The organism is Rothia sp. 32237D007AR (assembly GCF_053544675.1).
This window is the reverse complement of record NZ_JBPPUO010000002.1, coordinates 113,821-227,337: the sequence shown is the minus strand read 5'-3', so window position 1 is coordinate 227,337 and position 113,517 is coordinate 113,821. Positions and strand designations below refer to the sequence as shown.

Annotated in this window: 106 protein-coding genes, 6 tRNA genes and 1 riboswitch (2 of these 113 cut by a window edge); of the genes, 72 read left to right on the top strand and 40 right to left on the bottom strand. The window is 57.5% G+C overall.

Annotation, left to right across the window (positions count from 1 at the left end):
• Together ACED87_RS02630 and ACED87_RS02625 are read left to right on the top strand one after the other, a co-directional pair.
• Positions 1–1,667, top strand: the 3' portion of a protein-coding gene (locus ACED87_RS02630; RefSeq protein ID WP_449089584.1) for an ATP-dependent Clp protease ATP-binding subunit. Its footprint begins 943 nt before the window's first position; the window shows 1,667 of its 2,610 coding nt (coding positions 944–2,610); the start codon falls outside the window, past its left edge; it ends in the stop codon at positions 1,665–1,667.
• A gap of 540 nt (positions 1,668–2,207) precedes the next feature.
• Positions 2,208–2,723 carry an amino-acid N-acetyltransferase gene (locus tag ACED87_RS02625; protein ID WP_449083103.1) on the top strand — a complete coding sequence of 172 codons (516 nt, stop codon included), beginning with the start codon at positions 2,208–2,210 and terminating at the stop codon, positions 2,721–2,723.
• A gap of 7 nt (positions 2,724–2,730) precedes the next feature.
• Here ACED87_RS02625 and ACED87_RS02620 read toward each other — a convergent pair whose 3' ends face one another.
• Positions 2,731–3,696 (bottom strand): A/G-specific adenine glycosylase, encoded by a 966-nt coding sequence (locus tag ACED87_RS02620; protein ID WP_449083105.1) that lies wholly within the window; start codon positions 3,694–3,696, stop codon positions 2,731–2,733.
• Between the two features lie 87 nt (positions 3,697–3,783).
• Between ACED87_RS02620 and ACED87_RS02615 the strand changes: the two genes are divergently transcribed.
• The 3 genes from ACED87_RS02615 to radA all read left to right on the top strand — a co-directional run bounded on the left by ACED87_RS02615 (position 3,784) and on the right by radA (position 7,201).
• On the top strand, positions 3,784–4,563 hold the full coding sequence (locus tag ACED87_RS02615; RefSeq protein WP_449083107.1) for a hypothetical protein: 780 nt from the start codon (positions 3,784–3,786) through the stop codon (positions 4,561–4,563).
• Positions 4,564–4,664: 101 nt separating this feature from the next.
• Positions 4,665–5,732, top strand: a complete 1,068-nt coding sequence (gene disA, locus ACED87_RS02610) for a DNA integrity scanning diadenylate cyclase DisA (protein WP_449083108.1) — start codon at positions 4,665–4,667, stop codon at positions 5,730–5,732.
• Between the two features lie 65 nt (positions 5,733–5,797).
• Positions 5,798–7,201: a DNA repair protein RadA gene (gene radA / locus ACED87_RS02605; RefSeq protein ID WP_449083110.1), complete on the top strand. Its 1,404-nt coding sequence runs from the start codon at positions 5,798–5,800 to the stop codon at positions 7,199–7,201.
• Here radA and ACED87_RS02600 read toward each other — a convergent pair.
• Entirely contained in the window at positions 7,198–8,664 is a 1,467-nt protein-coding gene (locus ACED87_RS02600) for an FUSC family protein (RefSeq protein ID WP_449083112.1), read from the bottom strand. The two genes, radA and ACED87_RS02600, sit on opposite strands and share 4 nt — an antisense overlap.
• Before the next feature lie 205 nt (positions 8,665–8,869).
• Between ACED87_RS02600 and pstS the strand changes: the two genes are divergently transcribed.
• The 4 genes from pstS to pstB all read left to right on the top strand — a co-directional run bounded on the left by pstS (position 8,870) and on the right by pstB (position 12,972).
• Complete coding sequence (pstS, locus tag ACED87_RS02595; protein ID WP_449083114.1) at positions 8,870–9,979, top strand: phosphate ABC transporter substrate-binding protein PstS; 1,110 nt, start codon at positions 8,870–8,872, stop codon at positions 9,977–9,979.
• 83 nt (positions 9,980–10,062) lie between these two features.
• A complete protein-coding gene (gene pstC, locus ACED87_RS02590; protein ID WP_449089583.1) occupies positions 10,063–11,031 on the top strand; it encodes a phosphate ABC transporter permease subunit PstC in 969 nt (322 codons plus the stop codon).
• Complete coding sequence (gene pstA / locus ACED87_RS02585) at positions 11,031–12,128, top strand: phosphate ABC transporter permease PstA (RefSeq protein ID WP_449083117.1); 1,098 nt, start codon at positions 11,031–11,033, stop codon at positions 12,126–12,128. Before pstC ends, pstA begins: the two co-directional genes overlap by 1 nt.
• 64 nt (positions 12,129–12,192) lie before the next feature.
• Positions 12,193–12,972, top strand: a complete 780-nt coding sequence (gene pstB / locus ACED87_RS02580; RefSeq protein WP_449083119.1) for a phosphate ABC transporter ATP-binding protein PstB — start codon at positions 12,193–12,195, stop codon at positions 12,970–12,972.
• A 206-nt stretch (positions 12,973–13,178) separates the two neighbouring features.
• Here the strand turns inward: pstB and ACED87_RS02575 are convergent, their stop codons facing one another.
• The 5 genes from ACED87_RS02575 to ACED87_RS02555 form a co-directional block, all read right to left on the bottom strand.
• The gene (locus ACED87_RS02575) at positions 13,179–14,663 is read right to left on the bottom strand and encodes a polysaccharide pyruvyl transferase family protein (RefSeq protein WP_449083121.1); all 1,485 of its coding nucleotides are present in this window, start codon (positions 14,661–14,663) and stop codon (positions 13,179–13,181) included.
• Between the two features lie 139 nt (positions 14,664–14,802).
• Positions 14,803–15,813: an anion permease gene (locus ACED87_RS02570; protein WP_449083122.1), complete on the bottom strand. Its 1,011-nt coding sequence runs from the start codon at positions 15,811–15,813 to the stop codon at positions 14,803–14,805.
• On the bottom strand, positions 15,813–16,430 hold the full coding sequence (locus ACED87_RS02565) for a DUF47 domain-containing protein (protein WP_449083124.1): 618 nt from the start codon (positions 16,428–16,430) through the stop codon (positions 15,813–15,815). The genes ACED87_RS02570 and ACED87_RS02565 overlap by 1 nt, the downstream gene beginning before the upstream one ends.
• Before the next feature lie 351 nt (positions 16,431–16,781).
• Positions 16,782–17,492, bottom strand: a complete 711-nt coding sequence (locus ACED87_RS02560) for a histone acetyltransferase (protein WP_449083126.1) — start codon at positions 17,490–17,492, stop codon at positions 16,782–16,784.
• 39 nt (positions 17,493–17,531) lie between these two features.
• The gene (locus ACED87_RS02555) at positions 17,532–18,284 is read right to left on the bottom strand and encodes an ABC transporter permease (protein ID WP_449083128.1); all 753 of its coding nucleotides are present in this window, start codon (positions 18,282–18,284) and stop codon (positions 17,532–17,534) included.
• A gap of 108 nt (positions 18,285–18,392) precedes the next feature.
• Here ACED87_RS02555 and ACED87_RS02550 point away from each other — a divergent pair.
• A tRNA-Lys gene (locus ACED87_RS02550) sits at positions 18,393–18,465 on the top strand.
• 69 nt (positions 18,466–18,534) lie between these two features.
• On the opposite strand, the gene ACED87_RS02545 is transcribed toward ACED87_RS02550, so the two are convergent.
• Positions 18,535–19,161 carry a class I SAM-dependent methyltransferase gene (locus tag ACED87_RS02545; RefSeq protein WP_449089582.1) on the bottom strand — a complete coding sequence of 209 codons (627 nt, stop codon included), beginning with the start codon at positions 19,159–19,161 and terminating at the stop codon, positions 18,535–18,537.
• Positions 19,162–20,426: 1,265 nt separating this feature from the next.
• Here ACED87_RS02545 and ACED87_RS02540 point away from each other — a divergent pair.
• From ACED87_RS02540 to ACED87_RS02525, 4 genes are all read left to right on the top strand, one after another.
• Positions 20,427–21,338, top strand: coding sequence for a 3-hydroxyacyl-CoA dehydrogenase NAD-binding domain-containing protein (locus tag ACED87_RS02540; protein ID WP_449083129.1), 912 nt, complete (start codon positions 20,427–20,429; stop codon positions 21,336–21,338).
• 257 nt (positions 21,339–21,595) lie between these two features.
• Complete coding sequence (locus ACED87_RS02535) at positions 21,596–22,801, top strand: ABC transporter substrate-binding protein (protein ID WP_449083131.1); 1,206 nt, start codon at positions 21,596–21,598, stop codon at positions 22,799–22,801.
• Complete coding sequence (locus ACED87_RS02530) at positions 22,791–23,852, top strand: FecCD family ABC transporter permease (protein ID WP_449083133.1); 1,062 nt, start codon at positions 22,791–22,793, stop codon at positions 23,850–23,852. Before ACED87_RS02535 ends, ACED87_RS02530 begins: the two co-directional genes overlap by 11 nt.
• Positions 23,840–24,592, top strand: coding sequence for an ABC transporter ATP-binding protein (locus ACED87_RS02525; protein WP_449089581.1), 753 nt, complete (start codon positions 23,840–23,842; stop codon positions 24,590–24,592). Before ACED87_RS02530 ends, ACED87_RS02525 begins: the two co-directional genes overlap by 13 nt.
• A 25-nt stretch (positions 24,593–24,617) precedes the next feature.
• On the opposite strand, the gene ACED87_RS02520 is transcribed toward ACED87_RS02525, so the two are convergent.
• From ACED87_RS02520 to ACED87_RS02510, 3 genes are all read right to left on the bottom strand, one after another.
• Entirely contained in the window at positions 24,618–25,457 is an 840-nt protein-coding gene (locus ACED87_RS02520; protein WP_449089580.1) for a sulfurtransferase, read from the bottom strand.
• Positions 25,458–25,607: 150 nt separating this feature from the next.
• A complete protein-coding gene (locus ACED87_RS02515; protein ID WP_449089579.1) occupies positions 25,608–26,180 on the bottom strand; it encodes a hypothetical protein in 573 nt (190 codons plus the stop codon).
• A 30-nt stretch (positions 26,181–26,210) separates the two neighbouring features.
• A complete protein-coding gene (locus ACED87_RS02510) occupies positions 26,211–26,927 on the bottom strand; it encodes a hypothetical protein (RefSeq protein ID WP_449083140.1) in 717 nt (238 codons plus the stop codon).
• Positions 26,928–27,047: 120 nt separating this feature from the next.
• Here ACED87_RS02510 and ACED87_RS02505 point away from each other — a divergent pair, with 120 nt between their 5' ends.
• From ACED87_RS02505 to ACED87_RS02480, 6 genes are all read left to right on the top strand, one after another.
• Positions 27,048–27,344, top strand: a complete 297-nt coding sequence (locus ACED87_RS02505) for an asparaginase domain-containing protein (protein ID WP_449083142.1) — start codon at positions 27,048–27,050, stop codon at positions 27,342–27,344.
• A gap of 74 nt (positions 27,345–27,418) precedes the next feature.
• Entirely contained in the window at positions 27,419–28,150 is a 732-nt protein-coding gene (locus ACED87_RS02500; RefSeq protein ID WP_449083144.1) for a hypothetical protein, read from the top strand.
• Between the two features lie 5 nt (positions 28,151–28,155).
• On the top strand, positions 28,156–30,381 hold the full coding sequence (locus ACED87_RS02495) for a RecQ family ATP-dependent DNA helicase (protein WP_449083247.1): 2,226 nt from the start codon (positions 28,156–28,158) through the stop codon (positions 30,379–30,381).
• A gap of 18 nt (positions 30,382–30,399) precedes the next feature.
• Positions 30,400–30,885: a tRNA adenosine(34) deaminase TadA gene (gene tadA / locus ACED87_RS02490; RefSeq protein WP_449083146.1), complete on the top strand. Its 486-nt coding sequence runs from the start codon at positions 30,400–30,402 to the stop codon at positions 30,883–30,885.
• Between the two features lie 109 nt (positions 30,886–30,994).
• Positions 30,995–31,681, top strand: coding sequence for a TetR/AcrR family transcriptional regulator (locus ACED87_RS02485; RefSeq protein WP_449083147.1), 687 nt, complete (start codon positions 30,995–30,997; stop codon positions 31,679–31,681).
• Between the two features lie 28 nt (positions 31,682–31,709).
• Positions 31,710–31,800, top strand: a tRNA-Ser gene (locus ACED87_RS02480).
• A 391-nt stretch (positions 31,801–32,191) separates the two neighbouring features.
• Here ACED87_RS02480 and ACED87_RS02475 read toward each other — a convergent pair.
• Complete coding sequence (locus ACED87_RS02475; protein WP_449083149.1) at positions 32,192–32,584, bottom strand: type II toxin-antitoxin system death-on-curing family toxin; 393 nt, start codon at positions 32,582–32,584, stop codon at positions 32,192–32,194.
• Between the two features lie 356 nt (positions 32,585–32,940).
• On the opposite strand from ACED87_RS02475, the gene upp reads away from it, so the two are divergent.
• The 4 genes from upp to ACED87_RS02455 all read left to right on the top strand — a co-directional run bounded on the left by upp (position 32,941) and on the right by ACED87_RS02455 (position 36,287).
• On the top strand, positions 32,941–33,579 hold the full coding sequence (gene upp / locus ACED87_RS02470; protein WP_449083151.1) for a uracil phosphoribosyltransferase: 639 nt from the start codon (positions 32,941–32,943) through the stop codon (positions 33,577–33,579).
• Between the two features lie 453 nt (positions 33,580–34,032).
• Positions 34,033–34,806: a winged helix-turn-helix domain-containing protein gene (locus ACED87_RS02465; RefSeq protein WP_449089578.1), complete on the top strand. Its 774-nt coding sequence runs from the start codon at positions 34,033–34,035 to the stop codon at positions 34,804–34,806.
• A 148-nt stretch (positions 34,807–34,954) separates the two neighbouring features.
• Complete coding sequence (locus tag ACED87_RS02460) at positions 34,955–35,734, top strand: alpha/beta fold hydrolase (RefSeq protein WP_449089577.1); 780 nt, start codon at positions 34,955–34,957, stop codon at positions 35,732–35,734.
• A gap of 19 nt (positions 35,735–35,753) precedes the next feature.
• Positions 35,754–36,287, top strand: a complete 534-nt coding sequence (locus tag ACED87_RS02455) for a SixA phosphatase family protein (protein WP_449089576.1) — start codon at positions 35,754–35,756, stop codon at positions 36,285–36,287.
• Positions 36,288–36,326: 39 nt separating this feature from the next.
• Here the strand turns inward: ACED87_RS02455 and ACED87_RS02450 are convergent.
• Positions 36,327–36,415, bottom strand: a tRNA-Ser gene (locus tag ACED87_RS02450).
• A gap of 177 nt (positions 36,416–36,592) precedes the next feature.
• Here ACED87_RS02450 and ACED87_RS02445 point away from each other — a divergent pair.
• Positions 36,593–36,997 carry a DUF4190 domain-containing protein gene (locus tag ACED87_RS02445; RefSeq protein ID WP_449089575.1) on the top strand — a complete coding sequence of 135 codons (405 nt, stop codon included), beginning with the start codon at positions 36,593–36,595 and terminating at the stop codon, positions 36,995–36,997.
• Between the two features lie 167 nt (positions 36,998–37,164).
• Here the strand turns inward: ACED87_RS02445 and ACED87_RS02440 are convergent.
• A tRNA-Ser gene (locus ACED87_RS02440) sits at positions 37,165–37,255 on the bottom strand.
• A 208-nt stretch (positions 37,256–37,463) separates the two neighbouring features.
• Here ACED87_RS02440 and ACED87_RS02435 point away from each other — a divergent pair.
• The 3 genes from ACED87_RS02435 (at position 37,464) to ACED87_RS02425 (ending at position 39,621) form a co-directional block, all read left to right on the top strand.
• On the top strand, positions 37,464–37,982 hold the full coding sequence (locus ACED87_RS02435) for a dehydrogenase (RefSeq protein ID WP_449089574.1): 519 nt from the start codon (positions 37,464–37,466) through the stop codon (positions 37,980–37,982).
• A 122-nt stretch (positions 37,983–38,104) separates the two neighbouring features.
• Complete coding sequence (locus tag ACED87_RS02430; RefSeq protein WP_449089573.1) at positions 38,105–39,271, top strand: acyltransferase family protein; 1,167 nt, start codon at positions 38,105–38,107, stop codon at positions 39,269–39,271.
• A gap of 113 nt (positions 39,272–39,384) precedes the next feature.
• Positions 39,385–39,621 (top strand): hypothetical protein, encoded by a 237-nt coding sequence (locus tag ACED87_RS02425; RefSeq protein WP_449083164.1) that lies wholly within the window; start codon positions 39,385–39,387, stop codon positions 39,619–39,621.
• An 88-nt stretch (positions 39,622–39,709) separates the two neighbouring features.
• Here the strand turns inward: ACED87_RS02425 and ACED87_RS02420 are convergent.
• Positions 39,710–39,784 (bottom strand) — tRNA-Thr (locus tag ACED87_RS02420).
• A 143-nt stretch (positions 39,785–39,927) separates the two neighbouring features.
• Between ACED87_RS02420 and ACED87_RS02415 the strand changes: the two genes are divergently transcribed.
• The 4 genes from ACED87_RS02415 to ACED87_RS02400 all read left to right on the top strand — a co-directional run bounded on the left by ACED87_RS02415 (position 39,928) and on the right by ACED87_RS02400 (position 44,986).
• Entirely contained in the window at positions 39,928–41,064 is a 1,137-nt protein-coding gene (locus ACED87_RS02415; protein ID WP_449089572.1) for a histidinol-phosphate transaminase, read from the top strand.
• Between the two features lie 152 nt (positions 41,065–41,216).
• Positions 41,217–42,389, top strand: a complete 1,173-nt coding sequence (locus tag ACED87_RS02410) for a thiamine pyrophosphate-dependent enzyme (protein WP_449089571.1) — start codon at positions 41,217–41,219, stop codon at positions 42,387–42,389.
• Between the two features lie 3 nt (positions 42,390–42,392).
• Complete coding sequence (locus ACED87_RS02405) at positions 42,393–43,394, top strand: alpha-ketoacid dehydrogenase subunit beta (RefSeq protein WP_449089570.1); 1,002 nt, start codon at positions 42,393–42,395, stop codon at positions 43,392–43,394.
• 17 nt (positions 43,395–43,411) lie between these two features.
• Positions 43,412–44,986 carry a dihydrolipoamide acetyltransferase family protein gene (locus ACED87_RS02400; RefSeq protein WP_449089569.1) on the top strand — a complete coding sequence of 525 codons (1,575 nt, stop codon included), beginning with the start codon at positions 43,412–43,414 and terminating at the stop codon, positions 44,984–44,986.
• A 417-nt stretch (positions 44,987–45,403) separates the two neighbouring features.
• Here ACED87_RS02400 and ACED87_RS02395 read toward each other — a convergent pair whose 3' ends face one another.
• The 5 genes from ACED87_RS02395 to ACED87_RS02375 form a co-directional block, all read right to left on the bottom strand.
• The gene (locus tag ACED87_RS02395) at positions 45,404–46,420 is read right to left on the bottom strand and encodes a hypothetical protein (RefSeq protein WP_449083174.1); all 1,017 of its coding nucleotides are present in this window, start codon (positions 46,418–46,420) and stop codon (positions 45,404–45,406) included.
• A complete protein-coding gene (locus tag ACED87_RS02390; RefSeq protein WP_449083176.1) occupies positions 46,410–47,633 on the bottom strand; it encodes a sensor histidine kinase in 1,224 nt (407 codons plus the stop codon). Before ACED87_RS02390 ends, ACED87_RS02395 begins: the two co-directional genes overlap by 11 nt.
• Positions 47,634–47,780: 147 nt before the next feature.
• Positions 47,781–48,494, bottom strand: a complete 714-nt coding sequence (locus ACED87_RS02385) for a response regulator transcription factor (protein ID WP_237185161.1) — start codon at positions 48,492–48,494, stop codon at positions 47,781–47,783.
• A gap of 170 nt (positions 48,495–48,664) precedes the next feature.
• Positions 48,665–49,441 carry a hypothetical protein gene (locus tag ACED87_RS02380; RefSeq protein WP_449083178.1) on the bottom strand — a complete coding sequence of 259 codons (777 nt, stop codon included), beginning with the start codon at positions 49,439–49,441 and terminating at the stop codon, positions 48,665–48,667.
• Positions 49,442–49,502: 61 nt separating this feature from the next.
• Positions 49,503–49,658 (bottom strand): hypothetical protein, encoded by a 156-nt coding sequence (locus ACED87_RS02375; protein ID WP_449083180.1) that lies wholly within the window; start codon positions 49,656–49,658, stop codon positions 49,503–49,505.
• A 47-nt stretch (positions 49,659–49,705) separates the two neighbouring features.
• Here ACED87_RS02375 and ACED87_RS02370 point away from each other — a divergent pair, with 47 nt between their 5' ends.
• The 4 genes from ACED87_RS02370 to ACED87_RS02355 all read left to right on the top strand — a co-directional run bounded on the left by ACED87_RS02370 (position 49,706) and on the right by ACED87_RS02355 (position 54,459).
• Positions 49,706–51,427, top strand: coding sequence for a long-chain-fatty-acid--CoA ligase (locus tag ACED87_RS02370; RefSeq protein WP_449089568.1), 1,722 nt, complete (start codon positions 49,706–49,708; stop codon positions 51,425–51,427).
• 241 nt (positions 51,428–51,668) lie between these two features.
• Positions 51,669–52,523, top strand: coding sequence for a MetQ/NlpA family ABC transporter substrate-binding protein (locus ACED87_RS02365; protein ID WP_449089567.1), 855 nt, complete (start codon positions 51,669–51,671; stop codon positions 52,521–52,523).
• Positions 52,524–52,747: 224 nt separating this feature from the next.
• The gene (locus ACED87_RS02360) at positions 52,748–53,800 is read left to right on the top strand and encodes a methionine ABC transporter ATP-binding protein (protein WP_449083186.1); all 1,053 of its coding nucleotides are present in this window, start codon (positions 52,748–52,750) and stop codon (positions 53,798–53,800) included.
• 59 nt (positions 53,801–53,859) lie between these two features.
• A complete protein-coding gene (locus ACED87_RS02355) occupies positions 53,860–54,459 on the top strand; it encodes a methionine ABC transporter permease (RefSeq protein ID WP_449083249.1) in 600 nt (199 codons plus the stop codon).
• 84 nt (positions 54,460–54,543) lie between these two features.
• Here the strand turns inward: ACED87_RS02355 and ACED87_RS02350 are convergent, their stop codons facing one another.
• Positions 54,544–55,293: an HAD family hydrolase gene (locus ACED87_RS02350; protein ID WP_449083188.1), complete on the bottom strand. Its 750-nt coding sequence runs from the start codon at positions 55,291–55,293 to the stop codon at positions 54,544–54,546.
• Between the two features lie 87 nt (positions 55,294–55,380).
• Between ACED87_RS02350 and ACED87_RS02345 the strand changes: the two genes are divergently transcribed.
• From ACED87_RS02345 to ACED87_RS02295, 11 genes are all read left to right on the top strand, one after another.
• On the top strand, positions 55,381–55,743 hold the full coding sequence (locus tag ACED87_RS02345; RefSeq protein WP_449083190.1) for a hypothetical protein: 363 nt from the start codon (positions 55,381–55,383) through the stop codon (positions 55,741–55,743).
• A 202-nt stretch (positions 55,744–55,945) separates the two neighbouring features.
• Entirely contained in the window at positions 55,946–57,061 is a 1,116-nt protein-coding gene (locus tag ACED87_RS02340) for a histidine phosphatase family protein (RefSeq protein WP_449089566.1), read from the top strand.
• Positions 57,061–57,501, top strand: a complete 441-nt coding sequence (locus ACED87_RS02335) for a VanZ family protein (protein ID WP_449089565.1) — start codon at positions 57,061–57,063, stop codon at positions 57,499–57,501. Before ACED87_RS02340 ends, ACED87_RS02335 begins: the two co-directional genes overlap by 1 nt.
• Positions 57,502–57,599: 98 nt before the next feature.
• Positions 57,600–58,391, top strand: a complete 792-nt coding sequence (locus tag ACED87_RS02330) for a DeoR/GlpR family DNA-binding transcription regulator (RefSeq protein ID WP_449083195.1) — start codon at positions 57,600–57,602, stop codon at positions 58,389–58,391.
• On the top strand, positions 58,388–59,350 hold the full coding sequence (locus ACED87_RS02325) for a 1-phosphofructokinase family hexose kinase (protein WP_449083196.1): 963 nt from the start codon (positions 58,388–58,390) through the stop codon (positions 59,348–59,350). Before ACED87_RS02330 ends, ACED87_RS02325 begins: the two co-directional genes overlap by 4 nt.
• A 158-nt stretch (positions 59,351–59,508) precedes the next feature.
• Entirely contained in the window at positions 59,509–61,206 is a 1,698-nt protein-coding gene (gene ptsP, locus ACED87_RS02320) for a phosphoenolpyruvate--protein phosphotransferase (RefSeq protein ID WP_449089564.1), read from the top strand.
• 123 nt (positions 61,207–61,329) lie between these two features.
• The gene (locus ACED87_RS02315) at positions 61,330–61,608 is read left to right on the top strand and encodes an HPr family phosphocarrier protein (protein WP_135013272.1); all 279 of its coding nucleotides are present in this window, start codon (positions 61,330–61,332) and stop codon (positions 61,606–61,608) included.
• A gap of 93 nt (positions 61,609–61,701) precedes the next feature.
• Entirely contained in the window at positions 61,702–63,063 is a 1,362-nt protein-coding gene (locus tag ACED87_RS02310) for an AAA family ATPase (RefSeq protein ID WP_449089563.1), read from the top strand.
• 1 nt (position 63,064) lies between these two features.
• Complete coding sequence (locus ACED87_RS02305) at positions 63,065–63,553, top strand: hypothetical protein (RefSeq protein WP_449089562.1); 489 nt, start codon at positions 63,065–63,067, stop codon at positions 63,551–63,553.
• Between the two features lie 172 nt (positions 63,554–63,725).
• Positions 63,726–64,826, top strand: coding sequence for a lipid II:glycine glycyltransferase FemX (locus ACED87_RS02300; protein WP_449089561.1), 1,101 nt, complete (start codon positions 63,726–63,728; stop codon positions 64,824–64,826).
• An 80-nt stretch (positions 64,827–64,906) separates the two neighbouring features.
• Positions 64,907–66,982 carry a threonine/serine exporter family protein gene (locus ACED87_RS02295; RefSeq protein ID WP_449089560.1) on the top strand — a complete coding sequence of 692 codons (2,076 nt, stop codon included), beginning with the start codon at positions 64,907–64,909 and terminating at the stop codon, positions 66,980–66,982.
• On the opposite strand, the gene ACED87_RS02290 is transcribed toward ACED87_RS02295, so the two are convergent.
• Positions 66,979–67,659 carry a uracil-DNA glycosylase gene (locus ACED87_RS02290; protein WP_449089559.1) on the bottom strand — a complete coding sequence of 227 codons (681 nt, stop codon included), beginning with the start codon at positions 67,657–67,659 and terminating at the stop codon, positions 66,979–66,981. The genes ACED87_RS02295 and ACED87_RS02290 overlap by 4 nt on opposite strands.
• Before the next feature lie 62 nt (positions 67,660–67,721).
• On the opposite strand from ACED87_RS02290, the gene ACED87_RS02285 reads away from it, so the two are divergent.
• The 5 genes from ACED87_RS02285 (at position 67,722) to ACED87_RS02265 (ending at position 73,291) form a co-directional block, all read left to right on the top strand.
• The gene (locus tag ACED87_RS02285) at positions 67,722–67,964 is read left to right on the top strand and encodes a DUF3263 domain-containing protein (RefSeq protein WP_449089558.1); all 243 of its coding nucleotides are present in this window, start codon (positions 67,722–67,724) and stop codon (positions 67,962–67,964) included.
• Between the two features lie 104 nt (positions 67,965–68,068).
• Entirely contained in the window at positions 68,069–68,863 is a 795-nt protein-coding gene (locus tag ACED87_RS02280; RefSeq protein WP_449089557.1) for a LytR C-terminal domain-containing protein, read from the top strand.
• A gap of 334 nt (positions 68,864–69,197) precedes the next feature.
• Complete coding sequence (gene groL, locus ACED87_RS02275) at positions 69,198–70,823, top strand: chaperonin GroEL (RefSeq protein WP_449083214.1); 1,626 nt, start codon at positions 69,198–69,200, stop codon at positions 70,821–70,823.
• A 149-nt stretch (positions 70,824–70,972) separates the two neighbouring features.
• Positions 70,973–72,109 (top strand): 23S rRNA (uracil(747)-C(5))-methyltransferase RlmC, encoded by a 1,137-nt coding sequence (gene rlmC / locus ACED87_RS02270; RefSeq protein WP_449089556.1) that lies wholly within the window; start codon positions 70,973–70,975, stop codon positions 72,107–72,109.
• A 93-nt stretch (positions 72,110–72,202) separates the two neighbouring features.
• The gene (locus tag ACED87_RS02265) at positions 72,203–73,291 is read left to right on the top strand and encodes an isochorismate synthase (RefSeq protein WP_449083217.1); all 1,089 of its coding nucleotides are present in this window, start codon (positions 72,203–72,205) and stop codon (positions 73,289–73,291) included.
• A 45-nt stretch (positions 73,292–73,336) separates the two neighbouring features.
• Here ACED87_RS02265 and ACED87_RS02260 read toward each other — a convergent pair whose 3' ends face one another.
• The gene (locus ACED87_RS02260; RefSeq protein WP_449083219.1) at positions 73,337–74,137 is read right to left on the bottom strand and encodes a 4'-phosphopantetheinyl transferase family protein; all 801 of its coding nucleotides are present in this window, start codon (positions 74,135–74,137) and stop codon (positions 73,337–73,339) included.
• An 87-nt stretch (positions 74,138–74,224) separates the two neighbouring features.
• Here ACED87_RS02260 and ACED87_RS02255 point away from each other — a divergent pair, with 87 nt between their 5' ends.
• Positions 74,225–75,145 (top strand): RNase H family protein, encoded by a 921-nt coding sequence (locus ACED87_RS02255; protein ID WP_449083221.1) that lies wholly within the window; start codon positions 74,225–74,227, stop codon positions 75,143–75,145.
• Here ACED87_RS02255 and ACED87_RS02250 read toward each other — a convergent pair.
• The 4 genes from ACED87_RS02250 to ACED87_RS02235 form a co-directional block, all read right to left on the bottom strand.
• Positions 75,142–75,432, bottom strand: coding sequence for a WXG100 family type VII secretion target (locus tag ACED87_RS02250; protein WP_449083223.1), 291 nt, complete (start codon positions 75,430–75,432; stop codon positions 75,142–75,144). The two genes, ACED87_RS02255 and ACED87_RS02250, sit on opposite strands and share 4 nt — an antisense overlap.
• Before the next feature lie 269 nt (positions 75,433–75,701).
• Positions 75,702–77,117 carry an ATP-binding protein gene (locus ACED87_RS02245; RefSeq protein WP_449083251.1) on the bottom strand — a complete coding sequence of 472 codons (1,416 nt, stop codon included), beginning with the start codon at positions 77,115–77,117 and terminating at the stop codon, positions 75,702–75,704.
• An 85-nt stretch (positions 77,118–77,202) separates the two neighbouring features.
• The gene (locus tag ACED87_RS02240; RefSeq protein ID WP_449083225.1) at positions 77,203–77,913 is read right to left on the bottom strand and encodes a response regulator transcription factor; all 711 of its coding nucleotides are present in this window, start codon (positions 77,911–77,913) and stop codon (positions 77,203–77,205) included.
• A 125-nt stretch (positions 77,914–78,038) separates the two neighbouring features.
• Positions 78,039–78,284 carry a hypothetical protein gene (locus ACED87_RS02235; RefSeq protein ID WP_449083226.1) on the bottom strand — a complete coding sequence of 82 codons (246 nt, stop codon included), beginning with the start codon at positions 78,282–78,284 and terminating at the stop codon, positions 78,039–78,041.
• A 108-nt stretch (positions 78,285–78,392) separates the two neighbouring features.
• On the opposite strand from ACED87_RS02235, the gene ACED87_RS02230 reads away from it, so the two are divergent.
• Complete coding sequence (locus ACED87_RS02230) at positions 78,393–78,911, top strand: DUF3027 domain-containing protein (protein WP_449089555.1); 519 nt, start codon at positions 78,393–78,395, stop codon at positions 78,909–78,911.
• A 153-nt stretch (positions 78,912–79,064) separates the two neighbouring features.
• Here ACED87_RS02230 and serC read toward each other — a convergent pair whose 3' ends face one another.
• A complete protein-coding gene (serC, locus tag ACED87_RS02225) occupies positions 79,065–80,159 on the bottom strand; it encodes a phosphoserine transaminase (RefSeq protein WP_449089594.1) in 1,095 nt (364 codons plus the stop codon).
• A gap of 354 nt (positions 80,160–80,513) precedes the next feature.
• Here serC and ACED87_RS02220 point away from each other — a divergent pair, with 354 nt between their 5' ends.
• From ACED87_RS02220 to ACED87_RS02210, 3 genes are all read left to right on the top strand, one after another.
• Positions 80,514–81,206 (top strand): iron dependent repressor, metal binding and dimerization domain protein, encoded by a 693-nt coding sequence (locus tag ACED87_RS02220; RefSeq protein WP_449089554.1) that lies wholly within the window; start codon positions 80,514–80,516, stop codon positions 81,204–81,206.
• Between the two features lie 421 nt (positions 81,207–81,627).
• Positions 81,628–81,773, top strand: a riboswitch (cyclic di-AMP (ydaO/yuaA leader).
• Between the two features lie 5 nt (positions 81,774–81,778).
• Positions 81,779–82,411, top strand: coding sequence for a C40 family peptidase (locus ACED87_RS02215; protein ID WP_449089553.1), 633 nt, complete (start codon positions 81,779–81,781; stop codon positions 82,409–82,411).
• 231 nt (positions 82,412–82,642) lie between these two features.
• Positions 82,643–82,900, top strand: coding sequence for a hypothetical protein (locus tag ACED87_RS02210; RefSeq protein WP_449089552.1), 258 nt, complete (start codon positions 82,643–82,645; stop codon positions 82,898–82,900).
• 149 nt (positions 82,901–83,049) lie between these two features.
• On the opposite strand, the gene ACED87_RS02205 is transcribed toward ACED87_RS02210, so the two are convergent.
• Positions 83,050–83,122, bottom strand: a tRNA-Arg gene (locus tag ACED87_RS02205).
• Positions 83,123–83,220: 98 nt separating this feature from the next.
• A complete protein-coding gene (locus ACED87_RS02200; protein WP_449089551.1) occupies positions 83,221–83,583 on the bottom strand; it encodes a hypothetical protein in 363 nt (120 codons plus the stop codon).
• A 204-nt stretch (positions 83,584–83,787) separates the two neighbouring features.
• On the opposite strand from ACED87_RS02200, the gene pcrA reads away from it, so the two are divergent.
• The 4 genes from pcrA to sucD all read left to right on the top strand — a co-directional run bounded on the left by pcrA (position 83,788) and on the right by sucD (position 89,471).
• Positions 83,788–86,469 carry a DNA helicase PcrA gene (pcrA, locus tag ACED87_RS02195; RefSeq protein ID WP_449089549.1) on the top strand — a complete coding sequence of 894 codons (2,682 nt, stop codon included), beginning with the start codon at positions 83,788–83,790 and terminating at the stop codon, positions 86,467–86,469.
• Positions 86,470–86,550: 81 nt separating this feature from the next.
• On the top strand, positions 86,551–87,147 hold the full coding sequence (locus ACED87_RS02190) for a sarcosine oxidase subunit gamma family protein (RefSeq protein WP_449083238.1): 597 nt from the start codon (positions 86,551–86,553) through the stop codon (positions 87,145–87,147).
• A gap of 206 nt (positions 87,148–87,353) precedes the next feature.
• Positions 87,354–88,520 (top strand): ADP-forming succinate--CoA ligase subunit beta, encoded by a 1,167-nt coding sequence (gene sucC, locus ACED87_RS02185; protein ID WP_449083240.1) that lies wholly within the window; start codon positions 87,354–87,356, stop codon positions 88,518–88,520.
• Positions 88,521–88,553: 33 nt separating this feature from the next.
• Positions 88,554–89,471 carry a succinate--CoA ligase subunit alpha gene (sucD, locus tag ACED87_RS02180; protein WP_449089548.1) on the top strand — a complete coding sequence of 306 codons (918 nt, stop codon included), beginning with the start codon at positions 88,554–88,556 and terminating at the stop codon, positions 89,469–89,471.
• A 112-nt stretch (positions 89,472–89,583) separates the two neighbouring features.
• Here the strand turns inward: sucD and ACED87_RS02175 are convergent, their stop codons facing one another.
• The gene (locus ACED87_RS02175; protein ID WP_449089547.1) at positions 89,584–90,411 is read right to left on the bottom strand and encodes a hypothetical protein; all 828 of its coding nucleotides are present in this window, start codon (positions 90,409–90,411) and stop codon (positions 89,584–89,586) included.
• Between the two features lie 202 nt (positions 90,412–90,613).
• On the bottom strand, positions 90,614–91,732 hold the full coding sequence (locus ACED87_RS02170; RefSeq protein ID WP_449081328.1) for a VIT1/CCC1 transporter family protein: 1,119 nt from the start codon (positions 91,730–91,732) through the stop codon (positions 90,614–90,616).
• Between the two features lie 293 nt (positions 91,733–92,025).
• Between ACED87_RS02170 and ACED87_RS02165 the strand changes: the two genes are divergently transcribed.
• A complete protein-coding gene (locus ACED87_RS02165; RefSeq protein WP_449081326.1) occupies positions 92,026–92,529 on the top strand; it encodes a Dps family protein in 504 nt (167 codons plus the stop codon).
• A 79-nt stretch (positions 92,530–92,608) separates the two neighbouring features.
• Here ACED87_RS02165 and ACED87_RS02160 read toward each other — a convergent pair whose 3' ends face one another.
• Positions 92,609–93,259, bottom strand: coding sequence for an HAD family hydrolase (locus tag ACED87_RS02160; RefSeq protein ID WP_449089546.1), 651 nt, complete (start codon positions 93,257–93,259; stop codon positions 92,609–92,611).
• Positions 93,260–93,429: 170 nt separating this feature from the next.
• Here ACED87_RS02160 and clpB point away from each other — a divergent pair, with 170 nt between their 5' ends.
• From clpB to ACED87_RS02145, 3 genes are all read left to right on the top strand, one after another.
• The gene (gene clpB / locus ACED87_RS02155) at positions 93,430–96,018 is read left to right on the top strand and encodes an ATP-dependent chaperone ClpB (protein WP_449089545.1); all 2,589 of its coding nucleotides are present in this window, start codon (positions 93,430–93,432) and stop codon (positions 96,016–96,018) included.
• A 169-nt stretch (positions 96,019–96,187) separates the two neighbouring features.
• Positions 96,188–97,123, top strand: a complete 936-nt coding sequence (locus tag ACED87_RS02150) for a Sir2 family NAD-dependent protein deacetylase (protein WP_449081346.1) — start codon at positions 96,188–96,190, stop codon at positions 97,121–97,123.
• 146 nt (positions 97,124–97,269) lie between these two features.
• On the top strand, positions 97,270–97,476 hold the full coding sequence (locus ACED87_RS02145; RefSeq protein ID WP_449081321.1) for a DUF3073 domain-containing protein: 207 nt from the start codon (positions 97,270–97,272) through the stop codon (positions 97,474–97,476).
• A 244-nt stretch (positions 97,477–97,720) separates the two neighbouring features.
• Here the strand turns inward: ACED87_RS02145 and purM are convergent, their stop codons facing one another.
• The 5 genes from purM to ACED87_RS02120 all read right to left on the bottom strand — a co-directional run bounded on the left by purM (position 97,721) and on the right by ACED87_RS02120 (position 102,577).
• Complete coding sequence (gene purM, locus ACED87_RS02140) at positions 97,721–98,863, bottom strand: phosphoribosylformylglycinamidine cyclo-ligase (RefSeq protein ID WP_449081319.1); 1,143 nt, start codon at positions 98,861–98,863, stop codon at positions 97,721–97,723.
• Positions 98,864–100,591, bottom strand: a complete 1,728-nt coding sequence (gene purF / locus ACED87_RS02135) for an amidophosphoribosyltransferase (RefSeq protein ID WP_449089544.1) — start codon at positions 100,589–100,591, stop codon at positions 98,864–98,866.
• 151 nt (positions 100,592–100,742) lie between these two features.
• Positions 100,743–101,114 carry a hypothetical protein gene (locus ACED87_RS02130; protein ID WP_449089543.1) on the bottom strand — a complete coding sequence of 124 codons (372 nt, stop codon included), beginning with the start codon at positions 101,112–101,114 and terminating at the stop codon, positions 100,743–100,745.
• A gap of 69 nt (positions 101,115–101,183) precedes the next feature.
• Positions 101,184–101,579, bottom strand: a complete 396-nt coding sequence (locus ACED87_RS02125; protein ID WP_449089542.1) for a sterol carrier family protein — start codon at positions 101,577–101,579, stop codon at positions 101,184–101,186.
• Positions 101,579–102,577 (bottom strand): asparaginase, encoded by a 999-nt coding sequence (locus ACED87_RS02120; RefSeq protein ID WP_449089541.1) that lies wholly within the window; start codon positions 102,575–102,577, stop codon positions 101,579–101,581. Before ACED87_RS02120 ends, ACED87_RS02125 begins: the two co-directional genes overlap by 1 nt.
• 192 nt (positions 102,578–102,769) lie before the next feature.
• Here ACED87_RS02120 and ACED87_RS02115 point away from each other — a divergent pair, with 192 nt between their 5' ends.
• The 3 genes from ACED87_RS02115 (at position 102,770) to ACED87_RS02105 (ending at position 106,357) form a co-directional block, all read left to right on the top strand.
• Positions 102,770–103,735 carry a DUF559 domain-containing protein gene (locus ACED87_RS02115; RefSeq protein WP_449089540.1) on the top strand — a complete coding sequence of 322 codons (966 nt, stop codon included), beginning with the start codon at positions 102,770–102,772 and terminating at the stop codon, positions 103,733–103,735.
• Positions 103,736–104,061: 326 nt separating this feature from the next.
• Positions 104,062–105,342, top strand: coding sequence for a phosphoribosylamine--glycine ligase (gene purD / locus ACED87_RS02110; RefSeq protein ID WP_449089539.1), 1,281 nt, complete (start codon positions 104,062–104,064; stop codon positions 105,340–105,342).
• Positions 105,343–105,430: 88 nt separating this feature from the next.
• Positions 105,431–106,357, top strand: a complete 927-nt coding sequence (locus tag ACED87_RS02105; RefSeq protein ID WP_449081307.1) for a phosphoribosylaminoimidazolesuccinocarboxamide synthase — start codon at positions 105,431–105,433, stop codon at positions 106,355–106,357.
• Here the strand turns inward: ACED87_RS02105 and ACED87_RS02100 are convergent.
• Together ACED87_RS02100 and ACED87_RS02095 are read right to left on the bottom strand one after the other, a co-directional pair.
• On the bottom strand, positions 106,354–107,112 hold the full coding sequence (locus ACED87_RS02100) for a FadR/GntR family transcriptional regulator (protein WP_449081305.1): 759 nt from the start codon (positions 107,110–107,112) through the stop codon (positions 106,354–106,356). The genes ACED87_RS02105 and ACED87_RS02100 overlap by 4 nt on opposite strands.
• 211 nt (positions 107,113–107,323) lie before the next feature.
• Positions 107,324–109,018 (bottom strand): L-lactate permease, encoded by a 1,695-nt coding sequence (locus tag ACED87_RS02095; RefSeq protein WP_449081304.1) that lies wholly within the window; start codon positions 109,016–109,018, stop codon positions 107,324–107,326.
• 513 nt (positions 109,019–109,531) lie between these two features.
• On the opposite strand from ACED87_RS02095, the gene ACED87_RS02090 reads away from it, so the two are divergent.
• From ACED87_RS02090 to ACED87_RS02075, 4 genes are all read left to right on the top strand, one after another.
• Positions 109,532–110,329 carry a (Fe-S)-binding protein gene (locus tag ACED87_RS02090; protein ID WP_449081302.1) on the top strand — a complete coding sequence of 266 codons (798 nt, stop codon included), beginning with the start codon at positions 109,532–109,534 and terminating at the stop codon, positions 110,327–110,329.
• 4 nt (positions 110,330–110,333) lie between these two features.
• Positions 110,334–111,959, top strand: coding sequence for a LutB/LldF family L-lactate oxidation iron-sulfur protein (locus tag ACED87_RS02085; RefSeq protein ID WP_449089538.1), 1,626 nt, complete (start codon positions 110,334–110,336; stop codon positions 111,957–111,959).
• The gene (locus tag ACED87_RS02080) at positions 111,959–112,600 is read left to right on the top strand and encodes a LutC/YkgG family protein (RefSeq protein ID WP_449089537.1); all 642 of its coding nucleotides are present in this window, start codon (positions 111,959–111,961) and stop codon (positions 112,598–112,600) included. The genes ACED87_RS02085 and ACED87_RS02080 overlap by 1 nt, the downstream gene beginning before the upstream one ends.
• A 207-nt stretch (positions 112,601–112,807) precedes the next feature.
• Positions 112,808–113,517 carry the 5' portion of an acyltransferase family protein gene (locus ACED87_RS02075; RefSeq protein WP_449089535.1) on the top strand. The gene runs 304 nt beyond the window's last position, so the window shows 710 of its 1,014 coding nt (coding positions 1–710); it begins with the start codon at positions 112,808–112,810; its stop codon lies beyond the right edge, outside the window.

The window sequence follows — 113,517 nt, the reverse complement described above, 5'->3', positions numbered from 1 at the left end:
CCATGCTGGCCCGCGGCGAACTGCAGACCATTGGTGCGACTACTCTCGATGAGTACCGCAAGAACATTGAAAAGGACCCGGCCCTGGAGCGTCGATTCCAACCTATCCAGGTGGATGAGCCGAGCCCTGAATTGGCTGTTGAAATCCTCAAGGGTCTGCGCGATAAGTACGAGGCTCACCACCGTGTGACCATCTCAGATGAGGCCTTGGAAACCGCCGTTAACCTGGCCCACCGTTACATCTCTGATCGCTTCCTGCCCGATAAGGCTGTTGACCTGGTTGACGAGGCAGGTGCCCGCCTGCGTATTAAGCGTATGACCGCCCCGCCTGAAATCAAGGTGCTTGAAGAGCGCATCGCTAAGCTCAAGGGCGAGAAGGAAGAAGCCATTGCAGCTAACGAGTTCGAGAAGGCAGCTAACCTGCGCGATAAGGAGCAGAAGCTGGTTGCTGAGAAGGACGAGGCTGAGAAGCAGTGGCGGAATGCCGGTGACGCTTTTGGTGAGGTAACCCCTGAGGTTATTGCTGACGTCCTGGCCTTCTCTACCGGTGTTCCGGTCTACAAGATTACTGAGGAAGAATCTGGCCGTCTGCTCAAGATGGAGGAGGAGTTACACAAGCGCGTCATTGGCCAGGAGAACGCTATTAAGGCTCTCTCTCGTTCAATTCGCCGTACCCGTGCCGGTCTTAAGGACCCCAAGCGCCCCGGTGGTTCTTTCATCTTTGCTGGCCCCACTGGTGTGGGTAAGACTGAGCTGGCTAAGGCCTTGGCTGAGTTCCTCTTTGGTGATGAGGACGCCCTTATCACTCTGGATATGTCGGAGTACCAGGAGAAGCACACCGTTTCTCGTCTCTTCGGTGCCCCTCCCGGCTATGTGGGCTACGAGGAGGGTGGCCAGCTGACTGAGAAGGTACGCCGTAAACCTTTCTCTGTGGTGCTCTTTGACGAGGTTGAAAAGGCTCACGCTGATCTCTTCAACTCTCTGCTGCAGATTCTGGAAGATGGACGCTTGACCGACTCCCAGGGCCGCGTGGTGGACTTCAAGAACACCGTCATTATCATGACCACCAACCTGGGCTCGCGCGAAATGGCTCGCCGTGTACCTGTGGGCTTCCAGCAGGTGGGCGATAAGCAGGGTTCTTACGAGCGTATGCAGGGCCGGGTGATGGAGTCTTTGAAGGAGCACTTCCGCCCCGAGTTCCTAAACCGTGTGGATGACATCATCGTCTTCCCCCAGCTTTCTGAGTCTGAGATTTTGCAGATTGTTGACCTCTTTGTTGCCCGCCTGGCTAAGCGCCTGGCCGAGCAGGATATGTCGATTGAGCTGACCGATAAGGCCAAGGCTCTCATGGCAGCTAAGGGCTATGACCCCTCTATGGGTGCCCGCCCGCTGCGCCGGGAGATGCAGCGCAACCTGGAGGACCCGCTCTCTGAGAAGATCCTCTTCGGTGAGATTAAGTCCGGTGAGAAGATCACTGTGGACGTTGAGGGCGAGGGAGACCTGGCTAAGTTCACTTTCTCCTCTGCCCCCTTGGGCGAGCTGGATGCTGAATCGTTCGATAAGGCTTTCGGTAAGGACGAGAAGGAACTTCCCGCTATCCCCGAAGCTGAGGTCGCCAACGAGAATGCTGAACAGCGTGTTGAGGCCGAAGAAGCTGACAAGCGCTAAGCTGCTTCTTTGAAGTTATGCCGCCTGGGGTGCCCTGACAAGGACGCCCCAGGCGGCTTTTTGTTCACAAATATATTTTGTTCACATCTTGTGAATATATGGAGAGTGTGAACTTGCGGGAGACTAAGGAGCTATTCGATGAGCGTGAAAGGATGGTCTACGCATTCTGTGATGGAGTCTGTGCGGCTGAGGAGTCATAATCTACTGTTTGTGATGCTGCTGTGATGAGTTGGCGAAGATGTAACCAAAGCTTGACCAAGTTTTCAGCTTGTACCCAGCTCTTTAAGGCTTGCGCCTAAGGCTGGCTTGCCATACTTAAGTCATACGGTTCGACAGAGCCTCTGAAGCGACAAAACACCAAATTTGGTGGGTTGCTTTAGGACAAGAAGACTCTTGTGTGTATGTGTGTGTAATGATATAAATCAGCTCCCGCACCGATATTGGTGTTCGGGGGCTGATTTATTTTAAGTTCTATGGTGTAAGCGCCGGTGTCTCTTATCTGGCTTTGGCCCTGGGCGAGCCGGGCAGTAGCCTTGAAGCATGACTGAATTGACCGTCCGCCCCGCCACCGTGCACGATGTGCCCGCTATCCAGGGGCTGGTGCGCCCTCTCGCCCTTGAAGGGGTTTTGCTTGATAAAGAGGCTGTAGCCTATTACGAAGCTATCCAGGAATTCCTTATCGTTGAGGACGCCGCCGGGCAGGTGCTCGGTTGTGGGGCCCTGCACGTTATGTGGCAGAATATCGCAGAAATTAGGACGCTGGCGTCCGCCCCAGCAGCGCGGGGGCAGGGAGTGGGGCACACCCTGGTGACTGCCCTGGTGGAGCGTGCCCGGCGGCTTGGGGTGGCCAGCGTATTCTGCCTGACCTTTGAAGTGGATTTCTTTAAGCGGCAGGGCTTTAGGGTGATGGAGAATCAGGACCAGATTGATTCGGAGACTTTTATGGAGCTTCTACGGTCCCATGATGAGGGCGTGGCGGAGTTCCTTGATCTTGCCCGGGTTAAGCCCAATACGCTGGGCAATACCCGAATGATTCTAGAAATTGAGCGGCCCTAAAAGACAGTTAGAGGCTGATACGGTTGCCGTCTACAGGCTGGGCTAGGCCGTCCGCTAGGAGCCCTGAGAGGCAGCGTTCTATCTGCTCCTGTGGGGGAGTGAGTGCCTGTAGCTTAGCCACGGCAGGAACCAGCCCTTCGGGGAAGATGATATCTGCCCGCCCTGCACTGGTTAGAAGCTCCACTGGTACCGGCTCTTGGGCGGCCCGGAGCACACCCATCATGGCTCCTCGTAGCTGCCGGTCTGTACCGGCCCAGGCCTGGCCCTTGGGCACGTAGTCAGCGTCGGGGCGTCCTGCTGCAACCCAGGCGCAAGATTCCATGACCGGGCAGCTCTCACAGCGGGGAGTTCTCGCTGTGCAGATGAGGGCACCTAGCTCCATGACCGAGACATTCCAGAGGCAGGACGCCGCCAGGTCAGCAGGCATGAGCTCTTCAGCCAGGCGGGTCTCGGCTGCTGTGAGGGCCTTGGAAGGCAGGGCTTTACCTGAGATGAGGCGGGCGTGCACCCGGCGGATATTTGTGTCAATGACTGTGGCTCTAGCTCCGAAGGCAAACACAGATATAGCTGCTGCGGTATATGAGCCCACACCGGGTAAAGCCAGCAGGTCCTCGTAGCTACCAGGCACCTGCCCATCGTGGCGCTCTACGATAGCTTGCGCTGCTGCATGAAGTCGAAGAGCCCGGCGGGGGTAGCCCAGTCGGCCCCAGGCGCGCACAGCCTCACCCGGTTCTTCAGCCGCTAAATCAGCGGGTGAGGGCCAGCGTTCTAGCCAGGTTTCCCAGACTGGCAGAACCCGCTTGACCGGGGTCTGCTGGAGCATAAACTCGCTGATCATCACCTCCCAGGGGATGTTGTTCCCGGTGCGCCAGGGCAGATCTCGGCGGTTCTCTAAGTACCACCCGTTAATTCTGGTGTGCAGGTTCTCGAGCTCTTGCGGAACGAGCTGGCTCAGCGGCAAAGTAAAAGACACCCCAACACTCTAAAACAGGTCTCTTCATGAGGGCGAATAGGGTGAGAAAGTTCCGCAGATGGCATAGAAAAAAGGTACTCTAGATGTATGTCTGAAAACGTTGATTCACAGGTGGAAGAAGTCTCGCCCGAGGTTTACCGCCGCCGCCGTATTGTTGCCCTGCTCGTTCTGGTCCTTGCCCTGCTTCTCATTATCGGCCTCATCAGCTGGTTAGCAGGTCGCGGTAATAACACTGATACCGCCACCGCCACCGCAAGTACCTCCGCTAGCGTTGAAGCTTTCAGCGACTTTAGTCAGCGTGCCACTGAATCAGCAGCCCCCTCAGAAAGCGCTCAGCCCAGTGAGTCTGCAAGCGCCAGCGAATCAGCAGAACCTAGCGCTGAGCCCACCCCCAGCGAGAGCACCCTAGCTACCGTTTCTGCTGAACCTACTGAATCAGCTGAACCCACTCCGTCCGCATCTGCCACAGAGCAGGCTCTTGTAACTGCCTGCACTGCCGCAGACCTCCAGGTGAACCTGACTGCTGACCGCACCAGCTACGCAGCAGGCCAGAACCCTGCCCTTGCGGTCACCTACACCAACACCTCAGGTAACCCCTGCATCGTGACCGGTGGCGCTAACAACGTAGACGTCAACATTACTTCCGGTCCCGCTCAGGTTTACAACTACGCCCAGTGCAACGCCAACCCCGTTGCTGATGCTGAGGTTGCAGCCGGAGCTACCAACACTACTGCCCTGACCTGGAACCGTTCACTGAATGCCCTAGGCTGCAACAGTGCAGCTACTATTAAGCCCGGCCACTACTGGGCAACTGCAACCGTCAACGGTGTGCCTTCAAAGCCCGTCCGTATTGTTGTTACCGGCTAGGAAGCTCTAACCTCCCAGACCGTTTTGACACGCCCCGGCCCGCAGTATATGCGTGCCGGGGCGGTGCCGTCCTGGGGCTTTGGTGCACTAAAATTGGTGGTGTGCTAACGGTTTATAGTGAATCCCTGCTGAAGACAATCGCCCAGATTGCTCCTGGTACTGAACTGCGTGAGGGCTTAGAGCGCATCCTGCGCGGCCGTACAGGTGCGCTGATTGTGTTGGGTAGCGATAAGACTGTAGGGCAGATATCATCGGGTGGATTTGTTATCAATACCGAATTCTCGGCCACTAGGGTGCGGGAGCTCGCTAAGATGGACGGCGCTATCGTCTGCGATAAGGACGCCTCCACCCTGCTAGCTGCCGGGGTTCAGCTCCTACCTGACCCGTCGATTGAAACCAACGAATCAGGCACCCGCCACCGCACCGCAGAGCGTGTTGCCCAACAAACCGGCTTCCCCGTGATCGCGGTCAGCGCCTCTATGTCCCTAATTTCTGTCTATACCGAGGGGATTCGCTACACGGTTGAAGATACCCAGTCTTTGATGAGCCGCGCTAACCAGGCTATCCGCACCCTTGACAGCTACACTGAGCGCCTAGAGCAGGTACTTCACCAGCTTTCTTATCTCGAACTTGAAGCTGGTGTAACCTTGCGTGATGTGGCGAGCACCTTACAGCGCATGGAGATGGTCCGTAGGATCACCGTCGAGGCAGGCCACTATGTGGTGGAGTTAGGGAGCGTGGGCCGTCTGGTTGCTCTTCAGCTTGAAGAACTCACCACCCGTAATCTGCCTGCTACCTGGCTGGTGCTGCGCGATTACCTACCAATAGATACCATGCCTGAAGAACTTCAAGCTGCTGTTGATGCGTTGACTCAGCTCGATGATAAGGAAATTGTTGACCCTCTAACTATTGCCCGCACCGTTGGCCTGGGGGAAGAGTTAGATGCCCCCTTGCACCCGCACGGGCACCGTCTTCTTGCCGGGATTAAATCTATGCCGGGTGCGGTTGCTGACCGTCTGGTTGATCGTTTCGACGGTTTGCAGTCGCTGATGGCAGCTAGCCTTGATGATTTGCGGGCTGTTGAAGGTATTGGTGAGCAGCGTGCTCGGGTGATTCGAGAGTCCCTCTCGCGTATGGCTGAAAGTTCGCTCCTAGGCCGATTTATGTAGCCTTCAGCTAGAGGCAAGTAGGGTGCGGTGCTTAAAGTGTCAGCCACCGGCCTTATGCTGTTGGTATGGCTACCCGTAAAACACCCCGCTCGCGCTCCGCTAACGCCTACCGCTGTACCGAATGCGGCTGGACCACCGCTAAATGGGTGGGCCGGTGCGGTGAATGCCAGTCCTGGGGCACTGTAGAAGAAGCAGTTGGCCCGGTTGCCGCTAAAACTACCGTGGCATCGAGTGTGCAAACCCCTGCCCAGCCCATTGGTCGGGTTGATTCCACGGTGGCGCAATATATGAGCACCTGCAACCCAGAATTTGATCGTGTCTTGGGGGGTGGCCTGGTGCCTGGTGCGGTCATTTTGATGGCCGGTGAACCCGGTGTCGGTAAGTCCACTCTACTTCTTGATGTGGCTGCCACCTTTGCCCGTGGTGAGTCTACGGGTGCAGCCCATAACGTCCTGTATGTGACCGGTGAAGAGTCAGCGGCCCAGGTGAAGCTCCGCGCTGACCGTATTGGGGCTCTTGCCGAGACTCTCTACCTCACCAGCGAAACCGATCTGGGCACCGCCCTGGCTCACATTGAGCAGGTTAACCCCGATTTGCTGATTGTGGACTCCGTACAAACCCTAGCCTCTTCTGAGGTTGAGGGTAGCGCCGGTGGCGTCACCCAGGTGAGAGAAGTTGCAGCCTCAATTATTGCCGCCGCTAAGCGTCGCAACATGTGCACGCTACTGGTGGGGCACGTGACCAAGGAAGGCACTATCGCAGGCCCCCGTCTGCTGGAACACCTGGTTGATGTGGTCTGCCAGTTTGAAGGTGATAAGCACACCCCTATCCGTATGCTGCGGGCTATCAAGAACCGCTTTGGCCCTACCGATGAGGTGGGCTGTTTCGATATGCATGAGGACGGCATCGCCCCGGTCACTGACCCCTCTGGGCTTTTTGTCTCCCGCACACCTCACCCGGTGTCGGGCACCTGCGTCACTGTCACCATGGAGGGGCGCCGCCCCCTGCTGGCAGAGGTGCAAACTCTTCTTGATACCAGCACCACCCCACAGCCTCGCCGGACCACCAGCGGGCTAGATAGCTCTCGTATCGCCATGCTACTAGCTGTTTTACAGAAGCGCGCAGGCTTTAACGTGGGCAAACTGGACTGCTACATCTCAACCGTTGGCGGGGCTAAAATTTCTGAACCGTCTGCTGACCTGGCCTGCGTCATCGCCCTGGCCTCCGCCGCCCAAGACAAGCCCTTACCTCGTAAACTGGCGGTCTTTGGTGAGGTTGGTCTAGCCGGTGAGGTGCGCGCTGTGCCTGGTATCCGCCGGCGTATTGCTGAGGTGGGGCGCCTGGGCTTTACCCATGTGATTGTGCCGGCCTCCCCGGCTGGTGTGGGTGAGGTGCCTGCCGGGGTGTCAGTGCGTGAAGTAGCTTCGCTAGGGGAGGCCCTAGCCCTACTCTTCCCGGGCCAGGGCTAGCTAGTCTTATCCTCGTTGAGTTTCTTCTCGATGATCTCCAGCTGGGCAGTGTTAAGAGCCTGCTGTTTTTTCACCCAGGCGGCACTCTCATTGTGAGGGTCCACTGACGCTGCCGGAACTGCGGGCATACTGCGCGGGTCCCTCACAGAGGACTGGCGAAGCTCCCGCAACGGGGCGCGATCCTTGGCACGGAGTACCGTGGTGAGCTGACGGGTATCGTCCCGGTGCTTCTGCTCAGCCTGCTGCCGGTGCGTCTCATGCTGCCCACTGGCCTTAAGGCCAGTATGTATGGGTAGGGCGGTGGTGGCAGGGGCGTGCTCGGTCATCGAATCACCCAAGGGAACCAACATGTCCACTGCCTGCTGGTGGGTCAGGCCAGACGCCTCCAAAAGGTCCACCACCAGGGGGCGGAGCATGAGTACTAGGGCTTCAGCCTCCAAGGTTCGCACACCCATCATGTGCGGCTCAAGACGTCCGGCCAGGTGCGCCAAATCCCGGCGTGCCTTGACCTTCTGCTCGGCGCGGACGTCCGCATCAGCAGCCGACATGCCCTCACCTAGCACCTGTACAGTATCCCCAATATTTTTCAGCGCCTCGGCGATAGAAGTAATAGCTGCCGGGGAAATCTGCACATTGTGAAGAGTGGAGGCCAAGCGGCGGTTGAGCACCCGGGTGTTGCGGATAGCGTAGTCAATCTTGGTTAAGGTCTGGGAGTAACGGTCCAACTCCTTCATGTGGGCCCGCCCCGTCCACGCTAGCTGGGCCATACCCTTCGAGGTAATAATGTCTTTCTCACAGACGTTATAGAGCGGCTGCAGGTGGCGGGCATCGTCCAGAGCCTGCCAGGCCTCTTTATCGTCATAATGCTCCATGGCCTGACCGGCAGCATGAAAGACCGCAGCAAAAGCCCCCATCAAATTTTTAGCATTTTCACGCGGGGTACGACGCGGGTCCTTCGGGAAGAAAAACATGAGCAAGAAAGCGCACAAACCACCCACAATGCCATCGAGACTACGGGCAAAAGCTCCATCAACATTTGGCGGCAATAACACCACCAGGCAAGACTGCAGGCCCATCTGAATTGTAAAAAGAATACCGTTATCCAAAAAACGAGCCAGCATAATAGACAAGAACATCACCAGCCCCGCCTGCCAAATACCCCGGCCCAAAATCAGCATCATGGTATCGCCCATCAAAATCCCCAAGGTCACACCGAAAGAAACCTCAAGGATACGGCGGGCGTGGGTCGCCCCCGTAATGTACCCTAGAGACACAATTGCAGCGGTCGCCGCAAAAATCGGTTCAGTATGCCCCAGCACCTTCTCCGCAAAAAGATAAGCACCAATACCCGAAACCACAATCTGAAGAGACTGAAAAAACCCATCCTTCATACGGCGCCAGCCCTTACGGCTACGCTCCTGGGCATATTTCTCTATGCTCTTAACCTGCTGACCAAAACCCATACCCACCATTCTAGCCCCGCCACTGGGGCCGCCCACCGGCGTTCTCACCCCTAAGTGTGTGCCCCCTGTTCACCCGCCGTTTACCCACTGCTAGCCCACCTGCTACCTAACCCCCCTAAAGTCAAAGACGTTAGACACCATTCCTCGCCTACTCGCTGTCTCACACGAGACAGGGGAGGGCACACAAACTCAAAGGAAATAACCTGTGAAGGCTAAGTCACTCGCTCGTTGGGGCGCACTTGCAGCTGTAGGCGCACTCGCATTCACCGCTTGCGGATCAGATAACGCAACCGGCACCGCCAACTCCTCAGGTGCAGGCAACAACATGGCTTCCCTGCCCTCCACCGCCCTCACTGGCATCGGCGCCTCATCGCAGCAGGCTGCTATCACTGCTTGGGAAACCGGCTTCGCTAACCTGGGCGGCACCGTACAGTACTCACCCGATGGCTCCGGTGCAGGCCGTGAAGCCCTCCTAGCAGGCGGCACCAAGTTCGCTGGCTCAGACCGCCCCCTCAAGGTCGAGGAATGGGAAAAGTCCAAGGCAGTCTGTGGCGACAGTGGCGCAATCAACATCCCCGTCTACATCTCACCTGTAGCTGTAGCATTCAACCTGCCCGGCATCTCATCACTGAACCTAGATGGCGAAACCATCGCCAAGGTCTTCAAGGGCGAAATCACTAACTGGAACGATGCAGCTATCGCCGCGCAGAACCCCGGCGTAGAACTGCCCGACACCAAAATCACCGTAGTACACCGCTCCGATGACTCAGGTACCACCCAGAACTTCACCGACTACCTGGCTGCCGCATCCAACGGCGCCTGGGACGTAGAAGCAGATGGCAACTGGCCCGCCCAGTACGCCGGTGAATCCAACAAGGGCACCTCAGGTGTTGTCTCCACCACCTCATCAACCGAAGGTGCCATCACCTACGCAGACGCCTCAGCCACCGGCAACCTGGGCAAGGTCAACGTCAAGGTTGGCGACTCCTACGTTGAACTCTCCCCCGAGGCCTCAGCTAAGACCGTCGAACTCTCAGAACGCGTAGGCAATATGAACGAGCACGATATGGCCATCAAGATTAACCGTACCCCCACTGAAGCCGACGCCTACCCCGTCGTCCTGGTCTCCTACCACATCGTCTGCTCCGGCTACTCATCAGAAGATGACGTCACCCTGGTCAAGGCCTACGAAAACTACGTAGTTTCAGAACAGGGTCAGAAAGACGCCGCTGAAGCAGCCCACTCAGCCCCCCTGACCAGCGCCCTGACCGCTGACGCTCAGAAGGCTATCGAATCCATCACCGTTACCAAGTAACACCTCGCTCATCAAGGTGCGGCCAGGTTACCCACCCGGTCGCACCTTGATACGCGTCAAAACGACAAAGGTTTCACATTCCCATGTCAACCACAGTAGAACCGCAGTCGGGCACCAGCAGCGTCCGCGCGAAAAACAAAGACCTCCCTCAGGTTGGTAACCCGGCAGCAGACAAAATCTTCTCCGGTGTCTCCCTGGGTGCTGGCGTCCTCATTCTCATTGTCCTGGCAGCTGTCGCAATCTTCCTGGTCGCCCAGGCCATGCCGGTCTTTACCACAGATTCAGCAGATCTTCCCAGCGGTAGCTTCATCCAGTACATTATTCCGCTGACCATCGGCACCCTGATTGCCTCCACCATCGCCCTACTCTTGGCAACGCCCATCGGCATTGGTGTAGCTCTCTTCATCTCCCACTACGCCCCCCGCAACCTGGCTAAGGGCATCGGCTACGTCATCGACCTGCTGGCCGCTATCCCCTCCGTCATCTTCGGTGCCTGGGGCGCCTCAGTACTGGCACCCAAGATTGTGCCCTTCTATGAATGGCTGGCCACCTACCTCGGCTTCATCCCCATCTTTGAAGGCCCCGCCTCACAGACCGGTAAGACCATCTTGACCGCAGGTATCGTCCTGGGCATCATGATTCTGCCCATCATTACCTCCATGTGCCGCGAAATCTTCATCCAGACCCCCGTCTTGCAGGAAGAAGCAGCCCTGGGCCTGGGTGCCACCCGCTGGGAGATGATTCGTATGACCGTCTTCCCCTTCGCCCGCGCCGGCATCATCTCAGCAGTCATGCTGGCTCTAGGCCGTGCCCTGGGTGAAACTATGGCAGTGACCTTGGTACTGGCCTCCGGCCCGCTCACTGCCTCTCTCATCCAGTCCGGTAACCAGACGTTCGCCTCAGAAATCGCCCTCAACTTCCCCGAAGCCTACGGCCTGCGCATGTCTGAACTTATCGCAGCTGGTCTGGTACTCTTCGTGATTACCCTCATCGTCAACATCATGGCCCGCATGATCGTGGCCCGCTACAAGGACTTCTCAGGAGCTAACTAATGTCTGTAGCTACCACCTCATCCCGCTTCGCCACCCGCCAGGCCCCCAAATGGCTACCCCTAGCCGTTGGCGCAGGAGCCCTGATTCTTGGTGCTGCTATGAGCGCACTCACTGGCTTCTCCATCGCCACCTTCGCCCTCTTTACAGGCCTCATCTTCGTTATCGCAGGCCCCCTAGCCGTTGCCTCCTTTGAAGGTAAACGCAAGGGTCAGGACGCCTTCGCCCGCTACCTGGTCTACGGCACCTTCCTGGTGGCCCTCATCCCCCTGGTCTCAGTGCTCTACACGGTACTAGCCAAGGGTATTCCCGGCCTATCAGGTAACTTCCTGGGCACCTCCATGAAGGGTGTCACCGGTGTGCACGATAATGCCGCAGCCGCAGGTGAAGGCCCCATCCTTGGCGGTATCTACCACGCCATCATCGGTACCCTAGAAATTACCCTGCTGGCCACCGTCATCTCGGTTCCTATCGGCCTGCTCACCGCCATCTACCTGGTGGAATACGGTCAGGGCAAGTGGCTCTCTAAGGCCATCACCTTCTTCGTAGACGTCATGACAGGTATCCCCTCCATTGTGGCTGGTCTCTTCGCAGCCTCCTTCTTCGCCCTAGTATCAGGAAACCCTATGACCCGTATGGGCCTGGTGGCAGCCGTCGCCCTGTCGGTCCTCATGATTCCTACCGTGGTGCGTAACGCCGAAGAGATGCTGCGTATCGTACCTAACGAGCTGCGCGAAGCCTCCTACGCCCTGGGTGTGCGTAAATGGCGCACCATCATGAAGGTTGTTATCCCCACCGCTATCTCGGGTATCGCCTCAGGTGTCACCCTGGCTATTGCCCGCGTCATCGGTGAGACTGCACCTATTCTGGTCACCGCAGGTTTTGTCACCTCCATCAACTGGAGTGCCTTCAACGGCTGGATGGCCACCCTGCCCACCTACATCTACTACCAGATTATGACGCCCACCAGCCCCACTGCCGCCTCCGTCTCAGAGACTCGCGCCTGGGCTGCTGCGTTGATCCTCATTATTATCGTGATGGTGCTCAACCTTATCGCCCGAACCGTCGCAAAGATCTTCGCTCCCAAGACCGGCCGATAAAACCCTACAGCGCACCAGCTAGCGCACCTACCGGCCACCAAGACTTTTAGAAAAAGGAAACTCCATGTCAAAGCGCATCGACGTTGAAAACCTGAACGTGTACTACGGCGACTTCCTCGCAGTAGAAGACATCTCCATGGAAATCGAACCTCGCACCGTCACCGCCTTCATCGGCCCCTCCGGTTGTGGTAAGTCAACCTTCCTGCGCACCCTTAACCGCATGCACGAGGTAATCCCTGGCGCCCGCGTTGAAGGTAAGGTCCTGCTCGATGGTGAAAACCTCTACGGTAAGGGTGTTGACCCTGTAGTCGTCCGCTCACAGATCGGTATGGTCTTCCAGCGCCCCAACCCCTTTCCCACCATGTCAATTCGTGAGAACGTGCTGGCTGGCGTCAAGCTCAACAACCGTAAAATCTCCCGAACCGAGGCAGATGAGCTGGTTGAGTCATCCCTGCGTGGCGCTAACCTCTGGAACGAGGTCAAGGACCGCCTGGACAAGCCGGGCTCCGGCCTCTCCGGTGGTCAGCAGCAGCGCCTGTGCATCGCCCGCTCTATTGCGGTCAAGCCCGATGTAATCCTCATGGACGAGCCCTGCTCCGCCCTTGACCCCATCTCAACCCTGGCTGTTGAAGACCTCATCAACGAGCTCAAAGAAAACTTCACCGTAGTTATCGTGACCCACAATATGCAGCAGGCAGCCCGCGTCTCAGACAAGACCGCCTTCTTCAACATTGCAGGCACTGGCAAGCCCGGCAAGCTCATTGAGTACGCCCCCACCCAGGAAATCTTCAACAACCCCAGCCAGAAGGCGACCGAAGACTACGTCTCAGGTCGCTTCGGCTAAACCGCTAGCTGCCCGCCTAGGCGGGCGCAACAACTTCCCTCACCCCGTATCTCTGCGGGGGAGGGAACACCATGGGAATGTGTGTGCCGCCCGGCCCCGTACTCCTTTCGCTGCTGGAAAGGACGGGGTCGGGCGGCTTTTGTTGAGACTGCTCTCAGCACCCGGAGCCTAAAGCTGGGCACCGCAGGCAGGTGGCCTCATAGGGGTTATTCGCCGCGCATCTTGCGGCGCACCCAACCGCGTAAGGTCGCGTTTTCTTCAGCCTCAATCAAAGAATCAGCTAGTTCGGCGTTGCGGCGTTCTAGCTCGTCGGCCCGGCTTTGGGCCTGGTCACGTTGGAGTAGCCGCTGGTAGTCCCATGAGAGGGCGCGGTCACTTTCTGCGCTGGCCTGGGCGGCGGCAAGAGAGATCTCGGCAATATCGTCGCGGACGAGCAGGTTGGTAATGTTCCATTCGCCAGTAAAGATGGTGGGGGTGCTTCCCAGTTCGCGGACGGCTGGGGCGGGCTTCCCTGCCCGGTGGAGGAGCAGGTGGGCGACGGCGTCCCACCAGCTGACGGAGAATTCGCGTAGCTGATTGGTTCGTGCTCGTAGGCTTTCAGAGAGTTCGTTGCGTAGCTGAATAACCTCGTGCAGGGCTGCTGCTGGGGCCTCAGAGTTGAGAAGAGCTAGGGGGATGGCGTAGTTTTCAGCCCCGTACTGTTCCATCATGCCGCGTATGCACATGTTGCTGTGAGCATCAGGTAGCAGGGCTATGAAGGGCACACCGGCGGAGAGAGAAAAAACGCCGGGGTGGTAGTGGGTGGAGAAGCCGATGAAGGCTTTGCTGTGCACCTGGGTGGCCATGTCCGCGTGGAGGACCGGTAGCTGGGTGGGGTTAGAGAACATGTGTGAGGCAATCTCGGCGTGGGTAGCCGCATCGCCCTGGTCTGTGAGGGAGCCTCCCAGGTGGGGTAGGAAGACGGTGTGTAGGCCGTAGTTGCGGTGCATGTCATCTAGGAGCTGCCCGATGACCCGGGCTTGCCCTGCGTTGAGGCCTGAGAAGGTGGCGCAAATGTAGCGCTCAGGTAGGTTGGTGGTGGGTTGCCCGAGTAGGGAGTGGCCTTGGGGCTGGTAGAAAGTGGCATCGTCCACCACGAGGTGGGATGTGATAGCCCGTTTAAAGGCCCAGGCGTGTGAGGAGCGTTCCCGCATGCCGATGAGCTGGGCGCAGCTGAGCATATCGTGCAGGATTTTTGTGTCGGCGTCGGTGAGCACCGGCCCTACTGACTGGCTAGAGATTATGAGGGGAATCCCGTGGGTTTTTGCTACTAGGGCGTAGGCGGCGCGTTCGTAGAGAAGGTGCCCGCTTGATGAGTTCATGGTGCCGCCGCCTGCCAAGACGATGCCGTCCATGTCTGCTACCTGACGGACGAAAGTGGTGATCTCTTCACTGGCGGGGTAGCCGACCAGGTGCTGTTTGACCTGATCTAGGAAGATTTCGCGTTCGGCGGGAGGGGCCGGGACGTTGAGAGTCTTGATGTACCCGGTGGCTGTGCCTATGGGGGCTTGGGAGTGCTCGATGGTGCGGGTTGCGATGAAGACTTCGTAGCCGCGGCGGGTGAGCTCGTCGGCGGTGGCGATACCCGTGGCTTCGTCGCCGGTGTGGTACGCAGATTTCCCTAGGTCTGCGAGCACGAGAATGCGAGGCATGATTAGCGGTTTCCTTTCACAAAGCGTTGTGCGCTACGGGGAGTGCGCCCGAGGCGCCGCTCATGTGGGGTGAGTAGCTGGGAGGGGTACGAGGGTTCCTCCTGTACAGTCTAGTCGCACATTGCTGGTGGTGGGAGCGCTATAGCAGGGGTGAGAGCGCCAGGAAGAGGGTTGCTGAGAGTACGAAGCAGATGGGCATGGTAATCAGCCAGGTCAAGATAATGCGCAGCACGATTTTGTAGCGTACCGCAGCGAAGCGCTGGTTGACCCCTGAGCCGAGCACGGCTGAGGCTGCGAGGTGAGAGGAGGAGACGGGGGTATTTAAGAAGAATTGGAGCAGCACCATGGCCAGGGCTGTTGAGCTTTGTGCTACTGCCCCGCGGAAAGGGTCAACTTTGACCATCTGGTGGGCGAAGGTATAGCCGATACGGGAACTTCCTCGGAGGGTGCCAAGACCTAGCACGAGGGCAAGGAAGACAGCTGAGACTATGTAGGTGGCAGGGCCTGCTTCTAGCCCGGCTGCGAGGAGTAGAACAGCGTAGATGACGACGACCCGCTGCCCGGTCTGGATGCCGTGAACCAGGGAGATAAGGGAGTTAGCTAGGGAGAGCACGCTACGGGAGAAGCGGTTGACGGTGGCAGGGTAGGAACGCCGAAATAGGCCGTAGAAGGGGAAGACAGCTGCCCAGGCTACAAGGAAGAGGAGGATAGGTGCCAGGATAAGGGGCACGACGATGAAGGTGGCGAGGGGCTCTGAGAAGGGGTTGAAGGTTCCAAGGCCGGTGGTTTGAGCTGCCCATGCTGCCCCTGCTAGGCCCCCGATGAGGGCGTGGGTGGACGATGAGGGGATGCGGAACCACCAGGTGATAATGCTCCAGCTGATAGCTGTGATGAGGGCGGTAAAGATGAGCCCTAGGCCGGTCTGGTTTGGGGGTACGGTCAGCCAGTGGGTGGTGACTGACCCGAGCATGATACCGGTTGTCGCCATCCCGATGGTGTTGAAGAGGGCGCTGGTGCGGAGGGCTATTTTGGGGGTGAGGGCCCGGGTTTTAACGGGTATTGCGGTGGCGTTGGGGGCGTCGTGAAAGCCGGTGACGAAGGTGAAGGCAATCAGGGCTAGGCAGCTGAGGGTAAAGAGGGTGAGGGTCACTAGGATTCCTGCACGATGATGCGGCCAATTTCGGTGGCGACGGTGCGCATTGCTTCTGAGGCTTCTATGAGCTTGTGCACGAACCGGGTGGTTTGTAGGTAGCGGGTTTGCTTGTAGCGGTCTTGAATGTCTGCGTCGTATTCTTCGGCCATGCGCACCGCTTGTTTGGTGATGCGTATCAGGGTGATCCAGTAGTCGTCGAGGTCGCGGAGGGTGCTGAGTTTGGGGATGGTTTCGGTGGTGAGCAGGGCTTGGCGTTGGATGATGTCGAGCACGGTGGCTGCCTTGGGTGAGAACCGTACAATGTGGTAGAGGTGCAGGATGTTAGCTGCTGAGGTGAGTTTTTCTACCACGTTGTTGAGCGAGACGGCTAGGGTGTAGATGTCTTCGCGGGGGATGGGGGTTGAGAAGGAGCTGCGCACCGCGGTCATGGTGGTGTGTAGCATGTCGAGGCTTGTTGCTTCGTGGGTGAGGGCGCGTTCGAGGAGTTCGGGGTAGCGTTCTTCTGGGGCACCGACCATTTCTGAGAGTAGGGCGGCTGCCCCTGTGACCTGTTCTGAGAGTGCAGCGAGGGCGGTCAGTGAGGTGTTTTCGTGGGGGAACATGCGTTGGAGCATGGGCCAGCTCTCCTGTGTGTGGTCGATCGGTCAGGTGCTGATGTTATGGTACCGTGCCAAGGTTAACGAGCTGACGCCCCTGGCCTCTTCCGGGGTGGACGCAGAAGCCGGGCTACCTGCCTCGTGGAAAGGGAGGCGGCGCCCGGCGTCTAGCGGTATGAAGTTTAGCGATGTCAGGCTGGGAGCGCCTCTCGGCGGAAGGCCGCTCGAAGCGGCTAAAGATTTGGAGCCCGGGGCTACCTATTAGCAGCCTGACATCTTGGTATCCATCATTCTCTTCTTCGTCAGTGGTGTCAACCCCCATCGTTGACCCCAAGAATTTTGCTTGTCGGGCAGGTGGGTGCGCGGCTGCTAGTCCAGGGTTCCTGCCCGCCAGTTGAGGGCTGCTTCTTCGAGTTCCCGGGCGGTACCGGTTAGTTTGCGGGCTGCTGACCGCAGGCGGGCGGCCCGCACCGCCGCCTCATCGCGCACCTCGGCGGAGGGGGAGTAGGTGCTGGTGGCTTCATGAGGGGGCCCGCCGCGTGGTGAGACGGTCTGGCCGTGCCGCAGTTCTAGGGCGACGTCGTCCTGACCTAGTGCCAGCACCCGGCAGAAAGCCGCAAAGCGGTTGAGGGCAACATCAAAATCGCCGGTGTAGGCCCCAGCAAGGATGGCATCAACGGTGGCACAAATTTCGTTGGCTGTGGGTGGGGAGGGCACCCCGGCTAGGGCCTGGGCCAGGTAGCTAGAGTGCATGCCACGCTCATAGTAGTGGCTCATGAGCTGAGAGTTAGCGCGAATCACCCCGCGCAGGGCGTAGATACGCCAAAGAGCCCCAGCGATGGTGACCGCTGCGGCCCTCGACCAGAGCTCTGCTACTGCTTCGATACCGAACTCATCGGTGTAGTGAACTAGGCGTTTAGTGACTGAGGGGTCTTCGTTGGCGCGTCCGCGCGAGAGCAGGGCACGGGCGGACGCCTGGGCGGCAGTAGCTAGGTCTTCTGGGCTACCTGCCCCCTGGTAGCGTTCAAACTTTTCGGTGGAGAGGCGGACGGGGCGGTGAAAGCGGGTCTCAGAGGGCATGCCTACCAGTGTAGATCTGCTAGGGGAGAAAGGGGAAGACTATGTGGTCAGGGGTAAAACCCGGGTGCGGGTGACGATGCTGGTGAGTATGAGAGCTGAGATGGTGCCGGCAAGGGTTTGGCCTGCCAGTACGGCGACTTGGAGCTGGGCTGCGAGTAGGGGTGAGGCCCCACCCATGAGAGCCCCAACGAAGGTTCCAGGCAGGGTGACCAGACCGGTGGCACGAGTCTGGTCAAGGCCGGGGGTGAGGGCTTCTGTGATTGCGGCTTTGGTGATGTCACGAAAGGCTACTGGGGCTGTGGCCCCTAAGGCTAGCCAGCCTTCAATTTCGCCTTGCCGGGCGGTGGCAAGGGCGGTGAAATTGCGGGCTGTGAGGGTGGTGATAGCCATGGTGCCGCCGATGACGATACCGGCAACAGCCACCAGATTTTGGGTGGAGTAGGGCACTAGCCCCAGGAGGAAGATGAGAGCAACAGAGATCAGCGGCCCAGTGATGATGGCCAGGGTGGTGGCTACTAGCCCATGATGGAGCTGCCTACTGTGCTTACCTGAGGTGGCGGTTGCGGTGGTAAGCATGAGGGCGATAAAGAGCACCAGGGCCCAAGGGGCCGCCAGGATGCCTTGTAGCAGAAGAGCAATCACGGCAAGTTGCAGGCAGGCCCGCACGGTAGCGATGTAGGGTTGCCAGCGTAGTCGGATCTTGTGCGCAATCAGGAGGGCTGTGGTGAGGCCAAGGAAGAGCAGCAGGGCTGCGATGTAGCTGGCCAGGGGGTTGTGCAGAAGATCGCTCACACAGTTATTACAGCACGGTAGCGGCGCGGACGCCCGCCACGGCTCGGGTTTTTGCAGGTTTGGGCTGGGAGAGTGTATAGTGGGAGACGCTGAGTTTACTCAGTGGATGCGCCTTTAGCTCAGTTGGTAGAGCATCGGACTTTTAATCCGTGGGTCGTGGGTTCGAGCCCCACAGGGCGCACACAACAAGCCCCGCTGGTATAGCCTGCGGGGCTCTTTATTTACCTTGGGTCTTATAGCCTGTTAACTTCTAAAAATCTCCCCTCCCAGGGGTCACCTTTTGTGCAACTATTGCGCCATGAGGGCGAGCATCTTGATCAGTTCGATACTCTTGGTCAAGGATTTGGAATCCTGCCTGACTAAGAATCTCGGCCATAAAACTATCAGGCCAGTACCAGGCCGGGGTGACCGCGTGGTTAAAGATTCCTAGAGATTTTCCCCGAAAATACCCAAGCAGGAGGGTGCCGTCCTCAGAAAGAACCGACCAGATACCTTTTAGTTCCTGTAAGAGTTGTTCTGGTGCGCAATGTATGAGGGAGTACCAAGCAAGAACCCCGCGATATTCCTTTCCTGCTTCATCTGCAACTGTTCCCACCTCAAACTGCTCATGAGGATATTTTTCTGAGGCAATTTCAATAAAAAGGGGAGTGGGGTCAAGGCCCTTCACCTTTATACCTTGTGATGCAATAAAATTTGTCCAGTGCCCAGGCCCGCATCCAAGGTCAAGGATAATCCCCGCGACGGAACTGGCCCAAGAGCTAACCAGCTTTCGATCGGCCTCTTTCGTAGCTTTAATATGTCCTAACACCGTTGCATATTCTTGAGCACGCTCAGAATAAGCAGCGATAGTTTGTGCGTGGCCCTCACGAGTTGGCATCTGGATGATTCCCTAACCTCTCATCTACAGATGAATTCTGTCGAATCCACAAGGAAGTATTGTCTGAGATAAGAGATGCTAAAAAATAGATAGAAGCCAATAGACTCTGAACATATGCGAGATCATCCTCGTAGCTTCCCTTGATGATAGGTTCATGGTGAGAGAAACGATTACGGTTGATATAAACAAAGTTGAGATGGCGCTCAAATTCGACTCTGCTGACCTTGGTTGACAGGCAGCTAGCAAACTTTGGCCAGACCGTTGCTTGGTAGTACTTTGAGAATAAATACCTCCAGAAATCAAAAGGTAGTTCTGCGATAACCCGACCGGCGTCCAAAGGCCTTGTCCCGCGCCGCGTTGCGCGTTCGACCGCTTTAACCACGCTTTTCTGAGCTTGATAGCTCAGCGGTAGGGCAGAGTTCTGAAACCAGTATTTGCCGTATCTGTCATCTTGGCGGAGGGCTCTGTCTACTGCATTTCGCAGTAGGATTTCGAGGTGGCCGATGTCAACTAAGAGTTCCTTGGTGATATGAGCATTCCAGTGGTAGACCTGCTCCGGATTCCTATACATCCTGTACCTGTGAAGTCGAGGTTCTGAGAACCACACCTCTAACTCTTCGACTGATACCTTCTTGTTTCCCATGGTTCTTAGCATTATAGTTGAGAATGAAAACCCCGGAACGATCCCTGCTCTTGCATATCGCCGGGGTTACTGTTTTTCAAGACAGTCTAAGATTTCTCGAAGCCCCGCTGAGTTTCTTTAGGCAAGCTGGTCAAGAACTTTTAATCCGTGGGTCGTGGGTTCGAGCCCCACAGGGCGCACATCTTCATCAGATGCACCCCGTTCCGGCGATGCCGGGGCGGGGTTTTCTGCATCTAGGCGGCAGAGGTGGGCGCCCCGTCCGCTTCTCTCTTATTATCGAGCGTGCGTCTTATCGCTGAGAGTGCACCTGCCAACTGCACGCTCAGCGATAAGACGCACGCTCGTTCTTGTCTAGGGGCAGGTGCTGCCCCAAAGCGCTCCCAAGAACCCGCCGCCTGTAACCCCCACTTTGAGCGGTCTAGTAGCCTCTCTATTTCTTAACCGGACGCAACCCGACCCGCCGGGTCCTCTGCACTCCATTGGGCCCAGGAGCCGTCATAGTCTGTGTTCGATGGTGCCCGACACGCTTCTTAATATTTTCCTTGTAAAGTTTCCCTTTCGGGATAAGTGGGTGTAATGTTTATTACATCAATGAAATGTAACTTCGAAGGAGAAGATGACCATGTCACGCGAATTCAAGACCGTAGCTGTTCTGGGCACCGGCGTCCTGGGCTCACAAATCATCATGCAGGCAGCCTGGCACGGCAAGAAGGTATTTGCCTACGATCCCTTCCCCGAAGCCCTCGAAAAACTAACCGACCGCTGGACCTGGATCCGTCAGGGCTACGAACAGGATCTTCCCGACTACACCCCCGAAAAGTTCGACGAAGCCATCGCCCGCATCGTCCCCACCAGTGACCTCAAAGAAGCGGTCGGCGACGTTGATATCGTCATCGAGGCTGTGCCTGAAAACCTCGACCTCAAGCGCGAAACCTGGGCTAAGGTCGGTGAACTTGCTGATGAGCGCACCCTGCTTGCCACCAACACCTCGTCCCTACTACCCTCTGACTTTGCAGACGCCAGTGGCCACACCGACCGCTTCCTGGCTATCCACTACGCCAACCGCGTCTGGATCCGCAACACCGCAGAGATTATGGGCACCGCCAAGACCGATGAAGAGAACATCAAGGACGCCATCCGCTACGCCGAAGAAACCGGCATGGTTCCCGTCTATGTCCGCAAGGAACAGCCCGGCTACCTGCTGAACTCCCTGCTCATTCCCTGGCTCGATGCCGGTGCAAAGCTCTACGTCAATGGTGTAGGCACCCCCGAGGAAATCGATAAGGCATGGACTATCGCCACCGGTACCAAATCCGGGCCCTTCGCCGCCTACGACACTGTGGGCTTCAACGTCGCCTCCCATATCGCTTCAGCGAGTGAGGACGCTACCGTGCGCGAGTTCGGTGCCAAGCTCAAGGAAGCTCTCGACGCTGGCTTCAGCGGTGTTGCCGACCGCAAGGGTTTCTACCTCTACGATGAGGATGGCAACATCACCGGCACCAATGACTACTGGACCGAAAACTTCGGTAAGTAGCGTTACCGTTCAACCGGGTGCAGACCGGCCGGGGCCTCTGTACCCCATTCGGCCCAGGAGCCGTCATAGACAGCCAGCTCGGTATAACCCGGAACGATCCCTGCTCTTGCATATCGCCGGGGTTTCTGTGCATTAGTTTCAGGTTTCCCCACACACAGGAAGACCTAAGATAGACCTTATTAAATTATTTGGTAAGGCTAACCTAATTAAGCTATGGTGGTGGTGCTCCTCATTCAACTACTCAGAAAGCACCCCCAATGAGCCCTCGCACAGGAACCCTACGGCGAATCGCCGCAACCACCTGCCTCATGCTTCTTGGTAGCACCTTCGCCTCATGTGCTGCCCCCTCAACACCCAGCAAGAACGCAGACGACACCACCGCTGCCGTCAGCTTCACCGATATCACCGGCCGCACCGTCGCCCTCGACAAGCAACCAGAACGAATCATCCTAGGAGAAGGCCGCTCTGTCTTCGCCACCGGCATCCTCAACAAAGAGCAACCACTCGACAAAGTCGTAGCCATCGGTAGCGACCTCAAATCCAACGTGCCCGATTACATGACCGAACTTGAAAAAGTTAACCCCGAGGTCAAAGACCTCCCCGAAATCGGCGGGTTCACCAAGGGCGACGTCGCTGTGGAAAACCTCATCAGCCTCCAACCAGACATCATTCTGCTCTCCCTTGACCAATACCAGGCCAGCGAAAAAACCGGTCTCATTGAGAAAATGGAAGAGTCCAACCTCACCTTCGCGGTCACAGACTTCCGCGCCAAACCCCTAGAAAACACCACCCGCTCCATGGACATCTTCGGTGAAGTCTTCGACCATGAGAAAGAAGCCCAAGACTTCAACAAAGAGTGGCAAGAAACCGTTGACCTAGTCAAAAGCCGCAGCGCTCAAATAGCGGACTCCGACAAGCCCACCACCTTCGTATGGCGCGCCGCTGCCTTAAGCGACTGCTGCCAATCATGGAACGACTCCAACATCTCCCAACTAGTTAACGTCGCCGCAGGAACCAACATCGGTGATGCTGTTATCGACGGCGAATCAGGGGCCCTCACCCCAGAAAAAGTTATCGAACAGAACCCTAACATCATCATCGCTACCGGCGGTGACTGGTCTGAGAAACGCAACAAAGAAGGCAACCCCGTCGGCTACGCAGCCCTAGGGTACCGCATCAGCGAAACAGAGGCACAAGAGAGCATCAACAAGCTCTACCAAGAACAAGCCGGCTTCGACACCCTCACCGCAGTAAAAACAGGCAACGTGCACGGCCTATGGCACCAGTTCTATAACTCCCCCTTCAACTACCTCGCCCTCCTGCAAATTGCATCTTGGATGCACCCTGAAGCATACGCAGACATCGACGTGAACACCCAGTGGATGCAAGCCCAAGAAAAATACTCCCCTGTCACCGGTGAAGGAACCTTCTTCAGCACCTCAATAGCACCCCATGAACAATAAATCTGCTGTCACCCAGCTAGCTACAGCCCACCGAAGACTCGTTACCAAACGACTTGCTCTTATCGCCGGTCTATGGGGCATAGCCCTAATTGCCTTCATCACCAGCAATATGGTCGGGGCAATCCCCCTCTCAGCAGGAGAAGTCATCAGGGGTCTCTTTCACCCCGCTGACCTCTCGCCGCAAACATATACCGTTGTGTGGGAATTGCGCCTACCCATGGCAGTCATGGCCGTCCTCATCGGTGCGTCCCTGTCGCTAGCTGGGGCTCAGATGCAGACTATTCTCAATAACCCCCTTGCAGAGCCTTTTACTCTAGGAGTCTCTGCAGGGGCCGCCTTCGGCGGAGCCGCAGCAATCGTCCTTAACTGGCAGATCCTCACTCACCCCCAACTTAACCTGGCTCTTATCGCCTGGCTCTCCGCCTTCCTTGCTACCACCGTCATTGTTGTAGCTGCGATTCTGCGCGGGGCACAAGCCGAAATAATGGTGCTCCTAGGCATCGGTCTAGTCTTCTTCTTCCAGGCCATGCTGGCACTTATCCAATACCAGGCCAGCACCGAAGCACTCTCACAAATCGTTTTCTGGTCACTAGGGTCAATGACGAGAGCTAACTGGGCAGCCAACGCCATCATGGCAGCGGTACTCGCCCTCTGCCTACCTCTCCTGCTTTCCCTTTCCTGGAAACTCACAGCCTTACGTATGGGCGAGGACCGTGCCGCAGCTATGGGCGTCAATACCTCCCGCCTGCGGGTGGGGGTGCTCATCATTGTCTCCCTACTAGCAGCAACCACAGTTGCTTTCGCCGGAATCATTGGATTTATCGGCCTGGTAGGCCCCCACATTGCTCGCATGCTGGTAGGGGAGGACCAACGGTATTTCATTCCCGCCTCAATGGCATCGGGAGTGGCCTTGATGTCGTGCGCCCACACCGTGAGCCTACTGGTTAAACCGGGAGTAACTATCCCCATCGGCATCGTGACCGCCCTCATCGGGGTGCCCTTCTTCATCACTATTGTTATGACCAGGAGGCGCTCGCTATGGAGCTCATAGTTGAGGGCCTATGTGCTGGCTACGGCAAACACCGTATTTTAGATAGCCTGACGCTAGCTCCACTCACTGGAGGCAAACTTGTTGGTGTCTTGGGCCCTAATGCTTCTGGGAAGACAACCCTGGTCAAAACGCTGGCCGGAATTCACAAGAAGCAAGATGGGGTTATCTATCTTAAGGACGAAAACGACCGGGGTATCGGGTATGTTCCGCAGGGCCTACCTCATACAGCTGCGCTACGGGCCTTTGAGACTGTCCTCATCGCCGCACGACGAGAAGGGCTCGCAGACCCCATCGACCATACGGCAACCGTGATGAACGAGCTGGGGCTAGCTGGGTTTGCCCAAAAGTATCTCTCAGAGCTATCTGGTGGGCAGCGTCAGCTTGTAGCTATCGCCCAGATGATGGTGAGCTCTCCTGCCCTCATGCTTTTGGACGAGCCGACCTCCGCCCTTGATGTGCACCACCAGATTTTTATCTTGGAGCAGGTACGCGCAAAAGCTCAGGCAGAGCAGAGCCTCGGTGTGGTCGTGCTGCACGATATTAATCTTGCTGCCCGGATGTGCGATGAGCTAATCGTGCTACACAAGGGCCGGATGCTGGCCCAGGGCAGCCCCTTAGAGGTGCTGACCCCACAAATTATAGATACCGTCTATCAGGTGGAGGCTGAGGTGCTGGTGCACCAGGGCTTTCCCCTGGTTATCCCCCAGGGCCTAGGGCCTACCAAGAACCCTGGCCTATAACCCTAGCGCTGGGGGAGCAGCCTCTCTATTTCTCAACCGGACGTAGACCGGCCGGATCCTCTGCACCCCATTCGGCCCAGGAGCCATCATAGACAGCCAGCTCGGTATAGCCCGAAACGTAGGCGGCCAGGGCAGTAATGCAGGCGGTTACACCGGAGCCGCACGAGAAAATCAGGGTTTCGGCATCTCCTGCCACCTGGTCAACAGCGGCCTTGATCTCTTCAGGGGCGCGGAAACGTCCTTGCTCATCGAGTAGGGACGTAAAGGGCAGATTGACTGAACCGGGAATATGCCCTGCCCGCAGGCCCGGGCGGGGCTCGGGGGCGGTGCCGGCAAAGCGTTCGGCGCTACGGGCATCAATGACGGCAGCGTCCTGCCGCTCAGCAAAAGCCTTGGTAGTCAGGGCGTCCACAAAGAGGCCACGGTCTTCTGCCGCAAAAGAGCCGGGGGTGAAGGGGCCCTCGTTGAGGGGGAGCTGGTTGAAACCGGCTGCCTCCCAGGCAGGTAAGCCCCCGTCGAGTACAGCGACGTTATCGTGCCCCATGGCCACAAACATGAACCAGCCGCGGGCTGCAGAGAACATGCCCTGGCGGTCATAGACCACGACGGCGGCGTCCTTACTGATACCTAGGGCGCGCACCTTGGCTTCAAAGTCTTCGGCACTGAGCATGGTGTGCACACCCTCGGGGGCGCTGAATTGGCCGTCAATATCAAAACGGCGGGCGCCCGGTATGCCGGTGCTAGCCCCGGCAAAGTCGCCCACAGAGGCATCCAGAATAACCAGGTTGGGGGCTGCGATATTGGTAGCTAGCCATTGGGCTCCTACGATGGGGAAGCGCAGGGTAAGCGCAGAGTTTTCGGGCATGATTAGCCTTTCACAGAAGGTCGGTTACCTTCCCTATGCTACGACCTAGTCCTTCCCTTGCGAAAGGCTGCGCCCCGGCGTCCTTCTACCCCATGGGTAAGGACGCCGGGGCGCAACTAGCCGGGCAACCGGAGCTTGGGGCTGGGCGGCTTAGAAGATGCCGCTTGCCTTGCGGCCGGTGTCGGTCAGGGTGATTTTGCGGGAGTCACGGTTCTGGTCGTTGCCGGTTGAGGTGTCACCGGCGATGCGACCTACCTGGGTGACGGTGACGTAATTGTAGAGGCGGCCCTCTGAGGTGAGGCCGTCACCGAAGTTGAGGTTAGCGACAAGCTGGGTTTCACCGGCCTTGATGGGGTTAGCCAGGGTGACCAGGAAGCTACGGGTTGAGGTTGCAGCGTCAAAGCCCAGATCGCGGGTATAAGCACCGTTAAACCAGCCGGGAGTGATGAGGCGGTCAACGCCGGTGGGGCCCGATGCCGTTTTCACGTCGATGCGGAAGGAGACGACGGGGAAGTCGCCGTAGTAGCGGTCAGCACCCACGTTCTTGAGGCGTAGAGCAACCAGGCCAGCGTAACCTTCAGCCTTCCAGGAAGATACGGTGAGGACGGGCTCGAGGTCGTAGGCGGGTGTGGCGGCCCGGGCTGCGGTTGAGGCAAAGGCCAGGGAGGCGGTGCCCAGAGCTAGGGAGGTGAGGGCGGTGCGACGGGTGATAGCAGTCTGCATGATTGTACTTTCTCTCAAAGACAGGTCGGTTTAGTAGGAGTCAGCGGGGTTGTTGTAGAGCTTGACGGTGACCTGGTTTTTGATAGGAACATTGGCGCGCCAGGCAACGGGGTTGGACCAGGTGCCGTTGAGCATGCAGTACTGCTGGGTTCCGGTCATGGCGATGGTGCGGAAGCCGTAGGTGGCTTCGCCGGTGTAGCCTGCGGGTACTTCGTAGGGGCCGATGGTCTGGCCGACGCTCCAAGACAGGGAGTAGGAGGCGTCCCCGCCTACGGTCTTGGCGATGGAGTAGGCGATGCCGGCGTTGATGCTGCCCTTGTCCAGGTTCTGGGTGCCGCCTAGATTAACTGAGGTTGTTTGGGTTTGGGAGCCGTTGACTGTCATGGTGACGGTCTGGGTCTTGGAGAGGTTTTGGGTTAGGCTGACCGGGGCTGAGGTCTTGTTGGTGGTTGAGATGGTGCCGACGGGGGTGAAGTTGTCGGTGACCTTGTAGACCACGGTGCGGTAGTCTTCCCAAGCGTTGCAGACGGGGCGAGCGTTGAGGATATTGGCCTTGATGGAATCGTTCTTGTGGTAGGTCTCCACGATGGGCAGAGTGGCGTTGAGGGCGGGGGCCTCGGGGTAAGTGTTGATGATGGTGCCCTTGCCAGTGTCGGTGCTTTCGGCGGCTGTGGCAGGTACGGACGCCATAGAGAGGGCTAGTGCAGCTGCTGAGAGGGTTGCTGCTACTTTGGGTGAGAGCTTCATGTTTTGCTCCTAGTGGTAGGGGTGTTTTGGGTGAGCTAAACGCTCACGTTTTATTCTAAAAAAGTGGTGTGGCATATTTCTAGTTACACTGAAGTGTTAAATTTGACGTGTAAGGAAGCTATGCCTATCAAGAATGTAGAAACTGTTACCGTTCTGGCCACTGGCGGCACTGACACTATGCCCGAGACAGCCCGTTACCTTGAGGCTCAGGCTCGCCTGGGGGAGAAGGTTGTGGTGCTGACCGGGGCTATGCAGCCTGCTTCTATGCGTCAGTCTGATGCCATTTTTAACCTGGGTGCGGCGGTGGCTGCTCTCAATTTGCTTCAACCTGGCGTCTATATCTCTATGCGCGGACGCGTCTTCCCGGCCTCAGCTGTTAGGAAAGATCGGGCGCGTGGCATCTTCCTGAGCGCGTAAACTCTGGTGAGCAGGGCCACCGGCCGGTAGGCTTAAAGCAAGCATTAGGTAACTACTGACCAGGAGGACTCACCGTGAGCCAGCACCCCGGTAACGACACCCCCACCGGCAACTATCAGCCCCAGCAGCCCCCGGCTTACCCCAACCAGGCTCAGCCTCCGGCCTACTCGGCAACCCAGCCTGGCTACTACAGCCAGCAGGGAGCGTATGCGGGTTACGCCCAGGCCTACGGGCAGGGACTACCTGAACATATGGACGCCCCTGAGCGCCCTCAGGCCCTGAAGACCGCTAGCCTCATCATGTACATCATGATTGGTCTGGGTCTTTTGGGCTCTATTCTTACTGCTATTTTCTACCAGGAGATTCAGCAGGCATCAACGAATGGGATTCTTTCCGTCTTTGGCAATATGGTTTCCCCTGAAGAGCGCGCAGCTATGGAAGCGGAGATGAACATCAACACGGAGCCCAGTATCATGGCTGCTGGAATCATTGTGAGCCTGGTCTGGGGGCTTATCTGGTCTGCTCTGCTGGTCTTCTTCACCATCATGATGAACAAGGGGCGCAACTGGGCCCGTATCGTCCTCACCATTGTTGCCAGCTTCCAGATACTTGGTTTGCTCCTGGGCCTGCTTTCTCTCTTCTTCTACTTCCACTGGAGCAATCTGACCGGCCTTATCGCCGGTGCCCTGGCCATCGTTTTCCTCATCTTTGTCTGGAAGAGCCCCGTCTCTGCCTACATGCGTGAGACCAAGATCTACCAGCAGTGGAAGCAGCAGCAGGCCTACCTGGGTACGACCCAGGGCTAACGGAAGTGCCCTCACCCCACCGAACTCACCCGGTTGCCGGTGGCCTCCGCCCAGCTACAAACCTGCGGACAGAGGCCACCGAGCTGCTGGGGCGGCTTACTGGTAGCACCGCTGCCACCTTTCACCCTGGCCAGTTCGAAGCTATTGAAGCTCTGGTGCAAGAACGCCGCCGGGCCCTAGTTATCCAGCGCACCGGCTGGGGCAAATCAGCGGTCTACTTCCTCTCCGCCCTGCTCCTGCGCCAGCGGGGTAGCGGCCCTGCCCTGATTGTCTCGCCCCTACTGGCTCTCATGCGCGACCAGGTGCAGGCTGCTACCCGTGCCGGGGTGCGGGCAGCGATGGTTAACTCCTCGAACGTGACTGAGTGGGATGCTGTGCGCACCCAGCTAGCAGCCGGTGAACTCGATGTTTTGCTGGTGGGCCCTGAGCGGCTCAATAACCCTTCTTTCCGGGCTGAATGGCTCCCTGAACTGGTGGCTACCTGCGGGCTGCTGGTGATTGACGAGGCCCACTGTATCTCGGATTGGGGCCACGACTTCCGCCCCGACTACCGCCGTATTCGTGACCTCATCGCAGCCCTACCCACCGGCGTCCCCGTGCTAGCTACTACCGCAACCGCTAACGAGCGGGTAGTGCAGGACGTCGCCGAACAGCTTGGCACTCACAGACAAGCAGCAGAGGGGCAGGGCCTAGCTGATGATGTTTTTATTCTGCGCGGGCCGCTCTCACGAGATTCATTACGCCTGGGTGTTCTGGCTCTACCAACGGCCAGCGACCGCCTGGGCTGGCTGTCCACCCACCTAGGCGACCTGCCAGGCTCTGGCATTGTTTATACCTTGACCGTTTCGGCGGCTGAAGATACAGCCACCGCCCTACGCGCAGCAGGCTATGAGGTACTGGCCTACACCGGTAAAACTGACCCCGATGAACGCCGAGAAGCCGAGAGCGCTCTTAAAGAAAACCGGGTCAAGGCCCTGATTGCTACCAGCGCCCTAGGGATGGGCTTTGATAAGCCCGACCTGGGGTTTGTGGTGCACCTGGGTGCCCCATCGAGTGCTGTGGCTTACTACCAGCAGGTAGGCCGAGCCGGGCGCGGCGCCGTTAAAGCTGACGTGCTTTTGCTTCCCGGTAGTGAAGATGCAGAAATCTGGGATTACTTTGCCACCGCCTCCATGCCCACCGAAGAGAACACCAGCGCCGTCCTAGCTGCCCTTAGCCAAGCAACCGCCACGGGGCAAGAGCTGAGCCTGCCTGCCCTTGAGGCCCGGGTCGATGTTAAACGCTCATCTCTTGACCTACTCCTTAAAGTTCTAGCTGTCGAGGGTGCGGTAGAACGCGGTGCCCGCGGCTGGGTAGCAACCGGTGCCCCCTGGGCCTACGATGCACCGCGCTACGCCCGGGTGCGCCAGGCCCGTGAACAGGAACAGGCTGCCATGCTGGCTTACCAGCACACCGACATCTGCCGCATGGTCTTCCTCGCCCGCGAACTAGATGACCATACCGCCGGCCCCTGCGGCATCTGCGACGTGTGCGCCGGCCCCTGGTACCCTACCGGCTTCAACCCTGCCCTGATAGAGCAAGCAGAATCTGCCCTCACCCGAGTGGGTGTGCCCATCGAACCGCGCGGCATGTGGCCTACCGGCCTTAACCAGCTAGCACCCCAAGCCACCCACGAGGTAACTGGCAAGCCCCTGCGCGGCAAAATTGCCGAAGCTGAACGAGCTAGCACCGGCCGGGCGCTGGCCCGCCTAACTGACCTGGGCTGGGGCAACCGTCTGCGTGAGATTTTTGTCCCCGGCCCCGATGGGCAGCCTGTGGACGGGCCGGTGCCAGCCGACCTGGGCCGGGCCAGCTTACAGGTGCTGGCCGAATGGGATTGGGAGCAGCGCCCTACTGCTGTGATTGGTTTGCCGTCGCCGGTGCGTCCGCAGCTGGTCTCATCGCTGGCCCGCGGTATCGCCTCAGCCGGGCGCCTGGTCGATTTAGGTGACTTTGAGGTAAAGGACGCCCCCGCCCACTTTGGTGGTAACAGTGTCTTTCGTTGTGCAGGGGTACTGGGGGCCTACAGTCTGCCCCCGGCGGCTGCTGACTACCTGGCCTCTAACCCGGGGCCGGTGCTGGTTGTTACCGATAGAATTGATTCTCGCTGGTCTACGACCGTTCTTGCCCGTATTCTGCGCGCAGCCGGTGCGACGAGCGTCCTGCCTTATGCCCTGGCCCTTACTCACTAAACATACGCTGAAGGAACCATGCCCCGCTCACCTTTGCCTGACCGTCCTCGTAATCTGAACCATGAGGCCTTGATGCGTCAGGCTATTGACCAGGCAAAATTGGCTTTGGCAAGTGGTGATGTTCCTATTGGTGCGCTTGTGGTGGATGCTGCTGGTCAGGTGATTGGGTGCGGCTATAACCGGCGGGAGGCGGACGCTGACCCCACCGCCCATGCGGAGGTTATCGCTATCCGCCAGGCCGCTGAGCATCTGGGGAGCTGGCGGTTGGAGGGCTGCACCCTGGTTGTTACCCTAGAACCCTGTTTGATGTGTGCTGGTGCGATTCTGCTGGCCCGTCTGCCTAGAGTGGTGATGGGGGCCTGGGAGGAGAAAACTGGTGCGGCCGGTAGTGTCTATGATGTTTTGCGTGATCGTAAGGTCAATCATTGGGTGGAGGTGTATTCCGGGGTGCTTGAGGGTGAATGTGCAGAGCTTCTGACTACTTTCTTTAGAAAACAACGCTAAGGGGTGGGAAGATGCCCTGAAACGCCCTACAGAAAGCCGCGTCTCCGCCCTCTCATCCTGTATCTTTGAAAAAGGAATAGTATTTTTTCAAATAAGGTAAGGGGTAGATGTGACCAAACAAGAGATAGAAGCGGTCGTCTACGCCCACCAGGCACCGGTAGTTGAAGCCAACTCGCGCCGCCCCGGACGCACCAACAAAACCCAGCTCAAACTCTTCCAAGCAGCCATGGACATCATGAGCGCAGATGGCCCCACCGCCACCACCGTGGAAGACATCGCAGAGCGCGCCGGAGTTTCAAAAGGCACGGTTTACTATAACTTCGGGTCAAAGAAGACCATGATAGACCAGCTCCTCCAATACGGGGCCAAGCTCCTGCTAGCGGAAATGACGCAGGCAAGCCAACACGAGGACCCCCGCGAAGCTCTACAAAGTGCCCTGCGCGTCGCCAATATCTACCTGGGTGAGCACCCCGGATTCGCCCGGCTCTGGATCTCTGAGCTCTGGCGGTCAGGGGAGCAGAGGTCACCTACTACCGATCTAATTCGCGCCGATATTATGCGTTTTATTCGTAAACTCATCAGTAATCTAAGTAGCCGCTATACGGTGCGAACTGATTATTCAATTGAGGGTGTCTCCGTCATTATTTTTGGTGCTGTTTTTATGCTCTCTATGGATAAAACCCGCCACGGGGCCGAGCGCACCTCTGATGAAGGAGCCAGACTAGCGATGCTCACCATCGACGGCTATATTCAAGGCACAGTTCCTTCTACGCACCTGACGAGGTTGAGCGGTTAGGGTATCTAGGGTAAGATTTCCAGAGTTTGGTGACGTGTCCGAGCGGCCGAAGGTGCAACACTCGAAATGTTGTGTACGGTAACCCCGTACCGAGGGTTCAAATCCCTCCGTCACCGCCAGTAAGAAAAACCCGTTTCCCCTAGTGAAAGCTAGGTGGGGCGGGTTTTTTCGTGCCCGAAAAAGGTTGCTTGACAAAAATCTGACAAAAAATGTTGAGCAAGTCGGCACTAAGGCGGGCTTCGGGTGCCCCTGCTGCGGGCCGGGCTTCGAGGTGCTGGTCGAGGGCTGGGCGGGTGTCAGCGAGCGCGGGCCGGGTGCTCGAGATTGGGGCGGACGCGGATAAATGGCGGGGCGGTTGGCCGGTGGCGGTGCCTGATACTGCTGGGCCTACGGGGTCAGTGGACGGCTACGGGGCGCGGGTGGCCGGTGGGGCCTGCTGGCTGGTGGTGCTCATAGTTCCCAGATTAACAGGGTCAGCACGGACGAGTGGGGGGGCGGGCACAGGCTGGACTAGGGCTGTGAGCTGTGGGGTGTCGCCCACTGTTCGAGCTGCTGGGCTATCTGCTCAAAGGTCAGTGAGTGCTCTGCTACCTGAACAACAAACTGTGCTTGCTCGTTATCTTCAAGCACCTCTAGGGGGAGAATATCCCAGTCATTCAGATACATGAACAGGACGGTGCAGGTGTAGGCGGTGCGCTTGTTGCCGTCCGTAAAAGGGTGATTCTGTACCAGCGCCTCTAGGAGGGCTGCGGCTTTGTTGAAGATACCGGGGTAAAGTTCGTGCCCTGCGTAGCTGGTGGCAGGGCGGGCTAGGGCGCTTTCTAGCAGGTGCTCCCCACCGGGTTTGAGGTGCTGGCCCGGTGCTAGGCGGGCGTGTACTGCTAGGGCTTCAGATAGGGCCACATATCGCATAGGGGGGGCGGGTGGGTGCGCTACTGGGTAGCCAGGATAGCGTTTACTCCCTCTAGGCGGTCGAGGACGGTTTCTAGCGCGTTCTGGAAGTCCTGGGTGGTGGCTGTGGTTTGGTGAGCGGTTGTGGTCATGGGGGCGCTCCTTTCGCTGTTGGTCTGCTGGTGTGGGTTAAGCCTAGCGTTAAGGGCGGGGCGGTGGCTAGGTGCTGGTGGTGTGTCTGCGAGCGCTCGCATACGGTTGGGGGTCTGCTGCTCTGCTCGTTGCGGTGGTGTTGGTGACTGGTCGAGGGCTGGGGTAGCTGTGGGCCGGTGGGGCTTGGGTCTGCGGGCCGGTGGTAGTTTTTAAGTATGCGTATTAAAGTTCTAGACCACCCCCTGGTAGACCACAAAATCACTGTTCTTCGCGATGAGACCACTCCGTCCCCGATTTTCCGCCAACTTGTTGATGAGCTGGTGACGCTATTAGCCTACGAAGCTACCCGTGATATTCGTGTAGAGCCACGCGAGGTCAAGACCCCTGTTGCAACTACTATGGGGTCGCACCTTGCGAGCCCCCGCCCCCTGATTGTGCCGATTCTGCGCGCTGGGCTGGGCATGCTAGAAGGTATGACCCGCCTGATTCCTACCGCAGAAGTAGGTTTCTTGGGTATGGCCCGCAATGAAGAAACCCTGGATATCGTCACTTATGCGGAGCGTCTGCCTGCAGACCTGACGGGCCGTCAGGTGTTTGTGCTTGACCCTATGCTGGCTACCGGTGGCACTCTGATTGAGGCGATTAAGTTCCTGCGCGCTCGCGGGGCTGAGCAGGTGACCTGCCTGTGCCTGTTGGGTGCCCCTGAGGGTATCGAGGCTCTTGAGAAGGGTCTTGAGGGCTTTGAGGATGTTGATCTTTTCTTGGCGGCTCAGGATGAGCGTTTGAATGATAAGGCCTATATTGTGCCTGGTTTGGGTGATGCTGGGGATCGCCTTTACGGGGTGGCTGAGTAGCGCCTTGTTGTGCTGTGCAGGGGGTGGCTTTCCTGTGGGTAAGCTGCCTCCCTTTCTTGTGGGGCGGACGAGTGTGTTTGGGGTGGTCTTTGACGGGAAAAATATTGCATGGTGAGATTTTTTCACTAGAGGGTATTGACAAATAATTTTTAGACGTTCTAGTTATTTACTTGCTTTATCAGGTAAAAATATGCAGAAAATCGGGGCTGATATTGCTTTATTTAGACTCTTAGGGTGAAAAAGTATGCTGTTGAATGTAAGGTTTTTCATGTTTACTGGCCCCTATTGAGGGGCTAGACTCAAATTAACGTAAAAAATAAGCGATTGTTACTTGCTTTAAGTACACATTCAGACAACGATTAAAAGCGGACAGTAGGCCTTCTACACAGGGTTTGCTCTCTAGTGGAACCACACACTCATTGCTCAACTCATTACAGGGAGAAGGTAGGCAAAATGTCAGGTGCACCGGGGTATGTTCACATCTCGCAGCGCAACCGTTCTGCCGCTCAGCGCCAACAGGGCGCAGCTGGTCATCAACGTGGTATCGCAAAGCAGCAACCCGCTAACCTTCGCCCTATGACCTATAAGCATGAGCCTCCACGCGTAGCTGCCCAGGAGAACGAGGCTCGTGGTTTCGTTATTTATGTGGGCCTGAGTGAAGAAGCTGCTGCCCAGCAGGGAACTTCTTTGGTGCGTATCGTGCAAGACACCCGTGCTTATGTGCAAGATCAGGTTCCTGGCGCTGAATCCTATGCGGCAGTGGCTCTGGCTCCTGCTGATGCGCAAGGTAGCGACCTTGAGGTCGTCCGTAACGCACTGGGCGACCCTACTGCCGTGCACTACCAGCCGGAGGCGGCCCCTGCGTCCGCTCATCACGGTAGCGAGGACGCCAAGCCCACTCACTCTGTGGGTGTCTTGATTGATCTTTCCCGTCGTGAGGTCTACTTGGACGGCGAATTGCTGAACCTCACCTACAAAGAGTTTGAGCTTCTTAACTACCTGGTCGAAAATGGTCAGCGTACCGTAGCCCGTGAGGAACTTCTGACCAGCCTCTGGCACGATGCTGAAGAAATCCCCAACGAGCGCACTATTGATGTGCATATTCGCCGTCTGCGTTCTAAGCTAGGGCGCCTATCAAACACCGTGCGTACTGTGCGCGGTCAGGGCTACCGTTTCTATGAGCACCCCGAGGTTGTTGTCTGGGCAGCACCGGAATACTCCATCTAAACCCAGCCCCCCCCTCAACGTAGCCCCTGCACCGGGGCGGGCACCGCAACCAGCTCTCCTGCCTGGTAAGCGGTGCCCCTTTTTGTGTGCGGACGCCCCCGCTCACCTGCTGGGGGTCAGGTAAGTGAGCGGTAGTAGAGTAGATAGCATGACTGTTCCCACTCTGAAAACATCGCTCGTTGGTTCTGGCCCCCTTAAAACTGTCTTTTTGCATGGTTTGTTGGGGCGGGGTAAGAACTTTACCCGTATCGCTAAAGGCCTGGGGGAGGGCGTGCAGACCCTGCTTGTTGATTTGCCGAATCACGGGGCTAGCTTCTGGACAGAGAGCTTCGACTACCGGCAGATGGCTGATTTGGCGGCTGAAGCTGTTGAGGAGTTCGGGGCCGGTGAGCCTGTGGTACTCATGGGGCACTCGATGGGCGGGAAGATCGCTATGCTCTTGGCTTTGCGGCACCCGCACCTGGTGAGCAAGCTGGTGGTCATTGATATTGCTCCCGGTGACTCTAAGGGGAGTTTTGAGATTCTTATGGATTCTATGCTGAATCTGCCGATTGATACGTACACTACCCGCTCCCAGGCGGAGGCTGATTTGGCTGTTAACGTGCCGGTGGCCGGTACTCGGGCTTTTCTTTTGCAGAATTTGACCATGTCCAATGCTGGAAATTCCTGGGAACCTAACCTGACCATGCTGCGCCGTCATTTGCCTGAGATTATGGGCTGGCCAGGGGCTGAGGGTTCCTTTGAGAAGCCGGTCCTGTGGATAGCCGGTGGCGAATCGCCCTACATTACAGATGCTGATTTAGAACCTATGAAGGAGCTCTTTCCCCGGGTGCGCCGGGTGGTGATTAAGGGGGCTGGGCATTGGGTGCATTCTGAGAAGCCGGAGGAGACCATTTACCTGCTCAAGAGTTTTCTGGGGGTCAGCTAGAGCCGAGTAGGATGGTTCTATGACCGATTTCGCCTTGCCTCGTCACGATGCCCGCACCCTCATCATCATGCGTCATGCTGAGGCTGATTGGGGTCTTGATGATTTCAACCGGCCCTTGACCCGCCGCGGCAGTGAGCAGGCCCGGCGGGCAGGGCAGTGGCTGAAGCAGGAGGGTTTGGTGCCTGAGATGCTGGTGAGCTCAGCGGCCCTGCGGACGCGGCAGACCACAACTTGGGTGTCCGATGCTTTGGGGGAGAAAGCTCCTACCGCTAGCCTTGATGAGCGTCTCTATAATGCGCCTGCTTCGGCTCTACTGACCGCTATTAACCGCACCCCTTCAGGGGTGCAGTCCCTGATGTTGATTGCTCATCTGCCCGGTGTGCAGGACGCCGCCCTACAGTTGGCTCGCCCCGATTCAGATTATGAGGCACTTATGGATGCCTCCTACGGTTATGCCCCCTCGTCCCTCACCGTTTTTCAGGTGGTAGGAGAATGGGGCCAGTTGGTTGAGGGCGAGGCGCGTCTGACTCATTTTGCGACATTTGGGGAATAGAAAAACCCCGGTTGACCAGGTCAACCGGGGCTTTGTGAGCGGAGACGGGGGGATTTGAACCCCCGGTCGAGTTTAACCCCGACCCTTCATTAGCAGTGAAGTCCATTCGGCCGCTCTGGCACGTCTCCATAGTCTGTGCAGAGGCTCGTCAACGTGGCCTAGCAACACAGCTCTACCCATACTAGCCATAAAAGTAGCCGGGGTCAAAACCTTAGGGGTCAGTAAGGCGAACTCTAGGGGCTTAAAAATGTGGACTGGTAAACTAGAGTGGTATCACCCCAAAACCTCACCATCAGGAAATAGGTATGTCAGAGTCTTACACCCCAAACACCCCAAACCCTTCTCAGAACTCCGAGCAGACACACGGCTCCTACAGCGCTCCTGCTCAGCAGCAGCCTTCCTCAACTGAAACCTATACCCAGCAGCCTTACGGCCAGTGGGCCCCTGTTAGCCCTGAAGGGCAGAAACACTCGCAGAATGCTCTGCTGTTTGGCATCCTGGGCATCGTCATCTCAGGTCTTGGGCTAATCTTCGGCCCCCTGGCTCTTTCCCAGGCCCGTAAGGCGGAATCATACGGTGTTGAGGCTACTGCTGGTAAGGTGACCGGCTGGATTGGTCTGGGCCTGGGTATTATCGCCGCACTTTTCTTCCTTATTTATCTTGTCTTTATTGTCGTATTTATTGGTGCAACGGCCAGCAACGGTTACTAACGGGAGCTTATATAATAGCTAGAGGTGGGGTAGGCGTTAAAGCCTGCCCCACTTTTTGTATCTTGGTCTCTTGTCCCTGTCTTTTTTGGCTCTAGCCCGGTAGCCCCATAGTGGGTAGCTTCAGCGAGGGCATAAAAAACCCGCTTCCTCGCGGAAGCGGGTTTTCGTGGCGGATGGTGTGGGATTTGAACCCACGAGACGGGGTTGCCGCCTACTGGTTTTCAAGACCAGCTCCTTCGGCCGCTCGGACAACCATCCAAACTGTGCTCAAGCACTTCTACAATGTTACACAGCTGTGGCTTTAAAGCAAAATACTAGCGCTTGTGCCCTTGCTCTCCTTAGAGAGCGAACCTGCTTAACCGCTCACCCTCTCAAGGACCTGGCGAGGAAGGAAGCCCGAGGCAAGGTGCCGTTCCATCCTCCTACCCCAGGGCAGATATTAGAGTAACCTAAGCATGTAGTCCTCGTGAAAGGAGCACCCGTGGGTATCAAAGACTTCCTACACAATCGCAGGGATGACGCCGAACTCGGCAAAGGCCTCTGGCGCCGCACCCACGACCGCTTCGTGCGAGGCCTCAACCGTTTCCACCAGATTCTTGAACGCATCCCTGCCGGTCCTACCTTCGACCAGCTCGTACCCCTTGCTAATGACCTGGCAGACCTGCTACCGCGCGTCCGCACCATCGCCGCCGAGGCACAGCGCCTGGCCCCCAGCGCATCAAATGATATTCCTGCCTCACCCACCGGCATCTACTCCGACCTGCACCGGGCCCTCTCCAAGGCCGGCAATTCCCTAGCCCTTTGCGCTGAAGCCCTGGCCATGTTGCACTGCACCGGTGAGAGCACCGTCTCAACCGCCACCATCGCCCGCCGAATCGAAACAGTAGAGCAGCACCTTAAGGACGCCCAAGCCCACCTAGATGCCGCCCGGGAAGAATCGCTTATCTCAGCGCCCTCACCAGGTGCCATCAGCTCTAGGGTCTAGCTATCCCCTAAAAAGCGCCTGCCCGCTTGCTACCCGAGCCGGTAAGGTAGTGGGGTGCCCCTTCGCGCTTTCTCAGGGCACCGCTAGACATCGCACCGAAATGAGAAGGGGACTTCTAGGCTATGAACCGCTACGCCCACATTGACGCAATGCGCGCTTTTGCGGTACTTCTGGTGGTTTTCTCCCACGCCGGGCTGACCTTCGTGCCAGGTGGGTCAGGTGTCACGATTTTCTTTGCAATCTCTGGCTTCATCATCACCTACCTGCTCTTGCGAGAACGCGATAAGACTGGTGGCTTTGACGTAGCGGGCTTCTATATTCGCCGCCTGCTCAAGATTGCCCCGCCCCTGATTCTTGCGATTGTGATCCCTACGCTGATATATCGGGCGATGGGTGGGGCCGTCGACACCCTGGACTTTCTCGGGCAGATTTTCTTCTTCTTTAACCTGCGCTACCTAGACTCGCAGATTACGGTGCTACCGGGTACGCATGTGATGTGGTCCCTGTCGATTGAAGAACAGTTCTACCTGGTCTTTGCCCTGATTTGGCTGGTGCTGGTGCGCTGGGGAACCTACCGGCGGGCCCTGACCGTGCTCGGGGTGGCTGTGGTGCTCTATTCTTCGCTCTCGCGCTGGGTGCTCCATGATGCAGGGGCAAGTACCGACCGTATCTACTTTGGCACCGATACCCGCATGGAGGCTATCGCTATCGGTATGCTCACCGCCCTCTGGTATCACCGCTACGCTAGGGACGAGATAGTGTTGGGGCGCAAGATAACTGGCCGCCACTACCGGCCAGGTGCCCTGGCCCAGGGCGGACGCACCATTCCGCTTCTAGGGCGCAACTGGGTGTTCTGCGCCGCCCTGGGGGTTTACCTACTGACCTTGGTGATTCGTGATGATACCTTCCGCGATACGGTGCGCTATTCCCTCCAGGCCTGGGCTGCTTCTGCCATCATGCTCTGGGGCTTAGTTGCCTCGCGTCAGCCTCTAGGGGCTGCGGTGCACCGTTTCTTGGCCTGGCGCCCCCTACAGCTCATTGGCCTCTCAAGCTACAGTATCTACCTGGTGCACGATGTGCTCTTCAAAGCCCTAGAACCCCACCTGCACGGGCTACCCAACCCAGCACAGGTTGCCCTGCTGGCCCCGCTGGGCGTGGCCGCCGGTGTGGCTATCTACCTGGTGGTTGAAGTGCCGGTTATGCATTTCAAAGACCGCCACTTCGGGGCAGGGTGGAAGAAAGAGCCCGGGGCCGTTGATACGGCAGGGCCCATGGGCACCAAAAGCTAGTAGGTGGCACGAGCTAGTAGGTAGCAAGATCTAGTAGGTACCCAAGAGCTAAAGCAGCGCCTCACTACGGGCTGCTGCGATAGCTGACCGGGGCCGGCGGTAGGATAGGTGGTGTGAAGAATTACTTTGGTTTCCAAACACGCAGGACGCCAGGCGGCGGCTTCTCTGCCGGGTTCTTGCTGCTCTTTGCCCTGCTTCTTATTCCTTCAGGTGCGCTCTGGGGCTTCTACCGCTGGCTTTTTGCTAACGATACTCACCTGCTGGTGGTGCCTTTTTTGGCGGCAGTGACCGCCTGGATTTGGGCTTACCTGATTGGTTATGGGGCTGATAACCATATGGGGGAGGACTAGCCCACCAGCTACCCCAGGCTGAAGGGGGAGCATAAAAAATCTCGCATCGACTTCACCTGAACCGGCGCTTGATGCGAGATTTTCGATATGGAGCCCCCAGTCGGATTTGAACCGACGACCTTTTCTTTACGAGGGAAATGCTCTACCCCTGAGCTATGGAGGCTTGTTCTCACCCCTGATTGGGGGCGAACGAAAGAAAACTTTACCAGATATACAGGCCTGCAACCACTGACTGGGTGTATCACTGGCTGAAAGAAGGGCGCCCCAACCCTAGGTTTTATGGCTCTCACCACTAGAATGGGTGGCATGACAAGTTCACAGCGTTCCGGGCTGAACCCCCGCCCGGTCTTTACCCAGCTCCCTCAGTACGCCGCAGGCAAGCCCCCGGCGCAGGTAGAGGGCCTGACCCAGTACAAGCTCTCATCCAATGAGAACCCCTTCGGACCAGTAGCCTCAGTGGCTGGTATCTTAGCTGAGTTCGATACTGTACACCGCTACCCCGACCCGCTCTCCACCGCCTTGCGCACCTCCTTGGGGGAGCACCTGGGGGTTAACCCTGATGATATTGTCACCGGCGCAGGTAGCCTGGGCGCTTTGACCCAGATTCTGGCTACTTTCGCAGGGACCCACGCCGATGGCGTCCAAGACGAAGTGATATATGCCTGGCGCTCTTTTGAGGCTTACCCGATTTGTGTGGGCCTTGCCGGTGCTAAGAGTGTTCAGGTGCCTAACCTGCCCAATGGTGCCCACGACCTTGATGCTATGGCCGCAGCGGTAACTGACCAGACCCGCGTCATTCTGATCTGCACCCCCAATAACCCCACCGGCCCGGCCGTCACTGAAAGCCAGGTGCGTAACTTCCTGGCTAAGGTACCCAGTGATGTGCTGGTGGTTATCGACGAGGCTTACTTTGAGTTCTGTGCGGCCTCTGAGATCCCTGAGGGGCAGGAGCCTCCCATCAATGGTCTGGATGTATACCCCGACTACCCCAACGTCGCTATTTTGCGTACCTTCTCTAAGGCCCAGGGACTAGCGGGTCTGCGCGTGGGCTATTCCATCACCCACCCTGAGGTCACCGCCCACCTGCGCGTAGGTGCCACCCCCTTTGCGGTGAGCGCCCTGGCAGAGCGGGCCGCTATTGCATCTATCGAGCACACGGATGAGGTCATGGAACGCGTAGAGCACCTGGTTGCTGAGCGTGAAAAGATGGTTACCGGGCTGAAGAACCTGGGCTACTGGGTGCCAGAAACCCGCGCCAACTTCGTCTGGCTGCCCCTGGGGGAGCACTCCACTGCTTTCGCCGCCCTGGCTGAGGCCAATGCCCTGGCTGTGCGTGCTTTTGCTGGGGAAGGGGTGCGGGTGAGCATCGGTGAGGACCAAGCTAACGCCCGCCTGCTTAAAATTGCTGAAGAGTTCGAAGAACGCACCACCGAGCCCCGCTAAGAGGGCAGGACGCAGGCGGGCGGGGAAAACCTGCCCGCCTACCCCTAAAGGTAGGTGCAATTAATCCCTCAAAAGCCTAAAAATAGACTTTTCCTGCCTGCAGCAGGCGTAGGGTTAAGCAAAGGTAGTAACAGAGCAAGACCGGAGACTCCATGTCACAGACGCACACCCCCACCAACCGCTGGGGAACGCCAGAGCGTATCCAGCTCCTGAACGAAGCAGGTGAAGTTACCCCTCACCCCAGCTTCTCCACCTATGCCGACGAGCTGACCGGCGACGATCTCAAAGACATGTACCGCACCATGGCCCTGACCCGCCGCTTCTGTGAGGAAATGACCTCCCTGCAGCGCCAGGGGCAGCTGGCCTTGTGGGTTCCCTCCACCGGCCAGGAGGCGGCCCAGGTGGCGTCCGCCCGTGCCCTTGCCGCCAATGACTACATTTTCCCCTCTTACCGGGAGCACGGGGTTCTGCTAGAGCGCGGCATCACCCCCGAAGAAATTACCCCTCTCTTCCGGGGCACCGCCACCTTAGGGTGGGATGCTAAAAAACATAACGTGCACCCCTACACCCTGGTGCTGGCAGCCCAGGTGCTGCACGCCACCGGCTACGCTATGGGCCTGAACCTTGACGCTGAGATTCAGGCAGAAACCGGCCAGGCCCAGACCGGCCAGGGGCAGGGCACCGACCCGGCAGGTGATACCGAGAAACCTGCTGTTGCCGTCTACTTTGGTGATGGTTCCAGCACAGAAGGCGATGTGCACGAGTCCATGGTCTTTGCCGCCAGCTATAACGCGCCCGTCCTTTTCTTTGTGCAAAACAACCGGTGGGCTATTTCTGTGCCCTTTAGCGTGCAATCTCGTGTGCCTATCTCAACCCGCGCCGCAGGCTACGGCTTTGAGGGCCTGCGCGTGGACGGCAACGACGTACTAGCTGTCTACGCTGCCACCCGCTACGCCATGGAAAAAATTAGGGCAGGGGAGGGGCCGGTGCTCATTGAGGCCGAAACCTACCGTATGGGCCCCCACACCACAGCGGATGACCCCACCAAGTACCGCCCCGAAGATCACCAGGCCACTTATGAGCCCCTAGACCCCATGGCGCGCCTGGAAGCGCACTTGCGCTCTACCGGCCAGGCAGACGATTCTTTCTTCCAGGAGGTTGCTACCTTCACCCAGGAGCAGGTCAAGGGCGTGCGCTCTTATGTTCTGGCCAGTGAAGCTGAAGATTTTGAGACTTACCTGGACCGCGCCTACGTGGCCCCCCACCAGCAGGTTGAGGACGACCGCTCCTTCTACCGCGCCTACAACGACGGTTTCGAGGACTAACCTATGGCAGAGCAGAACCCCCAGCAGACAACCGAAACCCTGACCCTAGCTAAGGCCATTACCAGGGCCTTGCACGATGAGATGACCGCCAACCGCAAGGTGCTGGCCCTGGGCGAGGACATCGGCAAACTTGGCGGTGTCTACCGCGTGACCGATGGCCTGCAAGAAACCTTTGGCCCTACCCGCGTCATGGACACCCCCTTGGGTGAGGCTGGCATTATCGGCACCTCTATCGGCATGGCCCTGCGCGGCTACCGGCCCGTACCTGAAATCCAGTTCGATGGTTTCGTTTTCCCCGGCTTTAACCAGATCACCTCCCAGCTTTCTAAAATGCACGGACGCACCCACGGCCAGTACCAGGTGCCTGTCACTGTGCGTATTCCTTACGGTGGCATGATTGGTTCGATTGAGCATCACTCTGAGTCCCCTGAGGCGCTCTTTACCCACACCCCGGGTCTGCGCGTGGTCACTCCTTCATCGCCCCACGATGCCTACTGGATGCTGCGTAAGGCCATTGCCCACCCGGACCCGGTGATTTATTTTGAACCTAAGCGCCGCTACTGGATGAAGGGTGAGGTTGATTTTTCAGATACCAACTTTGACCCCTTTAGCGCCCAGGTAGTGCGTGAGGGTGAGGACCTGACAATTGCCACCTACGGCCCGCTGGTTCCGGTGGCTCTAGCTGCTGCCGAGGCGGCACGAGAGGACGGCCACTCTATCGAGGTCATTGATCTACGCTCGCTTTCACCTCTGGATGTTCCCACTATTGAGGCTTCGGTTCAGAAAACTGGGCGTCTTGTGGTGGCTCATGAGGCTTCTGCTTTTGGTGGTATCGGCTCAGATGTTGCTGCTGCTATTACGGAGCGTTGCTTCTACCACCTGGAGGCTCCGGTGATTCGTGTGGGTAGCTACCATATTCCTTACCCTGTTTCTCGTGTTGAAGAAGAGCATGTGCCCGGTATTGACCGCCTGCTCGAAGCCGTCGATCGCTCCTTGGCCTACTAGGGCCTGAAAGGCATACCATGTCACAGATGTTTAACCTGCCCGATGTGGGCGAAGGCCTCACTGAGGCAGAAATCCTGAGCTGGAAAGTAGCCCCCGGCGATACTGTCGGTATCAACGATGTGCTTGTTGAAATTGAGACAGCTAAGTCGGTCGTTGAGCTGCCCTCACCCTATGAGGGCACCGTGGAAGAGCTGCTGGTGGCTGAGGGTGAGACGGTTGAGGTTGGCACCCCCATTATTTCAATCGCTGGTGAGGGTGCTGCAAGCGCTCCCCAGGGGGCAGATGAGACAGCGGCGGGCGGACGTCCGGACGCTGCCTCCCAGCCAGCCCCGAATAAGCCTCTCACTGAGGAAGAGGGCGGGGGTAGCGCCCTGGTGGGTTCTGGCCCTAAGGCTGACCCCGTCAAACGCCGTGCCCGTAAGAAGATGGCGGCCTCGGCAGCTACTAGCGCCACCCCGTCGCCTGCTGCGCCTGTTGATACGCCCACCCAGCCTTCTGCTGCCTCTCATGGCTCCTCTGCTGATGCCCCTTTGGCTTCTGCTCTTTTCTCTGCCGATAGCCGCCGTCAGATACTGAGCGGCCTGCCAGCCCGCGCAGGTAAGTTGCTGAGCGAAAATGGTATGGGCGGTGTGCTCCGCCGCCTGGGTAACCAGGACCTTCCTGCTGAGACTGGCACTAGTGAGGTGCCGCGCCGCCAGCCCCTAGCTAAGCCTCCTGTGCGGAAGGCCGCCCAGGATATGGGCATTGACCTGGCCCAGGTCACCCCCACCGGTGAGCAGGGGCAGGTCACTAAACGCGACCTCCTCAACTATGCAGCTCACTTGAGCCTCTCTGAGCAGGCCACCGTCACCGATACTGCTGATCCGACCAGCTTCTGGATTCCAGCAGGTGTTGGTGGTGACCGCATCGAGCGGATCAAGGTGAAGGGTGTGCGTAAGGCGACCGCTAAGGCCATGGTTGAGTCAGCCTTCAAGGCCCCGCACGTCTCAATTTTTGTTGACGTGGACGCTACCCGCACCATGGAATTTGTTAAGCGTCTTAAAAAATCTCCTCAGTTTGAGGGCGTTAAGGTGACTCCGCTGCTGATTCTGGCTAAGGCCGTTATTTGGGCTACAGCCCGCACCCCGCAGGTCAATGCCACCTGGACTGATTCTGAGATTCAGATTAAGCATTTCATGAACCTGGGTATTGCCGCAGCTACCCCGCGTGGGCTGATGGTACCTAACATCAAGGACGCCCACACCATGAACCTGCGGGAGCTAGCCCTTGCTCTTAACGACCTGACCCTCAGGGCTCGTGAGGGCAAGACTCAGCCTGCTGAAATGCAGCAGGGCACCATGACCATCACCAATATCGGTTCACTGGGTATTGATACGGGAACTCCCATCATTAACCCCGGCGAGGCTGCCATTATCGCCTTTGGCACTATTAAGCAGAAGCCCTGGGTAGTCGATGGGGAAGTTATTCCCCGCTGGGTTACTACCCTAGGTGGTTCTTTCGATCACCGTGTGCTTGATGGTGATCTTTCAGCTAAATTCTTGGCTGATGTGGCTTCAATTCTGGAAGAACCTGCCCTGCTTCTTGATATGTAAGCAGAGAGAAGAAGCGCAGAAGCAGCGTTAACATAGTGAGGCTCCCACCTGATAGGTGGGAGCCTCACAACGTTAAGGTACGAAACCCGGAGTATAATCCGAATTATCTCCCCCAAGAAATCCGAAGCTATGGGCCTTAGGCCCATGGTAGGTTCAGGTCTCGTAGGTTACCTTATGCCCTTGAGGTGCTTTCTATAAAATATCTGGGTCAGTCCCCCAACGTCGCCAGAACACTAAGTCCCCCGACTTAGTGCTAGAGCACTCAAGTTACTATAAATTCTAGCTGAGGTGAGCTGGCCCTGTATGTCCTCATATAGGGCGACACTAGAGCTTAAAGCGTGGGCAGCAAGGGGGAACGCTTCCCTCACACCGCCCACAAAACCTCCCCAAACCAGGAAAGGGTAGCCCTAGAAACGCCTAGAAACGCTCAATCACACCGGTCTGAGAAATCTCAATAGCACTAGGGTCTTCACCCTCAGAATTACCGTCATGCACCAGCATCACAGCCGTATCATCATCAGAGGGGAAAGCCCGCACCGTGATAGTACCGCCTGAGGCGTTATCAAAAAGATCCACCGCGCACTGGGTGAGCGCCGCAGCTACCCGAGAGGGCAAAGCTGAACCGCGCTCGTCCAAAATATCGACCTTCACACCGCGCTGACGAGCCAACCAGGCAGCATCCAGGATCTCCTTATTCACGATATAGCGGCCGCGAATCGTATCGCGCAATTGGGCCTCAGTGAAGCGGAACTCGTCCATCTCAGCGCGGGTGACAGGTGAACCGTTATAGGCGATACGGTGCAACATATCTTCGGTCAGTGTGCGCACTTCTTGCACACGCTGGGTAGCGATAGCACCCATATCAGTCTCTTCAGCACGCCCTGCATCGGCGATAATACGCATACCGCGGGCCTGCCGGGTCTTTGACACCGCCTGCTCAATTTGCTGAGGCACAACCATACTGACTACCATCAGCAAAGAAGGAATAGCGAACTCGGTAGAAAGGGCCAAGCGGGAAGCAAAATAGTTGGTGTGCCAGCTAAGCACCAAGACTACAAACCCAATAAAGAAGAGCCAGCCAAAAAAAGTATGGCGGCGCAAGACCAAGCCCACCGCAAGTAGGGTATAGGCCATGAGAGGCCAGAAGAGATTAGCGAAAGTTACCGAATGGCTCATAGAGCCCAAGGTGGTATCGACCGAGTTCAGGGCCAAGACCAAGATGATAGGCAACATAACATCAGGCAGGGCCAAGCGTTTAGTAGGCAGGAAAACCGGTAAGGCAGCTAGGGCATAGGGGCTTAAAATGATGGCCCAGTGCGGGGCACGGGTAATGGTGTAGTGGTTGTACCAGAAGAAAAAAGACCCCAAAATCAGCAGGGTAACAGTGCTCAAGACCAGGGTGAGAATACGGGAACGGTAGTACTTAGCCAGCATTGGGTTCCTCATGAGGCCATTGGACAACCACCCTCGTGCCCTTTTCCGGAGCCGAGCTGATGGTGACCCTACCGCCGGCCTCCTCCATGGAACGGATCATAGATACACGCACACCCAGGCGACGGAAATCAATATCACTGACAGAAAACCCCTGACCCCTATCTGAAATCGTACAAAGAATATAGGGGCGTACCTCATCGGAGCGGGTGGAGTTGAAAGGGCGGCGCATCTCTGTACGAATCGAGATTTGAGTGGTGCGAGTCCCCGAGTGACGGGCAGAGTTAGAAACCGCCTCGGTCACAGCATGGGTAAAGGCCCGAGCCGCAGTATAGGGGAGGGTAGAGTCAGGGCTGGCTAGGGGGTGCTTTTCAACGGAGTCAGAGACAAAACGTAGACGCTGGTTCCAGGGCTCTACACCCTCTGCTATCTGCTCGGTGAGAGCCTGGAAAGTGATAGGGCGCTGGGGCTGAGATTTAAGGGCCTCTTCTTCGAGTACAGCGATAGCACGGCGGGCCAAGAGGCGGGTGCGCTGGGGGAGTTCACCGGGGTTACGGCTGGCATCGAGTAGGGCGGCCATGACATTATCGTGCACCAGCTTGTCGAAGTCCTGAAGCTCTTTGGAATAGTCGCGGGAACGGTTGAGTAGTAGCTGAGCAGAAAGAGTCTCGTAGTAGGTCTTATCTGATTCTCGTACAGCGTTGAGGGCAAAGCGGGCCAGCCCAGCCAGCAGGGCACAGCAGAAAAGGAGATAAGCTACCCGAATGGTAAGGTCTACGCCATTGAGAGGGGCACCTGTGAGCAGATGAGCTGCCATTGAACTGGCCACAAGAAGCGCAGGAGAGACTAGACAGTGAAGAATACTTGCACGGGGGCTTTCTTCAAAGACCGGCACCAGCATGGCATAGATACCAAAGAGCCAAGACCAGGGGATAGCTGAATGCTCAGCCCCTGCACTAAAAGGCCACAGAACATAAGACCCGTAGCCAATAAACAGCATGAGACTAACGACCTTAGCTGAGACTTCCTTACGGATGCCGTTGAAGGTCAGTAGAGCTGCGTGGATAGTCAGCAAAGGAAAAATCGCTAGAAACCAGTAGGAGTCGCCCCCACGGGTCTCAGAGACATTAGCAAGAGACTGGCAGAGCAGCCCCACAGCAACCAGGGAGTAGATGATTTCCAAGGTGCAGTAGAGGCCGAAGGAGCTCGGCCCCATGAGCCGCTGCTGCCCGGTGGTGAGTGAGAGCGACTTGAAAGAGAAAGAACGGAGGCGGTCCGCCCGCGACGGTTGTAGCGCGTGGGCTAGATCCCGGGAAGCGCCGCCGGTGGTGGTAGACAGGGTGCGTCCTTAAATCTTTACGTCTTAGAGGTTACGGTCTGCGGTGGAGGTATCTTCCATAGAATCAACAAGGCCGTCTTCGATGGCACGAATACGCAGGTCAATTTTGGTGGGCGCAGGGCGGCCTACACGGGCGTACTTTTCGCGGATACGGTCAATATTGGTTTTAACCGCTGACTGCTTGATACCCATGCGGCGGGCTACCTGCACCTGGGCGAAACCTGAGGCGTAAAGACGCAGGGTTTCTTGTTCACGCGGTGAGAGGTTAGCGCGGGAGAACTCGTGGTCACCGTCAATAGCTGCCGCCAGCTCTTTAGTGACCACGGCCTTACCTTCAGCAATGTTCTTGGCTTCTGCCAGGGCGTGCTCTAGGGGCTCTGATTTGCGTACCAGACCCAGGGCACCAGCCTTCAGGGCCTCACGAATAAGGCCGGGGTTCTCACCGATGCTGAAGATGAGCACCTTAATACCGGCACGCTGCAGAATATCGACGTTTTCTGAGGGGCGGGACTTATCTTGCAAGGAGAGATCAAGGAGCACAACATCGCAGTCGCGTTTGAGCTTACCCAAATCAGCGGACGAGGGGTCAGATAGGCTACGGCCTAGAGCAACGAGAAGATCAGCTGCGGTGGGGGCTGCGGCAACCAGTTCGATTTCACTGGCGCCGGCTGCAACTGCCCGCATACCCTCGCGGACGACCTCGTGGTCATCGACAATGCCTACACGTACTACGCTCATATTCCCTACTTACCTGGTGTGCTGGGGCGACCTCCACCGGCAGGTGGCGGCTGCTCGTCGGTTGCGCTGCGTGGTGCGGTGACCCGACTGAGTATTCTTCTTGAAATATTTTACAGCCAAAATGTGCTCTCTGTGCCCAAGTGTGGTGGCTGTGACCTGCTCTTTCTACCCTACTGGTGGTGTGCGTGCACACCGGTAAGAGCCCGATGGTAACGGGTACCCAGCCCCGCCCCCAAGAGGGCGCCGAGCATGGCAAGGACGCAGGCGGCCAGGGCCGTGAGCACACCGGTAGCTGCATCGGGGGTCAGCAAGGGCTGGAGGGCATAGGAGGGCGAGATGGGATGTGTAAAATGTGCCGTTACCCAGGTCAGCAAGGTGGCCAGTAAAGTGCCTAAGATGCTCACCGCAAAGACCCCCACCGCCTGCTTACTGGGGGCCAGGGCCGTCATACGTGAGGCTGTATAGCCTGCACAGCCAAAAGCCAGGGCAAGAAGAAGCGCCACAGTAATCAGCCAAGGCAGGGCCTGGGCGCGGGTAGAGGGAGCAGAGGCCTCCATCACGGCCTCGGTCAGGCCAGGGTAGGTAGAGACTCCTAGAAGCCCCATCACAGTGTTACCCAGAACAAGACCACCCCGAATCAGGGCATAAGCGACCAGGGCACCACAGAAAGCCGGGATGAACTGAACCCGTCGTAGATCATGGGGAGAAGAAGCCGCCCTAGAACCCCACCCGGCTGCAAAAGGAGCGGATGGTTGGGCCGCCTGAGGAGGCTGGGAGGCGCGCTGATAACGAGTAGCCGATACCCCGGCGTCCTCAAAAGAAGAAGTCGGGCTATCTTCAGGAGCCTGCCCGAAGGCAGGCGAGTCTAAAACTCGGGTGGGATCAGAGTCCTCAAAGACCGCCTCCCATTCATCAAAATCACGGCGGTTTTTACCTGATTCAGTCACTGAAGTGCCCCTTTCTTAGAGCGAAGCTGATAAAACCAGAGGGTAGGTAAAGCGCCAGGGTCTAGAGCTGAGGCCCATACGCTAAGGCCATCAGCCCAATAATCGCCACACCAACCCCAATCACAATGAGACCAGCAATAATCATGCGCTTATTAATCTCCCGCATGAGCTCCCGGAACTCCTCAGGGCTAATATCATCTTTTCCACGTCGAGCCATACCCCTAAGTATGTCAGCTCTAACCCCTCTATGGCACAATCATGTGTATGCAGTCAGCCGAAAACTCACCCCACCTCGACCCCGACTTTCCCCTATCCCACCGACCCTGGACCAAGAACTACCTACCCGAAAGCAACAAAGACGTTGAGCTACCTGAGACATCGCTAAGTCACCTCATGGATGAAGCTGTGCGCGCAGTCCCCTATAAGATAGCTCTCGAATTCTTTGGCGCCACCACCACCTACGCCGAAATGGGCGAGCAGATTTTGCGGGTAGCTGAAGGCCTACGCCAAGCCGGTATTCAGCACGGCGACCGGGTAGCCATCGTCCTACCTAACTGCCCCCAGCACATCGTGGCCTTCTACGCCATTTTGCGTCTAGGTGCTGTAGTTGTGGAACACAACCCCCTCTACACCTTTACCGAACTGTGCCACATGTTTGAAGACCACGGCGCTAAAGCTGCCATCGTCTGGGACAAGGTTGCAGATAACATCACCTCCCTGCCCGTTGACATCCGGCCTGAACACATCTACGCGGTCAACATGATCGAAGAGATGCCCATCACCCTGCGCGCCGCCCTTAAACTTCCCATCGGCCGCCTCAAAACATCCCGCGAAAAACTCGAAGGCACAGCCCACCACACCACCCCCTGGCGTCAACTCGTCAAAAGCGCCCCACTTGCCGCTGATCACCCCCACCCCACCGCCCACGACCTGGCCCTTCTGCAATACACCTCAGGCACCACCGGCCTACCCAAGGGCGTCATGCTCACCCACCGCAACCTCGAATCTAACGGGCGCATGGGTGAAGAATGGATCCAACCCGGCGATAACGAAGTAATCTACGCCGTCCTACCCCTCTTCCACGCCTACGGCATGACCCTAGGCCAAACCATCGCAACCGTCTGCAAAGCCCGTCTGGTGCTCTTCCCCACCGTAGATATGGACCTCATCTTCCGGGCCATGAAACGCACCACCCCCACCATCTTGCCCGCCGTGCCCCCGGTCTACCGCCGCATGCTCGAAGAAGCCAAAAAGCGCAACATCTCCCTCAGAGGAATCCGCTACGCAGTATCAGGGGCCATGCACCTGCCCACCGAACTCGTCGCCGAATGGGAAAACGCCACCGGAGGCATGCTGGTTGAAGGCTACGGCCTCTCAGAATGCTCCCCCCTGGTCTCCTGCAACCCCCTCAATTCAACCCGCCGGGCCGGGTCAATCGGCGTGCCCTTCCCCTCAACCGACATCCGCGTGGTCGACCCCAAAACCCTCCGCAACATCCCCGACGGCGCCGAAGGCGAACTGCTGGTGCGCGGCCCCCAGGTGATGAGCGGCTACTGGAAACGCGCCGAAGAGACCAAGAAGACCCTGCTACCTGGCGGCTGGCTACGCACCGGCGACATCGTGCGCCTAGACCACGACTACTTCATCGAAATCGTTGACCGCATCAAAGAAGTCATTATTACCAGCGGCTTCAACGTCTCACCCACCGAAGTGGAAAACGTACTCACACAGCACGAATCAGTAGCAGACTGCGCAGTCGTTGGCCTACCAGATGGCACCGGTAGCGAAATAGTCACCGCAGCTGTGATCCCCGCTGAAGGCCACACCATCGACCCAGAAGTGCTCAAAGAACACTGCTACGGGCGCCTCACCCGCTATAAGGTGCCGAAGAACTTCTACGAAGTTGAAGAGCTACCTCGCTCCATGCTGGGCAAAAACTTACGCCGTAAAGTACGCGAAAAGCTCGAAGCTAAGCACATGAAGTAACCCAGAGGAGCCCCTGCCCCAAACGTCCTTATTTATGACGCTTTATGAAGACGTAACTTTTTGTTGCAGTCACACACATGTCATACGGGTCAGAAAAAGGGTGTAGGGGCTCCGCAATGGTCTAATAGAACATGACGCCACCCACGGCGCCAGAAACCACATCAGCACACCAAGAGCTCGATGCGGTGCCGCTGAGCTGTGGCCGCACATATCATCTACCCCAACAGAAAGATTCATAGCCGTGAAGAAATTTGTTGCCACCTTGGCTCTCGTACCCCTCGCACTCGGTCTTGCAGCCTGCGGCTCTTCCTCCAGCGACGACGTCGTCAAAATTGGCGTAGTAGGCGCCGACCCTGCCAACGAAAAACTCGTTGAAGTAGCAAAGGCAGAAGGAATCAACATCGAAATCGTTGAATTCTCCGACTACACCCAGCCCAACCCTGCCCTGAGCTCCGGCGAAATCGACCTCAACTGGTTCCAGCACATCGCCTACCTCTCCAACTACAACGTAGAAGCAAACGACAACCTACAAATCGTAGGCCCCACCGTCATCTACCCCATGGCCTTGTTCTCCAACAAGCACGACTCCATCTCAGCCCTACCCCAGGGTGCTGAAATCGCAGTCCCCAACGACACCGTCAACGAAGCCCGCGCCCTGCTACTGCTTGAAGCTAACGGCCTGGTCTCCTTCACCTCAGAGACCACCACCCCCACCGTTGACGATATCGACACCGCAGCATCCAAGGTCACCGTCACCCCCGTAGACGCAGCCCAGACCGTGCTCGCCCTCGAATCTGTTGACGGCTCAGTCATCAACAACGACTTCCTCAAAGATGCTGGCTTGAACCCCAAGGCCGCCCTGGCCCAGGACGACCCCGCCAACGAGTCAGCCCGCCCCTACGTCAACCTCTTCGTCTCCACCGCTGATAACGCCGACAACGAGACCTACAAGAAAATCGTAGAACTCTACCACACCGAAGCCGTGCAGGCAGTGGTCCAAGAAGACACCCAGGGCACCGCCGTTGAAGTCACCACCGACCTCCCCGAACTGCGCTCCACCCTGGCAACCCTCGAAGAGCAGAAGCGCAAGGGCTAAAGAAGCTCGGCAAAAGTTCACCTTTGAGCCAGCTCACGCACCTCAACAGCGGCAGCCAACCTGCGGTAGGCTAGACACTTCGGCCCCGTCCGGTGCCAGCTCTAGCCCCGCACAGGCTGCCGCTTTTGCGCCCACCCTCAGCAGGTGCGTCCGCGCGCTACCAGCGCAGGCACCCACCGGTGCCAGCCCGCCGCCATAGCAAGCCCCCAACCGAAGAAGAAGACATGACCGAACAGCCACTACAGCCGACCGGGCCCCAGCCCATGGTCGTGCTGAACAACGTGACCAAAGAGTTCAAAGTCGGCAAAAAAACCGTCACCGCCGTCAACGGTGTAGACCTCAGCATCAACAAGGGTGACATCTTTGCTATCATCGGCTACTCCGGTGCCGGCAAATCAACCCTGGTACGCCTGATCAACGGCCTAGAATCCATCACTGAGGGTTCACTCACCGTCGACGGTTTCGAAATCGCTGGCAAACGTGAATCCCAGCTACGCCAGGTACGCACCAACATCGGCATGATCTTCCAGCAGTTCAATCTCATGAACTCCCGCACCGTTGCCGGTAACGTCGAATTTCCCCTCATCGTTGCAGGCTGGGACAAGGCCAAGCGTGCCGCCCGCGTCACCGAACTCCTAGACTTCGTAGGGCTGGCAGATAAGGCCAAAAACTACCCCGACCAGCTCTCAGGCGGGCAGAAGCAGCGCGTAGGTATCGCCCGTGCACTGGCCACCTCACCCTCCCTGCTACTGGCGGACGAGTCCACCAGTGCCCTCGACCCCGAAACCACCGCCGAAGTGCTGGACCTGCTCAAAAAGGTCAACGCCGAGCTGGGCATTACCGTCATCGTCATTACCCACGAGATGGATGTCGTCTCAACCATCGCCGACCGGGTAGCCGTCATGGAAAACGGCCGCGTAGTCGAAACAGGCAAGGTCTATGACGTCTTCTCCAACCCACAAACCGAGGTTGCCCGCCGCTTCGTAGGTACCACCGTCAAGTCCCTTCCCGTAGGGGACGAAGCAGCCGAACTCAAGGCCCGCCACAAGGGTTACCTGATTAACATCGAAATCGCCGAAGGTAATAAAGGCATCGGCAAGGTGCTCTCTTACCTGGGCTCCCGCAACGTCTCCTTCAACATTGTGCAAGGTGGCCTAGAAACCTTACAGGGCAAGAGCTACGGTAATCTCACCCTTGAACTTTTGGGTGATGTCACCAGCCTTGATGCTGTAGTTGCTGAGCTTAAGACTGTTACTCGCGTGCAGGAGGTACGCTAACCGTGGATTCAACCTTCGTCAGCGATAAGCTCATCCCCGCCCTGGGCGACACCCTCTACATGGTCTCATTGACCATGCTGCTAGCCGGTGCCCTCGGTCTGGTCTTTGGCCTCTTGCTGTACACCACCCGCCAGGGCAACATTCTGGCGAACCGCTTCGTTAACATTCTGCTCAACGTCGTGGTCAACGTGGTACGGCCCATCCCCTTCATTATCTTGCTGGCAGCTCTAGGGCCGCTAACTCAGATGGTGGTTGGCACCCGCCTGGGTGTCAATGCTGCTATCTTCGCCATGGTCTTTGGTGCAACTTTCGCCATTGCCCGTATCGTGGAGCAGAACATGGTCTCTATCGACCCTGGTGTGATTGAAGCAGCTCGCGCCATGGGCGCTTCTAAGATGCGTATTCTCTTCACCGTCATGATTCCTGAGGCACTTGGCCCCTTGATCTTGGGGTACACCTTCTTGGTGATTGGTGTGGTCGATATGTCAGCTATGGCCGGTTACATTGGTGGCGGCGGCCTGGGCAAGGTCGCCCTGGTGGACGGCTACCAGCGCTTCAACGAGGTCATCACCTGGTCTGTTGTCGCCGTCATTATTATTCTGGTGCAGCTCATCCAGCTGGTCGGTAACATGCTGGCCCGTAAGGTCATGCGCCGATAAAGAGCGGTTCGAGAGGCTGCGGGGTGAGCGGGGTGGGCATCTTTGCCTGCCCCGCTCACTGGCTTTAAGCGCCTGCCGCTCTGCTTAGGGTTTTCTCTGGTCGCGGTCGGGCAGGTGCCCCACCCAGGCCTCAAGCTGGGCGAGGAAGGCTGGGTCGGTGAAGGAACTGAACCGCCCGATACCTGCCGTCAGTAGGGGAGTGGGGGTGGCGGCGTCCGGCTCTGCCTGGTATATGAGGCAGTTGGTGCCCGCACTGGTGGCTGCTCGCATGCCGGTGATGGAGTCTTCCACGGTGAGGGCCTGCTCTGGTGCAAACCCCAGGCGGCGGACGGCTTCACGGTAGATATCTGGGGCGGGCTTGCCGTTTTCGACGTCGTGGAAGGAGACCCAGGTGTCCAGGTAGGGGGCGTAGCCGAAGCCGGTAAGTTTCTGGGTGAGTAGTTTACCGCCGGAGTTGGACGCCACCGCCACGGGAATCTTGGCTGAGAGCAGTTTGATAGTTTCGAGGGCACCGTCAATACGGGTGACGCCGCGGCTGACGACATCGTATTCGGTGGTGGTGATGGTGGTGTAGACGCTGTCACGGAAGGCCTCGGGGGAGCCGTCGAATTCGGACGCCAATGGGGTGAGGGCTGCTAGCCTGTCGGCCAGATCCCCGGCGGAGATACCGACCAGGGAGGCCTCGAGATCGGGGGTGAGAGGCACCTGGTAGCGTTTGAACATGTCGGCCTGGATTTCGCCCCAGAGGGTTTCGGAGTCGAGTAGGACGCCGTCACAGTCAAAGACGGCACAAGCAGGGGCAAAAGGGGTGGGGGCTGAGTGAAGTTCAAACATGGTTCTATGCTCTCATACCGGGGTGCCCGCGACATATTAAGAAGAGGACGCCGGGCTCAGTGGATGAGAGTGTAAGGAGTAATGTAAGTGAATAGCGAGAAGCCATTAGAAAACGGAGCTGAGAAGAAAGCTAAAAAGCCTGTTACTCGTGGTGAGCTTATTCGGGCGTGGATTTTCCTATTGGTTGTTATCTTACCTGCGTTCTACGGTATGGCCACGGTGTTCTTCTCTACGCCTTTTAACCGGGTTTTCAACTACGAGAAAGAATGCACCATCGCCTGGGGTGCCGTAGGCTCCTCTGGTTCTAAGTCCTATTCTGGTAGTTCTTATGTTTATGTTGAAAGCCCTGACTGCGGTGGCATGAGATACGTAGGGAAGCGTCATGGGCTGACGCATAAAGAGGTTGCTGATCGTGTTGATCTTTTAGAAGGTCAGAGGGTGACTCTTTAAGCCCTTCTAGGTTAGAAGCCTCAACGGTCAAGCTGGGGAGTATCGTGTAGTAACAGAGCAAGTTGATGGTGTTGAGAGCGTGCGTCGTCAGAACTTTCAACCCAAACAATGGCGTTGTCAGTAATATTCAGGGCCCTTCGGGGGAGGAGATCGATTTTACCTCTGAATAGAACCCCCGTATTCCCGTGGGATAATGAACCCTATGCCTAGCGTACTTATTCGACACGGACAGACCGACTGGAACCTCGTACACCGCCTACAAGGCTCCAGCGATATACCCCTCAACGAGACTGGCCGCGCCCAGGCGCTTGCTGCTGCCCACAACGTCCTCCAATACGCCCGGGCACAGGCGGATGCCCACCTCGGCTTCACCTGGCACGGCGTCGTCACCTCCCCTCTTTCCCGCGCCCAAGAAACCGGTGCCATCATCGCCGACGAGCTGGGCCTGCCCGTCCTTGGCTCCTACCCGGGCCTGGCAGAGCGATCCTTCAAAGACCTCGAAGGGGCGCCTAACAACCCCGCCCTGTGGGAAACCATCGAGAACGAAACCGCAGACATCGAACCCCTCGATACCTTCCTGGCCCGTGTTGAGACTGCCCTCGACCAGGTTGAAGCTGACCACCCTGGTCAGAACCTGATTATCGTGGTGCACGGTATGCTCATTTCCCGCCTGCAAACAGCCCGCACTGGCCAGAAAGTGCTAGTGCCCCACAACGGTGAGGTAGTGCCCCTAGCCCCTGCCCGCCGGGCCTCCTCTATCATGCTGATTCGTCACGGCCAGACCGACTGGAACAAGGCCCACCTCATGCAAGGCACCAGCGACATCCCCCTCAACGCAACCGGCCGCGCCCAGGCCCATGAGGCCGCTGCCTCCCTCAAAGCCCGAGGCTTCGAGTTCGACGTGGTGGTCTCATCCCCGCTCTCTCGCGCCTATGAAACTGCAGAAATTATTGGTGCCGCCTTCGGCCTGAGCCCTGCCCGCACCTACGAGGACCTAGTAGAACGCGGCTACGGCGAAGCCGAAGGGCTGAACATCCCAGTGGCGGCCCGCAAAGAGCCGGACGCCTACTACAGCGGGGTTGAAAGCGAACGCTCCGTCTACCTGCGCAGCATCAAAGTACTGCGCCAAATCGCCCGCGACTACCCCGGCCAGCGCGTCATTGTTGTGGCCCACGGCTCCCTGATTCGCCGCGCCCTCTCCGCTACACACGGCCGAGAATTTGGCACCATCGCCAACGCTGAACCTTTTGAAGTAGATTTGCCGGGCCTGAGCCGCTGGGTAGAAACCAAGGAGCCCCTGCTGGTAGGTAAACCCTAGTGGGGCGCATCGTCCTTTGGGTTCTTACCTGGCTGTACGTGGTAGCGGTCGCCATCATTGTGCTCTGGCCTACCCACGTTGACTCCGGAGAATCGGGGCAGACCCTAGCCTGCATCCTTGTAGAAGGCCACACCCGCGGCTGGCTACCTGGCTGGTTCGGCTACCCACAGGTGGAATGGCTCTCTAACGTGGTCATGTTTATGCCTGGTGGTCTACTCTTTACCTGGCTGCTGCGCCCGGCCCGAACCTGGCTTGTGCCTCTAGGTGGGCTAGCCTGCACCCTGGCTATCGAAACCACCCAGCATTTCATGCCTGGGCGTACCAGCTCACCCCTGGACGTCCTCGCCAACACCCTAGGCTGTGCCATCGGTTGGGTTTTTGCCCTGGCCCTACTCAGGACACCCCGGAAACCCAACAAGAGCACCGAAAAACAGTGCTAATGGTGGGGTTTACATTGCGTGCCCACAGGAACCCACATAAAATCAACAGTAGATAGGGTCACCCGGCCCACCTTCCAGTTGTATAAGGTGATAAAGACATGTTCGCTGAAGAACGACGCGCCGAAATCGCGAAGCTCGTAGCTTCCGCACGCCGCGTCAACGGCGCAGACCTCGCTAGACGCTACGAAGTCACAATGGAAACCGTCCGCCGTGACCTAGCAGCCCTCGAAGCTGAAGGTAAGCTACGCCGCGTGCACGGCGGTGCCGTAACTGTAGAGCAATCAACCTCTGTAGAGTCCTCTATCGCCCTACGTCAAAACCTCAACACCCCCGAAAAGCAGAGAATCGCCCAGCGCGCCTATGAGCTCCTCAGCGATTCGGACGCCGGGGCGGTAGTTCTGGACGCAGGCACCACCACCGAAATCCTAGCCGACCGCATCGCCGCCACAGACTTCTCCCTCAAATCAGGCGCCGACCGCCTCATCATCACCCATGCCCTTCACATCGCCGTGAAACTCGCTGAAGCTGACGGGGTGGTACTCGACATGGTCGGCGGCCAGCTCCGCAAAATGACCTGGGCGGCAGTCGGCACCCGCGCCGCCGCCCACTTCGAAACCATCCGCCCCGACATTGCCTTCATCGGCGTCAACGGCCTAGACGCCGAATTTGGGCTCTCCACCCCCGGCCCCAACGAAGCAATCGTCAAAACCGCCATCGTCAAATCAGCCCGCCGCGTCGTGCTCCTCTGCGACTCAGCCAAATTCGGCCAAGAGGCCCTGGTACGCTTCGCCGGGCTAGAAGACATCGACACTCTCATTACCGATAAAGCGCCCGAAGGTGAACTCGCGGCAGCGCTTGAAGAATCTAACGTAGAGGTGCTTATCGCATGATCGTTACCCTAACCGCTAACCCCAGCATGGACCGTACCGTGGAACTCTCCCACGCCATCAAACGTGGCGCCGTCCAACGCGCCATCGCCGCCGCCTCAGACCCCGGCGGAAAAGGCGTCAACATCGCCCGCGCCCTCAACATCTCCGGCTTCGAAACCGTGGCAGTGCTACCCGGCGACAACGAAGACCCCGTACTAGCCAGCCTCAAAGAAGACCAAGTACCCTTCGTTAACATGCCCATCGGCGTACCTATCCGCTCCAACATCACTGTGGTCGAACCCGACGGCACCACCACCAAAATCAACGCCCCCGGCGAGCCCCTCAACGACGTAGCCCAACAGCAGCTCACCCGCCTCATGATCAAAGAAACCATCGGCGCAGCCTGGCTCGTACTAGCAGGATCCCTACCGGCCGGCGTCCCCTCCGACTACTACGCCGTAGTAGGCCGCTCCATCCGCGAATCCCTGGGCGACAAAGCCCCCCGCATCGCCGTAGACACCTCCGGGGTAGCCCTACGCGACGCCCTCGTAGGTCTAGATGGCATGCCCAACCTCATCAAACCCAACTCCGAAGAACTCGCTGAACTGGTCGGCAAAATTGAGATGGCGGACGAACTCGAAGCCAGCCCCGAACTCACCGCAACTACCGCACAAGAACTAGTTGACCGCGGCGTGGAAATGGTCCTGGCCACCCTGGGCGGGGGAGGAGCCGTACTCGTGACCGCAGAAGGTGCCTGGCACGCCGTCCATGCCCCCATCAAAGTACGCTCCACCGTAGGGGCAGGCGACTGCTCTCTAGCAGGGTTCCTCATCGCCCACGAACAGGGCAAAACCCTCCCCGAATGCCTGGTACAGGCTGTCGCCCACGGCTCAGCTGCCGCCTCCCTACCCGGCACCCAGGTGCCCACCCTCGAATCAACCACCCCCCAAGCAGTCACCCTACGCAAACTGACCCTCTAAACCCCCACCAGAACCGCACCCTTACCCCTCATGTTCCTTGTGGCAGTTATCGCAGGTACCCTAGTGGGCTCACTCATGTATATTGTTCTCAAGTCACTTGCAGGCCGTAAGGCCACGGCAACCGTCTAATCACTTCAACCCCTTAGAAGGAAAACTCTATGACTACCTACCAGGGTGTCGGCGTCTACGCCGGCCGCGTTATCGGCAAAGTCCTTCAGATGCCCGAGCCCATCAAAGCTCCCTCCTCTTCCCTGAAACTCTCAGCTGACGAAACCCCCGAACAGGCCGCCGAACGCATCAAAGCCGCCGCAGAAGCCGTCAAAAAGGGTCTACTGGAACGCGCCGAACACGCTAGCCGCGACGGTAAAGCCGTGCTCAAATCCACCTCACAGATGGCAACCGACCGCGCTCTCCTCAAGAGCGCCATCAAACTCGTCGAAAAGCAGGGCAAAGCCCCCGAACTAGCAGTCTGGGAAGCAGCAACCGGTTTCGCCGACCAGATGGCAGCCCTAGGCGGCTACATGGCCGAACGCGTCACCGACATCCACGACGTCCGCGCTCGCATCGTTGCCGAACTTACCGGCCAGCAGGCCCCCGGTATTCCTACCTCTGCTGAGCCCTTCATCCTGGCAGCTATTGACCTGGCACCGGCAGACACCGCCACCCTAGACCCCCAGCAGGTCATCGCCCTGATTACTTCCGACGGTGGCCCCCAGGCCCACACCGCAATTCTGGCTCGCGGGCTTGGCCTACCTGCCATCGTTGCCGCCAAGGGCGTCACCGAGATTGAAAACGGCACCAAAGTTTATGTTGACTCCAACGAAGGTACCGTCGAGACCGAGGTAACCGATGAACACCGCGAACTGGCTGAAAAGTACGCCAACCGCAAGGAACTACCTGACTTTGACGGCACCGGCATCATGGCAGATGGCACCCATGTTCCCCTCTACGCCAACGTTGGTGACGGCAAGAGTGCAGAGAAAGCAGCCAGCCTCAAAGCTGAAGGTGTGGGTCTGCTCCGCACTGAATTTGGTTTCCTAGGCCACGACGCTGAGCCCTCAGTAGAAACCCAGACCGCTAGCTACGAGGCCGTCTTCGATGCCTTCCCCGGCCAGCACATCGTTGTACGCACCCTCGATGCAGGGGCAGACAAGCCCCTGCCCTTCCTCAACGTCAAGGAAGAAGAAAACCCCGCCCTGGGTGTGCGCGGTTTCCGTACCGACACTGCTGTGCCCGGCGTGCTTGAACGCCAGCTCAAGGCCATTAAGGAAGCGGCTGAGAGCACCGATGCTGACATCTGGGTTATGGCCCCCATGATTTCAACTACTTCAGAAGCCCGCCGCTTCAAAAACACAGTAGACAAGATTGGTCTTAAGACCCGTGGCGTCATGGTCGAAACCCCCGCAGCAGCCGTCAACGCTGAGGCAATCCTCGGTGAAGTAGACTTCGTCTCCATCGGCACCAACGACCTCACCCAGTACACCATGGCAGCAGACCGCCTACTCGGCGATCTGGCCCACCTCAACAACCCCTGGCAGCCGGCCGTGCTGAAGATGATCAAGCTGACCGTTGAAGGTGCTAAGCGGGCATCATCGAAGTCTGGTGTGAAAAAGTACGTCTCTGTCTGCGGTGAAGCAGCAGCCGACCCCGCCCTGGCTGTGGTGCTGGTAGGCCTGGGTGTAGATACCCTCTCCATGAACGCCGGTGCCATGGCCGCCGTATCTGCCGTGCTCAAGTCAGTGACCCCTGAAAAGGCACAACAGATCGCTAACGATGCTCTGGACCAGATTTCCTCTGCAGAAGCTAAGGAAGCAGCTCGCAAGCACCTGCCGATTCTTGACGAGCTCGGCCTCTAAGCCAAGAATCTATTTCTGAATAAATCACACCAAAATAGGTGATTAACGCGAGCGAAACCGTCGCGCCCTGATTTAGACTCAGTAGTGGACAAAAATCCGCACCCCTTTATTAAGGAGAACCCCATGGCAGAACGTATTGCCACCATCGCAAGCCGTGTTGGCCTGCACGCCCGCCCCGCAGCGATTTTCGCTGAAGCAGCAGGCGACCTCCCTGTTGAGGTCACCATCGCCGCTGAAGGCGAGCCCGCAGACGAGGCAATGGACGCAGCTTCCATCCTCTCCCTGATGTCACTCGGTGCTAAGCACGGCGACAAGGTCGTTCTGCGCGCAGAAGGCGAAGGCGCTGAAGAAGCACTCGACACCCTGGTCAAGATCCTCGAGACCGACCACGACGCCGAGTAGTTCGGTTTTACTCTGAAAAAGCCTGCCACCGTGTAAGTGGTAGGCTTTTTCTTTTCATTGAGCGATTCTCAAACCAGCTAGTAAACTAACTCTATGGGAACGACCGCAGAACTTAAAGAACTTCATCTGACCTCATTTAAGGGCTTTGAAGAGCAGACTCTGCCTATAGCTGATACAACTCTCCTGATTGGGCGAAACAGCACTGGAAAGTCTAATGCTTTGGACGCTTTAGATGCCCTGAGCCGTTTGGCTGGCGGTGAGTCTATCAATGATGCGCTTGACGGGCGCAGACGGGAGGGCGGGGCTATCCGCGGTGGTAGCGTCGGTCTAGTCCCCCATGGAGAAGAATCTTTTACCTTGGGCTGCCTAGTTGAGATGGATGGGGCAGACCATAGATACAGCCTGACCATTGGTGTAAGCCATGAGGGCGAGTGCAGGATTCTTAGTGAAGAGTTAACCGGTCCCGCACTTCCATCCAGTGGAAGGGTATGGGAAGAAAAAAGGCGGCTGTTCAATGCCCACTCTTGGCAAAAAGAGAGAACAGGTAGCCTTGAGGCTTACTACCATAACGGAAAACAAGGCTGCAACCCTAGAACGCTTTTCGCGGACAACCGGCTAGTCCTGACACAGTTCATTGACCGTTTCCAATACAGTGACGAACTGGGTGTTCGTTCGGCAGTTGAGGGCGCCGCAGCTGTACGTGAGGCTCTTCTCTCCGTCTTCCATCTCGACCCGGTACCTTACCTTATGCGAGATTACGTCCGAGAGCACCCGCGTTATATGGAGCGTACTGGTGAAAATATCTCTGCCGTCTTGCTAGCTTTGAGTAAGCAAGACCCTACTACTTTTGACCATATCCAGAAGCTGGTAGGTGAAATTGTGGATGACGGTATCACAGGCATTAATTTTGTGAGGACCGAGCTGAATGAGGTAATGCTAGCTCTTCAGGAAAAAGAGTTTCAAACTCCTGCTCGGGAGATGAGCGATGGGTTGCTGCGCTTCTTGGCCATAGCCGCTACTTTATTACCTGCTAGTGAAAGCCTTGATATCAAAGCCGGAACTGTCCAAAAGCTGGGGGACAAGAATAAGGTAGTACAGGGCGGGGTGCTGACCGTTATTGAAGAATTGGAAAATGGAGTTCATCCTTCCCAAGCTTCCCGGCTACTTCACATGGTTGAAGAAAGCGGCAAAAGACCGAATTTCAAGGTTTTGGTAACTACACATAGCCCGGCTCTCTTAGATGCGGCAGAAGGCCGACTCAACGAGAGCATCGTCGTCTGTTATCGGGACCCGGATACTGGAAAATCCCTCCTTAAACCCTTGGTAGATTTCCCTGATTTTGAGCAGGTTCTTGCAAGCAAAACCTTAGGGAAGGCTGTAGTTGCAGACGAGTTTCGAGATACTGAGACACCACAACCTGACTACAGAGCTCTTAATGACTTGCTAGGGATTTAGCATGAAACAGACTGTGTTTATTGATACGTCCATTCTTTGTAACTTGCTGATGGTTCCGGGCAAAGACCAAGATAGGCAAGAAGTAGCGGAAGATTTTAAAGCCCTGCAGAAGAAGACTGGCTGTCATTTTATTCTTCCGGTAACAGCCGTTATCGAAACGGGAAATCACATAGCCCAACTGTCGGATGGAAGGCAGCGCCGAACACTTGCAGAGAAGTTTCAAGGATGGTTGAAACTTTCTTCCCTCTCGCTGCCTCCCTATATTTTGCATAATTTTGAATGGAATGCAGATTTCATCAACAAGTTCTTGGAGGGGGCGGGGAGCGGAATCTCCTATATTGACCATGCCCAAAGTGGGGTAGGAGCCGGCGATGTCTGGATTTTGACAGAAATTGAAAGTTACCGGGCACGAGTCGGGAAACAGGCAGATATTAGGTTATGGACTCTAGATACTGGACTAGGGGCTCATTGTATCGGCCCTGATTTTTAGTCCCTATATACTTGGGGTTCTACGACATATAATTCTTTGTCGATGTAGACCACAGCAAAAGACAGCCCATCTCACGCTGTTAAAGGATGCACACCTTGCCCCACAATCGATAGACTTGGAAGCTGAAACCTTTCCCGCGCCTAGGGGCGCATTGAAAAGAAAAAGAGGGACCTTGCGACAGTTCACAGCCCGCTTCGCTACCGACGCCGAAATCGCCTCCTGGGATGAGCACGTCATCGCCAGCCCCGGCGGCGGCAACCTGCTGCAGTCAGCGTCCTTTGCCTCCGTGAAGGCCAAGCACGGCTGGAAGCCCCTCTACCTGGTCTACGAAGGCACCACCGAGATTAACGGTGAAGAAGCACCCTTTGCCAGCTACAACCTGGTACTCGAAAAGTCTGTGCCTGCCCTGGGTAAAATCTGGTACATGATTAAGGGCCCTGGGGTGAACTCTGTTGAAGAAATCCCCGCAATTCTTGAGGCCAATAAGAACTTCATCAAGCGTGAAAAGCTGGGTGTTTTTGCGGTCAAGATTGAGCCTGACATCATTGCAGATGACTCCGCCAACGCTTTTATGGCCAAGACTGGGCTGGTGAAGAGCTGGAACATTCAGCCCAACGACTCTACCGCTATTCTTGATACCGACAAGAGCGAAGACGATGTGCTCAAGTCCCTCTCATCGCGCGGACGCAACGCCGTGCGCCGCTCCCTGCGCGAGGGCTGCGAAGTGGAGCGGGTGCCCCTGACTGAAGAGAACATGAAGAAGATGTATGCTCTGATGGACACCGTGGGCCAGGGTAATGCCAACGTACACTTGCGCTCCTACGACTACTACCGCGACTTCTGGACCACCTTCGAAGAGGCCGGCCAGGGCCGCCTCTACTTCACCTACGAGGACGGCGAGCCATCCGTAGGCGCGTACGTGATTCGCTACGGCCAGAAGGGCACCTATAAGGACGGCGGCTCCAAGCCCCGCCGTAAACAGTACGGTGACTCTCACCAGGTTCAGTGGACTGCCCTGACCGACCTGATGAAGGAATTTGAGATTAAGAGCTACGACTTCTGCGGCACCCCGCCTAAGAGCGAGCTCAAGAACAAGGACCACCACCACTACGGTTTGGGCCTTTTCAAGACCTCCTTCACCAAGGACGTCATCGACTATGTGGGTGTCTGGGATCAGGTGCTTTCACCGGTCAAGTACAAGGCCTGGAACCAGGCTGTTGAGAAGATTATGCGCCAGCTCTGGGTGCGTAAAACCGGCCAGCCTTTCTACTAAACCGACCCCGGTTCACACTAGGTGCAGCGTTTGTTGTGCCTGAACATCTTTCACCGTAAGAGGCGGAAGGAGTAACACCTTTGACCCCTAGCAAGACCCCCTTGCAGCAGAAGGCTTACCCTTCCGCCTCTGCTTTTGATCTGGCCCCTGCTGAGGAAGATACTGGCGCAGGGGCTTTTGGGCAAACCACCCTCCTGCCGCGTGTGGCACCGGGCGAGCACCCGACGAGCGGGCAAGGTGAGGGAACGACTCAGGCCCCTGCCCAGGGTACGGACGCCGGTGGGCAGGGTGCGGGTGCCGGTGGGCAGGGTGCGGGTGCCAGCGAGCCAGGTGCAGACTCTGGTGGGCAGGCCGCGGACGCCAGTGGGCAGGCCGCTCCTTCCTCTTCGACGGCACCGGGTTGTTGGGGGCCCTTGCCGGTGGTGTCCCTAGCCGAGGTGCGGGACCCACAGCTCCGTGACCGCCTAGCCCACCTGGGCCAGGGAGAAATGGGCCAGGGAAAATCAGGCCAGGGTGCGAGCGCCTTTGACCCCCCTAGGGTCGATGAGCCAACCGGCCTGCAACAGGCCTCTTACCCCTCTACCTCTGGCCCGCACACTGTGGCTATTCCGGCTGCCCCGCGCCGTCCGGCCTCTAAACGTCCTTCGCGGGTGCGTTCTTCTTTGAAGTCTTTTGTGAGCACGGATCAGTCGCTAACTAAGCCTATGCGTGGTGTCGCCCGCCTGGCTCAGCGTCCTTTCAATATTGCTGGTGCTCACCGGGCTGAGTATGTGCGTGAGAAGGAGGCTGCTCGTGAGGTGCTTAATTTTTCTTTGCGGCTGGCTGAGACCATGTTTCATTATGGGGCCGATACTGTTGATGTGGATTCGGCTATTGTGGCAGTGTGTGCGGCCTATGGGTTGGATGATGTTGAAATTGATATCACTAACCAGTCGGTCATTATTAACTATGTTTCAGATATTGATGAGGTTGATGATCGTACCCGTGCCGTCAATCTGAGTGTGGCGGGGGAGTCTTCTGCGAGTAAGGAGCGGTTTAGCCATACGGTCATGCGTGTGGTGCGGTCGTGGTCAGCGAATTACGCGGCTCTTGATGATATTTATCAGCTCATTAATGACATTACTGCTGGCGGGTTGCCGCGTCATCGGGCTGAGCGTCGCCTGCATACGATTAATACTGCTAAGAAGCCTTATTCGCCTATGGTGATTATGCTGGCTAATATTGTGGCGGCTTTTTCACTGGTTTTAGCTGTGGGCGGGTCGCTTGCTGCGGGGGCTGTGGGCGGTATCGTTTTCTTGGTGATTCACTTTGTGAACAGTCTTATTTCTAAGTTGAAGATGCCTGGTTTCTTTAACCTGGCGGCGGGCGCTGGTGTGGTGACCTTCGCAGCTATCTATATATCGGATGAGGCCTCTCTTTTTTCTCAGGTGGGCTTTCATGTTTCCGCACCTCATATTGTGACTGCTGGGCTTATTATGCTCTTGCCGACTGCCCGGCTGGTATCAGCGGTGCAGGACGCCCTTAACGGCTTTCCGCTCACTGCGGCGGGTAAGTTTGTGTCTACCGGTATGTCTTTCTTGGGGATTGTGGTGGGCTTGGCTTCGGCGGTTGCGGCTCTGTCGGTGCTGGGGGTGAGTGAGCTTGATATTAATGAGACCCGGTTTGTGGGTGCCAGCCTGGGGGTAAGTTATGTTTTCTTCATGCTGGCGTCTTTGGCTTTTGCGGTTACTACCCATGCCCGCTGGCCTACCCTCTTGTGGATTTTGTTGATCGCTACCTGCGGTTTTTGGGTGTATCAGGGGTATACGTTCATTTTTGGTAGCGGTGCTGGGCGGGCTAATACGGCTTTTGCGGCTTTGGTGATTGGTCTGATGAGTACTTTTTTGGCTTACCGTTTGCATGCTCCGGCGTCTATTTTCTATGTGCCTGCCTTGACCTTTTTGCTCCCTGGTTTGTCGGTGTTCCGTGGTCTTTATCTTTTTACGGTGGAGGCTAATTCAGATGCTGGTGTGCCGGGTATGGTGGCGGCTATTGCCATTATTCTTTCCATGGCTTCGGGTGTGGTGCTAGGTAGCTATCTGATGCAGTACCTCATTCAGCGGTATCTTAGCCCGGCTCTGGAGGGTAATGAACAGCAGGAGAAGCGGGACCGCTAGTGGGGTAGGGCCCAGTCCACAGGTTGCGCCCCTTGCTGTATGAGAAGCTCATTGACCTGGCTGAAGGGCCGGGAACCGAAGAAACCTCGTGAGGCTGAGAGTGGTGAGGGGTGGGGCGACTCAACGCAGGGGTAGCCGCCCAGTAGGGGCTTGCATTTGCGGGCGTCCGCTCCCCACAGCAGGCCTACCAGGGGCGTGCCCCGCTGTGCTAGTGCCTCGATAGCGGCGGTTGTGATGTGCTCCCAGCCCAGGTTGCGGTGGGACCCTGCTTGGCCTGCCCCGACGGTGAGCACCCGGTTCATGAGCATGACCCCTTGGGCGCTCCAGGCGGTGAGGTCCCCATGGGGTGGGGGTACTATCCCGGTGTCGGTTTGGAGTTCCTTGTAGATATTTTGTAGGGAACGAGGTAGCGGACGCACCGCGGGGTGGACCGAAAAGCTAAGCCCCATGGCATGGCCTGGGGTGGGGTAGGGGTCCTGGCCAATCACTAGTACCTTGACCTCGCTCATGGGGTAGGTGAAGGCCCGGAAGATATCGTGGCCTGGGGGTAGGGTGGGGCGTCCTGCCTCGTGTTCTGCCCTGAGGAAGTTGCCCATGACCCGGATTTGGGGTTCGACGGGGGCTAGAGCTTGGGCCCAGTCAGGGGACATAATTTCATGCAGGGGACGGGCAGACACGGCACTCCTTGGGCGGGGTAAGGTATTCTCCCTACTAAGACTAGACCACCGAGAGGGAGCAGATGAGCAGCGAGAGCAGTGAACCTGATGAAGGGCTGAGTGAGAGCGAAGCGGCTATTCTCGCGCTGGAGAAAAAACGCTTCAAATACCAGGGCAGTAAAGAGCAGGAAATTACCCGCGCCCTGGGACTTACCCCGGTGGCTTACTATCAGCAGCTCAACGCCCTGATTGATAACCCGCGTGCTATTGCCGCTGAACCGGCGCTGACCCGTCGGTTGCGGCTCAAGCGCGATGCCCTAACCTGATCAGGCCTAGGGGCGCCTTCCCCTGTAAGCCCGTGTACCGCCCTGTAAGCCCGTGTACCCTAGTAACTAAAAGCCCGCCACCGCCCATGATGATGAGGACGCCTGTGAACCGCTACCCCCGCGATGAGTTCGACGATATTGACGAGAGCACTGCCCGCCGCGGCGCCTACCGTGGTGCCGTAGTCGATACGGCAACCTCTCGCGCTGGGCTACTGGCCATCATTATCAGCGGTGTGCTGGCCCTTATGGTGGGTGGCCTCATGTATGTGGTCTCACCGCGCACTGCTGCCCCTGACGCTGCAACAAGCCCAGATACCGCTGCCCCAGCCCCTGCCACCGCTGAGGTAAGCCCTAACCCAGAGCCTACCCCCACCACTGACCCTTCCAGTGTGAAGGTTGAAGTGTATAACTCTAGTGCTCCCTCTGGTTCTGCCGCCCAGGCTGCCGCAGTCCTTGAAGAAGAAGGCTATAGCGTAGTCTCTACCGCTAACTGGGCCGGGGCTTATGCTGCTGAGTCCATGGTGTACTTCGCCACGGGAGCCTCCTCAGAAGCCAATGAGATAGCCGATACCCTGGGCCTGCCCACCATCGCCCAGGACTACCAGGCAGAGACCGGCCTGATCTACCTTGTGCTTGGGTCCGACTTTGACCCCGCTAGCCTGGGCGGGGTATCCTCTTCACCTTCAAACGCTGCCAGTGTTCCTGCTAGCGATTCCATCAGTGCTCCTGCCAGTGCTCCTGCGAGTGGAGGCCTCGGGGCAGGGGAACTAGCCACTAACCCCGCCCTACCCACTACTACCGAGCGCTACAGCTACGATCCGGCCACCGCCACCTTCTACCTGGACCCGACCGGTGACTACATCTACGAGACAGCTACAGGCACCTACCAGCTGGGCTAGAATTCAGCTGGGCCAGAACTCAACTGGGCTAGGACTCAATACAGTTCCGCCTGCCCGACTTGTGCGCTGTGGGCGATTAAGGCTCACTTGAAGGAACAATAGGTTTGCGCCCCTACCGCTCAAGTGCCAAGATTGGTATTAGCACTCAGAGGCTTCGACTGCTAAATCATGTGCTAGGTTTAGCGGCCGAACCGCTCTTGAGTAAAACACCTGAAGCGATGCTCTGGTGAGGCCCACCCCACCTGCCCCATGGCAGCACACCGGGGTGTGCCGTCCGTCGCGGGCACCGAAGAATCGCGCTCAACCCGAATGTTCCAGAAGGAGCGAAAGCCATATGGCAAAGCTGATTGCTTTTGATGAAGAGGCACGCCGCGGTCTAGAAAAGGGTCTGAACACCCTAGCAGACGCAGTGAAGGTAACCCTCGGCCCCCGTGGTCGCAACGTCGTACTGGAGAAGGCCTGGGGCGCACCCACCATCACCAACGACGGTGTCTCCATCGCCAAGGAAATTGAACTCGAAGACCCCTACGAAAAGATTGGTGCAGAACTGGTCAAAGAGGTCGCCAAGAAGACTGACGACATCGCCGGTGACGGTACCACCACCGCAACCGTCCTCGCCCAGGCCCTCGTGCGCGAAGGCCTACGCAACGTCGCCGCTGGTGCTGACCCCCTCTCCCTCAAGCGCGGTATCGAAAAGGCTGTAGAAGCTGTCACCGCCGAGCTGCTGGAGTCAGCTAAGGAAGTTGAAACCGAAGAAGAAATCGCCGCTACCGCATCTATCTCAGCAGGCGACCCCGAAATCGGTAAGCTCATCGCCCAGGCCATGGAAAAGGTTGGCAAGGAAGGCGTCATCACCGTCGAAGAGTCCAACACCTTCGGCCTGACCCTGGAACTGACCGAGGGTATGCGCTTTGATAAGGGCTTCCTCTCAGGCTACTTCGTCACCGACGCAGACCGCCAAGAAGCTGTCCTCGAAGACCCCTACATCCTGATCGTTAGCTCCAAGATCTCTAACGTCAAGGATCTTGTACCCGTCCTTGAGAAGGTCATGCAGTCCGGCAAGCCCCTGCTGATCGTCGCTGAAGACGTTGAGGGTGAAGCCCTGGCCCTGCTGGTGCTCAACAAGATGCGCGGCTCCATCAAGTCTGTAGCTGTCAAGGCTCCTGGCTTCGGCGACCGCCGCAAGGCCCAGCTAGCTGACATTGCCATCCTCACCGGTGGCCAGGTCATCACCGAAGAAGTAGGCCTCTCCCTAGACACCGCAACCATCGACCTGCTCGGCCAGGCCCGCAAGGTTGTTGTCACCAAGGACGAAACCACCATCATCGAAGGCGCCGGCGACGCTGACGCCATCGAAGGCCGCGTAGCCCAGATCCGCGGCGAAATCGCCAACTCAGACTCTGACTACGACCGCGAGAAGCTGCAGGAGCGCCTGGCCAAGCTAGCTGGCGGTGTTGCAGTGCTCAAGGCTGGTGCCGCTACCGAGGTTGAACTCAAGGAACGCAAGCACCGCATCGAGGACGCCGTGCGCAACGCAAAGGCAGCCGTTGAAGAGGGCATCGTCCCCGGCGGTGGCGTCGCCCTGATCCAGGCTGGCGTTAAGGCCTTCGAGAAGCTGGAACTCTCTGGCGACGAAGCAACCGGTGCTAACATCGTCCGCGTCGCTATCGACGCCCCCCTCAAGCAGATCGCTTTCAACGCTGGCATGGAGCCTGGCGTCGTTGTCGATAAGGTCCGCAACCTGCCTGCAGGTACCGGCCTGAACGCTGCTACCGGCGAGTACGAAGACCTCATGGCCGCAGGTATTAACGACCCCGTCAAGGTAACCCGCTCTGCCCTGCAGAACGCTGCCTCCATCGCCGGTCTCTTCCTGACCACCGAGGCCGTCGTTGCTGATAAGCCCGAACCTGCAGCAGCAGCCCCCGCCCCCGACATGGGTGGCATGGGCGGCATGATGTAACCACCCCTACTCCAGGGCTTGAAACCTTTTGAGCCCCTGAAGTATTTGCCTCAACCGGCACCTGCACCAGCAGGTGCCGGTTCCGCGTTTTAACAGACCAGGCACCCCTCCTATGCGCCTACCCCTGCGGGCTGTAAAATAGTGAAGCTATGCGTTGCCACTACTTCGAGGCCGGCCTCTGCCGCTCATGCTCCCTGATTGAAACCCCCTACCCCCACCAGTTAGCGGGCAAGCAGAAGGACGCCCAGACCCTGCTCGAACCCTGGGGCACCCTGCACTGGCTCGACCCTGTACCCAGCGCTGACCAAGCCTTCCGCAACAAGGCCAAACTGGTGGTCGGTAGCACCTCCCAGCACCCTACTCTCGGTATTCTCGACCGGCAGGGCCAGGGCATAGACCTGACCAACTGCCAGCTCTACCTACCTGCCATAAGCCGGGCGATTCCCGTCCTGACCCAGCTCATCCAAGGGGCTAACCTCACCCCCTATAAGGTTCCGCAGCGCAAGGGTGAACTGAAAAATATTCTTGTCACAGCCTCGGATTCCGGTGAGCTCATGATCCGGTTTGTTCTGCGCTCTAAAAAGCTGATTGTTGCCCTCAAACAGCACCTGGACTGGCTGCACCAGCAACTACCCCAGCTAGCTGTGGTGAGCGTGAACCTGCTGCGAGAACACGTGGCACTGGTAGAGGGAGAAGAAGAAATCATTCTCACCGAGCGCACCACCTTGCCCATGCAGGTCAATGGCATGACCTTGCACCTGCGCCCCCAGAGCTTCTTTCAAACCAATACCCCTATTGCCGCTGCCCTCTACCGCCGGGCACAGACCTGGGTGAGCCAGGCCGCACCGGCTAGCCTCTGGGATCTTTACTGCGGGGTAGGGGGCTTTGCCCTGCACGCTGCCGCAGTCATGCCCCAAGGTGCCACCGTCACCGGTATCGAAATTAGTGCTGAGGCTATTGCCTCTGCCCAGCGCACCGTTGCAGAACAGGGCTTACAAGGGCTTACCTTTATCGCCCAGGACGCCCCTGACTACGCTATAAGCAGTGGCCAGGTACCTGAGATGCTCATTGTTAACCCGCCCCGGCGGGGGCTAGGGCCAGACCTTGCCCACTGGGTCGAGAAGAGCGGAATTGAGCAGGTGATTTACTCTAGCTGTAACCTGCGCTCCCTGGTCAAAGACCTTGAGAAGATGCCCTCGATGAAGCCCTTGCAGGGGCAGGTGATGGACATGTTCCCCCACAGCAGCCACTACGAGACGATTATGCTCCTAGAGCGGCAGCAGTAAAAGACCCCTGTACGTTTAGGCTTCTTATAGCCGGTGGAGTAGGGTAAAAGGGGCCCTGCCCCCACTGCTCAACTGTTTGTGAAAGAAAGTAAAATGTCCCATTTGTCTGCTTTGCCTTCGCCTTTTATGCTGGCCGAAGGCACTACCGTAGTGCGGGCCGAAGGTGCCTTGACTCCGGTAGACGAGGCGGACGCCCTGAGCCTAGCCCAGCGCCGTAACTCAGCGGTGGTGGGGCTCATCCCCTTTGACCCGCACGCCCCTGCCCAACTTGCTGTACCTGAGCGTTGGGTGGCAGAAGAAACCCCCCTGCCGGTGCTCAAGTCAGTAGAACAGCCTGCCCCTTCCCACCTGGTGGGACTCGACAATGAGGGTTACCGGGCTTCTGTGGCCCAGGCGGTGGAGCTTCTGAACCGGGGCCAGCTCGATAAGGTCGTCTTGGCCCGTCTGCTGCAGATAAGCTACGACCAGGAGCTTAACCTACCCCACCTTTTTGATACTCTGCGGGTCCAGCAAGAGCGGGCCACAGTTTTTAGTGCCCAGCTACCTAACGGCAACTACCTCATGGGTGCTTCTCCTGAGCTGGTACTACACACCAAGGGCACCTCTTTGAGGACGGTTCCTCTCGCTGGTTCTGCTGCCCGAACTGCCACCCCAGGCAGCACCGATGACGCCCACGTTGGTGAGGCTCTTCTGCGGTCGGCTAAAGACAGGGCAGAACACGCCACAGTGGTCAGTGACATCCGCCAGCGGCTAGGAGCCCTGACCGTGCAACTGCATGTGCCCCCTGTTCCTTCCCTACTGGCTACACCTCAACTCTGGCACTTGAGCACACCGGTGACCGGGCAACTACTGCCAGGTGTTTCTTCCCTCCAGGCAGCCAGGGCAATTCACCCTACCCCCGCCATCTGCGGCACACCCACAGATTTGGCGCGAAACCTGATTGAAGAGTGTGAACCTTTTGACCGCGGCTTCTTTGGCGGGCTAGTAGGGTATATGGACGCCTGCGGGCAGGGCAGCTGGTACCTGGTCTTACGCTGTGCCCAAGTAGCCCCCCACACGGCCACTCTCTTCGCTGGTGCCGGTATCGTCAAGGATTCCACTCCGGCCGGTGAACACGCTGAGACTGCTACAAAGCTAGGGACTTTCGCCCGCGCTCTTGGCCTTGATGTGGGCTCTTTATAGCTTGAGGTTCCTAGTCGTTTGAGGTTGCCTGCAGTTCTGGGCTGTTTATACTGCCAGCACCCGCCGCACCATAAAAGGTGCTGTGACCCGGTGGCTAATAAGAACATGAGGCTGGTCGCTGGCCACAGCCAAGAGGTGGGTGCCCTCAAAAACCTGCCAGGTCACCCAATAGGTGCGGGGCTCCCTTTCACCGGGTAGCTGGGCTGAGGCCATAGCGGTAAGCCCGTGAGCCTGAGCTAAATCGCTGGGCAACGGAGGCAAAGAAAGCATGACCTTACGAGGCTCCAAAGCCAACCCGTAGCCGGTAGCTTTCAGCACCGCCTCCTTAGCACACCAGAAAAGGTGCCTAGCTAGTGCCGCCTCTAGGTCGGGTAAGGACGCCACCACCCGCTTTTCGTAATCGGCTAGAGCAATAGAGTCAAAGCTGTCGTAGTAGCTGCCGCGTACGGTCATCACATCTACTCCCAGGCTGAGCCCAGTAGGGCCAGTGACTCCCACCGCTAACCCTAGAGCCCGGGCCATATTGAGATTGACCCCCTCAATGCGGGGCTTACCGTGCAACTGCCCGCTCTCACACAGGGAACAGGTGCGATCAACCTCAATCTCTGCCGCTAAGTTCGCCTTCACATCCAGCAAGGCCGCTGCCATACACCGCATTAAGGTGTGTTGGGCTGCAAAGGCCAGGGCCTCGTCCGGGTTCTTAAACTCCGCTGCCCTCACCTGCTCTTCTAAACCAACATGGGCCAGCCAGCTCACCCCATGACCTGAGCGGAGTGTCTCTGCGGGCATGCAGAAAAGAGTGAGCTGGGCGCTCGCTGAGACATCGGGTGTTGAAGGGTGAACCATGATGACCATTCTAGCGGTGATGGTCCAGGTGAGAGGGCGCGTAGAATGAAATGCGCCTGCACCCTAACAGTTTAAGGTTTGAGGACTATGACAGAAAAAATCGTTGCTGCCGCTGACGGCTCTGCCCTGGGCAACCCTGGGCCTGCTGGCTGGGCCTGGTATATCGACGAGGATAACTGGGCTGCTGGTGGCTGGGAGCACGGCACGAATAATATGGGTGAGCTCAAAGCCGTGCTTGACCTTTTCGAAGCAACCGCAGACCGAGCAGATCAGCATCTGCATGTTATTTGCGATAGCCAGTACACCATCAACTCCATCACCAAATGGATGCCGGGGTGGAAGAAAAAGGGCTGGAAGAAAAGCGATGGTAAACCTGTGCTCAACGTCGATTTGATGCAGGCCCTTGACCGGGCTACTCAGGGCCGGAGCTATTCTTTTGAGTGGGTGAAAGGGCACACCGGCCACCCCCTTAACGAGGCTGCTGATGAACGGGCCAACCGGGCTGCCCAGGCCTATCGTGATGGTACTCCGGTAGAGACAGGCCCTGGTTTGAAGGGCACAGGGCAAGAGGCTGTTGAGAAGAGTGTTGAGAGCCCTGCTGAGAGCACTAGCTTTGTTGAGAACACTAGCCTTGTTGAGAGAACTAGCACCGTTGAGAGCCTGGTGGACCCTGTGTCTGAGGCGCTGGCCTGCGAAAGGCAGATGCTTAAACCTTCTATATACGGGTCAGAAAAACTGGTGGGGGCACTCTTGCACCCTGAGGTGAGCTGGGTGGTGCCGACCGGGCAGATTATTGATAGGACAACCGTCCTGGCCTACCGGGAGAGGGCCTGCGCAACGACAGATGAACCTGAACTGGTCTCTTCCCTTGCCTTAGGGCAAGATTCTGCCCTTCTGGTCTCAAAGGTTCCCACCGCACGCGGTCGGGTGGTTCGGTCGAGCACCTGGGTGCTCACCGGCGGTAGCTGGAAGCTCCGCTACCGCCAGGACACCGCGCTTAGAGACTAGCCGACAAACATGGCAGCGTTAGCCATTTCGGTTTCGGAGTAGTTCACACCGGCGCGTGAGAGCGCCTCGTTAATCTGGGCAATTGACTCTTCTACCTGGCGCTGGGTGGCCCGCCAGTTAGTGAGCACACCCTGAAAGTTAGCGGACGCCGCGCCGGTCCAGGAGCCCTGAAGGTCCTGGAGTGAGACGGTGAGGGCATTGACGTCTGAGACGATGGTGTCTACCTGGGCGCGGGCCTGGGCTGACTTGCTGGCAATGAGGTCTGCATCGACATTGAACTGGGCCATGAGGCTCTCCTTGTGAATTTGGGAAATAAGAGGGTGTTTCAGGGATTCCCTGATGGGTGCCTGATGTCTCTGAGCCTACGGGGTGCTTGTAGCTGGGGGAAGAAAAAGAGAAGCTGTGGAAAACCCCGCCTGCGCAGTTAGGCTGCTAGGGCGGGGTTTCCCTATCAAAGGGGAGGAGGGCGGGGTGCACCTATGACGCTTTCATGACGCTTTCTCACTACTATCCACAGGGTGCGTGAACCGGGGTGAATCTGGCCCTAAAGCCTTATCTAGGCTTGTTCCTCTGCCGTCAGTCGAGGTGGCCCAGTGTGGTCACTGTACTGGGGGATGCGGATGGTAAAGGTTGCCCCGCCCCCTTCGGTTTCTTCAACCCGCACGGTGCCATCATGCTGGCCCACAATAGCTGCCACAATAGCCAGCCCCAGGCCGGTACCGCCTGTCTCACGGGTGCGGGAGGTATCTGCCCGGTAGAAGCGCTCAAAGACGCGTTCGGCGTCCTCACCGTGAATTCCGGGGCCGTGATCTCGTACCTGTAGCACCGAGGTCCAGGTGCCATCAATACCGGGGACTGAGCCGACCGCAATCTCAATGGGAGAACCAGCCGGGGTGTAACGCAGGGCATTGGTCATCAGGTTAGCAATCACCTGGCGTAGACGCTGCTCATCACCCCAGACCAGGGCGGTAAGGGCCTGGGCGCCCTCTAACCCCACTACCTCGATGGTGCGATCGGGGGCTGAGGCGAAGGCGTCATTAGCTGCGTCCGTAGCTAGCTTGAGCAAATCTACCCGGGCATTTTCAGCTACCCGGCGCTCATCGAGACGGGCCAGGGTCAAGAGGTCTTCTACCAGCTGACCCATGCGCTTAGATTCTGACTCGATACGATCCATGGCCAGGGCTACGGCCTCCTCGTTGGGTAGGCCCCCCATTCGGTAGAGCTCAGAGTAGCCGCGAATAGAGACCAGGGGGGTGCGTAGCTCATGTGAGGCATCGCCAACAAAGCGCCGCATCTTGACCTCTGAGCGTTTTTGAGCGTCGAAGGCCTCTTCAATGTGCGAGAGCATGGTGTTGAGCGAGGTGGTCAGGTGACCTATCTCGTTATAGGGGCTGTAGTTTTCGATGCGCTGGGAGAGGTCTCCTGCGGCAATCTGGGCGGCGGTCTGCTCCACCCTGGCAAGAGGTTCAAAAGCTCTGGTGACGATCACCCATGTCAGGGCAATAGAAGCCAGCAGGGTGGCTAAACCAAAGAGCATGGTGAGACCACCCACGATAGCTACCGTCTGGTTGATTTGGGTCAGGGGCGCTGCAATGACCAGGGTCTGGCTGGTATTCTCTACAGGGAAGGCGATAAGACGCCATTCGGTGTGCCCACTGGCTGAGTGAACTGTTATTGCCGTCTTGTTATAGCGTTTAACGTTCTCAGCAGTTAGCCCTGAGATAACCGGGGAGGAGGACTCGTCAGCCAAGGTCGCCACCGGCCTCACAATATTTCCTGCGCTATCTAAAAGATATGCTTCATAGGGTATGAAGGTCCCCTGGGTCTGGGAGAGCTGCTGGTCAGCGTAGACAGCAGTGACTAGGTAGCTATAGCTGGCGGTAATCTCATCATCGAGTTGGTCCTTCATCTTGCCTTGGATCGCTGAAATAGCGACTAGAGACATCACCGAGATAGCCAGAGCTAGCAGCATGGAGGTTAAAAGCACCAGCTGGGTTCGCAAGGAGAGCGAACCCAGCCGGTGCACAGAGAGACGAGAGCGCAAACTCGTGACCCCTTTAGTTTTTGTGGGCGGTACGCAGCAGATACCCCACACCGCGCTTGGTGTGAATCAGCGGGGGCAGGTTCTGATCGTTATCAATCTTGCGGCGTAGGTAAGAGATGTAGGACTCCACGATGGAGGCGTCGCCGTTGAAGTCGTATTCCCACACATGATCTAGAATCTGGGCTTTAGAGAGCACCCGGTTGGGGTTGAGCATCAGGTAGCGCAGGAGCTTGAACTCGGTGGGGGAAAGGTCGATTTCACGGTCGCCGCGGAAGACCTCGTGGGCATCGTCATCGAGCACTAAGTCGTCTACGCGCAGGCGTGAATCTTCTTCGATGTGGGGCTGGGTTCGGCGCAGAACAGCACGGATACGGGCTACTACCTCATCCAGGCTGAAGGGCTTGGTGACGTAGTCATCGCCGCCTACGGTCAGACCGGTGACCTTGTCTTCGGTGTCGTCCTTTGCAGTGAGGAAAAGGACGGGGAAGAGTCGGCCGGAGCTGCGGAGCTTGCGGGTGACGGTAAAGCCGTCCATATCGGGCAGCATCACATCAAGTACGGCTAAGTCGGGTGACTCAGTTTCAGCCTTTTCAAGGGCCTCACGGCCGTTAGCTGCGGTGACAACCTCAAAGCCCGCAAAACGCAGGGAGGTTGCGAGGAGCTCTAGAATGTTAGGTTCGTCGTCGACGACCAGCAGTTTTGCTTCAGGTTCTTTGGTATTCACGTTTTAATTGTGCTCCCGCTACCTGTGCACTAGCTGGGTGCAACTGTATGTTCAGCTGAATTTATATCAGGTGTGTTGGGAAAACACAGTAAATACGCCATCAGCTAAAGGCCGGTGGCCTGGGTTTAGCTGGCTCGGCGGCGAAGCACAGTAAAAAATAAGGCTCCCGCCAGTGCTAGAAAAGCCAGGGGCACAGCAATTAAGGGGGTGACACTCAAAAAGTGGGGTGCTTGCCCAGTGGCCCATTTGAGCAGGAGCATGGTAACGCCGCAGATGGTTCCTACCAGCATCAGGATGGCGGCGCTCACTCCCAGCGCCCGAATAGCCCCGCCGTAGGGTAGCTCTAGAATTTCGGTGTGTTCAGAAGACATGCTTCTACGCTACCAAGGCTAGCGCTAAAGGCACCTGAAGAAGCGCCCTTATTACGCCAATGGGGAGCGCGGCGACCATAGGCCCCGCAGACCTGCTTTAATAGGGGTATGACTGAAGAGGTAAAAGACGAGCTAACGGCCCCCGGCGCTTGGAGCGCAGAAAGCTGCGAACAGCCCGGTCTTGAGGCCACCGCCACCGAGCAGGCTGAGGAGCCTGTGCCCCGGCTCACCCTGGGCCAGCCTACTCGCCGCCGCCGTACTAGCAAGGTTGATCCTGTTCTTGCTGAGGCGCGAGAGGTTGCTCTTGCCGGCCTAGCTGATATTGCCCCTGAACATTCCATTGGTTCCCTCCATCATCTGCGGGGTGAGGAAGAGCGTCTGACCACTCACCTCTTTGAGTGCACCCTGCCGGGCTACCGTGGCTGGTTCTGGTTTGCTACCCTCTCGCGTGCTCCCCGCTCAAAGGTGGCCACCGTCTGCGAAATTGGTCTGCTCCCTGGGGACGATGCCCCGCTTGCACCTGCCTGGGTGCCCTGGGCAGAGCGCGTGCTTCCTGAGGACCACGAAGACACTGACTACGAGGGCGCTGACTCTAGCCCGCAAGAGGGTGAACCTGCTGAGGACTAGTGGCATGCTGCCGCTGGTGCAGTAACTTATGTGGTTGAGCCCCATTGGGGGTAAGAAAAAGGACGCCGCTTCACCTCTTCTCTGCCGCGGGGCAGGGGAGTGGCGGGGCGGCGTCCTTAGTCTTTACTGAGGTCCTTAGCCTTTACCGGGGGACTACTTGAGCTTTTCGACGACGTAGTCGATGCAGCCTAGCAGGGCTGAGATGTCCTCAGGGTCAATGGCGGTAAAGGTGGCGATACGTAGCTGGTTGCGCCCTAGCTTGCGGTAGGGTTCGGTGTCTACGATACCGTTAGCGCGCAGGGCCTTAGCAATAGCAGAGGCGTCGATGCTCTCATCAAAATCGATGGTGGCAATGACGTTAGAACGCTCAGCCGGGTTAGCGACGAAGGGGGTGGCGTACTCTGAGGCCTCAGCCCAGGTGTAGATGCGCCCTGCTGAATCAGCGGTGCGTGCTGCTGCAAAAGACAGGCCGCCCTGCTCGTTCATCCACTTGAGCTGCTCGTTGAGCATGATCATGGTAGCCAGCGCCGGGGTGTTGTAGGTCTGGTTGAGACGAGAGTTGTTAATAGCGGTCACCAGGTTCAAAGAATCGGGGATCCAACGGTCAGAGGCACCAAGGCGCTCGGCACGCTCAATAGCAGCAGGCGACCAGAGGCCCAGCCACAGGCCACCGTCAGAAGCAAAGTTCTTCTGGGGTGAGAAGTAGTAGACGTCAGATTCAGCCACGTTAACATCTAGGCCACCGGCGGCGCTGGTGGCGTCAATGAGAACTAGGGCGTCCTCTGAGATACCTGCGGGGCGAGTGACCGGGGCAAAAACACCGGTTGAGGTTTCGTTGTGGGGCCAGGCGTAAACATCTACGCCTTCTTCTGCACGTGCCTCGGGGCGGGTGCCAGCCTCAGAAGAGATGATGGTGGACTCAGCCAGGAAGGGGGCAGCCTTGGTGGCAGAAGCAAACTTAGAGCCAAATTCACCAAAGGTTAGGTGCTGGGCCTTGTTCTCTACCAGACCGAAAGTTGCGGCGTCCCAGAAAGCGGTGGCGCCACCGTTGCCCAGAACTACCTCGTAGCCATCGGGGGCAGAATAGAAAGTGCGTAGACCCTCGCGGATCTCACCTACCAGGTTTTTGACCGGTGCCTGACGGTGAGAGGTGCCCATCAAAGTAGTTGCGGCGGCAGAAATTGCGGCAACCTGCTCGGGGCGTACCTTAGAAGGGCCTGCGCCGAAGCGGCCATCGGCAGGTAGCATCTCGGCGGGAATCACGGGAAAGTTGGTCACTGAATAACTCCTAGACATGAGCAGGAGGTCAACCGGGGCGGCTATGCGTTGATGTGAGGGAAATAAGGTGCCGCTGGCGTCCTGCTCTTTCTATTGTGCAACCTGAGCCTGCCAGTGGGGCTGACCAAACCCCGCAACCGCCAAAAAATGGGGCATAAATTTGAAAAAGTGAGGTGGAACAAGTCAAATGTAGGTGGGAACACACCAGTGAGCGAAGGCAGAATCAAAGGGGCTATGCCGGGTGTGAACGCATACAATTAAGGGTAACACTGCTGCACCTATAGCCCATTATCGCGGGGCAGGCCCAAGGAGATTCGAGAAGGCATGACTGACCTCATTGATACCACTGAAATGTATCTACGCACCGTGCTGGAACTTGAGGAAGAGAATATTGTTCCCATGCGAGCTCGCATCGCAGAACGTCTTGAACATTCGGGGCCAACTGTTTCTCAGACTGTAGCGCGGATGGAGCGGCATGGTCTGCTGACTGTGGCTAGCGATCGTTCTTTGCAGCTGACGGACGAAGGCCGCCAGAAAGCGGTGGAAGTAATGCGTAAACATCGCCTGGCTGAGCGTCTTTTAGCTGATGTTATCGGTCTTGATTTGGAGTATATCCATGAGGAGGCTTGCCGCTGGGAGCATGTGATGAGTGAGCGGGTGGAGCGCCGACTGCTGGAACTGCTGAACGAACCTAAGTTCTCCCCTTATGGGAATGCTATTCCGGGCTTGGAAGAGTTGGGGGCTGAGAGTCAAGAGAATGATGGGCGCACGGTTACTATGTCTATTGCGGGCCGTGACTCCTCTGAAGATGACCGCTTTACAGTCTCTCGTCTGCCTGAATTTATTCAAACGGATGTGCAGTTGTTGAGGCTTTTGGCGGATGCGGGAATTGTCTATGGGGCAACGGTATCAATTGTGGGGAACAGGGACGGTTCGGTGCTGGTTCATGCTGATGGTGAGGACGAATCGCTCACCTTAAGCGCCGAGGTTGCCGAGGCAATCATCGTCAAAAGATAACATTTCGGTAACAAATAAGGGGGTTCGCCTGTTGTTGGACCCTTTTTGTTGCTAAATCGTGATGTTTTGGGAAGGGCTTGCAGAGCGAAAGGTCCTTAAGTGGTGGGCTTCTCAGTTAAAGGGAGACTGACAAAACCTTGGTGGTAAAGAAGGGTGAAAACCTTCTTGCATGACGGCGAAGAGTCTCTATTTTGCCTAGTCAAAGGCCTATCCACAGGGGAATCTTGCCCTTATTGGGTGCGTCCTGACCATCCCACAAAACAATCACCCTACTTTCTAGTTTTGGGCTCTTGCGGCGAAATCGTGACCAAAACGTGACAAACCAAGAGAGCCTGTGTAATGTTCTGTTCCGTGCTCGTCACTGGTCGGATTAGCACCCTGCGAACAGAACCGCCTAGTTCTGCCACTGTTCACAGGAAACAAACACAATAGAATCACGGCAGAAGCGGGGGACCCACCTTACCGGGCTCTCCACCGAGAGCCCTAGGGGTAAAGTCGCAAACACTGCGACCGAGCGAACTTCATGCTCGAACCCGACAGCTCACCTCGTTCGGCAATGGAGGAAAACACTCATGGCTAAGTCAAACATCACCCGTACCGCAGGTATCGTCGCAGCATCAGGCGCCATGCTCGCCGCAACCGTTGCACCTGCAAACGCATTCGCAGTGGCTGAAGTATCAGCACCCGCCAACGCAGCACCCGCTCTAGCAGCATACTCTTACACCACCTGGGGTACCGAAGCTGCCACCACCATCGAAACCGCTGTCGTTGAAAACACCGCAGTTGAAGCCCCCGCAGCTGTCACTCCCCAGGCAACCATCACCGCTGAAGTTCCCGCCAACGTTAACCTCTCAAACGCCCGTGAAGCCGTACTGGCAGGCGCCTACGACGGCATCGGCGGCGCCTACATCTGGGGCGGCAAGGCCTACAAGGGCTGGGACTGCTCTGGCTTCGTCTCCTACGTCTACGCACAGGCTGGCATCAACCTGACCGCCTACACCTACGCCATGGCAGCAGAGCTGACCCCCACCTCAAACCCCCAGCCCGGTGACATCGTCTTCACCAACGGCTATGCACACGTAGGCATCTACGTCGGCAACGGCCAGATGATCTCAGCTCTCAACCCCTCACAGGGCACCCAGCTGACCTCTGTTGACGGTGGCGGCTTCATGCCCGTCGACGGCTTCTACACCGTAGGCTTCTAAAACTTCTCACACGGCCCAAGGCAACCAAACCCCGCCCCAAGCCGGTGACACTCACCAGCAGCTGGTCAGATCCTGCTGAAGAGTGAAAACTACAATTCCTACCACACACAACACGGTATGGAACCCCTGTGAACACTACGTTTACATATGCGCACCAGACGACCAGCTGGGGCGCATTTTTTATGCCCTCCCTTCGCCTCCCCAGCCCAGGGCACCGTTAGGATTGAAACTATGTCGCAGAAGTTAAGCAGCCCCCACATCCAAAACCCCACCAGCTCCTCAGACCAAGAATTCACCTACATGGCCATCGGCATGGTCGCCGGAGCCGTACCCGGCATCATCCTTGGCCTCATCATCTCCCTCTTCCTAGGCCATGCCGCCATGTGGGTATCCATCACCGGCGGTATCGGCATCGTCCTTGGCCTCATCATCTCCCACCTGGCCTACCGCGCCAAAGAAAAATCACACCCCACCCCACCCCACCAATAAAAAGAGAGAGTATGCCCGCGCTTAGCGCATAATGGCAGAGAAAAGAGAACCGGCTAAATCCGGCCTGGTGGCCGAATTTTTAACGCCGGGCACAAAAAAGAGAGAGTATGCCTGCGCTTAGCGCATAATGGCATACTCTCTCTTTTTTGTGCCCCCGAGACGATTCGAACGTCCGACACCCGCTTTAGGAGAGCGGTGCTCTATCCCCTGAGCTACGAGGGCGCAATCCCACTAGTCTACACTATGAAATATTCGATTCAACCCACTACGATGACACCCCACTCTGCCCCGGCAACTCACCACGGCTAAAAGCACTCACCTTACCTCTCACCAGCCGTAAGGCCAGATAGCCTAGCTGCACCAAACACAGAATAAAAAGCAGCCAGCGGGCCGTCATCAAGAAAGAAGCCAGCCCAGTAGCCCCCCAAAGGATCAGCTAAAGCCAGATCAAGAGCAAACCCACCAGCAATAAAAACCAGGGCATAGGCCACCGGCAGAGTCAGCATCAGCCTGCCCACCAGCAGCTCAAACCGTGCAGCACGCACCATGTTCCACCAGGTAAAAGCAAAAATTAGAGGCAAAATCAGGCCCGTTGAACGGTGAAGCACCTGGTAAGCCTGCAAACCCTCCACACCCAGGCCTGCTGCCACAGACTGCAGATGCTGGGCATCAAAACTCAGCATGAGTTCCGGGGCGCGGACGTCCGCCCCCTGCTAGAGGTGGACTGGGCAGGGGAGTGCGCCTGCGTGTGCTCGCCGTAGAGGCGTTTCTTCTGACCTTTTGAAAGACCCATGCTGACTATCTTATCTGTCAGCTCAATCGGGTGTAGGCCCTGGCCTCCTCGCCTAAAATGGGGTGTTGACGGTTGATTTTTGGAAGGTTCTTCTATGTTTGATGACGACGATTTTATGCCTGCCCCCGCACCCAAGCGCCCAGGGGCACCAGAGGGCCAGCCCCTCGTGGAGGAACCTCCTTTTGACCCCTACTACGATGCGGCGCCCCCCGCTGAAGAGTTCCTGCCCCCCGCCTACCAGGTGGGCGGGTTTATGCCTGCCTTTGAGGACGCCCGCCCTACCCCCAGCGTCAGCCCCGAGACGCTGGTGGCCGGTCTGAACGAGCACCAAGCTGAGGCTGTGAAACATGCCGGCAGCCCCTTACTGATTGTGGCCGGGGCCGGGTCTGGCAAGACCCGTGTGCTCACCCACCGCATCGCCTACCTGTTGGCTACTGGCCGCGCCCACCAGGGGCAGATTTTGGCGATTACCTTCACCAATAAGGCAGCCGCTGAGATGCGAGAGCGTATCACCGCTCTGGTGGGGCCGCGGGCCCAGAGCATGTGGATTTCAACCTTCCACTCCTTCTGCGTGCGGGTGCTGCGCCGTGAAGCTCAGGCCTTAGGGCTCAAATCAACGTTCTCGATTTACGACTCGGCTGATTCTCAGCGTCTGCTGACGCTCATTATTAAGCAGATGAACCTTGATACTAAGAAGTTCACCGCCAAGGTGGTGGGCAACCGTATCTCTAACCTTAAAAATGAGCTGGTGAGCGCCCAGCAGTTCGCTGCTGAGACTAGCCCCACCGACCCCTGGGAGGGTGTGATTTCTAAGGTCTATACGGCGTACACTGAGCGCCTGCGGGCTGCTAACTCCCTGGACTTCGATGATCTTATCTTTGAGACAGTCATTCTTCTCAAGAATCACCCGCAGGTAGCTGATTACTACCGCCGTCGCTTCCGCCATATCCTGGTCGATGAGTATCAGGACACCAACCATGCCCAGTACCAGCTGGTGCGGCAACTGGTGGGGGGCGCGGCGTCCTTGCGCTCTGTGGCAGACCCCACCGACCAGGGCCCCTACCCCGATGCCTACCCGCCGGCTGAGCTGACGGTGGTGGGCGACTCTGACCAGTCCATCTACGCCTTCCGTGGGGCTGACATCCGCAATATCACCGATTTTGAGGAAGACTACCCGGCCGCCCACACTATTCTTTTGGAGCAAAACTACCGCTCGACCCAGAATATTCTTTCAGCGGCTAACGCCGTGATTGAGCGTAACCCGGGCCGCCGCCCCAAAAAACTCTGGACAGCCAGCGGGGACGGCGCCAAAATTACCGGTTACGTGGCAGAATCTGAGCACGCCGAGGCCCGCTATATTGCCCAGGAAATTGACCGGCTGCGTGATGAGCACGGTACTGCACCGGGTGATGTGGCTATCTTCTACCGCACCAACGCCCAGTCTCGCACCCTTGAAGAAATGCTCATGCGGGTGGGCTTACCCTACCGGGTGGTGGGTGGCACCCGCTTTTATGAGCGCAAAGAAATTAAGGACGCCCTGGCCTACCTGCGCGTGCTGGTTAACCCCGATGATGATATTAACGTCCGCCGTATACTCAATGAACCTAAGCGCGGTATCGGTGCTAAATCTGAGAGTGTGGTTGCCGACCATGCCCGCGCTAGCGGTATCTCCTTCATGGCTGCCCTGCGCCAGGGTAGTGAAGTGCCTGGGCTGGGTGCGGCGGCTGTCAAAAAGATGACGGCCTTTGCCCAGATGATAGATGATTTGGCGCAACTAGCTGCCACCGAGTCAGCGGCCACCTGCCTGGAGGCTGTGCTAGAGCAGACCGGCTACCTGGCCGCCCTGCGGGAGTCTAAGGACATTCAGGACGAATCCCGGGTAGAAAACCTCTCAGAGCTGGTGGACGCTGTGCGCGAGTTCGAAAGTGATAACGCCGGGGCCAGCCTAGAAGACTTCCTGGAGCATGTTGCCCTAGTTGCTGATGCTGACCAGATACCTAATAAGCCTAAGGCTGAGCAGGCGGGCGGGCCGTCTGCTGCCCAGATTGCTGCTGAGGTTGCAGAGGCCCGCTCCCAGGGCGTCATTACTCTTATGACCTTACATACCGCTAAGGGTCTGGAGTTCCCTGTGGTTTTCTTAACCGGTATGGAGCACGGCCTCTTCCCTCACCAGAGGGCTTTGACCGATGATTCTGAGATGAGTGAGGAGCGCCGTCTGGCCTATGTGGGTTTGACTCGCGCTATGGAACGCCTTTACTTGACGCGTGCGGAGAACCGTTCCATGTGGGGCCAGAGCCAGTTCAACCCGCCTTCGCCCTTCCTGGAAGAAATCCCTGAGGAGCTGATTGACTGGAAGCGCACGGGGTCTTCTTTTAGCGGTTATTCTGGTGGCGGCTATGGGGGCGCTTATGCGGGCGGACGCGGGGGCTGGGCTGGTGGACGCACCGGCGGCAGCTCATCGTATGGCTCTTCTACCTATTCGAGCCGTTTTGATGAACCGGCAAGGCGGGGCGCCCGTGAGCCTTCTACCAGTGAGGTGAACGGCTCAGCCACTTATGGGCTGAAGGCAGCAGCCCGTACTGTTTCTCGTGTGCAGCAGAATAAGGAAATTCCGGCGCTGGCGGTGGGTGACAGGGTTGAGCATGCTAGCTTTGGTGAGGGCCGGGTGACTGCGGTTGAGGGTGCTGGTGATAAGACTGTGGCTAAGGTGCGTTTTGCTCATGAAGAAAAGCGTCTTTTGTTGCGCTACGCACCGTTGACTAAAAAAACCAGCTAAGATGAGAGGGGCCTGGCACTATGAGATGTGGTGCCGGGTTTTTTCTGCCCGATCCAGTCAAGGACACCTGTGGAACACCTTATGACTCTTCCCACCGTACCCGAAGAATTCGTGACGGCAATGGATGAGATGACCGATACTCGTGTACAGCTTCGAGAAAACTCTGACCTATCGCTTTTCCGTATCGAAATTGACCCTACTACTTCTGTTGCCCGCCGTATTGAAAAGGTATTGGGTGTCGTTCTACCGGCTGCGCGCGGGCAAGTCACAGGCGATGCAACTGCCCTGCATCTGCTCTATGGCACTCGGCAGGTTGTAGCCTGCCTGTATGTTGAAGAAGGCGTCTACCTGGTGGTAACAAAGGTGGATGCTGTTAAGCTGGGCCGGGCACTGGCTGCGGCACTGGGGTCTGATGAGGGTCTGGTGCTGGATGTGTCGGTTAACCGTGCCGTGGTGAACTTGAGCGGCGTGGCGGCAGCAGATGTGATTGATGAAGTTGTGCACTTTGACTTCCCACCGGATTTCTTTGACCCGGGCAAGGCCCTGTCCTGTACCGTGGCTAAGGCTCGTATTATGCTCTGGCGGATTGATGAGTTGGAGTATCTGATGGTTCCTCGTGCCTCTGATACTGCCCCTTTTCTGCTGAATATTCTGGATGCCTGCGAGAAAGCTAAATAGGTGTAGCGGGGGAGCGCTCGTCATAACTGGTAGGTTTGTTTCGTTTGCAGGGAAAAAGGTCGCACCCCTGTAGGCAAGTGCGATAAAGTTTTGTCAAGAAGCTTTGTGTGCTCTAGCTCTCGTAACGGGGTCGGGCACTGAACTTCGTACATGTAAACGCTGGAAGCACCGCTTTCTGGCATCATTTCGGCGAAGAAGGAATCCCTGTGGACCTGTTTGAATACCAGGCACGCGATATCTTTGAGAAGCACGGCGTGCCCGTGCTCCAGGGCATCGTAGCTACCACCCCCGAAGAAGCAAAGGCGGCAGCTGAGAAAATCGGTGGCGTCACCGTTATCAAGGCCCAGGTTAAGGTGGGCGGGCGCGGTAAGGCAGGCGGCGTGAAGGTCGCCAAGACCGCCGACGAGGCCTACGAGTACGCCCAGCAGATTCTGGGCATGGACATTAAGGGCCACACTGTTCGCCGCGTGATGGTAGCCCAGGGCGCTGACATCGCTGAAGAATACTACTTCTCCATGCTGCTTGACCGCACTAACCGCTCCTACCTGGCCATGTGCTCTACTGAGGGCGGTATGGACATCGAAACCCTAGCTGCTGAGCGCCCCGAGGCCCTGGCTAAAGTCGAGGTCAACCCCCTGGAAGGTATCACCGCCGAAAAGGCCGCTGAAATTGTTGAGGCTGCTGGCTTCGCTGAGGGCACAGGCAAGGACGTCGCGGCGGTGCTGGTTAAGCTCGGTGAGGTTTATAAGAAGGAAGATGCCACCCTGGTTGAGGTTAACCCGCTGGTGAAGACCAGTGACGGCAAGATCCTGGCCTTAGACGGTAAGGTCTCCTTGGACAGCAATGCTGGGTTCCGCCAGCCTGATCACCAGGCGCTGGTGGATAAGTCAGCCGAGAACCCCCTAGAAGCCCAGGCAAAGGAGCACGGCCTCAACTACGTCAAGCTAGATGGCCAGGTAGGCGTAATCGGTAACGGTGCAGGCCTGGTCATGTCTACCCTGGACGTTGTTGCTTACGCTGGTGAGAAGCACGGCAAGGTTAAGCCCGCTAACTTCCTTGATATTGGTGGTGGTGCCTCCGCTGAGGTTATGACTGCTGGCCTAGATATTATTCTCAATGACGAGCAGGTTAAGTCTGTTTTCGTCAATGTGTTCGGTGGTATCACTGCCTGCGACGCTGTAGCTAACGGCATCGTTAAGGCCCTGGAAGTGCTGGGGGATAAGGCCACTAAGCCCCTGGTTGTCCGTCTGGACGGTAACAATGTTGAAGAGGGCCGCCAGATTCTTTCTGAGGCTAACCACCCGCTGGTTCACCTGGCTGACACCATGGACTCTGGTGCAGATAAGGCAGCCGAGCTGGCTCACACCGCATAAATCACCGCTGATTATTACTAGAAGGTTTTTATCATGTCTATCTTTTTGAACAAGGACTCTAAGGTCATCGTTCAGGGTATTACTGGCGGTGAAGGTTCTAAGCACACCGCCCGCATGCTTGCCGCTGGCACCCAGGTTGTAGGTGGCGTCAACGCCCGTAAGGCTGGCACCACCGTCTCTCACAAGGACGCCGCCGGTAAGAGCCTTGAACTGAAGGTCTACGGTTCTGTTGCTGAAGCCGTTGAGGAAACTGGCGCTGATGTCTCTATCGTCTTTGTTCCCCCGGCGTTCACTAAGGATGCCGTCATGGAGGCTATCGACGCTGAGGTTCCCCTGGTCGTTGTGATTACTGAGGGCGTACCGGTAGGGGATACCGCTGAGTTCTGGGCTTATGCTAAGAGCAAGGTGGATGCCTCAGGTAAGCAGGTCACTCGAATTATTGGCCCTAACTGCCCGGGCATTATTACCCCCGGTGAGGCTCTGGTGGGTATTACTCCTGCCAACATTACCGATAAGGGCAAGATTGGTTTGGTCTCTAAGTCTGGTACTTTGACTTACCAGATGATGTTTGAGTTGCGTGATATTGGGTTTACTACCGCTATTGGTATTGGTGGTGACCCCATTATTGGCACCACCCATATTGATGCTCTTGAGGCTTTTGAGGCTGACCCTGAGACCGAGGCTATTGTGATGATCGGTGAGATTGGTGGGGATGCTGAGGAGCGGGCCGCTGAGTACATTAAGGCTCATGTGACGAAGCCTGTTGTGGGGTATGTTGCTGGTTTCACGGCCCCTGAGGGTAAGACTATGGGCCATGCTGGTGCTATTGTTTCTGGTTCTTCAGGTACTGCTGAGGCGAAGAAGGAGGCCCTGGAGGCTGCTGGTGTGAAGGTCGGTAAGACCCCTTCTGAGGCTGCCCAGCTCATGCGCGAGATTTTTGCCAATAAGTAGAGATCCGAATGTCTGCTTCTCTTTGAACGAGGGAAGGACCAAGGAAGAGTGGTGGCGGTATCTGTAGAAGATACCGCCACCACTCTTCTTAGGGGGCTGCTAAGAAAGATTCTTAGTTTGAGCCGGTGATGGGGGGAGTGATGCCTGCTGCTACGGGGCGGGGGCATACGTTGAGAGTGGTGGGGCCACCGATAACGAAGTTCTGAGCACCGGTGCGGTTGCTGCCGTTACCCCAGGTGAGGGTGATGGTGTCAAGGGGCTCAGGGAAGCTCAAAGTGACGTTACCTGCAGTGGAGTTATAGCTCAGGTTGTTGCTAGTTGAGAGGGCGGTGAAGGTGGTGGTATCGCCGCTGGTAGAGATGGTGGCGCCACCGGTGACCAGGGGAGCGGAAGTTGCTACACCGTTGAGGGATGATTTGACAGTGAAAACATCCTGCCAGGGGCCACCACTGCCAGTGGTTCCCTGATCAACGTCACCAATATCAAAGGTGAAATTGGTGACAGGCTCGGAGAATCTCATGGTGATGGTAGTCTGCTGATTACCACCGGAGTAGCCGTTTTGGCCGCTCTGCAGGGTCTGGAAGAAGAGGTAGTCAGAAAAGCCTGAGTAGGAGGGGAAAGATACTCCGTCATTAGTAGGATACTTGGTGATGAGGTTCTGAGAGTTCGAGAGAGTAGGGCCTGATGAAGAGACGTGGGTGATGGTAAGCCTTGCCTTGCCGTCATTGGTCATGACGGAGCCTGTGTGGCGGTCACTGCCATTAGCTGCGACAGGGGTAGCGCGGACGAAGTTAGTCCAGGTAATGCCAGTGGAAGCCTCAGTGTTAGTGTTAGAGCAGACGTCCGGGCTAGCTGCGTAGGCAGGAATAGTAGTGGTAGCAACAACTGCAGGAGCAGCCCAAGCGGCTCCCTTAGCGAGTGTACGGCGTGAAACGGCCATGATAATCCTTCTAAAAATGGGTGATTTCTGCTTGTGGTAGCAAGGTTATGATGATTATTCCTGCCTTCTGAGAATTGGATACAAACAAAAATTGCATGCCCTCAGAGAAGAGGAAAAGGGTACAAAAAACCTGTTTTCTTTTAAAATATTAGTCGAAGATTAGGCACCATAAAAGTCTTTCAGACACCTAAAAACTAGAACCTTACATTACCGCCGTATTGAACAGCAGACCCAGTAGATAGGTTGCCAGGGCAGCCCCGTAGCCGATAGCTAGCTGACGCAGGCCCCGCTTGAAGGGTGAAGCACCAGAAAGCAGGCCCACCACCCCGCCAGTGACCATGAGGGCAAAACCTACCAGCAGCATAGAAATGAGCATGGCCGCCCCACCAGACATACCAAAGATGTAAGGAAGAATCGGGATAAGGGCACCAGAGGCAAAGAAACAAAAACTTGAGGCCGCAGCCCCCACATCGCTCCCCAGTGCGTCATGGGAGCCCTCAACTTCTTCCCCCTCACCTATCTCACGGAAAGACAGAGAGGGGTCACAGTCACATGAGAAGTAGCCAAAGCGTTCCATGGCGCGGTGGCGGGCGTCCTCTTCACTCATGCCACGGGCCTTATAAATCAGCTCAAGCTCATTCTGGTTAATATCGAGCTGATGAGCCACATCAAGAGTGACCTGGGTCGGCTGGGAGGCATCCAGAAGTTCACGCTGGGAGCGCACAGAAACAAACTCACCGGCCGCCATAGAAAGAGCACCAGCAAGTAGGCCCGCCACACCCGAAAGGAGCACCATAGAGCTGCTCACACCGGTGGCGCCCACGCCCATAATAAGGGCCGCGTTCGAGACCAAACCGTCATTGGCACCAAAAACTGCTGCACGGAAATTACCAGAGAGTTTCTCGCGCCCTGAGGCGGAGAGTGCACGCACAATCTCTTCGTGGATTGCCTCATCAGCAGCCATGGCTTCAGTGGCGTCTGAATCTTCTGCATAGGAGGAACGCCCCTCAGATCGCTGAGCCAGGGCAAGGACGAAAACAGACCCAAAATTTTTGGCAAGAAGCTCGAGGAAACGAGCAGAGACAGACGGACGAGGCTCAGGGTGGGCATACTCACCTAGCAGTGTGCGCCAGTGCTCCTGGTGGCGGAGCTCAGCCTGAGCAACTTCTCTCAGAATTTCTGCTTCCTTGCCCTCAGCTCGATCCGCTAGAGCTGCGTAGATGCGTGCTTCGGAGATTTCTTCGGCAAGATAGCGGCGCCAGCGGCGAACCTGTGCGCTACTTGGCTGCTGGGAGGGAGTGCGGGGGGCGGCTTCTGACATGGCGTTTCACCTTTTCTCTGCTTTAAATATTGTAAAGGGCGGTTAATTGTGGTGCAAACAAGATTAATTGGCTTCTAGGCTGAGCAATGAGGTTCAGGAATGAATGTGCAGGAACGGTAATTATGCTTCTGCACAGGGGAACACTTATTACGTTCTTTAGCCAGATACGGATTATTATGATTTATTCAGGATAAGCCTTGAAAAGGTGTGGCTAGATGCATAGTGTTAGATATAGACAATCTCCCCCGGGCTCGCCTGCCTAGCCCGGCAATCTAAGGATAGGAAAACCTGCTATGAGCAAGTACGCATCATTTACCGTCCCCGGCCTCACCGAAGAGTCAGGCCATCATGTAGCCGATATTCTGCAGCTTCGCCTGCATGCTCTGAACGACCTGCACCTGGTACTCAAGCATGCTCACTGGAATGTCGTAGGCCCCAATTTCATCGCTGTTCACGAGATGCTGGACCCCCAAGTCAACCTGGTGCGCGGATTCGTTGATGCCATTGCCGAGCGCATGGCCACCATGGGGGTAACTCCTAACGGTCTCTCAGGCGATTTGGTCGAAAAGCGTACCTGGGCTGAATACGATGTTGACCGCGCAGATGCTCTAACTCATATTCGTGCCCTGAACGAGGTCTACAACGTGGTGGTTGAAGACCACCGCGCCGCCATTGCCAAGGTGGGCGATAGCGATCCCATCACAGAAGATTTGCTTATTGGTCAGACCGCTGAACTGGAACTCTTCCAATGGTTCCTGCGCGGGCACCTGGAAGATGGCACGGGAAACCTCAAATAAGCATAAATGCACCCAAGTTGCGCTAAAGGCGGGCCTATTACGTGATAGGCCCGCCTTTGCCATGCAGTAGCTCTATCGTCTACCTCTCGATGAGTGCCCGGATTTTGTCGAGAGTAAGTTCTGTATGGTCGTAACGGGCGTGGCCCAGATGCTCGGGCACCTGGACAATGCCGGGCACTACGACCACCTTCATGCCCGCTGACATGGCGCTTTGCGTACCAGAAATAGAATCTTCCACCGCAACACAGTAGGCCGGGTCAACCCCCAAATTGCGGGCTGCCAGTAGATAAGGCTCGGGGTCAGGTTTAGCATGGGTGACCTGCTCATCGGTCACAAAAGTCTTAAAAAGACCCTGCGGTGCTAGCTTGGCAGTATGAGTTGCAACCTCGGTCGTAGCATTGGTAACAATTCCGGCGGGGACGCCCGCCTCAGCTACCTGAGCCAGGAGCGCCTCAATGCCCGGTAGGAGCTCAAGGCGGGCGTCCTTAAGAAGAACTGACATCTTAGCTTTTAGCCGGTCATAGAGTTCATCAGCAGAAGCATCTGCACCAAGCTCCTGCATGCGAGAAAAAGTCAGTGCAGCAGGTTTGCCCAGGGTCATGAGCGTATCGTGTTCGGTCCAACTGGCCCCAAATTCGGCGGTCAGTGCGGTTTTAGCCTCAGCCCATAGGGGCTCGGTATCTACTAGGGTTCCGTCGTGGTCAAAGAAAATAGCTTCAAGTCTGCTCATAGGTATCAGCCTACCTGCCCGTCTGTAGTGGCTAGGGCCTGTGGGTGACTTTCACATTAAAGCTTGTCTGAATCTCTAGCACATGTAGGTTGAGTGTAGTAGACTCAAGTTAAGGCTTGAGTGAATCACACTCAACTTTGAACGAATAACCTACGCACAGAAAGAGAAGAATGAAGGCACAATTCACCACCAAGAGCCAAGAAGCGCTCTCGGCAGCCACCATGAACGCCCAAACAGCAGGCAACCCCACCCTCGACACACCCCACCTCCTCAAAGCCCTCATGGACCAACGCGGGGGAGTGGCAGTAGCCGTCCTTAAAACCGCAGGCCTAGACGTGGACGCCATCTCACTGGCGGCATCCACCGAAATCTCAAAGCTCCCCAAAGTAGAAGGCGCCTCAACCGCCCAAGCCCAGCCCAGCCGCGCCATCCTAACCGCCATCCAAACAGCCCAAACCAAAGCAACCCAACTGGGCGACACCTACATCTCAACCGAAATTCTGCTCCTAGCACTTGCAGCCGGTGACGACGCCACCGCCCGCGCCCTGCACCAGGCCGGAGCCACCGAAAAAACCATTGAAGAAACCATTCCGATGGTGAGAGGAGACCGCACCGTGAACACCCCCGACCCCGAAGGCACCTTCGGTGCCCTAGAACAATACGGCACCGACCTAACCGCCGTCGCCCGCGAAGGCAAACTAGACCCCGTCATCGGGCGCGATAGCGAAATCCGCCGCGTCATCCAGGTGCTCTCCCGCCGCACCAAAAACAACCCCGTACTCATCGGTGAACCCGGCGTCGGTAAAACCGCCGTCGTCGAAGGCCTAGCCCAGCGCATGGTCTCAGGGGACGTCCCCGAATCCCTCCGCGGCAAAACCCTCATCTCCCTAGACCTTGGTGCCATGGTCGCCGGTGCCAAATACCGCGGCGAATTCGAAGAACGCCTCAAAGCCGTCCTCGAAGACATCAAGAAGTCCGAAGGGCAAATCGTCACCTTCATCGACGAAATTCACACCGTCGTTGGTGCAGGAGCCTCCGAAGGGTCAATGGACGCCGGCAACATGCTCAAACCCATGCTAGCCCGCGGCGAACTACGCCTGATCGGTGCAACCACCCTAGACGAATACCGCGAAAACATCGAAAAGGACGCCGCCCTAGAACGCCGCTTCCAACAGGTCTACGTGGGTGAACCCAGCGTCGAAGACACCATCGGTATTCTGCGCGGTCTCAAAGAACGCTACGAAGCCCACCACAAGGTCGCCATCGCAGACTCCGCCCTGGTCGCCGCAGCCAACCTTTCTAACCGCTACATCCCCTCCCGCCAGCTCCCCGATAAGGCCATCGACCTCATCGACGAAGCAGCCAGCCGCCTGCGCATGGAAATCGACTCAGCACCCGAAGAAATCGATGCCCTGCGCCGTGCCGTTGACCGCCTCACCATGGAAGAACTGGCCCTGGCCAACGAGACCGACCCCGCCTCCATCGAACGCCTAGAAGCCCTCCGGGCAGATATGGCCGACAAGAAGGAAGAACTGGACACCCTCAACGCCCGCTGGGAAGCCGAAAAAGCCGGGCTCAACCGGGTCGGTGACCTCAAAACCCAGATCGATGATCTACGCTCCAAGGCCGAAGTAGCCCAGCGTGAAGGCAACCTGGCCGAAGCCTCCCGTATGCTCTACGGCGAAATTCCCGCCCTAGAAGCAGAACTAGCAGCAGCCCAGCAAGCTGAGAGCACCGCCACCGAAGAGTCCATGGTCTCTGAAGAAGTCACCGCCGATGACATCGCAGAGGTCATCTCATCCTGGACTGGCATCCCCGCCGGGCGTATGCTCCAAGGTGAATCAGAAAAACTCCTGCACATGGAAGACGAACTGGGCAAGCGCCTCATCGGCCAGCGTCAGGCTGTCACCGCCGTTGCTGATGCTGTGCGCCGCTCCCGTGCCGGTATCTCCGACCCCGACCGCCCTATCGGCTCCTTCCTCTTCCTAGGCCCCACCGGTGTGGGTAAAACCGAGCTAGCTAAAGCCCTGGCAGAGTTCCAGTTCGATGACGAGCGCGCCCTGGTGCGTATTGACATGAGCGAGTACTCCGAAAAGCACGCCGTGGCCCGCCTGGTCGGTGCCCCTCCCGGCTACGTCGGCTACGAGGAAGGTGGCCAGCTCACTGAAGCTGTCCGCCGCCGCCCCTACTCGGTGGTTCTGCTCGATGAGGTAGAAAAAGCCCATCCTGAGGTCTTCGACATCCTCCTACAGGTACTCGATGACGGTCGCCTCACCGACGGTCAAGGTCGCACCGTGGACTTCCGCAACGTCATTCTGATTCTGACCTCCAACCTGGGATCCCAATTCCTGATTGACCAGAACCTCGATGAAGAAGCCCGCAAGACCGCTGTGATGAGCACCGTCAACGCCAGCTTCAAGCCCGAATTTCTCAACCGCCTGGATGAGGTCATCATGTTCGAGCCCCTCTCAGCCGAGGACCTGACCTCCATCGTGGCCCTACAGATCGACTCCATGGCCCGCCGCCTGGAAGACCGCCGCCTGACCCTGGACGTGACGGACGCCGCCACCGAGTGGCTGGGCCTGGCAGGCTACGACCCGGCCTACGGTGCCCGCCCTCTACGCCGCCTGGTTCAACGCGAAATTGGTGACCGCCTAGCCAAGGGAATCCTGGCAGGTGCCATCAAGGACGGCGACACCGTGCGCGTAGACGTCAACCCTGATGTTGCCGTCGACGGCCTGGTCGTCACCGCCCAGTAACCACCTAGCAGAACTGACCCTATAGTTTTTCTCTTGACCCTCCAGATTGTCTCGGGGTGAAGAGAAAAACTATAGGGTCTTTCTCTTTTAGACTAGGAGAGTGAACCAAACACAGCCCCACCCCGTGCCCGGGAAGCTCGATACGCGCTTTGCCGGGGCGTCCGCGTCCATTACTGCCCAAAAAGACATTGCAGCCACCCACGCCGCAGCCCTCCGCTCCATCGACAGAGTCGTCACCGAAACAACCCAGCCCACCGACCCCCAGCTAGCGGCGGACGGCATCAGCCACCTCATCGACAAGGGGCAGGTGCTGGTACTGACCGGGGCCGGAATATCCACCGGCTCAGGCATACCCGACTACCGTGGCCCAGCCGGCTCCCTGCGCAACCACAGGCCCATGACCTACCAAGAATTCCGTTTCGATGAGGTAGCCAGGCAACGCTACTGGGCCCGCTCCTTCGTCGGCTGGAGGCACATGAACCGGGCCCGTCCCAACACTGCCCACTACCTACTAGCAGAGCTTGAAAACCAAGGAAAACTCACCGGCCTGATCACCCAAAACGTTGATGGGCTCCACACCGCAGCAGGCTCCCAAAAAGTTATCACCCTACACGGGGACCTCTCCCGCATCCAATGCCTTGACTGCGGAGCCAACGAAGGGCGCACCTCCCTCGACTCCCGAATCGACGCCGCTAACCCCGGCTACCTGCAGCGCCTCACCAGCAGCACCTTGCAGGTCAACCCCGATGGGGACGCAGAAATTGATACCCGCTTCATCAGCGACTTTCAGATGGTCGGCTGCCTCACCTGCGGGTCCACCAAACTCAAACCCGCCGTTGTCTACTTCGGCGAGCCCGTCCCTCACACTCGTAAACAGGCCGTCAAAGAACTAGGGGAGAAGGCCTCATCTCTACTGGTACTCGGTTCGTCACTTGCCGTCATGAGCTCCTACAAAATAGCCCTGGACTTCGCCCGGGCAGGTAAGCCCATCGCCGTCATCAACCAAGGCCCAGGCCGCGCGGATGCCCGCGCCACCTACCTCTGGCGGTCCGACGTCACAGACGCCCTCTACACTCTTACGCGTAAACTCAAAGACTCAAACTGAGTTTCTTACATCTCATGTGGCGAACAGGCAAGCAAAGACGCTCAAAAACATGTACCCTTAAATACAGAAAAGACTGAAAGTTTTTCTGGCACACCCTTGCGTATACGCGGGTGTCCAGATATGAGCGATAAAGAGGGGGTCTCGCCATGGGGCGCGGCCGTCAGAAGGCTAAAGCAACTCGGCAGGCTCGGGAGATGAAGTACTTCAGCCCCGACACCGACTACACTGCACTCGAACGCGAACTGAGCAAGAGCACCAGCTCAAAGCCCAAGACGTCTGGTTATCAGTACGATGACGAAGACGACTACGCAGAGTACGCAGACAAGTACGCCGACGATTATCAGGAGAAGTAACCCGCGTACCACCACGCGGGTTCTTCCCCTACCATCAACACAGCCCGCCACCGGTAACCACCGGTGGCGGGCTTTTCGATGTGGGTAGGAGCTGCCAACAATACGTGAAGAGATAGAAGGAGATCGCGTCTTTATCGAAGAAACCCAGAGCATAACAAGTGGCGGCTTCCATACGGAAACCGCCACTTATAATTTATTAAAATAAAACAGAAACGCTGAGCAATCCTTCTACTGAACTACTACGTTACTTATAGGACCCCAGCAGCACTGCCGCGCCGCCGTCCACGCCCTTAGCACCCTGCACATAATCAGAGTTACCCTGGTAGGCACCGTCGTCCTTCTGCACAGTACCCAGTACCCAAGAAGGCAAACCACGCTTATTCAGACGCTCAACAGCCGCATCAGCAACAGACGGGTCAACAACAGCAATCATGCCCACACCCAGGTTTAGGGTTCGTTCCAGGTCAGCCTGGGGCACAGAGCCCAGCTCACCAATCAGCTTGAAGATAGCGGGAATCTCCCAGGTAGAACGCTCCACCACGCCCACAGTACCTACAGGCAGCACACGGGCCAGGTTAGCAGCCAGACCGCCACCGGTCACATGCGAGAAGCCGCGCACACCAGAACCGGTCTGCCCGTCCTCACCGTTGACCGGGAAAGCCTCAATGAGGTCCAGACAATCAGCGGTGTAAATGCGGGTAGGCTCAAGAAGCTCCTCACCCAAGGTACGGCCCAGCTCAGCCACCTCACGCTCATACTCCCAGCCAGCAACCGAAAGCACCTTACGCACCAGAGAATAGCCGTTAGAGTGAATACCGCTTGAAGCCATAGCAATCAGCACATCGCCCTCACGCACACGGTCAGGGCCCAACAGCTCATCAGCCTCAACAATACCGGTAGCAGCACCAGCCACATCGTACTCATCCTCAGCCAGCAGGCCAGGGTGCTCAGCAGTCTCACCACCAACCAGGGCGGTACCAGCCAAAGAACAACCCTCAGCTACACCGCGCACGATATCAGCAATGCGCTCAGGTACTACCTTGCCGGTAGCAATGTAGTCAGTCATAAAGAGCGGGCGGGCACCGGTAACAACAATGTCATCCACCACCATACCCACCAGGTCATGGCCAATGGTGTGGTGAATATCCAGCTTCTGGGCGATAGCCACCTTAGTGCCCACACCATCGGTAGAAGTCGCCAAGTAAGGCTTGCGGTAGTCCTTAAGCACAGACAGGTCAAAGAGGCCAGCAAAGCCACCCACACCGCCAACCACACCGGCCCCGTGAGTTGCCTTAACGGCGTCCTTCATCAACTCAACAGCGCGGTCGCCCGCCTCAACATCTACGCCAGCCGAAGCGTAGGTAACTGCATTCTGGTTCTCGCTCATTTAGCGGGCCTCTCGGTCAGTGCCGGTCGAATCGGCAGGAATCGTATCTTGGGGAAGAACTAAATCTTCAAGCTCTGAATCAGGGCCAGGCTCACACGAGCCGGCACCCGGTGACACCTCTGCGACATCACCAAACTTCTGCTCAAGGGACTTAGTGCCAGGGCGAGTATCAATCGACACCGCCTGAGCAGTAGAAGGCTTCTGCGCAACAGGACGCTCCACCGTCACCTCAGCGGCAGTACCAGAAAGCGGCCCACCCTGAGCATCATCAAGAATAGACTTACCCCGGCGATCTTCGCTCGGTAGCTCAATAGGGTACTCACCAGTAAAACAAGCCGTACACAGGCGCTCGCGGGACTGTTCGGTTGCGGCAATCATGCCATCTTCAGAGATGAAGCCCAGAGAGTCAGCGCCCAAAGACTTACCAATCTCTTCAATAGTCAGCCCGTTAGCAATCAGCTCAGAGCGGGAAGCAAAGTCAATGCCGTAGAAGCAAGGCCACTTAACCGGCGGGGAAGAAATCCGCACGTGCACTTCTTTGGCCCCGGCCTCGCGGAGCATACGCACCAGGGCGCGCTGGGTGTTACCGCGCACGATGGAATCATCAATAACCACCAGGCGCTTGCCCTCCACCACAGAACGCAGAGGGTTGAGCTTCAAACGGATACCCAGCTGGCGGATAGTCTGTGAGGGCTGGATAAAGGTACGGCCCACATAGGCGTTCTTGACCAGGCCATTACCGAAAGGAATGCCCGATTCTTCTGCGTAGCCGATAGCAGCCGGGGTGCCCGACTCAGGGGTAGGTATCACCAAATCAGCGTCAACTTTGTGCTCGCGCGCGAGCTGGCGGCCCATCTCCACACGGGAATCGTAGACGCTACGACCGGTGATAGTGGTATCAGGGCGGGCTAGGTAGACGTACTCAAAGACGCACCCTGCCGGCTTAGCCTCGGCGAAGCGCTGGGACCGCAGACCGTCCTGATCAATAGTGACGAACTCGCCAGGCTCCACTTCGCGGACGAAAGATGCGCCCACAATATCAAGAGCAGCAGTTTCTGAGGCGATAACCCAACCGCGCTCCAAGCGGCCTAAGACCAGCGGGCGCACACCCTGGGGGTCACGTGCGGCATAGAGGGTGTTCTCGTCCATGAAGACCAGGCAGAAAGCACCGGAAAGAGTGGGGAGCAAATCGAGCATCGCCTCTTCAAGGCTGTCAAAATCGTGGTCCTTGAGCAGGGCCGTCACCAAGGCGGTATCAGTGGTATTGCCCTGGGCTAGTTCGCCGCGTTCAGGGCGCTTGCCCCCGTTCTTAGCCAGCAGACGGTCATAGAGATCAGCAGAGTTAACCAGGTTGCCGTTGTGGGCTAGAGCCAAGGTGCCATGAGGGGTATCGCCCAGTGTAGGCTGCGCATTCTGCCAGATGTTACCGCCGGTGGTGGAATAGCGGCAGTGACCTACAGCCATATGACCGGTCAATGTTTTGAGGATAGCCTCCGTAAAAACCTGGGAGACCAGACCAGTATCTTTATATACGTTCAGGTGCTTGCCGTCGCTGGTAGCGATACCGGCCGACTCCTGGCCACGGTGTTGCAGGGCGTAGAGGCCGTAGTAGGTGAGCTTAGCGATATCTTCGCCCGGGGCCCAAACACCAAAGACGCCGCATTCGTCTTTAGGTCCGTGGTCAACAGGGTCAAGGTCGAAGGATAGTTTTCCGTCAGGACGAGCCAAGGTGGTTTTCCGTCTCTTGTTGTATGTGAGGGTGGCTATCTCGCTCTACAGCGCAGAATGGCGCACCTGAGCAAGTGAACAGTAATTAAGTGTACCTGCCCGATGCGCTACTGATAAGTAGAGCCCACCACCCAGTTCGTGGCCTGGTATTTTATTCCTGGCTACTGACAGCCTGGTAGGTGGTGGTGCGCCTAGTTGAGCGCTTATCGAGCAGAAGCGCCACCACAGTAGCGGCGCCAGCGCACAGGGCACCAAAAATTACCGCCATCACACCGTAGACCGCGCCGAAAGTGTAGCTGGGGTTCTCAGGGCCGAGAATCGTCACCACAAAAGCTACGATAAGGCCGATCAGCAGGCCAGTGATAGCGAAAGCTGGCAGAGAGGGGGCACGGCGCACCGTCAGATGAGCGCGCTCAGGCGCGGACGCCGGCGCAAAGTGCTGGCCGGGCGCAGCCTGTTTCTCTTGCTCAGTGAGCGGGGCAGCAGGCCCAATAGGGCGGCGAAATCGCGACAAAATGCTCATAAAGACCAACCTTATCAAGCCCCTGCACACACCGGGCACAGAATAAAGATCCAGATACCAGTATCAGTACTAAAGCAACGGCAGGTAGCTACTCACATCTGCCCGCAACCCTGAGGCCGAAATAGCGGGGCCAGACTCCTGCCAACTGGAATAACCCAAGGTGATAGCGCACCAGGTCAGCGCATCAGTTTCAATAACATTTGGAGGAGTACCGCGGGTGTGGCGCGGCCCCGCAATACACTGAGTCACTCCAAAAGGCGGAACCCGCACCTCCACAGAATTCCCCGGAGCCAAAGTGGCCAGCTCTTCCAACAAAAAGCGGACGGCCGCCGCCCGCACACCCCGCGGCAGGGCAGCAAAAGCCGCCGCGCAGGCGTCCTGATTTTCTGTTGTCTCAAAAACCTGCCGAACCTGGGCGATGGCGGCCAGTCCGTCCGCCTCGGTGATCTTGCGGCGAATTGCCATTAGAGGAGCCCCTCAAAAGCAGCCCCAGGCTTGATAGAACCCACCGGCTGGCCCCCGCCGGTGATGGGGAAAGTCGTCCCAGTAACAGCCCGGTCAGCAACCTCACCCTCCACGAAGCCAGCCGTCTGCAAAGCCCGCACAGCAACAAGCCAAGCAGCCCGGTTAGAACCGTCTAACATCTTCACCGCCACCGAAGCCCCAGAACGCAAACCGATAGCCAGCACACCCTCAGCCCCCCGCTTGACTACAGCGTCAAGAGTCTCAGCTAGCACAGTATCTGAGTGTCCACTGGCATGAACATATTCGGGATAGTCAACCATAGCTGTTGCCACAGTAGCGGCACGAGCATCAGCCTTGATATTCTCAACCGCTAACCCCAAAACAGAATAAGCCCGGGCCAACCCCACCAGAGAAGTCGCAACAGCAGGGGCACCGCACCCGTCTACCGTCACCTGCTGGGGAGTCTCACCGGTGAACTGCTCAATGGTCTGCAAGACCAGCTCCTGTAAAGGGTGCTCTGGGTCAGTGTAATTATCTGTCGACCAGCCCGACTTCACACAAGCCCACAAGAAAGCTGCATGCTTGCCAGAACAGTTAAAGGCCAGGCGCTGCTTACCGTGCCCAGCTGTGATCAGGGCTTGGTAGCTGGGCTCGTCCGCGGGCCAAGCCGGCGGGCAGAGCAGGGCCTCAGCTGTCAGCCCAGCCTCAGCCAGCACCGACTGGGCAACCTTCATATGCTCAAAAGAACCGGTATGAGAACCCGCAGCCAAAGCAATCTGGGCCCCCTGCAGCTCAGCCCCCGCATTCATCGAGGCAATAGCCTGCAAGGGCTTGAGCGCGGAGCGGGCATAGATAAGAGCCTCAGGGGCACCTAAACTCAGGGCCACAGAACCATCCGGTGCTAGCACCACCAGCGATCCCACATGCCGAGATTCAATGAAATCGCCACGGGTGACGAGGGCCAGCTCTGCTGCCTGCTGCGCGGTAAAAGTCTGCATGCCCTCCAGTCTACTGGGTAGCTCTGACCACTAAATTGAGCAAAGCCCGCACTTATTCTGAAAACACCGCAACTAGTTGCGGGTAAACCAGAATAAATGCGGGCTTCAACTATGACCTTTTGTTGCAACTTTCTCCACAGGGCCGAAGCATGCTCTGGCAAGGCATAACCGAAGCTATCCACAGATTTAAAAATGGTGCTTGAGCGCCTACGGCTGCTCTGCAAGAGTTGTCCCATGCATGACAGAATTGAAGGCCTCGCCGCCAAGGTCAAAACATCTCAACAGCTTAATCTTGAAGGGCTGAGCAAAAACCTCATTGGCGCTATGCACCGAAGAGGTGAGCTCATTAGACTTACGCGGGGCCTCTACATCTCAGCTGCAGAAAGTCGGCAGTTCATGCCTGAAGAGAGGTGTATCGCTGTGACCTTAGCGCTGGCAACATCTCACCGGCAGGCAGTGCTCAGTCACGCATCTGCTGCGCTTGTATGGGGCGCCCCTCTCTTTAGATTGCCCACCAGGGTTGAATTGTCCCTTCCCCGTTCTAACCATCGGCACCATCGCCAGGTTAGGTATCATAGCTCCCGGCCAGAGGTGTGTGAGGTAGCTTATGAGGTGGCCGGTTTTTCAGTTACAGACCCGCTAACGACCGTCCTTGACTGCGCTCGAACGTTGCCTGTGGTTCAGGCCTTGGCGATCACAGACTATTTTCTGCACCGTGCACAGGTGAGTTATCACGATGTGCGTGCCCAGCTCATAAGCGTCAGTGGCTATGGAACGAGTAGCTTTCCTCTTATTGCTGAGTCGATGAGTGCTTTGACTGAGTCCCCTCTTGAATCGTTGGCAATGTTCAGAATTGTGCAGTCTAATCTTGAGCGCCCTTGTCAGCAACTAGAAATAAGGACTCACGACGGTAGAGTGTATCGTTCAGATTTTGCCTGGGAGTCATTGAAACTCTTGCTAGAGGTTGATGGTTTACATAAGTACTACGGTGCCTATCGTCCGGTGGAGGAGCAGCTACGTAGGGATACCCTGCGGCAACGGTCGCTTGAGCTTATGGGGTGGACGGTCGTTCGGGCTACCTGGGATGACCTCATGAATAGGCCGCAGGCCGTTATTCACTGTTTGATGCGCGGGGGAGTAAGAAGGATAGAGAAATGACCATTGGTTCTTTCCGCACTTATTCTGAAAGTACCGCAACTAGTTGCGGGTAAACCAGAATAAATGCGGAGAGGGCGGTGAATGTTCTGTGGCAGGCGAGTGGGCTCAGTACGGACGGCTCAGTACGGAAGGCTCAGTACGGACGGCTCAGTACGGAAGGCTCAGTACGGACGGCTCAGTACGGACGGGCGCGGACGCCGCCGGGCAGCTAGTGGCCCCGGGAAAGAGAGGGGGCGGTTGGCGTCCTCAAAAAATCTCCTGCAAAAAGCTCCCAAACTGCGCTTAAAAACTTCATCAAATCGTGACCTTGCCGGTAGCCTAAAAGAATGAAGGTTTTGGTATTGGGCCCTGGCGGTCGTGAACACGCAATTATCCGAGCACTCCTCAAAGATTCAGCAGTAACTGAGGTGCACTCAGCACCCGGTAACGCGGGCATCGCACAAGATGTCCCCGTGCATGCTATCGATGCAAATAACCCCCAAGCAGCTCTTGCCCTGGCACAGGAGCTAGCTGCTGATTTGGTCGTCATCGGCCCTGAAGCTCCCCTGGTCGCCGGTGTCTCAGATACCCTGCGTGAAGCGGGCTTCCCCGTCTTTGGCCCCTCGAAGGCTGCTGCCCTGCTTGAAGGTTCTAAGGCTTTCGCTAAGGAGGTTATGGCTAGCGCCGATGTGCCTACCGCAATGGCCAAGGTAGCTACCAACCGTGCAGAGGCAGAAGAGGCCCTGAATACCTTTGGTGCCCCCTATGTGGTGAAGGATGACGGCTTGGCTGCCGGTAAGGGTGTCGTTGTCACCGAAGATTTCGATGCTGCCCTGGCTCACGCTGAATCATGTTTTACCGCTGGCGGCACTGTGGTCATCGAAGAGTACCTGGATGGCCCCGAAGTTTCCCTCTTTGTGATTTCTGATGGCAGAACCTGCCTGCCCCTTTCACCTGCCCAGGACTTCAAGCGTATTTTCGATAACGATGAAGGCCCCAACACCGGCGGTATGGGTGCCTACACCCCCCTTCCTTGGCTGCCTGAAGGTTTCGTTGAAGAAGTCATTGAGCGCGTAGCCCAGCCCACCGTTGATGAGATGGCCCGCCGTGGCACTCCTTTTGTGGGCGTGCTTTACTGTGGTTTGGCTGCCACCTCACGCGGTATTCGCGTCATTGAATTCAACGCCCGTTTTGGCGACCCTGAAACCCAGGCCGTGCTGGCCCGCCTGCGCACCCCCCTCGGTGGCGTGCTACTGGCTGCTGCCAAGGGTGAATTGCCTGCTGACCTCACTTTAGACTGGGACCCTCGCACCGCTGTTGACGTGGTCATGGCCGCAGAGAACTACCCTGAGACCCCTCGTAAGGGTGACGCTATTACCGGTCTTGACGCTGCTAACCAGCGTGAGAACGTGCATGTAGATCACGCCGGTACCACCGTCGATGGTGAGCACATCGTCACCGCCGGTGGCCGTGTGCTTGCTGTTGTTGCTCTGGGCCAGAACCTTATTGAGGCCCGCGAAGCTGCTTACGCTGGCGTGCGCGATATTAGCTGGGAAGGTGCTCAGTACCGCTCAGATATTGCCCTTGCTGCTGCTGAGAATCGTATCCAGATTCCTGCCCAGAAATAATTTTCTGTGACTGCCCGCCGCCTTTGCGGAGGGCAGTCACTTCTATCATTGCCCCACAACCCCACCTGCACACTCCCAGGAGAAAACCATGAGCCATACTCCCGTAGATATTCCCGGTTGGAAGCACGTATATTCCGGCAAGGTGCGCGACCTCTACATCCCCGATGAAGACACCCAGGACGTAACCGGCCTGAACGTCAAGGACGACGCCGAACTGCGTGCCGGGTCCGTCATGGTAGTTGCCTCCGACCGTATCAGCGCCTTTGACCAGGTGCTACCCACCGAAATCCCCGATAAGGGTAAGATTCTGACCCAGATGTCCCTCTGGTGGTTTGAGCAGCTCAAAGGCGTGCCTAACCATGTGCTTTCTACCGACGTTCCTGAGGTCGTAGCTGGCCGTGCCATGATCTGTAAGTCCCTCAATATGTTCCCCGTTGAGTGCATCGTTCGCGGTTACCTGACCGGATCAGGCCTAGAAGCCTACCGCAAGACCGGTAAGGTCAACGAATTTGAGCTACCTGTCGGTTTGGTTGATGGTTCCCGCCTGGAGCCTGCCCTTTTCACTCCCACCGGCAAGGCTGAGGTGGGTGAACATGATGAGCCCATTACCCGTGAAGAGCTTGACGCTGAGGTGGGTGAAGCTATCGCTGACCGTTTGCAGGAGCTGACCCTCTACGTCTACGAAACTGCTGAGAAGATTGCCCGTGAGCGCGGCATCATTCTGGCTGATACCAAGATTGAGTTCGGCACCGATTCTTACCGCGGTGAAATCACCCTGGGCGATGAGGTTCTGACCCCCGATTCCTCCCGTTTCTGGGATGCGGAGGACTACGAGCCTGGCCGCGCCCAGGCGTCCTTTGATAAGCAGTATGTGCGCGACTGGCTCAAGAGTGAGGAGTCAGGCTGGGACGGTACCGGCCCTGTTCCTGAGCTTCCGGCCGATGTGGTTGAGAAGACCCGTGCCCGCTACGTGGAGGCCTACGAGCGTTTGACCGGGCAGAAGTTCCAGGCTTAAGCCTGACCGGTGCGCACTTTTTGGTGGTACTCATAGTGGGCTGCCCCAATTTCTGAGAGTGCGTAGAACCAACGGACGTGCTCAGCGACTGTTCGCTGGGCACGTTCTGCGTCTCCTGCTATGACAGCTGCATAGATTGCCCGGTGCTGGTCTTGAAGTTCTCGCTTGGTTGCCTGCCAGTCTTCTAGGTAGGGTACGGCCTCTTGTACGTAGCCCACGGTGGCTAGGTGGAGGGAGTCGATGACGGTGTCCATGACGATATTGCCGCCGAGCGATGAAATTTCGTAGTGGAAGCGGGTGTCACAGAAGTGGAAACGCTCGTCGCTCATGCCGGTGTGGTCCATTTCTTCAAGGTAGCGCCGTGCCCTTGTTAAGGACGCGGCGTGGCTGGGGTGGTGGGCAACATCGGCTGCCCGGGCGGCAGCTTCACCTTCCAGTAGGACGCGGGTGCTGACAATATCTGCAACGGGCAGGGTGCGGGTGGCAATGTGCATGCGGAGGGCCCAGCCTAGGGCGTCAGAGGGTTCTGAAACAACTACGGCACCAGCTTTAGGGCCTGAGCCTACCCCTGAGTGGATAAGACCTACTGCGGAGAGGATGCGCAGGGCTTCGCGTACTGAGGCCCGCGAGATCTTGTATTCCTCTGCCAGTGACCGTTCGCCTGGAAGCCGGTCGCCTAGGCGGAGCTGGCCGTGGCGTAGCCGGTATTCGATGGATTCGAGCAGGGCGGTGTAGGTGGGCGCTTTTTCTTTCATGCTCAGTCTTTCCGGGGCGGTGGGGTAGGTCTTGAGGTAGTAGCTAGAGGCTTATCTGACGGGGGAGTGTGGGCTGGGGGAGTGTGGGCTGAGGTGTGCCCCTGGTGTGTTGGTGGTATAAGAAGGGGCGGTGCAGCTCCGACGTAAGGTTACGTTGGGAGCTGCACCGCCCGTATGTTTACCAGTGAGTCATAGCTGAATCTACTGGTGTTTAGTGGCCTCCTACATAGGGTTCAATCATGAGGCCTGAGAAGACGGTAGCCTGCAGAAGAACCAGTACACATACTGCAATCAGCAAGATGAAGGACCAGCTCAGTACTGACTTGAAGATCTCTGATTCTTTACCTTCCATATTGACCGAGGTAGCGGCAATAGCAAGGGACTGAGGCGAAATCATCTTACCGACCACACCACCGGAGGTATTGGCTGCCAGCATGAGCTCGGGGTGGGCACCGGTCATACCGTTAGCTTGCAGGTGCTCAGCGGCGGTGACCTGGAGCTTGGAGAAGAGAGCATTCGCTGAGGTGTCGGAGCCGGTGACGGCGGTACCTACCCAGCCCAGGACGGGGGCCAGGAAGGCGTAGGCGACACCCAGGGAGGCTACATATTCGCCGATGGCAACGGTCTGGCCGGAGTAGTTCATGACGAAGGCCAGGGCCAGAACCAGGGCGATGGTGGCAGCTGACCAGCGCATCTTGTAGGCTACTCGACCAATTTCTGCCAGGGCATCGCCCATGGCCAGCTTGTACTTGCCGTTTTCGTTGAAGATGGCGTAGAGGATGGCAACGAGCAGACCTGAGATGAGCAGGTAGGTGCCGGGGTTAGCTAACCAAGCCCACTTGTAGACAGAGTCTACCGGGGTGCCGTTAGCCTGGAGCAGGCGGTCCTCCAGCAGGGGCATGTGGAACTCGACCACGGTGGTCTTGAGCCAGTTAACCAGCGGGGTGTAGAGGTTGGCGATACCGAAGATGATGACGACAACCAGGTAGGGCATAAGAGCCATCCAGATACGGCGGCCGGGCAGGTGTTCTGCTTCGGCCGGTGCTGTGATGCCGTAGCGCTCGCGCACGCCTGCCACACCGCGGGGCTTGACGAAGCGGAGGAAGACGACTGCTGCAGCGATGGAGACGATGCAGGCGATGACGTCGGTGAGCTGGTAGACGAAGTAGGTAGCGGCCCACCACTGAGCGACGGAGAAGGAGAGGCCAATGACCGCTGCGTGCATCCAGGCGTCCTTGAGACCCTTTATGCCATCAAGAATCCAGAGCAGGATGAAGGGGACGAAGAAGGCGATGAAGGGTGCCTGGTGGCCGACGATTGCTGCGATGGCTGCGGAGTCTTTGCCGCCGACTTCACCTGCGGTGGTGATGGGGATTGCTACTGCGCCGAAGGCTACCGGGGCGGTGTTGGCGATGAGGACGGTGGTTGCTGCCTTGAGGGGCTTGACGCCTAGTGCCAGGATCATGGTTGCAGTAATTGCTACGGGGGCACCGAAGCCTGCGAGGGCTTCGAGCAGACCGCCGAAGCAGAAGGCGATAAGGATGGCTTGGATGCGTAGGTCGCCGCCGCCGATGAGGTCGAAGGTGCGGCGTAGATCTTCAAAGCGGCCTGAGAGGACGGTGACCTGGTAGAACCAGATGGCCATGAGGATTACCCAGACGATGGGGAAGAGGCCGTAGATGCCGCCGCGGAAGGCGGACATGCCTGCCAAATCCCAGGGCATGCCGAAGCCGAAGACTGCGACGAGTAGGGCTACGACCAGGGAGACAAGGCCGGCGACGTGGGCGCGGGCCTTGAAGCCGAGCAGCATAATAAAGAATGCCAACAGCGGTAGGGATGAGACGAGGGCGCTGAGCCCTAGGCTCCCTCCTACAGCGTCGGTTACAGCGGTGTAAGTATTTTCCACCGTATTCTCCTTAGGGATGTGTGGTGTGGCCGGGCGCCACATCTGTGGGACGCTTGGCACAAAAAAATAGGGGTCTCACCTTCTATGGTCAGACCATTGAATTTCGAGGTCTACGTTACATGATGCAGCTCACTTACGCCAAGCTGGGCTGATAAATAGTTGCAGTATTTTTTCGCCCCTGCGATTAAGTGGGTTTAAACAGGGGGAGCGTGTGTTTTTGTGTGGGTGTATGGGTACTTATGTTGCTCCATACCCGGGCGGACGCTGGTCTTTAGGGCTGAATACTCCCCGGTTTTTCGGTGTGGTCAGACCGCCATATTATTTGCACAGGAAAATATGACCTATTCAAAGTAACGTAATACAGGCCTCATCGTGTTAAATGAATGAAAAGGAAAAGAATCTAACAGGTCCCTCCTGCCCCCTACTCACCCGCCCGGACACTGGCGTCCGCGCACCCTGAGCAGTAGAGGAGAGACAGGTTCCCCATACCACCTACAAGAAGAGAGAACCAACATGCGTGTCGCACTGTTTTCCACGTGCATCGTCGACGCAATGTACCCCAAGGTAGCTAAGGCTACCGTTGATATTCTGGAGCGTCTTGGCCACGAGGTCGTCTTCCCGCAGGGTCAGACCTGCTGCTCCCAGATGCACGTCAACTCGGGCTACTTCGACGACGCCTACCCCATCGTCAAAACCCACGTACAGGCCTTTGAAGAATGGGACTTCGACGCTATCGTTGCCCCCTCAGGCTCCTGTGTAGCCTCCCTGGGCCACCAGCAGCCCATGATTGCAGAGCGTGCAGGCGACGAGGCCACCGCCCGCGCCGCAACCTCACTAGCTGCCCGCTCCTTCGAACTCTCCCAGTTCCTCATCGACGTCTGCGGCATCACCAACGCCGCAGAACAGCTAGGCTCCTACTTCCCCCAGAAAGTCACCTACCACTCCTCCTGCCACGGTATGCGCCTCCTCGGCTTGGGCACCCGCCAAGAAGATTTAATCCGCACCGTTGAAGGCCTGGAATACACCCGCATCGACGGGCTTGACCAGTGCTGTGGCTTCGGTGGCACCTTCTCCTTCAAGAACGCAGACACCTCCGGGGCCATGGTCAACGACAAGGTCGAGAACATTGAAGCAACCGGAGCCTCCGTCTGCACCGGTGGCGACTCATCCTGCCTAATGAACATTGGCGGGGCGCTCTCCCGCAAGAAATCACCCGTGCAAACCCTCCACTTTGCAGAGATTCTTGCATCCACCAAGGAAAACCCGCTCACCGTCACCGGTCCCGTAGCTGTTACCGCAGGAGGTAAGTAAAGCCATGTCCACCACCGCACTCGGTATGCCCAAGGTCCGCCACGGCGTCGGCAACATCTTTGAATTCGAGCCCTTCCCCGAATACGCAGAGAAGGAACTCCAGAACGAGCAGCTACGCGCCAACCTGGGCTTTGCCACCCACAAGATCCGCGATAAGCGCGCTGCCGTCATCTCAGAACTCTCTGACTGGCAGGATCTGCGCACCGCAGGTTCCATGATTAAACAAAAAGTTATGGCCAACCTCGACACCTACCTCCAGGAATTCGAAAAGAACTTCACCGCCCGCGGCGGCCACGTCCACTGGGCCCGCGACGCTAACGAAGCCAACGAAATCGCCCTCAAACTCATTCAGGCTGAAGGCGTCACCGAGGTCAACAAAATCAAGTCAATGGCCACCGCCGAGACCGGCCTCAACGAGTTCCTAGAAAAGCACGGCATCTACGCCATCGAAACCGACCTGGCCGAAGAGATCGTGCAGCTAGGCGATAACGACCGCCCCTCCCACATTCTGGTGCCCGCAATTCACCGCAACCGCACCGAAATTCGCGACATCTTCCTCAAGAAGATTGAGGGCGTAGACCCCAACCTCAGCAACGACCCCTCAGAACTGGCGGACGCCTCCCGCTACCGTCTGCGTGAAAAGTTCCTGACCAACAAGGTCGCTGTCTCCGGCGTGAACTTCGGTATCGCCGAAACTGGCACCATGACCATCGTAGAATCTGAGGGTAACGGCCGCATGTGCCTGACCCTGCCCGATACCCTCATTACCTTCATGGGCATCGAAAAACTCCTGCCGACCCTGCAGGACCTTGAGGTCTTCACCCAGTTGCTACCCCGCTCCTCCACCGGTGAGCGCATGAACCCCTACACCTCCATGTGGACCGGTGTAACCCCCGGCGATGGCCCCCAGAACCTGCACGTTATCCTCATGGACAACGGCCGTACCGCAGCCCTAGCAGACCAGGTAGGCCGCCAGGCCCTGCACTGCATCCGCTGTTCAGCCTGCATGAACGTCTGCCCCGTCTACGAACGCGCAGGTGGCCACGCCTACGGTTCCACCTACCCCGGCCCTATCGGCGCGATTCTCTCACCCCAGCTCGGCGGTATCGAGAACCAGTACAACTCCACCCTGCCCTACGCCTCCTCCCTCTGCGGCGCCTGCTATGAGGCCTGCCCCGTCAAAATCAACATCCCTGACGTGCTGGTTCACCTGCGCGGCAAGGCTGTTGACCACGAAAAAGCCCAGGGCGAATTCGCTGGCGGTAAGAAAGACCGCCACGTGCAGATGGACACCATGATGTTCACGGCCAAGAAGCTCTTCAGCTCAGGTGCACTCATGGGCCTAGCCACCAAGGGCCTGCCCGCCTCCAAACTCATTACCGGTAAGAAGGGCAAAATCACTAAGCTGCCCGGTATCGTTGGCGGCTGGACCGAATACCGTGACATCCCCGCACCCCCCAAGACCTCCTTCCGCAATGAGTGGAAGAAGGAACGCGGCCCCGCACCCAAGCGCGTAGGTGGTGCACGCGTGGACCTTCAGGCTGTCATCGCCGCTAACCAAGCCAAGCTAGCAGAAGCCCACGCCAACGCCGAAGCCGCTAACCCCATCGCCCCCAAGGAGGCCAACTAATGTCTGATGCAAAAGCAGAAATCCTAGGCCGCATCCGCGCCTCCCTCTGGGACAACCCCCAGCCGGCTGAGCCCGTCCGCGCCTACCGCCGCCAAAGCGACAAGGGCACCGAAGAAATCATCGAGATGCTGGTAGACCGCCTAATCGACTACAAGGCAAACGTCTACCACGAAACCGAAGAGACCATCGCCGCCCGTGTGGGGCAGCTGCTAGGTAAGTCTGCCCGCTACGTGGTGCCTACCGGCCTCAAGGCCGAATGGCTACCCGAAGATACTGCTGCCCGCTCCCGCGTGGTTGACTCCGGTAACGCCCAGAAGCCCGGTGCTCTCTCCGTGCGGGAACTGGACGCAATTGACGCTGTGGTGACCTCCTCAACCGTCTCCTGCGCTGAGACTGGCACTATCGCCCTGAACAGCACTGAGACCGAAGGGCGCCGAGCCATCACCCTGGTGCCTGACCACCACATCTGCGTGGTGCCCGTTGACACCATTGTGGAGCTGATTCCTGAGACGGTGGCTCGTCTGAACTTCGATAAGCCCGTCACTTGGATTTCAGGCCCCTCAGCGACCTCAGACATTGAGCTGATTCGTGTTGAAGGTGTGCACGGGCCCCGAACCCTGGACGTCATTATCCTCAAGTAGGTTACCTGCCTTCCCCCTGGGCCGAAGGGCCTCTACCTTTGGGCTTTTCCCCATGAGCTGGGTTGACCACAGACCTGGCTCATGGGGAAGAGTTCTTTAAAAGAAGCCTCTGCCGTGAAGGCCCCTCGTCGGCTGAAAGGAGAAATATTACTGGCTGCTTTCTCAGGAACTGCTAGGCTAAAGCAGGTATCTGTTGAGGAGTATTGCGTGACTGACCTAAAGAAGGCAGGCCGTGTCATCGGCATTGACCTGGCCCGGTGTGCCGCCCTAATCAGCATGTTCATCGCCCATACGGCTCCTAGCGGTGGGCCCGGTGGCGTATTAAACCTGAGCGAATTTCTTGCTGCCCCCCTCTTTGCCTTCTTGCTAGGGGCTGGGGCCTTATATTCGTCTCAGCGGATGAGCTTCCCCGCTCTCTTTGCCTCATCGGTAGTGCGAGCTATCGCCCTAATCGCTCTAGGCCTCTATATTGGAACTTGGGGTGCCCAGGTAGATATTGTGCTGGAATACCTGGGGCTGTTGAGCCTGCTCATGGCCCCGCTAGTCTTCCTGCCTTCGTGGGTGCTGATTATCCTGGCTGTAGGTAGCTGGTGGTTCGCCGCGTCCGCCCGAACCTTCTTCCAGCCCCAGGCTATCCAAGCCGCTACGGAAGGCAGCTATACCGCCTACCTCTATGAGTGGATGTTCACCGGCTATAACTATCAGGTCTTTACCCTGCTGGCTTATGCCTGCATAGGCGCTGTGCTCTCCGCCTTAATTGAGCGCTGGGGTGTTTGGGGTGATGTGGCCCTGGCTCTTCTCGGTAGCCTGGTTACCGGTGGCCTTTTCTGGTACTCCCGCTTTGCTGTGGCAGAATTCTTACCCTATACCTCCAGCCGCTTAGAGATTGCCTTTAGCCTGGCAGCCTGCCTAGCTAC

Bases quoted from the DNA above. Each gene is read 5' to 3' on its own strand.
- ACED87_RS02625 (WP_449083103.1), top strand. From the start codon at position 2,208: ATGACTGAATTGACCGTCCGCCCCGCCACCGTGCACGATGTGCCCGCT.
- ACED87_RS02615 (WP_449083107.1), top strand. From the start codon at position 3,784: ATGTCTGAAAACGTTGATTCACAGGTGGAAGAAGTCTCGCCCGAGGTT.
- radA (WP_449083110.1), top strand. From the start codon at position 5,798: ATGGCTACCCGTAAAACACCCCGCTCGCGCTCCGCTAACGCCTACCGC.
- ACED87_RS02600 (WP_449083112.1), bottom strand. From the start codon at position 8,664: ATGGGTTTTGGTCAGCAGGTTAAGAGCATAGAGAAATATGCCCAGGAG.
- pstC (WP_449089583.1), top strand. From the start codon at position 10,063: ATGTCAACCACAGTAGAACCGCAGTCGGGCACCAGCAGCGTCCGCGCG.
- pstA (WP_449083117.1), top strand. From the start codon at position 11,031: ATGTCTGTAGCTACCACCTCATCCCGCTTCGCCACCCGCCAGGCCCCC.
- pstB (WP_449083119.1), top strand. From the start codon at position 12,193: ATGTCAAAGCGCATCGACGTTGAAAACCTGAACGTGTACTACGGCGAC.
- ACED87_RS02575 (WP_449083121.1), bottom strand. From the start codon at position 14,663: ATGCCTCGCATTCTCGTGCTCGCAGACCTAGGGAAATCTGCGTACCAC.
- ACED87_RS02565 (WP_449083124.1), bottom strand. From the start codon at position 16,430: ATGCTCCAACGCATGTTCCCCCACGAAAACACCTCACTGACCGCCCTC.
- ACED87_RS02560 (WP_449083126.1), bottom strand. From the start codon at position 17,492: ATGCCCTCTGAGACCCGCTTTCACCGCCCCGTCCGCCTCTCCACCGAA.
- ACED87_RS02545 (WP_449089582.1), bottom strand. From the start codon at position 19,161: ATGCCAACTCGTGAGGGCCACGCACAAACTATCGCTGCTTATTCTGAG.
- ACED87_RS02540 (WP_449083129.1), top strand. From the start codon at position 20,427: ATGTCACGCGAATTCAAGACCGTAGCTGTTCTGGGCACCGGCGTCCTG.
- ACED87_RS02535 (WP_449083131.1), top strand. From the start codon at position 21,596: ATGAGCCCTCGCACAGGAACCCTACGGCGAATCGCCGCAACCACCTGC.
- ACED87_RS02530 (WP_449083133.1), top strand. From the start codon at position 22,791: ATGAACAATAAATCTGCTGTCACCCAGCTAGCTACAGCCCACCGAAGA.
- ACED87_RS02525 (WP_449089581.1), top strand. From the start codon at position 23,840: ATGGAGCTCATAGTTGAGGGCCTATGTGCTGGCTACGGCAAACACCGT.
- ACED87_RS02520 (WP_449089580.1), bottom strand. From the start codon at position 25,457: ATGCCCGAAAACTCTGCGCTTACCCTGCGCTTCCCCATCGTAGGAGCC.
- ACED87_RS02515 (WP_449089579.1), bottom strand. From the start codon at position 26,180: ATGCAGACTGCTATCACCCGTCGCACCGCCCTCACCTCCCTAGCTCTG.
- ACED87_RS02510 (WP_449083140.1), bottom strand. From the start codon at position 26,927: ATGAAGCTCTCACCCAAAGTAGCAGCAACCCTCTCAGCAGCTGCACTA.
- ACED87_RS02505 (WP_449083142.1), top strand. From the start codon at position 27,048: ATGCCTATCAAGAATGTAGAAACTGTTACCGTTCTGGCCACTGGCGGC.
- tadA (WP_449083146.1), top strand. From the start codon at position 30,400: ATGCCCCGCTCACCTTTGCCTGACCGTCCTCGTAATCTGAACCATGAG.
- upp (WP_449083151.1), top strand. From the start codon at position 32,941: ATGCGTATTAAAGTTCTAGACCACCCCCTGGTAGACCACAAAATCACT.
- ACED87_RS02465 (WP_449089578.1), top strand. From the start codon at position 34,033: ATGTCAGGTGCACCGGGGTATGTTCACATCTCGCAGCGCAACCGTTCT.
- ACED87_RS02460 (WP_449089577.1), top strand. From the start codon at position 34,955: ATGACTGTTCCCACTCTGAAAACATCGCTCGTTGGTTCTGGCCCCCTT.
- ACED87_RS02455 (WP_449089576.1), top strand. From the start codon at position 35,754: ATGACCGATTTCGCCTTGCCTCGTCACGATGCCCGCACCCTCATCATC.
- ACED87_RS02445 (WP_449089575.1), top strand. From the start codon at position 36,593: ATGTCAGAGTCTTACACCCCAAACACCCCAAACCCTTCTCAGAACTCC.
- ACED87_RS02430 (WP_449089573.1), top strand. From the start codon at position 38,105: ATGAACCGCTACGCCCACATTGACGCAATGCGCGCTTTTGCGGTACTT.
- ACED87_RS02415 (WP_449089572.1), top strand. From the start codon at position 39,928: ATGACAAGTTCACAGCGTTCCGGGCTGAACCCCCGCCCGGTCTTTACC.
- ACED87_RS02410 (WP_449089571.1), top strand. From the start codon at position 41,217: ATGTCACAGACGCACACCCCCACCAACCGCTGGGGAACGCCAGAGCGT.
- ACED87_RS02405 (WP_449089570.1), top strand. From the start codon at position 42,393: ATGGCAGAGCAGAACCCCCAGCAGACAACCGAAACCCTGACCCTAGCT.
- ACED87_RS02400 (WP_449089569.1), top strand. From the start codon at position 43,412: ATGTCACAGATGTTTAACCTGCCCGATGTGGGCGAAGGCCTCACTGAG.
- ACED87_RS02395 (WP_449083174.1), bottom strand. From the start codon at position 46,420: ATGCTGGCTAAGTACTACCGTTCCCGTATTCTCACCCTGGTCTTGAGC.
- ACED87_RS02390 (WP_449083176.1), bottom strand. From the start codon at position 47,633: ATGGGGCCGAGCTCCTTCGGCCTCTACTGCACCTTGGAAATCATCTAC.
- ACED87_RS02385 (WP_237185161.1), bottom strand. From the start codon at position 48,494: ATGAGCGTAGTACGTGTAGGCATTGTCGATGACCACGAGGTCGTCCGC.
- ACED87_RS02375 (WP_449083180.1), bottom strand. From the start codon at position 49,658: ATGGCTCGACGTGGAAAAGATGATATTAGCCCTGAGGAGTTCCGGGAG.
- ACED87_RS02370 (WP_449089568.1), top strand. From the start codon at position 49,706: ATGCAGTCAGCCGAAAACTCACCCCACCTCGACCCCGACTTTCCCCTA.
- ACED87_RS02360 (WP_449083186.1), top strand. From the start codon at position 52,748: ATGACCGAACAGCCACTACAGCCGACCGGGCCCCAGCCCATGGTCGTG.
- ACED87_RS02355 (WP_449083249.1), top strand. From the start codon at position 53,860: ATGGTCTCATTGACCATGCTGCTAGCCGGTGCCCTCGGTCTGGTCTTT.
- ACED87_RS02350 (WP_449083188.1), bottom strand. From the start codon at position 55,293: ATGTTTGAACTTCACTCAGCCCCCACCCCTTTTGCCCCTGCTTGTGCC.
- ACED87_RS02340 (WP_449089566.1), top strand. From the start codon at position 55,946: ATGCCTAGCGTACTTATTCGACACGGACAGACCGACTGGAACCTCGTA.
- ACED87_RS02330 (WP_449083195.1), top strand. From the start codon at position 57,600: ATGTTCGCTGAAGAACGACGCGCCGAAATCGCGAAGCTCGTAGCTTCC.
- ACED87_RS02325 (WP_449083196.1), top strand. From the start codon at position 58,388: ATGATCGTTACCCTAACCGCTAACCCCAGCATGGACCGTACCGTGGAA.
- ptsP (WP_449089564.1), top strand. From the start codon at position 59,509: ATGACTACCTACCAGGGTGTCGGCGTCTACGCCGGCCGCGTTATCGGC.
- ACED87_RS02315 (WP_135013272.1), top strand. From the start codon at position 61,330: ATGGCAGAACGTATTGCCACCATCGCAAGCCGTGTTGGCCTGCACGCC.
- ACED87_RS02310 (WP_449089563.1), top strand. From the start codon at position 61,702: ATGGGAACGACCGCAGAACTTAAAGAACTTCATCTGACCTCATTTAAG.
- ACED87_RS02305 (WP_449089562.1), top strand. From the start codon at position 63,065: ATGAAACAGACTGTGTTTATTGATACGTCCATTCTTTGTAACTTGCTG.
- ACED87_RS02285 (WP_449089558.1), top strand. From the start codon at position 67,722: ATGAGCAGCGAGAGCAGTGAACCTGATGAAGGGCTGAGTGAGAGCGAA.
- groL (WP_449083214.1), top strand. From the start codon at position 69,198: ATGGCAAAGCTGATTGCTTTTGATGAAGAGGCACGCCGCGGTCTAGAA.
- rlmC (WP_449089556.1), top strand. From the start codon at position 70,973: ATGCGTTGCCACTACTTCGAGGCCGGCCTCTGCCGCTCATGCTCCCTG.
- ACED87_RS02265 (WP_449083217.1), top strand. From the start codon at position 72,203: ATGTCCCATTTGTCTGCTTTGCCTTCGCCTTTTATGCTGGCCGAAGGC.
- ACED87_RS02260 (WP_449083219.1), bottom strand. From the start codon at position 74,137: ATGGTTCACCCTTCAACACCCGATGTCTCAGCGAGCGCCCAGCTCACT.
- ACED87_RS02255 (WP_449083221.1), top strand. From the start codon at position 74,225: ATGACAGAAAAAATCGTTGCTGCCGCTGACGGCTCTGCCCTGGGCAAC.
- ACED87_RS02250 (WP_449083223.1), bottom strand. From the start codon at position 75,432: ATGGCCCAGTTCAATGTCGATGCAGACCTCATTGCCAGCAAGTCAGCC.
- ACED87_RS02245 (WP_449083251.1), bottom strand. From the start codon at position 77,117: ATGCTGCTAGCTCTGGCTATCTCGGTGATGTCTCTAGTCGCTATTTCA.
- ACED87_RS02235 (WP_449083226.1), bottom strand. From the start codon at position 78,284: ATGTCTTCTGAACACACCGAAATTCTAGAGCTACCCTACGGCGGGGCT.
- ACED87_RS02230 (WP_449089555.1), top strand. From the start codon at position 78,393: ATGACTGAAGAGGTAAAAGACGAGCTAACGGCCCCCGGCGCTTGGAGC.
- serC (WP_449089594.1), bottom strand. From the start codon at position 80,159: ATGCTACCTGCCGATGGCCGCTTCGGCGCAGGCCCTTCTAAGGTACGC.
- ACED87_RS02220 (WP_449089554.1), top strand. From the start codon at position 80,514: ATGACTGACCTCATTGATACCACTGAAATGTATCTACGCACCGTGCTG.
- ACED87_RS02215 (WP_449089553.1), top strand. From the start codon at position 81,779: ATGGCTAAGTCAAACATCACCCGTACCGCAGGTATCGTCGCAGCATCA.
- ACED87_RS02210 (WP_449089552.1), top strand. From the start codon at position 82,643: ATGTCGCAGAAGTTAAGCAGCCCCCACATCCAAAACCCCACCAGCTCC.
- ACED87_RS02200 (WP_449089551.1), bottom strand. From the start codon at position 83,583: ATGCTGAGTTTTGATGCCCAGCATCTGCAGTCTGTGGCAGCAGGCCTG.
- pcrA (WP_449089549.1), top strand. From the start codon at position 83,788: ATGTTTGATGACGACGATTTTATGCCTGCCCCCGCACCCAAGCGCCCA.
- ACED87_RS02190 (WP_449083238.1), top strand. From the start codon at position 86,551: ATGACTCTTCCCACCGTACCCGAAGAATTCGTGACGGCAATGGATGAG.
- sucD (WP_449089548.1), top strand. From the start codon at position 88,554: ATGTCTATCTTTTTGAACAAGGACTCTAAGGTCATCGTTCAGGGTATT.
- ACED87_RS02175 (WP_449089547.1), bottom strand. From the start codon at position 90,411: ATGGCCGTTTCACGCCGTACACTCGCTAAGGGAGCCGCTTGGGCTGCT.
- ACED87_RS02170 (WP_449081328.1), bottom strand. From the start codon at position 91,732: ATGTCAGAAGCCGCCCCCCGCACTCCCTCCCAGCAGCCAAGTAGCGCA.
- ACED87_RS02165 (WP_449081326.1), top strand. From the start codon at position 92,026: ATGAGCAAGTACGCATCATTTACCGTCCCCGGCCTCACCGAAGAGTCA.
- ACED87_RS02160 (WP_449089546.1), bottom strand. From the start codon at position 93,259: ATGAGCAGACTTGAAGCTATTTTCTTTGACCACGACGGAACCCTAGTA.
- clpB (WP_449089545.1), top strand. From the start codon at position 93,430: ATGAAGGCACAATTCACCACCAAGAGCCAAGAAGCGCTCTCGGCAGCC.
- ACED87_RS02145 (WP_449081321.1), top strand. From the start codon at position 97,270: ATGGGGCGCGGCCGTCAGAAGGCTAAAGCAACTCGGCAGGCTCGGGAG.
- purM (WP_449081319.1), bottom strand. From the start codon at position 98,863: ATGAGCGAGAACCAGAATGCAGTTACCTACGCTTCGGCTGGCGTAGAT.
- ACED87_RS02130 (WP_449089543.1), bottom strand. From the start codon at position 101,114: ATGAGCATTTTGTCGCGATTTCGCCGCCCTATTGGGCCTGCTGCCCCG.
- ACED87_RS02125 (WP_449089542.1), bottom strand. From the start codon at position 101,579: ATGGCAATTCGCCGCAAGATCACCGAGGCGGACGGACTGGCCGCCATC.
- ACED87_RS02120 (WP_449089541.1), bottom strand. From the start codon at position 102,577: ATGCAGACTTTTACCGCGCAGCAGGCAGCAGAGCTGGCCCTCGTCACC.
- ACED87_RS02115 (WP_449089540.1), top strand. From the start codon at position 102,770: ATGGTGCTTGAGCGCCTACGGCTGCTCTGCAAGAGTTGTCCCATGCAT.
- purD (WP_449089539.1), top strand. From the start codon at position 104,062: ATGAAGGTTTTGGTATTGGGCCCTGGCGGTCGTGAACACGCAATTATC.
- ACED87_RS02105 (WP_449081307.1), top strand. From the start codon at position 105,431: ATGAGCCATACTCCCGTAGATATTCCCGGTTGGAAGCACGTATATTCC.
- ACED87_RS02100 (WP_449081305.1), bottom strand. From the start codon at position 107,112: ATGAAAGAAAAAGCGCCCACCTACACCGCCCTGCTCGAATCCATCGAA.
- ACED87_RS02090 (WP_449081302.1), top strand. From the start codon at position 109,532: ATGCGTGTCGCACTGTTTTCCACGTGCATCGTCGACGCAATGTACCCC.
- ACED87_RS02085 (WP_449089538.1), top strand. From the start codon at position 110,334: ATGTCCACCACCGCACTCGGTATGCCCAAGGTCCGCCACGGCGTCGGC.
- ACED87_RS02080 (WP_449089537.1), top strand. From the start codon at position 111,959: ATGTCTGATGCAAAAGCAGAAATCCTAGGCCGCATCCGCGCCTCCCTC.